The organism is Paeniglutamicibacter sulfureus (assembly GCF_039535115.1).
Taxonomy (GTDB): domain Bacteria; phylum Actinomycetota; class Actinomycetes; order Actinomycetales; family Micrococcaceae; genus Paeniglutamicibacter; species Paeniglutamicibacter sulfureus.
Genome location: NZ_BAAAWO010000001.1, coordinates 1087894 through 1202775, shown reverse-complemented (window position 1 = coordinate 1202775; position 114882 = coordinate 1087894). Strand labels below are relative to the sequence as shown.

Sequence of the window (114882 nt, the reverse complement as noted above, 5' to 3'; positions counted from 1 at the left end):
ATGGATGCAAACGCGCAGAAGCTGCGCGAGGCGCTGCGGGCCGACGGCCACGGGGGCCTGATCCCCGACGCCTAGGCCCTGGCAGCGGGACCGCCGCCGGACCGCCGCCGGACCGCCGCCGGAGCGAGGCCGAAGCGCCGAGACTGGGCGGGTGAACGACGACGGGGCCACCACGAGATGACCGATCATCCCCCGTGGTGGCCCCGCGTTGTGGCCGGGCTACTTCGCCGCGGCGAGCCCCTCGCGCATCGCGGTGCGAATCCGCTTGGGGGAGACCGAGTAGGCCGTGCCCAGCTCCTGGGCGAAGAGCGAGACCCGGTATTCCTCCAGCATCCACTTCACCGCCGCCAGCGGGGCGGGCGTGCGCACGCCCGCCACCAGTTGCCCGAGCGCCGCGTCGTACTCGTCCTCGAGTCCCTGGATGTCCAGGGTCGCGGCGTTGTCGCGTGCCAGGTGCCCGGTGCCGAGCTTTTCCAGCCGCTTTTCGATGGCCGCGATGTACCGCGGCAGCTGGGCCAGTTGCGCATAGCCGGTGTTGGCCACGAATCCCGGGTACACCAGCTGCTCGAGCTGGGACTTCACATCGTTCAGCGCATTGACCAGGGCCAGCGAGGAGGCGGACTTCAGCTCCTTGTTGATCCGCCGGGTGCCGGAGAGGACCTTCTCCACGATGGCGGTGACCGCGAAGACCGTGTCGATCAGTTCGGCGCGGACGCGTTCGTAGAGCGCGTCGAACTCCGCCTTGTCGAAGGGCAGCTTCTCGGGAACGAGCCGGTCCACCGCGGCCATGGTGCAGTCCTGGATCAGCGAAGCCACCGAACCGTGCGGGTTCTGCGTGAAGACCAGTTTTTCCTGGTTGTTCAGGTGGTCAAGGACGTACCTGGCGGGGGAGGGGACCTTGAGCAGCAGCAGCCGGATGACGCCGGTGCGGTGGGCGGCCATCTGCTCGACGGGGTTGCGGAAGACCGTCAGGCGCACGGAAGTCTTCTCATCCAGCAGCGCCGGGTAGGCGGTGACCTGCTGGCCGGCGACCTCCGTGACGACCTTTTCGGTGATGACGCCGTTGACGCCCACCCCGGTGTCCCAGTCGGTCAACCCGCTGCGTTCCCAGATGGTGGTGGCCACCGCGCCGCCCTTGCCGCGCTGGGCCGCCGCCGCGGCCCGGGACTTCCCGTCGCCCTTGGCGTTGTTGCCAACTGCGGCCTTCGGACCGCCGGTGCCCGCCCCGGGGGGCAGGGCGGCCCCGGGCTTGACGCCCAGGGAACGGGCCAGGGCCGAACGGTTGGCCGCGGCCAGCGTCTGCTGCAGCACGGCCAGCTCCTGGGACTCGTCCAGGATCTTGGCCTCGGAGTCCACGACGGTGAAGGTGAAGCGCAGGTGGGGCGGCAGGGACTCCCAGTTCCAGGACCCCGGGGGGATCACCACGCCCTTGAGCCGGCGCAGCACCAGCTCCAGGGAGGCGGCCAGGTCATCGGTCTCCGGGTTGAAGTCGGCCTCCAGTGCGGCCACTGCCGAGCGGGCGACATCGGGGGCCGGCACGAAGTTCTTGCGGATGGCCTTGGGCAGAGACTTGATCAGCGCGGTGACCAGCTCCACGCGCAGCCCGGGGATGAGCCAGCGGAAGCGCACGGGGTCCAGCTGGTTCAGGAAGAGCACCGGCACGCGCACCGAGACGCCGTCGGATTCCCCGGCGCGGGCCGCCGGGTTGTACTCGTAGACCAGGTCCAGGTCCAGGGTGCCGTGGCGCCAGGTGCGCGGGAAGGCGTCTTCGTCCAGTTCCGTGGCATCGGCCTGGAGCATGTCCTCCGGGTTGAAGTCCAGCAGCGTCGGGTTTTCGTGCCGCGCGGCCTTCCACCAGCGGTCGAAGTGCCGCTCGGACACCACCTCGGGGCCCAGCTTCGAATCGTAGAACTCGAAGAGGTCCTCGTCGGACACGCGCAAATCGCGCCGGCGCATGCGGGTCTCGAGTTCCTCGATGTCCTCGAGCACCCGGCGGTTGCGGGCAAAGAACTTGTGGTGGGTCTTCCAGTCGCCCTCCACCAATGCGTGGCGGATGAACAGCTCGCGGCAGAGCTCCGGGTCCACGCGCGAGTACTGGATGCGGCGGCGCGGCACGATCGGCAGTCCGAAGAGCGTGACCTTCTCGTACCCCATGACCGCGCCGGAGTTCCGCGACCAGTGCGGTTCGGAGTAGCTGCGCTTGAGCAGGTCTCCGGCGACCTCCTCGACCCACTTGGGATCGAGCCGGGCCACGGTGCGTGCCCAGAGCCGGGAAGTCTCCACCAGCTCGGCGGCCATGACCCACTCGGTGGACTTCCGCGACAGGGCCGAACCGGGGAAGACGGAGAAGCGGGTGCCGCGCGCGCCGACGTATTCGCGCTTGCGCTCGTCCCAGGAGCCCACGTGCCCCAGCAGCCCGGTGAGCAGCGAAATGTGGATCGCGTCCTCGTTCGCGGCCGGGTCCACCGGCTCGGGGGAGATCGCGATGCCCAGGGGCTTGGCCAGCTGGCGCAGCTGGGTGAACAGATCCTGCCACTCGCGCACGCGCAGATAGTTGATGTATTCGTTCTTGCACAGCCGGCGGAACGCGGAGGAGGAGAGCTCCTTCTGCTTTTCCTGCAGGTAGCGCCAGAGGTTTAGCAGCGAGGAGAAGTCCGACTTCGCGTCCATGAAGCGCTTGTGCATTTCGGCGGCGCGCTCGCGTTTGCCGGTTTCCTCGCTGGGGCGCTCGCGCGGGTCCTGGATGGACAGGGCGGCGGCCAGCACCATGACCTCCTTGGCGCAGCCGCGGTTACCGGACTCCACGATCATCCGGCCCAGGCGCACGTCCACCGGCAGCTGGGCCAGCGACTTGCCGACCGGGGTGATGGTGGCCTCGGTGCCGGTGTTCAGCGCCCCGAGCTCGCGCAGCAGCGCCACGCCGTCGTTGACCGACTTGGCATCCGGCGGCTGGACGAAGGGGAAGTCCGCGACGTCGCGGGCTGTGCGCACCACGCCCATGGAGCTCATCTGCAGGATCACCGCGGCCAGGTTGGTGCGCAGGATCTCCGGGTCGGTGAACGCGGGGCGCGTCTCGAAGTCCTCCTGCGAGTACAGGCGGATGGCGATGCCGTCACTCACGCGCCCGCAACGGCCCGAGCGCTGGTTGGCGCTGGCCTGGGAGACGCGTTCGATGGGCAGGCGCTGGACCTTGGTGCGGTGGGAGTAGCGCGAGATGCGGGCGGTGCCGGTGTCGATGACGTACTTGATGCCCGGCACGGTCAGCGAGGTCTCGGCGACGTTGGTGGCCAGTACGATGCGCCGGTTCTTCCCGGGGTTGAACACCTGGTGTTGCTCGGCCAGCGAGAGCCGGGCGAACAGCGGCAAGATCTCGGTCCCGGCCAGGCGCCGGTTGGTCTTCACCCGGGCACGCAGCACCTCGGCGGCGTCGCGGATCTCGCGCTCGCCGGGGAAGAAGATCAGGATGTCCCCGGGTGCCTCCATGGCGAGCTCATCCACGGCCTCGGCGATGGCATCGAGCGGGTCGCGGTCCTCGGCCCGGGCATCGGGGTCCAGTTCGTCCTCGTCCATGCCGTCGGCCGGGTTCAACGGCCGATAGCGCAGTTCCACGGGGAAGGTGCGGCCGGAGACCTCGATGATGGGCGCAGGCACCGGCTCCTCGACCTCGGGCCCGGCTGCTGCGAAGTGCTCGGCAAAGCGCTGCGGGTCGATGGTCGCGGAGGTGATGACGATCTTCAAATCCGGCCGCTGGGGCAGGATCCTGCGCAGGTAGCCGAGCAGGAAGTCGATGTTGAGGCTGCGTTCGTGGGCCTCGTCGATGATGATGGCGTTGTACTTCTTCAGCAGCTTGTCGCGCTGGATCTCCGCCAGCAGGATGCCGTCGGTCATCACCTTGACCTTGGTGGCCCGGGAGACCTCGCCGGTGAAGCGCACGTGGAATCCGACGTCCTCGCCGATCTTGGTTCCCAGTTCCTCGGCGATCCGTTCGGCGACGGTGCGCGCAGCCAGGCGGCGGGGCTGGGTGTGACCGATCATTCCGCGTTCGCCCATGCCCAGCTCCAGGAGCATCTTGGGCAGCTGGGTGGTTTTGCCGGAACCGGTTTCACCGGCGACGATGACCACCTGGTTGTCCTTGATGGCGGACATGATGTCATCGCGTCGCGCGGAAACGGGAAGGGCTTCGGGATAGGAAATCGTCAGGGCCATGATGAGCCAAGTCTATGTCAGCGGCGTCGGCGGCCTGTGCCTGCCCGGCCGTCGGGCCGGACACGTGGCACGGCGCCTTGGATCAGCGGCCGGTCATCCGTTTCGGGGCGTTTGAGGTGTCAAAACACGGCTTTGTCCACGGTACTGTCTGATTCTCTAGACACTGGGATACCAATTGTCCGTTTATCGATGGCGATTGATGAAAGATGCATGGCAAGATGATGAATGCATCACCGTTTGTCTTGCAATTCAGGGTAGATGGAAGAAATGTGAGTAGCTTCACATGTAGTATCGAAGCAATTCATGGGGAGAACTTCCTGCCGTTTGGGCGAGGATGTACAAACTCCTGAAAACTGCCCGGAATTGGCCGAAACCGAACACCAGGCATGACACTCGCACGTCATGAAAGGAACACAATGAAAATCTTCAAGTCCCTACAGATCGCAGCCTCGGTCGCGGCCACCGCATTGGTGCTCACCGCTTGTGGCGGATCCAGCACGCCGGAGGCCACCGGTTCCTCGGCCGCGGCCGGCCCGGTGAAGATCGGCATTGCCCAGTATGTGTCCCACCCGTCCCTTGATGCCGTGGTGACCGGTTTCAAGAAGGGCATGACCGACGCCGGCTACGCAGAGGGCGACCAGGTCACGTACGACTTCACCAACGCCCAGGCCGACCAGGCCACCAACACTGCAATGGTGGGCAAGTTCGCCAGCGACGGCGACATGGACCTGGTCCTGGCCATCGCCACGCCGACCGCGCAGGCCGCGGCCCAGTCGATCACGAACATCCCGGTCGTTTTCTCCGCCGTCACCGATCCCCTGGAAGCCAAGCTGGTCTCCAGCCTGGAAGCACCGGGAGCCAACGTCACCGGCACCTCGGACAAGAACCCGGTCAAGGAACAGCTTGAGCTGCTCAAGAAGATCAAGCCGGAAGCCAAGTCCGTTGGCATCGTTTACTCCTCGGGCGAAGTCAACTCCGGAGTCCAGGTCCAGTGGGCCAAGGACGCAGCGGCCGAACTCGGCCTGACCATCGAAGAGAAGGCCATCTCGGCTTCCTCCGAGGTCCAGCAGGCAGCCTCGGGCCTGAACGTCGATGCGTTCTACGTGCCGACCGACAACGCCGTGGTTTCCGCTCTGGAAGGCCTGTTGCAGACCGCCCAGGATAAGAAGATCCCGGTGATTTCCGCCGACGGCGAGTCCGTCAAGCGCGGTGCCACCGCCACCTACGGCCTGAACTACGAGAAGCTCGGCGAGCAGACCGCTGCAATGGCCGTGAAGCTCCTCAAGGGCGAGGCCGAAGCCGCAACGATGCCGGTCGAGACGATCACCCAGGTCGAGCTGTACGTCAACACCACTGCTGCGGAGAAGATCGGGATGACCTTCCCGGAGGACATGCTCTCCGAGGCTGCAGAGACCTACAAGTAAACTCGATCGCCAACGCGTTCCACCCGGTGGCCGGTCGGCTTGCTCCGACCGGCCACCAACATTTACCCAATACCCAAGACGCTAGGATCCACCATGATCACCGCGGTTGAACTAGGCCTGATCTACGCGATCATGGCACTCGGGGTCTACCTGACCTTCCGCATACTCGACTTCCCCGACCTGACCGTTGACGGAAGCTTCACCACCGGCGCAGCAGTCGCATCCATCTCGATTGTCAATGGCGTCAACCCGTTCATTGCCACCGCCATCGCCTTCTTCATCGGCGCCATCGCCGGTGTCATCACCGGCCTGCTCCACACCAAGGGCAAGATCGACGGGCTGTTGGCCGGTATCCTGACCATGATCGCGCTGTATTCGATCAACCTGCGCATCATGACCAAGGCCAACGTCCCGCTTCTGGGCGAGACCACGGTGCTGACCTTCCTGCGCGAGAACCAGTGGCTGGGGACCTGGACCTCCGTCGGGTTGATGTTCCTGGGCTGCCTGGTTGCCGTGGCGGCCATCGTGTGGTTCCTGCGCACCGACGTCGGCCTGGCCATGCGAGCCACCGGCGACAACGAGGAAATGATCCGGTCCCTCGGCGTGAACACCGACAACCAGAAGATCCTGGGCCTGGCGCTCTCCAATGGCCTGGTCGGACTCTCCGGCGCGATCATCGCCCAGTTTCAGGGCTTCGCCGACATCGGCATGGGCATCGGCGTCATCCTGATCGGACTCGCGTCGGTCATCGTGGGCCAGGCCATCTTCGGCCAGAAGTTCATCTGGATTGCCGCGCTGGCCGTCGTCTTCGGCTCCGTTGCCTACCGCCTGGTCATCCAGCTGGCACTGAATGCCGGACTCGAGGTCAACGACATGAAGCTGATCTCTGCGGTCCTGGTGGTCATCGCCCTGCTGCTGCCGCAGTGGAAGGGCTTCGGGAAGTTCGCCAACCGCATCAGCATCCGCAGCAAGTCCGTCACCACCGACGACAAAAAGGAGGTGGGCGTCGATGCTTGAGATCACCAACCTGAACAAGACGTTCTTCCCGGGAACCGTCAACGAGCGCAAGGCGCTGCGCGACATCAACCTGACGCTCACCGACGGTGAGTTTGTCACGGTGATCGGCTCCAACGGAGCGGGCAAGTCCACGGTGCTGAACATGGTGGGCGGCAAGCTTCGCCCCGACACCGGGGCGGTGCGCATCGCCGGGAAGGACGTGACCAAGCTTCCCGACCACTCACGCGCCCGATTCATCGGACGGGTCTTCCAGGACCCGATGGCCGGCACCGCGCCCAACATGACCATCGAGGAGAACATGTCGCTGGCCCTGGGCCGCGGCACCTTGCGTGCGTTGGCCTCCGGTGTCACCAAACGCAAGCGCGAGAAGTTCGTGGAGGAATTGCGCTCGCTGGAACTCGGCCTGGAAAACCGGCTCAAGGCCAAGGTCGGGCTGCTCTCCGGTGGCCAGCGCCAAGCGCTGAGCCTGCTCATGGCCACGTTCTCCGGACCCAAGATCCTGCTGCTCGACGAGCACACCGCGGCACTGGACCCGCAGCGTGCGGCGCTGGTGGCACGTCTGACCGAGGAAATCGTCGTGCGCCACCAGCTGACGACGTTGATGGTCACGCACAACATGGAACAGGCCCTGCGCCTGGGGACGCGACTGATCATGATGCACGACGGACAGATCATCCTGGACCTGGACTCGGCCCAGAAGGCCAAGATGACGGTTCCCGGCCTGCTGCACGAGTTCGAGAAGATCAAGGGTGCCCAGCTCGATGACCGGACCATGCTTCAGTAACCCGGACGACGCCCCGGCGCCTGCCTCCTGAGGGAGGCGAGGAGCCTTCAAGGGAGCGGTAACGCCAAGACAGAGCGATCCCCGAAACGGGGTTGCCCGGTTCAGGCGGTGCCTCTCCTTTGTGCGTGTCCCGCCGGTCATTTTCGGCAACCCGGTGCGCGGGGCGGGGTGGTTGCCCTGTCGGTGGTGAACGGGGAGGTGCTGCTACTGCAGCGCCGAAGTCAGACGGGCCAGGTTGTCCAGCACCGTGGAGCGCAGCGGCTGCTTGAGCCATTCCTCGAGCGTGAGCTGCCGGCTGACCTCGCGGTAGTCGTCCTCGACCTCGCGCATCTGGTCCACGAAGCCCGCGTCGCGGACCAGCATCGAGACCTCCATGTTCAGGCCGAAGGAACGCATGTCCATGTTGCTGGATCCGATCAGCGCCGTCTCGTCGTCGATGGTGAAGTGCTTGGCGTGCAGGATGTACGGGGCCGGGTAGAGGTAGATCCGCACCCCGGCGCGCAGCAGCTCCTCGTAGTAGGAGCGCTGCGCATGGTAGACCAGCGCCTGGTCCCCGACCTCCGAGACGAACAGGTCCACCGGGACCCCGCGGGCGACAGCGGAGGTGACCGCGTACATCAGCGATTCGTCGGGCACGAAGTAGGGAGAGGTGATCACGATGCGTTTTTGGGCCGCGTGGATCAGCCCCAGGAAGAGCCGCAGGTTGTTTTCGCGCTCGAACCCCGGGCCCGAGGGGACCACCTGGGTGAGCATGGTTCCGCGCTCTTCGCGGTGCTCGATCAGCGCTGTGCCCAGTCGGCCCGGCGAATCGCCGCTGGCCACCAGCTCCGCCCGGCGCACGCCCTCGATGATGACCTCCCCGGTCTCGGAATACCAGTCGGAGATGAACACCGCATCCAGCGTGGCCACGCCCGGTCCGTCCAGCTCCAGGACCAGTTCCTTCCACTTCAGGCCGCGGGCTATGTTCTTCTTCACGTTGTAGTCGCGGGAAATCATGTTCAGCGAGCCCATGTAGCCGACGGTGCCGTCGATGACCAGGATCTTGCGGTGGTTGCGCAAGTCCGGGCGCTGGAACTTGCCCTTCAACGGCTGCAGGGGAAGCATCAGTCGCCAGTCCGCGCCCATCGCATCCAGGCGCGCCTTGGTGGCGGCATAGTGCGGCTTGCCGCGTGAGGCCCAGTGGTCAAGCATCACGTTCACCCGCACCCCGCGCGCACTGGCCCGTTCCAGTGCGTCGAAGAACCCGGCGGTGGTCGCATCCACGCTGAGGATGTAGAACTGCACGTGGACATGGTCGGTGGCCGCATCGACGGCATCGGCCATGGTTTGGATGGTCTGCTCGTAGTCGCCCAGCAGTCGGCCCGAATTCCCCGCCAACAGGGGTAGGCCGCCGTAGGCGTTGTTCATCTCCACCAGCGAGTTGAACCAGGCAGGGTTTTTCCCGCGGGCTTCATCGTGGGGTTCCTCGGCGCTGATCGAGCGCATGAACGTGTTGATCTCCTCCTGCACCTCGCGGCGCTTTCGCGGCAGCTTGGGCGAACCGATCAGCAGGAAGGCGATGACCCCGAAGTAGGGGATCAGGAAGATCGCCAGCAGCCACGCCATCCCGGAGGTGGGGCGGCGGTTGCGCGGGACGAAGACCACGGCAAGGACGCGAATGGCCAAATCCAGGACCACCAGCGCGGTCGCCCACCACCAGGCACCTGTAAACATGTATGCAACTTTCCCCGAATTCCGCTGTTCATTCCCCAAGCTACGCTAGCCGAAGCCCGCAACCGGCAGCGACGCCACGGGGGGTGGGCCACGGGAAGCGCCGTGGCGGGGTACCGGGCGAGGCCGGCGGGGGATCGCGGCGTCAGCAGATCGCCCCTGCCTCGTCGTCGCGCGGGGAGAAGACGACGTCGTTGCCCAGTCCGTTGAACGTCTTCACCGGGCGGCGGATGTCCCAGTGCGGCCATTCGGCGTACCCCAGGGTGGCAAAGCATACCCAGGCCTCGTGCATGGCAGTGGCCAGGGACTGCGGTGCCTCCTCGCCCACCAGCCCCGCAGCGTCCTTGGTGCCCAGATTGTCAAAGACGAAGGGCAGTTCCATCCGGTGTGCCGCGCCCAGGTCCTGGACCGGGCTGTGCCAGGCGAACTCGTAGACCTGGGTCTGCCCTTCGGCGTAGCGTCTGGCATCCGCCAGCGTGTACATCGGCACCCGCAACACCTTGTCGGTGGCCAGGGCGCCCAGGATCTCACCCGGGCCGGCACCGGGGCGATTGCGCCCGTAGAGCCGCTGCGCGTCCTTGGAGATGCCGGCCTTTCGCCGCGCCACAGCGAGGTGCACCCTGGAGACCTTGGCGCCGCGGCCAGTGGGCCCCAGCCAGAGTCGGAGCTCCTGGGTCGTAGTGCCGATCAACAGGGGAATGTCCATTCCGGCACCGGCGAGCATGGCCTCCAGCGGGTCCCGGGGCACCAGCAGCGGCTCGATCGCCAGCCCATGGGCCGGACCGCCATTCAACGGCGTTGAATCGGCTGCCACCCGGAGGTGGGAAGCCAGCAGCTCGGCGGGGGTGCGGGCGGAGAATTCCTCCCGGGTGGCTTCGATGCCCAGGTCCTTGGCGATGCGTTGGGTCATCCGTCGGGCCCGGGACAGGGGCAAGGCGGTCAGCGGGGCGCTTTGGATGATGGCGCGCGCGAACAGCGAGGAGGCGCGCGGGTGTGCCAGCAGTGCCGCCACCATGGTGCCGCCGGCCCCGTGTCCCATGAGGGTGACCTGCTCCGGGTCCCCGCCGAAGGAAGCGATGTTGGCCCTGGTCCATTCCAGGGCGGCAATGACATCGGCAAGCCCCAGGTTCGGCGGGGCGTCCTCCAGCAGCGAGAATCCCTCGGCGCCCAGCCGGTAGTTGGCCGCGACGAAGACCACCGCGTCCCGGGCAAAGGCGGTGCCGTCGTAGCCGGGCAGCGCGTTGGACCCGTGCTGCAGCGACCCGCCATGGATCCACAGCAGCACCGGACGCAAGCCCGAGGTGCGCTTGGCGGGGGCAAAGACATTCACGTTCAGGCACGCATCGCCGGGAATGACGACGGTGGGCAGTAGCGTGCCAAGTGCCCCGGAATAGGGGACCTGTCCGGCGGTGGGTCCGTAGTGGCCAGCGGCCAGGGTTTCGCTCCAGGGTTCCGGGAGCGTGGGGACGGCAAAACGGTTTCTGCCCACGGGCGCGGCGGCATAGGGAATCCCCAGGAAGCGTTCGACGCCGCCGATGAGTACGCCTTCCACCGGGCCGCAGGGCGTCTCGCGGACCAGCGAAATGCCATGCGGATCATTGCCAAGGCCCATCAAGACCACTCCCGTATCCAGCGACACCAACGCCTAAATCCAGATTAGTCGGCTTCCCGCTCCAAGGGCAGGGGGGTGAACAGGAGGATCTCCCGGGGGTCCCCATGGGGCAGAATGTAGCCAGATCGATGTCCCTCCCGCCATCGAGGGGCGCCTTTCCCGAACCCCAAGGAGCACCATGGCCAAGATCACGGGCACCACCCCCGAGGAGTACCTCGGCAATGTCCCCGCCGAACTCCAGCCCCGCGCCCGGGCACTGCACCAGGCGCTGTGCGAGACGCTGCCCCGCGCCAGCGTCCAGATCAAGTGGGGGCAACCTGCCTTCGTGGACGACACCATCCTGGTGGCCTACGCGGTGTTCTCCAAGCACATCAACCTCTACACCACGCCCAGCTCACGCGCGGCGCTCGCCGGGGAGCTGGCCGGCTACACGCTGGGCAAGGGATCCATCCGGCTTCCGCACGACGAGCCGCTCCCACTGGACCTCATCAAGCTGGTGGCCTCGGCCAGGGAAAAGGAATTCCGGGAGCAACACGTGCGCTGGATGTAACGAAGGCCAGGCTCCTCCCGCCCCGGGTTCAGAGTGCGGAAATCGCGGGAATCGGGCTATGGCCGGCGCAGAATCCGGTCGGTGCATGCCACGCGTCCGGCGGCTCGTCCGGCACCGGCTGCAGGGCATGTGAAAGGCCGAAGATCGAGGCGGCAAGGACGGCCAGTGCCGCGAGGGCGACGGCCACGCGCGTGACCTTGGTCGTGCGCGAGCATGGGATCTGCGAGGGGAATCTCATCATGACACCAAGTGTTCTCCCGTTCCCTGCCGTGCGCATCGGGCCCAGGACCGGGCGTGGAACGGCGAAACCGGTACCTGGGTCTGATCCGTTCGGTACCTGCGGGTGACTCGCCGGCCGGCCCGGACGTCTACGGTAGGACCATGCACCATTGTGTTTCCCGCCCCGCGGGCCCTTGTCGGGCCGGAATGCCGCCCTGATCCCCAGCTGCCCGCGTACACGGCGGCCGCCCGGCCAGGCAATGACCGTGCCGGCATCGGCGGGGCAGCGGTGAGCGCGGAAGCAGACTATTACGAGCCGGTTCGTTGGCGCGGGCGTTGGGGGTGGCGCTCCGATGTGACGGCCGCGGCCCTTTTTCTGGCCCTGGTGGTTTTCTGCCACGAGTTCCTGCTATGGGGTTCGTACTCGGGCAACTACCTCGGCGACACGTCGTTATTCGTGCTGGCCGCCGCCGTGGCCATCGGTTGCGCGCGGGTCTTGCCGGGGGTGGCGCTCGCGCTGGTCTGGGTCGGCACGCTGTTGCAGATGCTCCGTGGAGTGGACGTCGACCTCGCCCAGCTGGCCGCACTGTACGTGGTGGGAATGGCCGCCAGGTACGGCACACGGCTGTGGGTTTTGTGCGCGGGCCTGTCGATTGCCGCGGGATCGGTGCTCGGCACCGCCTACATCGGCCGGATCGGCTCCTGGGTCTCCGATCCGCTCTTCCGCGCCATGGAGTCAAACGCCTGGCCCACCAACAACCAAGTCATCGCGGTCTTCGTGGTGGTTGCATCGGTGCTGACGCTGCCGTGGCTGCTGGGCCTGTTGCTGCGGCTCTTGGCCGGGAAACAGACGGCCGAACGCGGATCGGCGCGGGCGCGGGAGGAAGCGGACAGCGCCCTGGAACTGGCCCGGTTGCGCTCGGAGAATGCGGCCCTGGCTCGCGACGTGCACGACGTCGTGGGCCACTCCCTGGCAGTGATCATTGCCCAGGCCGACTCGATCCGCTTCATCCCCGACGCAGATGTGGTTCGCATCCGCGAGACGACCGGGACCATCGCCGAGGCTGCCCGCCGATCCCTGGGCGAGGTGCGCCAGGTGCTGTCGCAAACCGCGGAAACCAAGTCGACCGATGCCAGGGTCGTGGACACCGGGGCGATGGGTGCCAGAAGGTCCGGTGCCAGGCAGGCCGTGTCGACGGCAACGCGCAGCATGGCACTGCAGACCGCGCAGATGGGCCTGCTGCACCCGGCGGTCTCGGAGATCTCCGCCATCCTGCAGAACGTGCGCGGCACCGGATACGAGGTCAGCGAGGAAACGCTGGGGGAGCCGGTGCCGTTGCCGGCCGACATCGTTCCTGCCACCCGCAGGATCATCCAGGAGATGCTCGCCAACGCGCTGCATCACGGCTGCGCCACCACCCCGATCTACGTCAGGCACTACTGGGGCGCCACGAGCTATACGCTGAGCCTGACGAACTATTTCGAGGCATCGGCCCTTTCCAAGCGCGCCGGGACCGGCATTGCCGGCATGCGCCAGCGCCTGGCAAGTCTGTCAGGCACCCTGAGCATCAATACCGAGGACGGGGTCGCCGGCGCCCCCGATCTGTTCACGATTGCCGCAACCTTTCCGCTCAACCACGAATGGACCACCCGTTGAACCAACCGCAGATCCGCGTGGCGCTGGTCGATGACCAGCAACTTTTTCGTTCCGGCCTGGCGGTGATCATCGGCGCCCAGCCCGACATGGCCGTGGTGGCGCAGGCAACCGACGGCACCGAGGCCCTGGGCGCGATCGCCGTCCACGAACCCGACGTGGTGCTGATGGACGTACAGATGTCGCCGATGGGCGGCGTCGAGGCCACCCGCAAGATCTTCGAGGACGCGACGGGCCGCTTCGATAAGCTCCCGAAGGTCATCATGCTCACGACCTTCGACTGGGACGAACATGCCGCCACCGCGATCCGGCACGGGGCCAGCGGCTTCATCCTCAAGGACAGCACTCCCGAGTTCGTTTGCGAATCGATTCGCGCGGTCAATGGCGGCAATGCAGTGATCGCCCCGCAGTCCCTGGCCGCGCTGTTGCGCGACGAGCCGGCACCGGTGCCCGAGGTTCCCCTGCCCTACCTGGAGCTGACCGAGCGGGAGCGGGAGGTGTTCGCCGCCGTGGCGTTGGGGCTGACCAACCAAGAGATCTCCGAGAAGCTGTTCCTGAGCGGATCAACGGTCAAGACCCACATCGGGGCGATCCTGCGCAAGCTCGAGCTACGCGACCGGGTGCAGATCGTGGTCTATTCCTACGAAAACTGCATCGGCCGCTAGGCTCAATCCGCTCATTGCCGCTTGAATGTAGTGCGTATCACGCCCCGGAAATGACGGTCCCGGGGTGCAAGGGCTGTAGTGTTCATGGAAGCCAATGCACCTTTTCTCAAAGGGGCGGCGGTTAGGCCCCCACAGAGATTCGCCGTCACTGTGGGGGCCGTCCTAATTCCCCCGAAGACCTGGATTGAAGGTCCTCCGCCTTCGCCCGGAAGACTGCGCCCATGCGCCTGTTACCGACCAGCGAGGCCGCCAGCAGGAATTCGGCCACGGCTTCGGGGTTGCGTCCCAATCGGGCCAGCAATTCCCCGCGCACGCTCGGCAATAAATGCGAACTGGCCAGTGCCCCCTGCTGTGCCAAGTGGTCGACGATGCGCAGGGCCGCATCCGGTCCTTCGGTCATCGAGACCGCCACTGCCCGATTCAGCTCGACGACGGGTCCCGGCGCAAGGCTGCACAAGGCCCCATAGAGCAGCACAATCCTGCCCCAGTCGGTTTCCCCGACGCTCCGTGCCACGGCGTGGCATTCGGCGATGGCCGCCTGGAGGGCATAGAAGCCCCGACCGTGCCGCAGTGCATCGGCACGTTCCAACGCCCGGCGCCCCCGCATGATCTGCGAGTGGTCCCAGCGCGAACGATCCTGGTCGGCCAGAAGGATCGGGCTGCCGTCCCGGGAGATCCTGGCCGAAAACCGCGAGGCCTGGATCTCCATCAACGCCACCAGCCCGGCGACCTCCGGCTCCCGGGGAAGCAGTCCGAGCAGGACCCGGCCCAGGCGCAGCGCCTCGTTGGCCAGCTCGCGGCGGATCAGGTCGTCGCCGGCCGTGGCGGCGTAGCCCTCGGTGAACACGAGGTAGATCACCGCCAGCACCGCCGACAGGCGTTCGCCCCACGCCTGCGCCTCCGGGGCCTCGAACGGTATTTTTGCCGCGGCGAGCGTCTTTTTGGCACGCACGATCCGTTGCTGCACGGTGGCCACGGGCACCAGCATCATCCGGGCAATTTCCTCGGTCCGCAGCCCGCCCACGACGCGCAGTGTCAGCGCAACCTGAGCCTCACGGGACAGCACCGGATGGCAGGCGGTGAAGACCAGACGCAACAAGTCGTCGTCGATGGGCTCCCAAGCTTGCTCGGTCGATTCCCGGAGGTTCCGGGCCAACTCCCGCTGGCGTTCATCGAGCCTGGTCGTCCGGCGCCACGCATCGATGGCCTTTCGCTTGGCCACCGCGGTGATCCAGGCGCCGGCATTTTTTGGGATCCCCTCGCCGGGCCATTGCGCGAGCGCATCAACCAGTGCTTCCTGGGCGAGGTCCTCCGCCTGTCCAAGGTCGCCTGTCATCTTGGCCAAGGTTGCAACAATGCGCGCACCCTCGATGCGCCAGAGCGCGTCAAGGGTGCGTTGGGTGTCTGCCATGCCTGCCTTCCGGGGGTGGCCCGGGCTTCGGGTTTACGGCTGTCCGAGTTCCTCGCGCCAGACCTCTTCCTTCTTGAGGTATTCGTTGTCGGCAAAGTCCTCGAAATCCGACATGTCGGTGACGCGGCGGACCTCGAGCTTGGCGCCGGCGCCCAGTGGCGCCCGGCTGGCCCACTCCACGGCTTCCTCCTTGCTGGAGACCTGGAGGATCCAGAAGCCGTTGAACAGCTCGTGGACTTCCCCATAGGGGCCGTCGGTGACGATCGGGGTTTCCTCCGAGAAGTCGACGACGAAGGCCTCGCTGAGGTCATCGGAAAGCCCCTCTCCGGCTAGCAGCACACCCGCCTTGATCAGGGATTCGTTGTAGGCGCCCATGGCATTTATGATCTCGTTGAAGTCCGCCTTCTCGTAGGCTTCCTTGGCGGCCTGGGTCGAGCGCATGATCAGCATGAATTTCATGGTGTTCTCCTTGGGGTTCGGGAAGGCGCGCAAATACGTCCTTCACTCATTACATCGAACGGGAGCCACCGATATCGACAGGTGAGCGAAAAAACTTTCAAGAACTTTGGAAGGCGTTCGATTTCGCGTGCATGTGGTGCCGGAAGGAGGATGCCCAGGGCGGCCGGGAGGGGGTGTTGGGTGCCTGGCAGCGCATCGGATACCTTATGCGGGCTCCGCAGCCTGAACGAGTGAGGGGACGTTCCCTGAAGACACTGCCGGCCCGAAGTGCGCATTGGCCCAAACGTGCAGGCCAGGGCACTGTGGGGCCGGGCCTGGGGGTGTCGGGAACAACAAAAAAGTCGCCGTCTCCCGGTGAAACAGGGAAACAGGGAAACAGCGACTCTTGCTTTGGTGCCCTCGAAAGGATTCGAACCTTCGACCTTCCGCTCCGGAGGCGGACGCTCTATCCCCTGAGCTACGAGGGCGTTGCCGGAAATCAACAACCAATTTCATGCTTTCTGAAACATTTTCCGGCTGGGAACGTAGACGAGCTTAGCAGGTGTGAAGCGGTGAATGACAAATTGGGCTTTCGCCGCTGCCTTGAGGCACCCAAATACGCATCTGATGTGTGCGACGCCGCGCCGTCACATCGTCCAATGGGGTCCGTGCCCCCGGTTATCCTTGAGTGGTGACTCCTGAAGAACTCTCCACAGCCATTTCCGCTTGCCTCCGCGACGCAGTCGACGCCGGCCAGATTTCCGTCGACGTGCCCGAGAATGTGCGAGTGGAGCGACCGAAGAGTCGCGAGCACGGGGATTGGGCCACCAACATCGCCCTGCAGCTGGGCAAGAAGGCCGGGATGAACCCGCGCGATTTCGCCCAGGTCCTGGCCACCCGCTTGGCGGAATCGGCCGGAGTAGCCGGAGTCGAGATCGCCGGACCGGGCTTCCTGAACATCACCCTCGAGGCTGGTGCCGCCGGGGGGCTGGCCAAGGCCATCGTCGAGGCCGGCACCGAGTACGGCAAGAACGATGCCCTGGTGGGCCACGAGATCAACATGGAGTTCGTCTCCGCGAACCCCACCGGACCGCTGCACATCGGCCACACCCGCTGGGCAGCCCTGGGCGACTCGATCGCCCGCGTGCTCAAGGCCAGCGGTGCCACCGTCACGTCCGAGTACTACATCAACGACGCCGGCAACCAGATGAACATCTTTGCCCTGTCTGTCTACAACCGACTGCATGGCCTGCCGGTTCCTGAGGGCGGCTACCCCGGTGCATACATCAAGGAACTGGCCGATGCCGTGGCCAAGGCGCACCCGGACATCCGATCGCTCACCCAGGAAGCCGCGCTGCCGATCGTCCGCCATGCCGCCTACGTGGCGCAGATGGCCGACATCAAGGAGACCCTGAACGACTTCGGCGTCGAGTTCGACGTTTTCTTCTCCGAACAGGAACTGCACGCCGGGGGAGCCGTCGAGGATGCCGTGGCGCGCCTGCGCGAGCAGGGTCACATCGACGACACCGACGGTGCCGTGTGGCTGCGCACCACGGACTTCGGAGACGACAAGGACCGCGTGCTGATCCGTGCCAACGGCGAGCCGACGTACTTCGCCGCCGACGCCGCCTACTACCTGTCCAAGAAGGACCGCGGCTTCACCGAGAAGATCTACCTGCTCGGCGCCGACCACCACGGCTACGTCAACCGCCTCAAGGCCATCGCGGCCGCGGCCGGCGACGATCCCAAGGTCAACATCGAGGTGCTGATCGGCCAGCTGATCTCGGTCAACGGCGCCCGCCTGTCCAAGCGTGCCGGCAACATCATCGAGCTGCGCGACCTGATCGACTGGCTCGGCGCCGATGCGCTGCGCTACTCGCTGGGCCGCTACCCGGCCGATTCGCCGATGACCATCGACCCGGAGCAGCTGAAGAAGAACACCAACGACAACCCGGTGTTCTACGTCCAGTACGCCCACGCCCGCTCCCGCGCCGCCAGCCGCAACGCGGTGGAAAAGGGCGTGGAACGCACCGACTTCGATGCGACGCTGCTCACCCACGAGACCGAGAACGACCTGCTCGCGGCCCTTGGCCAGTTCCCCTCGGTCGTCGCCCAGGCGGCAACCCACCGCGAACCGCACCGCGTGGCCCGCCACGTCGAGCTGCTCGCCGGCGCCTACCACTCCTGGTACGCGGCCTGCCGCGTGACCCCCGTGGGCGACGGCGCCGTCGAGCCCATCCACCGCACCCGCCTGTGGCTCAATGACGCCACCACCCAGGTCCTGGCCAACGGCCTGGGACTGCTGGGCGTCTCGGCCCCGGAAAAGATGTAAGGAACCATGACCTCTTCACCACTTGCCCCGACCTGGCTGTCCCTGCCCACCGATGTCAATGCGCTGCGCCCGATCGAATGGGCCGCCGGCGTCGCCCGCTCCGAAAGCGGCGAACTCGCCGTGCAGAACCTGTTGGTCAGCGACCTGGCCAAGGAATTCGGCACCCCACTCTTCGTGCTGGATGAAGACGACTTCCGTGCCCGTGCCCGCGGCTTCAAGCAGGCCTTCGACGCCGCGTTCGCCGATCTGTGCGGCGGCGTGGATGTCTACTACGCCGGCAAGGCGTTCCTGAGCACCGAGGTGGCCCGCTGGGTCACCTCCGAGGGCCTGCGCCTGGACACCTGCTCCGGCGGGGAAATGGCCGTGGCCCGCGTCGCCGGCGTGCCGGCCGCCAACCTCTCGCTGCACGGGAACAACAAGTCGGCCACCGAAATCCGCACCGCGCTGGAGGCCGACCTGGGCCGCATCGTCATCGACTCGCTGGACGAGCTCGAGCGCGTGGCACTGCTGGCGCGCGAGACCGGCAAGCGCGCCAATGTGATGCTGCGCCTGACCCCCGGCGTGCACGCCAGCACCCACGAGTTCATTGCCACCGCGCACGAGGACCAGAAGTTCGGCCTCTCGATGATCCCGGTGGGCGATGACGCTTCCCCCGCTGCGGCCGCGGTCGCCTTCGCGCTGGGTCACCCGGAGCTGAACCTGCTGGGCCTGCACGCGCACATCGGCTCGCAGATCTTCGAGGCCGAGGGCTTCGCGCTGGCCGCGCAGAAGATGCTCGGCTTCCTGGCACAGGTCAGGAAGGACCACGGCGTCGAGCTGCCCGAGCTGGACTTGGGCGGCGGCTATGGCATCGCCTACACCGAGGTCGACACCCCGCGCGAACCGGCGGTGCTGGCTGCCGCCATGGCAGAGGTCGTGGGCAGCACCGCTGCCGAACTGGGCCTGAAGGTCCCGCGGATCTCCATCGAGCCGGGCCGCGCCATCGCCGGCCCCTCCACCTTCACCCTCTACGAGGCCGGGGTGCGCAAGTCGGTCCAGGTCGAGACCGGGGACGGCACCCTGGTGCCCCGCCGCTACGTGTCGGTTGACGGCGGCATGAGCGACAACGCCCGACCGGTGCTTTACGACGCCGACTACACCGCGGTGCTGGCCGGCCGTGTGACGGAAAGTGAACCGATTATTTCACGTGTGGTTGGGAAACATTGCGAGTCCGGTGACATAGTCGTACGGGACGTTTACCTGCCCGAGGATGTTGCCGCCGGCGACCTTTTGGCCGTTCCGGGAACCGGGGCCTATTGCTGGGCCCTGTCGAGCAACTACAACTACCTGGGTCGCCCGGGCGTGGTTGCAGTGCGCAATGGCGCGGTCCGCGCCATCATCCGCAGGGAAACCGAAGCCGATCTGTTGGCCCGCGATTTGGGAGCATAGAAATACACGTGAAAACACTGAAGGTGGCCCTGCTTGGCTGCGGCAACGTCGGGTCCCAGGTGGCACGCATCCTCTTGGACCATTCCGATGTGCTGGCCGACCGCGCCGGCGCCAAGCTTGAACTCGCCGGCATCGCCGTGCGCAGCCTCGAGACCAAGCGCGACGCGGCGATTCCCGCGGAATTGTTGACCACCGACGCACCCGCACTGGTCGACGGCGCCGACATCGTCATCGAGTTGCTGGGCGGCCTGGAACCGGCCGGCGAACTGATCCGCCGGGCGCTGGCCCGCGGTGCCTCGGTCGTCACCGGCAACAAGGCACTGCTCGCTGCCCAAGGCGCCGAACTCAACGCGCTGGCCTTCGAGTCCGGCGCCCAGCTGCGCTACGAGGCAGCCGTCGGCGGGGCCATCCCGATCCTGCGCCCGATCTCCGATTCCCTCTCCGGGGACCGGATCAACAAGATCATGGGCATTGTCAACGGCACCACCAACTTCATCCTCGACGCGATGGACACCACCGGTGCCCAGTTCGACGACGTGCTCGCCGAGGCCCAGGCCCTGGGCTATGCCGAGGCCGACCCGACCGCCGACGTGGCAGGGCACGACGCCGCCGCGAAGGCGGCGATCCTCGCCTCCCTGGCCTTCCACACCGACTTTGCCTACGCCGACGTGCACTGCGAGGGGATCACCAAGATCACCGCCACCGACGTCGCCGCCGCCAAGGAGGCCGGCATGGTCATCAAGCTGCTGGCCATCGCCGAACGCACCCAGGACGGCATCGGCGTGCGCGTGCACCCGACGCTGCTGCGCCGCACCCATCCGCTGGCCGCCGTCCACGGCGCCTTCAACGCGGTCTTCGTCGAGGCGGAAAACGCCGGCGAGCTGATGTTCTACGGCGCCGGCGCAGGCGGGGCACCCACTGCCTCCGCCGTCATGGGCGACACCGTTTCGGTGGCCAGGCGCGTGGTCTCCGGCGGTCCACTGCCGGCCATCGCCGCGCAGCAATCGGTCAAGGCGCTCGCGTTCGACGAGATCTCGACCAGCTACTGGATCGGCCTGCGCGTCTCGGACGAGCCCGGCGTGCTTGCAGCCATCGCCGCGATCTTCGCGGAGAACACCGTCTCCATCGAGGCGCTGCGCCAGTCGATCATCGAAGAAAACCACGGCGGGTCCGCCGAGCTGCGCATCGTGACCCACCGCTCCACCGAGTCCTCGCTGGCCGCCGTCGTGGCCGCCGTCGCCGACTTGGATGCCGTCCAAGAAGTAACCTCTGTCCTGCGAGTTGAAGGAAACTAAGTGGCCCACCAGTGGCGCGGAGTCATCCGCGAATATGCCGAACGCCTGCCCGTCGACGAAAACACCAAGGTCATCACCTTGGGCGAGGGCGGTACACCCCTGGTGTTCGCCCCGGCACTGAGCGAGCTCACGGGCTCCGAGGTGTACCTCAAGGTCGAGGGCATGAACCCGACCGGTTCCTTCAAGGACCGCGGGATGACCATGGCGATGACCGCAGCGGTCGCCGCCGGCGCCAAGGCAGTTGTCTGCGCATCCACCGGCAACACCTCCGCCTCCGCCGCCGCCTACGCCACCCAGGCCGGGCTCAAGTGCGCGGTGCTGGTCCCGGACGGCAAGATCTCCATGGGCAAGCTCTCCCAGGCCATCGCCCACGGCGCCGAGCTGCTGCAGGTCGACGGCAACTTCGACAACTGCCTCGAGGTCGCCCGCAAGCTCAGCGAGAACTACCCGGTGTTCCTGGTGAACTCGGTGAACCCCGCGCGCATCGAGGGCCAGAAGACCGGCGCCTTCGAGGTCGTCGACTACCTGGGCGACGCCCCCGACTACCACGTGCTTCCGGTGGGCAACGCCGGGAACATCACCGCCTACTGGAAGGGCTACAAGGAGTACTCCTCCGAGTACACCACCCAGGCAGGTGACACCCTGGCACCGGTGTCGACCAAGACCCCGATCATGTGGGGCTTCCAGGCCGCCGGCGCCGCACCCATCGTGCTGGGCCACCCGGTCACCGAACCGGACACCATCGCCACGGCCATCCGCATCGGCAACCCCGCGTCCTGGCAGCAGGCCGAAGAGGCCCGCGACGAATCCGGCGGCATCATCGACTCGGTGACGGACGCCGAGATCCTGGCCGCGCACCGCTGGCTGTCCTCCCGCGAGGGCGTCTTCGTGGAGCCGGGCTCCGCGGCCGGCGTTGCGGGCATCATCAAGCACCACGCCGCGGGCAACGTGCCGGCCGGCAAGAAGATCGTCATCACTGTCACCGGCCACGGCCTGAAGGACCCCGACTGGGCCCTGAAGACCGAGGACGGATCGCCGGTCACCCCGACCAAGGTCGAGTTCGATGTCGTCTCGGTGGCTTCGGCCCTCGGCCTGGCCTAGCCCCGGCACCGGATACAAAGGGGACCAACGCCTGATGCCGCAGATCCAAGCCGGACAATCCATCGCCGTGCACGTGCCGGCCACGAGCGCGAACCTGGGGCCCGGCTTCGACGTGCTGGGCCTGGCCCTGTCGGTGTGCGACACCCTGGTGGTGCACACGCAGGCAGAGTCGGGCGTCAGCGTGTCCATCACCGGGGAGGGGGCGGAAACGCTGCCCACCGACGAGACGCACCTGATTGCCAAGACGATCCTGGAGCGCTGGGCGGAACTGGGCTTTGAGCCCTGCGGCCTGCGCATCGAGGCGACGAACAACATCCCGCACGGCCGCGGCATGGGATCCAGCGCCGCGGCCATGGTCAGTGCGCTGGCAGCGGCCAATGCGCTGCTTCCCGCCGACGCGCAGTCGGGCGCCGAGGAAATCTTCCAGGCCGCCTCGCGCTGGGAGGGGCACCCTGACAACGTCGCCCCGGCCGTGTACGGCGGGTTGACGCTGTCCTGGACCACCGATGCCGGATTCGGCACGCTGCAGGGGGTGCTGCATTCGGACATTGTCCCGGTCATTGCCATCCCCGACATCGAGCTGTCCACCGCCGCTGCCCGCGGCCTGCTTCCGGAATCCGTGCCGCACGCCCTTGCAGCGGCCAACGGGGGACGGGTGGGCCTGCTCATCCACGCATTGGCCCACGAGCCGGCAGCGCTGATGGTCGGCACGGAGGACTTCCTGCACCAAGGGTTCCGCGCCCCTGCCATGGAGCAGAGCGCCGGCCTCATCGCGCACCTTCGCTCCGCGGGGCATGCAGCCGTGGTCTCCGGGGCCGGTCCCACGGTGTTGGTCCTGAGCAATGGCCAGGACGGTGCGCAGGCGGCCGCCGCTGCGATTTCCGGTTACGCGGCACGCCACGCCGAAACAACGTGGCGTGTCCGAATTGAGTCAGTACCCCCAACGGGTGTTAGAGTAGAAGTGCTCTAGCACCCGCCTGAAAAGAGTTGTCCGTATTTCGATGGATGACTCGTCGCGTTTCGTGCAGCCATCAATTCCTTCACCCGCCGCGGCGGGTGGATCTTGGGGAATTCGATCATCACAAACCATTTTCGCTGGGCGAGCAGGCACACCCACACCATCCGATTGAAACCGTCAACCATGTTGGTGACTAGATCCCTTGGTGTGTCTCACGATCGACCGAAGCATCCGCCTCGTTCCACTTGGCGGTGCACGGCCGAACCTTTTCCCGCATCTGACGCGGGAACGGGGCTAGTCAAACGTTGCGGGTCTCTCTGACGGGATCCGCCCGACGAGGGGGAAGGAACCTTCGTGACCGAAACCACCAGCCTTACTGCAGGCGTGGAAGAAAACAACGCATCCAAGGGCGGCGGACTCGCCGGCCTGAAACTCGCACAATTGCAGGTGCTTGCGTCCCAGCTGGGCATCACCGGCGGTTCGCGGATGCGCAAGAACGATCTTGTCACCGCGATCTCAAACCACCAGCGTGGCGGCTCCGTGGCCGACCGCGACGCCAAGGCCAAGGCAGAGCCCAAGGCCGACGCCAAGACCGAGGCCCCCGCCAAGGCGGAGAAGGCACCGGCCAAGTCGGCCGCCAAGGCCCCGGCCCGCGGCGCCGCCAAGGACGCTGCGAAGCAGGCGGAGGCCCCGGCCGCCGCCGAGCCGAAGGCCGATGTCGCACCGGCGGCCGCCGAGGCAAAGGCCGAACAGCCCGCCACCCGCCGCACCCGCAACCGCCGCGCCGATTCCAGCGGAACCGTTGCCCCGGCCGCCGAGGCACCCGCCGCCGAGCCGAAGGCCGACGCCGCCCCGGCCGCAGCCGAGTCGCCGGCGACCGAGGAGCGCGCACCGCGCCGCAACACCCGCAACCGCCGCGCCGAGTCCACCGGCACCACCGAGGCCCCGGCCGAAACGGCACCCGCTGCCGCGGCCGAGCCGGCATCGGCCGATTCCACCGAGTCGACCCAGGACGCCAACGAGTCCCGCAGCGAACGCGGCGACCGCAACGAGCGCAGCGAACGGAACCGCAACCGCCGGGACCGCAACCGCAACCGCCGCGAAAACAACGCCAACACCAACGACTCCGCCGAGTCCACCGAGCCCGCCGAGGCCCAGGAGGACAAGCAGGTCGAGGCCAAGTCCGGCGACTCGCGTTCCAACGACGGCAAGTCGAACGAGCGCAGCGAAGACCGCCGCGAAAGCTCCGAGGAGCGCTCGGCCAACCGACGCGAGCGCAACCGCGAACGCAATGAGCGCAACCGCGAGCGCAATGCCAACCGCAGTGAGCGCGGGGACCGCCAGGACCGCGGCAACGACCGCAACGACCGCAACGACCGGAACAACCGCCGCGGCCGCAACCGCAACCAGCCGGACGTCGATGACACCGAGTTCAGCGATTCGGACGTGCTGCTGCCGGTAGCCGGCATCCTGGACGTGCTGGACAACTACGCTTTCATCCGCACTTCCGGCTACCTCGCCGGCCCGTCGGACGTCTACGTCACCCTGAACCAGGTCAAGAAGTACAACCTGCGCAAGGGCGATGCCGTGGTCGGCGCCATTCGCGCCCCCCGCGAGAACGAGAACCCCTCCTCGCGAGCCAAGTTCAACGCCCTGGTGAAGCTGACGGCGATCAACGGCAAGACCCCGGAGGAGAATTCCAGCCGCGTTGACTTCTCCAAGCTGGTCCCGCTGTACCCGACTGAGCGCCTGCGCCTGGAGACCGACCAGAAGCTCATCGGCCCCCGCGTCATCGACCTGGTTGCCCCGATCGGCAAGGGCCAGCGCGGCCTGATCGTTTCGCCGCCCAAGGCCGGCAAGACCCTGATCCTGCAGTCCATCGCGAACGCCATCACCATCAACAACCCAGAGGTCCACCTCATGATGGTGTTGGTTGACGAGCGTCCCGAAGAAGTCACCGACATGCAGCGCACCGTCAAGGGTGAGGTCATTGCCTCGACCTTCGACCGCCCGGCCGACGACCACACCACCGTGGCCGAGCTCGCCATCGAGCGCGCCAAGCGCCTGGTGGAAATGGGCATGGACGTCGTGGTCCTGCTGGACTCGATGACCCGCCTGGGCCGCGCCTACAACCTGGCGGCCCCGGCCTCGGGCCGCATTCTCTCCGGCGGTGTCGATTCCTCGGCGCTGTACCCGCCCAAGCGCTTCTTCGGTGCTGCCCGCAACATCGAAAACGGCGGCTCGCTGACCATCCTCGCCACCGCACTTGTGGAGACCGGTTCCAAGATGGACGAGGTCATTTTCGAGGAGTTCAAGGGCACCGGCAACATGGAGCTGCGCCTTTCCCGCCAGCTGGCGGACAAGCGCATCTTCCCGGCCGTCGACGTCAACGCGTCGGGTACCCGCCGCGAGGAGAAGCTGCTGTCCCCGGATGAGGTTCGGATCATGTGGCGCCTGCGCCGCGTGCTCTCGGGCCTGGACACCCAGCAGGCTCTGGAGACCCTCACGGGCAAGATCCGCGAGACCTCCTCCAACGCCGAGTTCCTGATGCTCATCAACAAGACCACGCTGGGTTCCAAGAACGACGCCTAGCTGCCCATGCGCCCAGTTTCACCGTGCCCGGACACCCCGGGCTCGGTGAGGCTGGGCGTTGGTCGTTAACACCAGATTCCTTTTCGTTCCCTACACTGGGAACCAGCCGTAGTGAAAGAAGCTGAAAACATGTTTGAGTCCGTACAGGGCCTACTCGATGAGCACGCAGCCCTCCAGGCCCGGCTCTCGGACCCCGCCGTTTACCAAGACCAGGCCCTGGCCCGCAAGCTCGGCCGCCGTTCCGCCGAGCTCAACGGCATTGTCGAGGCGCACCGGCGCTGGAAGCAGGCCACCGAGGACCTCGAGACGGCCCGGGAAATGGCCGACGAGGACCCCGACTTCGCCGCAGAGGTCGAGGAGCTGAACACCAAACTGCCCGTGCTGGAGGAAAAGTTGCGCCGGCTGCTGATCCCGCGCGACCCCAACGACGCGCGCGACGTGATCCTCGAGGTCAAGGGCGGGGAAGGCGGCGACGAGGCTGCCCTCTTCGCAGCCGACCTGCTGCGCATGTACACCCGCTACGCGGAGACCAAGGGCTGGAAGACGGAGCTCATCTCCTTCAACGAGTCGGACCTCGGCGGCTACAAGGACGCGCAGATGGCCATCAAGGGCAAGTCCAACGACCCCGCCGAGGGCGTCTACGCGCACCTGAAGTTCGAGGGCGGGGTGCACCGCGTGCAGCGCGTGCCGCAGACCGAGTCCCAGGGACGGATCCACACCTCGGCCGCCGGCGTGCTGATCCTGCCCGAGGTCGACGAGCCCGAAGAGGTCGATATCCACCCGAACGACCTGAAGGTCGATGTCTACCGCTCCTCGGGCCCCGGCGGCCAGTCGGTGAACACCACCGACTCCGCGGTGCGCTTGACCCACCTGCCCACCGGCATCGTGGTGGCCATGCAGAACGAGAAGTCGCAGATCCAGAACCGCGAGGCAGCCATGCGCGTGCTGCGTTCGCGCCTGCTGGCCCACCAGCAGGCCATCATCGACGCGGAGAACTCCGACATCCGCAAGTCGCAGGTGCGCACCATGGACCGCTCCGAGCGCATCCGCACCTACAACTACCCGGAAAACCGGATCGCCGACCACCGCACCGGCTACAAGGCCTACAACCTTGACCACGTGATGAACGGCGAGCTGGACCCGCTGATCAACTCCTGCATCGAGATGGACGAGCAGCAGCGCCTGGACGCCATCGGCGGGGACAAGGGCTAGGACGCAGGTGAGCGAATCGGGAAGCGGCAGGCCGCTGGCGCAGGTGCTCGGCGATGCAGCGGCAGTCCTCGAATCCGCCGGGGTGCCCTCCCCGCGGGTGGATGCCGAGCTGCTGGCTGCCCACGTGCTGGACGTGGGCCGCGGGCGGCTGGCCTCGATGTCGATGATGGGGGAGAGCTTCACCCCCGCCGCTGCTGCAAGCTTCGAGCAACTGGTGGCCAGGCGCGCCACCCGCGTGCCGCTGCAACACCTCACCGGCGTCGCCCATTTCCGGTACCTGGACCTTTTTGTGGGTCCCGGCGTGTTCGTGCCGCGGCCCGAGACCGAGTCGGTGGTGCAATTGGCCATCGACGCCGCCCGCGGGATGGAGCACCCGCTGATGGTCGACCTGGGCACCGGGTCCGGCGCGATCGCCGGCTCGCTGGCGCATGAAGTGCCCGGGGCACGGGTCCACGCGGTGGAGCTTTCCGACGACGCGTTCCCCTACGCGCAGCGCAACCTGGCGCCGCTGGGTGTCAACCTGGTGCAGGGGGACCTGACCTACGCGTTTGCCGAGCTCGACGGGAGCTGCGACGTGGTCGTTTCCAACCCGCCCTACATCCCCGCCAACGCCCTGCCGCGCGAACCAGAGGCCCGGGACCACGACCCGCATATGGCGCTGTACGGGGGAGGGGAGGACGGCATGGTCCTGCCCCGCGCCGCCGAGGCCTCCGCAGCACGGTTGTTGCGCCCCGGGGGCTTCTTCGTCATGGAACACGCCGAGGTCCAGGCCGCTGGCATGGCGGCGATGTTTGCCGCCTCCGGGCACTGGGAGCAGGTGGCGACCCACCGTGACCTGACCGGACGAGACCGTGCCACGAGCGGCATCCGCCGCTGAAAACCCACGAAACATGGAAGAATGAATCACGTGACTTCACGTTTTGATGCCCGCGACAGCCAGCAACTGGAGGCTGGTCTCGAGGCCGCACGCGACGCATTGGCCCAAAACCGATGCATCGTGATGCCCACAGACACCGTCTACGGCATTGCCGCCGACGCCTTTTCCGCCCAGGCCGTGGCGACCCTGCTGGCCGCCAAAGGCCGGGGACGGAACATGCCGCCCCCGGTGCTGATCCCCCAGGCAGCCACGATGGACGGCCTGGCCATCGACATCCCCGCCTTCGCCCGGGACCTGGCGGCGGAATTCTGGCCCGGCGCGCTGACCCTGATACTTCACGCCCAGCCGTCACTGACCTGGGACCTGGGGGAGACCCGCGGCACCGTGGCCCTGCGGATGCCCGACGACGAGGTGGCCCGCCAGCTGCTGCGCAGCACCGGCCCGCTGGCCGTCTCCTCGGCGAACCGCACCGGTCACCCCGCCGCCGCCACCGCCGAGGCCGCCTTCGGTCAGCTCGGCGAGACCGTCGAGGTGTACCTTGAGGCCGGGGCCCGCCCGATCGCCGGTGAAGCCTTGAGCTCCACCATCGTCGACTGCACCCTCACCCCGCCCCGCGTGGTGCGCGCCGGTGCGATCTCCGTTGAGGCGCTGCGCGTGGTGGTTCCCGACCTTCTGGACACCGACGGTCAACCGGACCCGGCCCTGACAGTGGACGCCGCGCCGTCATCCGATGAATCCGGTGCGGGGTTCGCGCAAGCCGAAGCCGATGTGAACGACACTGCAGCGGAAGCCCTGCCCGCAAGTGATGATTTCTTGTTGCCCGACGCCAACAGCGACAACACGGACGCCAACGCCGACACGGACGCCAACAGCGACAACACGGACGCGGACGCCGACACGGACGCCAACAGCGACAACACGGACGCGGACGCCGACGCCGACACGGACGCCGACGCCGACGCCGACACGGACGCCGACGCCGATGCCGACATCGCGTCAGGCCCTGCCACTACGCATTCGGACGCCAAGTCCGGCACCGCGCCGGGGGTCACTCCCGTTGAAACACAGAATCGCGGCGGCACCGAAAGCGGGGACGCCGCAGGGGAGTCCGCCCGGACACCATGAGAAGCTATTTGCTCCTGATCGGGATCACGTTCATGACCTCGTATCTGCTCACTCCGGTGCTCCGGGTCCTGGGTGTGCGATTCATGCCCCAGCTCCCGGTGCGCGACCGCGACTTCCACCACAAGCCCACCCCCAAACTGGGTGGAGTTGCCATTGTGGGGGCGCTGTACCTGGGAATCTCGGTGGCCCAGCAGATGTCGTTCTTCTCCGGCATCTTCAGGTCCCCCGAGCCCATCCAGGGAGTGCTGATCGCCTTGGCCATCATCCTGGTCATGGGGGTGCTCGATGACCTGATCGACCTGCGCTGGTGGGCCAAGCTCATCGGACAGGTCGCCGTGGGCCTGGTGATTGTCCAGCACGGGATCCTGCTCAAGGCCCTGCCCGTCGGGTCGCTGCATATCGATTCCCCTGCCCTTCAGGTCTTCGTCACGGTGCTGGTCATCGTGGGCACGATGAACGCGATCAACTTCGTCGACGGGTTGGACGGCCTCGCCGCGGGGATCTCGGCCATCGGGGCGGCAACCTTCTTTGTCTACAGCTACTTGCTGGCCACGCGCGTCAGCGCGGAGGACTACGCCAACTTCTCGGCGCTGCTGTGTGCGGTGCTGCTGGGGGCGACGCTGGGCTTCCTTCCGCACAACTTCCAACCGGCTTCCATCTTCATGGGAGAGACCGGAGTGCTGGCCATCGGGCTGCTTTTTGCGGTGGCCACGCTTGCCGTTACCGGCGACGTGCTGGGGCAGGATGCCTTCCGCTTCCGCAACGTCCCGGCCTTCATGCCGGTGATCCTGCCGGTCGCCGTGATCGTGCTGCCGTACCTGGACCTGTTGCTATCCGTCATCAGGCGGACGGCCAAGCGCAAATCACCCTTCAGTGCCGACCGCGGGCACATCCACCACCGCTTGGTGGACCTGGGGCACAGCCCCCGCGCCGTGGTCCTGATCCTCTACCTATGGGCGGCGCTGGTTGCCTCCGGTGTCGTGGTGATTTCGCTGAGCGACAGACGAATCGCAATTCCCCTTTATGTTGCGGCCTTCATTTTCGTGACGTTTGTCACCTGGCTGCCCATGCTCAAGCGGGCGCACGGCAAGCTCGGCTTGCCCGGCGCCAAGTAGGCCCTCCTTTCCCTGTAGCGCCGGGCCCATCGGCGGTTCGGAGCCCCGTTCTATCTCGTGTAGAATTCAAGGTGCCTCTTCACGGAGGAACATACCCCATTAAGCCTCCATGTCATGCAGGGCCCATCAGCGGTGCTGCTGCAACAAGGGAACTGGACATACATGATCAAGTCGGGACGCGGTTCCAAACCGAGCGGTGCGCTGGTTGCATCGTCGGCTCCGCGCTCCCCGTGGTTGGGCATCCTCAAGACTTGCGTTTCCTACACCGTTGGTGTCGGCGCCGTTGCGTCCATCGTTGCTTGGCCGATCCTGGACGCACAAGCGGCCGGTTCGCTGGCGTTCGGATGCGCCCTGATCGTTGTTTTCTTCGGCATCAGCCTGCTCGTTGCCGATTGGGCAGGACGGCATCGCGCCAGTTGGGCGCTGCCGGCCTTCCTGTTCATGTATTTCATCAAGATCCTCGGCATGGGTTTCCTGGTGCTTTTTTCCGGACTGCCCGAATGGGTGCTTGCGCCCTACTTCATGTGGGGGGCCATTGGTTCCCTGGTGCTGTGGCAGGTCGGAGAGATTCGCGCCTTTTCCCGGGCGAGGCTTCCCATTTTCAACCAGGACGATCCATCGCCGTCTCCATCCGATGGAGGCGAACATGGAAAACCCTGAGATGGACCCCAGCCAAGCGCCAAGTCAGGCCCCCGTCCGCGAGTACGTCAACTACATTGTTGGCGGCCTGCTCGCGTGGGGTTTGATAGGCTGGGGCCTGGATCTTTTGCTGGACACTCGCTGGATAGTTTTCCTCGGGGCGCTCTTAGGCGCCACCGCCGGATTGTTTCTGGCTCGCCACCATTTGCGGCATCGACGCCGCGGGTTTCCACGCAGCGATGAGATCGACCACTAGAACTTCACACGGTGTGCGGTGCCTTGCGCCGAATCACCGATTTTGCCCCACGACCGAAACTGCAGAGAGGACAGCGCGTTGACCGCGTTTGCGCTTCCGACGGCCACTGAACCCTATGTCCCGCCGTCGATTTCCGACACCCACCTTCCCGAGGTGCTGCCATGGTTAGCCGAGTACGGGACCGGTTTCGGCAAGCAGATGGTCATGATCATCCTCTCGATCATCTTGATCGTGTGGTTCTTCAAGTCGGCCATCAAGAATCCGAAGCTGGTACCAGGCAAGGCACAGTTCCTGGCCGAAAGCGCCTACGGCTTCGTCCGTAACAGCGTGGGCCGCGACATCATTGGCGAGAAGAACTTCGCCCAGTGGGTGCCGATGCTCTTTGCGACCTTCTTCTTCATCCTGCTGAACAACCTCTTCGGAGCAATCCCGTTCCTGCAGCTTCCCTCGTTCTCCCACGCCGGCGCGGCTTACGCCATGGCCATCATCATCTACGGCACCTGGATTGCCGTCGGCGTGAAGAACCACGGCATCCGCTACTTCAAGCTGGCCGTCGTTCCCTCGGGGGTCCCGGGGTGGATCCTGCCGCTGTTGGTGCCGTTGGAAATCATTTCCAACTTCATCGTCCGCCCGCTGACCCACTCCTTGCGTTTGATGGCAACCATGCTCGCCGGCCACATCATCGTGATGCTTGCCGCCACCGGTGCCCAGCACTTGATCATGGTCCAGGAGTCGCTGGCCCTGAACGCCGTTGGCGTGCTGGTCATCGTCGGTTCCGTGGCGATGTACTTCCTCGAACTCCTGATCATGGTCCTGCAGGCATTTGTCTTCACCCTGCTGACCGCCCTCTACATCCAGGGTGCCCTGGATGCAGACGCCCACTAATTCGGGCTCGCACCACACAAACAAAGTTTTCCCCTTCATCAGGGAATGACCTCACAACCTGCCGACAAAGTGTCGGTATCTTGAAAGGAACGAAATGGAACTCCACGGCTCCCTCAACATGATCGGCTACGGCCTGGCTGCAATCGGCTCGGCCATCGGCGTGGGCATGATCTTCGCTGCCTACATCAACGGTGTTGCACGCCAGCCGGAAGCTCAGCGCATCCTGCAGCCCATCGCCATGCTGGGCTTCGCCCTTGCAGAAGCTCTCGCCATCCTGGGCTTGGTCTTCGCCTTCGTCGTCGGCGTCTAGTTCCCCTCGTAGTGGCCCTGCCACTTGCGCAGGTGCCATTCCAATTGGAACTTAAGAGATAAGGAAGAGTGAGAATGATCAGCAACGAATTGATCCTCGCTGCAGGTGAGGGTGCAAACCCTCTGCTTCCGAACCCGTGGGAAATTCTTGTCACTGCCGCAGGCTTCGCTGTCCTGCTGTTCTTGGTGGTCAAGTACATTGCCCCGGCATTCGAGAAGTCCTACCAGGACCGTGTCACGGCCATCGAGGGTGGACTTGAAAAGGCAGAGGCCGCACAGGCCGAAGCCAACGCCACCCTGGAGCAGTACAAGGCACAGCTGCTGGAAGCACGCACCGAAGCCAACCGCATCCGTGAGGAAGCGCGCGAAGAAGGTGCCCTGATTCTTGCGGAACTGAAGACCAAGGCAGCAGAAGAGTCGACTCGCATTACCGAGCAGGCCCACCGCCAGATCGAAGCCGAGCGCACCGCAGCAGTTACCTCGCTGCGTGCCGAGGTCGGAACCCTGGCTACTTCATTGGCCAGCAAGATCGTCGACGACGCTCTTGAGAACGACGAGCGCGCTTCCCGCGTGGTCGATAAGTTCCTGGCAGACCTGGAAAACCAGCAGAACGCAGGTGCATCGAACTAATGGCAGGTGTATCGAGCGAGTCACTGTCCGCGGCGCTGGCGTCGTTGGAAACCAAGCTTGCACACGCGTCCTTGGAATTGTCCGCCGAGCTATTTGGGACGGTTGACGTTCTGGATGGCAATGCAGGCCTGCGTCGCGCACTGACTGATCCGGCTCGCGGGGCCTCGGACAAGGCAGGGCTTGTTGCCCAGCTGTTGCACGGTAAGGTCTCGGCGGAAGCCGAATCCACCGTCGCGTCTCTGGCAACCTCGCGTTGGAGCTCGGCACGAGACATTGGCGATGCACTGGAGACCGTGGCGGCAACTGTCGCCATCGCGGTAGCCGAGCGTCAGGGCGGTTCCGCAGGACTGGAGAGGCTCGAAGAAGACCTCTTCGCGTTCATCCGTGTGGTTGGGTCCAGTCATGATCTGCAGCGTGCCCTCGATGATTCCAAGGCAACGGCCGAAGCCAAGGGCGCCCTGGCGCTCAAGCTGGTGCCGAACGCCTCGGACGCATCTGCACTGCTGATCCGCCAGGCCGTCGCTTCGCCGCGCGGGCTCAAGCCCGTTGCACTTCTGGAGCGCTTCGTGGAATTGGTGGCTAAACGCCAGGACCGCTGGATTGCGCAGGTGAGTGTCACCCGTGATCTCACTGCCGAGCAAACAGCGCGCCTGCAGGCAGGCCTGAACAACCTTTACGGCCGGGACTTGAAGATCAATGTCGAGATCGACCCGGCACTAGTAGGCGGCATCCGCATCAAGGTGGGCGACGAGGTTGTTGACGCAACCGTCGCCACCCGCGTCGCGGAGCTTCGCCGCCAGTTGGCAAGCTAGGCAGCCCCCCACTTCAACACGGGGGGCCTGCCTTGCAGGCCAGTCACCATAGACTGAATCAAATTTCGGTTACCGCAACGATTGACCGCGGTAATCACAACTTAGGAGAGCAGGGACTGCAGATGGCCGAATTGACCATCAACGCCGACGACGTCCGCAATGCCTTGAATGAGTTCGCAGCGTCCTACGAACCGGGCAAAGCAGAGCGCACCGAGGTCGGCCGCGTAACCACGGCAAGTGACGGTATCGCCAAGGTGGAGGGTCTTCCCTCCGTCATGGCAAATGAGCTGATTCGCTTCGAAGACGGCACCCTGGGCCTGGCCCAGAACCTTGACACCCGCGAGATCGGTGTTGTCGTCCTGGGCGACTTCACCGGCATCGCCGAAGGCCAGCGCGTAGAGCGCACCGGCGAGATCCTTTCGGTTCCGGTTGGCGACGCCTTCCTCGGCCGAGTGGTTGACCCGCTGGGCGAGCCGATCGATGACCTGGGACCGATCGCGTCCTCCGGTCGCCGCGCACTGGAGCTTCAGGCTCCGGGCGTGACGCAGCGCAAGTCGGTTCACGAACCGCTGCAGACCGGCATGAAGGCCATCGACGCGATGATCCCGATCGGCCGTGGCCAGCGTCAGCTGATCATTGGCGACCGCCAGACCGGCAAGACCGCCCTGGCCGTTGACGCGATCATCAACCAGAAGGCCAACTGGGCTTCCGGGGACACCAACAAGCAGGTCCGCTGCATCTACGTGGCAATTGGTCAGAAGGCTTCGACCATTGCCGCAGTGCGTCAGACCCTTGAAACCAATGGTGCGCTGGAATACACCACCATTGTTGCCTCCCCGGCCTCCGACCCGGCCGGCTTCAAGTACCTGGCACCGTACGCCGGCTCGGCCATTGGCCAGCAGTGGATGTACGACGGCAAGCACGTTCTGATCGTCTTTGATGATCTGTCCAAGCAGGCCGAAGCCTACCGCGCCGTATCGCTGTTGCTGCGTCGCCCGCCGGGACGCGAAGCCTACCCGGGCGACGTGTTCTACCTGCACTCCCGCTTGCTTGAGCGTTGTGCAAAGCTCTCCGACGAGCTCGGAGCAGGCTCGATGACCGGTCTGCCGATCATCGAAACCAAGGCAAACGACGTCTCGGCCTTCATTCCGACCAACGTCATTTCCATCACCGACGGCCAGATCTTCCTGCAGTCGGACCTCTTCAACGCCAACCAGCGTCCGGCAGTCGACGTGGGCATCTCGGTGTCCCGCGTTGGTGGCTCGGCGCAGATCAAGGCCATGAAGAAGGTCGCCGGTACGTTGAAGCTCGAGCTGGCACAGTTCCGCGACATGCAGGCATTCGCCATGTTCGCCTCGGACCTCGATGCCGCTTCGAAGCAGCAGCTGACCCGTGGCGCGCGCCTGATGGAACTGCTCAAGCAGGGACAGTACGCACCGTTCCCGGTTGAGGACCAGGTTGTCTCCGTGTGGGCCGGCACCAAGGGCTACCTTGATGACGTCCCGGTTGAAGACGTTCGTCGTTTCGAGACCGAGTTCCTTGCCCACCTGCGCCACCGCACCAACGTGCTCACCGTGATTGCCGAAACCGGCAAGCTCGAGGACGAGACTGTGGAATCGCTCAAGTCGAACATCGCCGACTTCAAGGCCGGCTTCTTCGGTGAAGGCGACGACAAGCTTGTCGCCGCCGGCAACGAAGAATTCGACGCCTTGGCCGAGGGATCCGTCGACCAGGAAAAGATCGTCAAGCAAAAGCGCTGACATCACCTTTGATTAGGGGTTGCCGCACCAGAAGGTGCGGTGCGGCAACCCCTGCAAAGGGATAAGGAAAGGACAAACATGGGAGCCCAGATTCGGGTCTACCGCCAGAAGATTGCATCGACGACGTCGATGGGCAAGATCTTCAAGGCGATGGAACTGATCGCCTCTTCCCGTATTGGCAAGGCACGCGCGCGTGTCTCGGCATCGCTGCCATATGCCAATGCGATTACCCGTGCTGTTACTGCCGTCGCGTCACAGTCCGAGGTTGATCACCCACTGACTACCGAGCCGGAGTCAATCCGTCGCGCGGCAGTCTTGGTCATGACCTCTGACCGCGGACTCGCCGGGTCCTACTCCGCCAGCGTCTTGAAGCAGGCAGAGCACCTCGTTGAACTGCTCCATGAAGAAGGCAAGGACGTCAAGACCTACCTGGTCGGCCGCAAGGCTCAGGCGTACTTCGATTTCCGTGGACGCGAATACGCGAAGGTGTGGACCGGTGGTACCGACGCCCCGGAGTTTACGACCGCACGCGAACTGCGCGAAGCCCTGCTCAAGGACTTCGCCGACGAATTTGAAGTGGGAGGCGTGGACGAGATCCACGTTGTCTTCACCCAGTTCAAGTCGATGGTCGTTCAGGAACCGACGGTCATTCGTTTGCTGCCGCTTGAGGTTGTCGAGGAGGAGTCCGAGACTCCTGCCGATGAGCTGCTGCCGCTCTACGAATACGAGCCGGAGCCGGAGCAGGTGCTTGACGCACTTCTTCCGCGGTACATCGAATCACGCATCTTCAACGCCATGTTGCAGGCGGCGGCTTCCGAGCTCGCAGCCCGCCAGCGCGCGATGAAGTCCGCAGGCGACAACGCCAAGGAACTCATCAAGAAGTACACGCGTCTTCGTAACAACGCCCGCCAGGCCGAGGTTACCCAGGAACTCTCCGAAATCGTTGCCGGCGCTGACGCGCTGAACGGTTAACGGGAACTTCCTACCCACACTTACATCCACGCCATCTACACAAGTGAAGTGAGAGAGAGATGACTGCCCAACTCAACGAGCAGGGTAACGCTGCCTCGACCGGTGCAATCGGTCGTATCGCACGCGTTATCGGCCCGGTTGTCGACGTTGAATTCCCCGCCGACTCCCTGCCTGCTATTTACAATGCTCTTTCCGCTGAGATTACCCTCAACGGCAAGACCACCACCATCACCTTCGAAACCAGCCAGCACCTCGGTGACTCCATGGTTCGTGCTATCGCCCTGCAGGCCACCGACGGACTCGTCCGCGGTACCTCGGTGGTTGACTCCGGCTCCCCGATCTCCGTGCCTGTTGGCGACGTTGTCAAGGGACACATCTTCAACGTGCTGGGCGAGCCCCTCGACGTTGCGGCTTCGGAACTCGAGATCACCGAGCGCTGGCCGATTCACCGCAAGGCCCCGTCCTTCGCGAGCCTCGAAGGCTCGACCGAAATGCTGGAGACCGGCATCAAGTCGATCGACCTTCTCACCCCGTACATCAAGGGTGGAAAGATCGGCCTCTTCGGCGGCGCCGGCGTTGGCAAGACCGTGCTGATCCAGGAAATGATCACCCGTGTTGCACGTAACTTCGGTGGTACCTCGGTATTCGCCGGTGTTGGCGAGCGCACCCGTGAAGGCAACGACCTCTGGGTCGAAATGGAAGAAGCCAACGTCTTGAAGGACACCGCCTTGGTGTTCGGCCAGATGGATGAGCCGCCAGGAACGCGTCTTCGCGTGGCGCTTTCGGCACTGACCATGGCGGAGTACTTCCGCGATGTGCAGAAGCAGGACGTGTTGCTCTTCATTGACAACATCTTCCGCTTCACCCAGGCCGGTTCCGAGGTGTCGACCCTGTTGGGCCGCATGCCTTCGGCCGTGGGTTACCAGCCGAACCTTGCCGATGAAATGGGTCTCCTCCAGGAGCGCATCACCTCGACCAAGGGTCACTCGATCACCTCGATGCAGGCCGTTTACGTGCCTGCCGATGACTACACGGACCCGGCCCCGGCCGCGACCTTCGCCCACTTGGACGCGACCACGGAACTTTCCCGTGAAATCGCTTCCCGTGGTCTGTACCCGGCCATCGATCCGCTGACCTCCACGTCGCGAATCCTTGACCCGCAGTACGTTGGTCACGACCACTACAACACCGCGGTTCGCGTCAAGCAGATCCTCCAGAAGAACAAGGAACTGCAGGACATCATCGCCATCCTCGGCATCGATGAACTCGGTGAAGAAGACAAGATTGTTGTGTCGCGTGCTCGTCGCATCCAGCAGTTCCTCTCCCAGAACACCTACACTGCCAAGCAGTTCACCGGTGTCGAGGGTTCGACGGTTGCCATCAAGGACACCATCGAGGGCTTCAACGCGATCTGCAACGGCGACGTCGACCACATCGCCGAGCAGGCATTCTTCAACATCGGCGGCATGGACGACGTTGAGCGTCAGTGGGCCGACATCCAGAAGTCGACTCGCTAATCATGGCCGAACTCCAAGTCGAAATCGTTGCTGCCGACCACTTCGTGTGGTCCGGTGCGGCGAAACTGGTCAAGGGACGCACCAGCAATGGCGAGATCGGGATCCTTCCCGGCCACGTGCCGATGCTGGCCGTCCTCGCTGCCGGTGATCTGGAAATCGTTCCGGTTTCCGGTTCACGGTTCTCGGTCCAGGTTGATGGCGGGTTCTTCTCCGTTGATACCGACCGTGTGGTGATCGTAGCGGACAACGCCGTCATGGCCGACTCCGTCCCGGCGGGAACTCGATAGTCCTGCCTTGAACGAACTCGGCATTCCTGTGCTCATCGTGTTGGCAGCCCTGCTGCTTGTGGTGATGTTCTTGGGTGCCATGGGAGTGCGCCGCATTCAGTTGCGGCGCACTCTTGGCACATTCGACGCTTCCATCTCCACGTCCTCCGGGAAGTGGATGATGGCGATTGCGCGTTATGGCCCTGGTGAGCTTGAGTTCCTCAAGCTCTTTTCGGTCTCCCCGATCCCTGTGCATCGATTCCTGCGGACGTCCATCCGGCTCAAGGGCTGGCGGCGTCCCGCGGAAGAGGAAAAGCACTTGGTGCAGCCCGGCAGCGTCATCGTGATGATGAGCTATGAAGGCCGAGAAGTCCTGATCGCCATGGATTACCAGACCTACAACGGCCTTTCGGCCTGGTTGGAAGCCGGCCCCGTTGCCGGCGTCGGCACCTGGCGGCAAGACTGATCAAGCAAGACAAAAAGCATGGGGCGGGATGATTGAATCATCCCGCCCCATGCTTTTTGCATCTTCTTAGGTTTACGCCCGTCCGGATCCGTGCCGCGTTGCGGTCGATTGCCTGACTGGTGAAAAGTTCAAAGAATTTGTGAAGTCCTTAGAGACCGACAACGCCGGTGGCCTGCGGACCCTTGGCACCCTGGCCAACTTCGAATTCCACGCGCTGGTTTTCTTCCAGCGTACGGAAGCCGTTGGTCTGGATTTCCGAGTAGTGCACGAACACGTCGGCCTCGGCGCCATCAGGAGTGATGAAGCCGAATCCCTTTTCGGCGTTAAACCACTTCACGGTTCCCTGAGCCATGTATTTCTCCTCATTTAGTGCGAAAATCTGGCCGTTGCACTGTGCGACGACCATTGGTGGTACTCAAGTGAGAAGATCACTGGCGTGGGTATGACCCCGCCGCAGTTACTTCACACCCGCAGCACTGCTTTGGCGGGTATGACTAACCAACACAAAGACTGAGTCAAGCATCACACAAACGTGTGACTTGGGTCAACACCTCTGGGTCCGCTTGCTCAACGGAAACTTCACAATAGGTTTTTGCCGTTCCGCACGACCTGCTGCAGCGCAAGGCCGGCATCCAGAACCAGCATGTCAGCTACGAATCCCTGGTGCAGCCGGCCGGCTTCGTCGATCAGGCCCAGGATGCTCGCCGGAACCCTGGTGGCGGAGATGACGGCGTCTTGCAGGTCCACGCCCGCCGCTACCGCAGAGCGCACCACCTCGAGCATGCTGGCTGTGCCTCCCGCCAGCGAGCCGTCCGAGGCCAGTCGGGCCTGCCCGTTGGCAACGGTGACCGTGGACGGGCCCAGCCTATAGCTGCCGTCTTCCAGGCCGGTCGCTGCCATCGAGTCGGTGACCAGTGCGATGGATTCGGCACCGACCAGCTTGAACATGGTCCGCACCATCACCGGATCCAGGTGGACGCCATCGGCCACCAGCTCAACGATGATCTTTCCGCGGGCCGCGAGCTCCAGGCAGGTGGCAACGGCGCCGGGTGCGCGGTGGTGCATCGGTGCCATGCCGTTGAACATGTGCGTGACGGTGGGCCGCTCCGTGAAGCCGTCGACACCGGCACTGGAAAGTTCCTCGCGGGCAACCGCAAGGGAGGCAGAGGTCGTGTCGGCGTCGGCGTCGGTGTGCCCCAGGGACGGCACCACCCCCTGGGACACCAGTTGCTCGAGCAGGGCATCGGATCCCGGGCGTTCCGGGGCATAGGTCATGGTGCGCAGCTGGCCGGCCGCTGCGTCGATGAGCTCGTCGACGAACTCGGGATCCGGGTCGATGAGGTGTTCCGGGTCCTGTGCCCCGCAGCGCGCAGCGGAAAGGAACGGGCCCTCGGCATGGATCCCGGCGATGTCGCCGCGTTGGGCAAACTCCGCGAGCACGGCGGCAGCCGCCAACATGTCCGCACGCGGGGCAGTGACCAGCGAGGCCAGGAATGTGGTGGTGCCGGAGCGGTGGAGGTACTCGATGGCGGTGGCGATCGACTCGGGGTCGCCCGAGGGAAAGTCCCCGCCGCCGGCGCCGTGGCAGTGAAGGTCGATCAGGCCCGGGATGATGATCGTGCCTTCCGGGCTCTGGCGCAGCTCGAAAGTGTCCGATTCGTCGAAAAACGTAAACTCGTGCTCATCGCCGGTGAAGGCGATGCGGTCGCCCTCCACCGCAACAACGCCCCGGGGGATGTCCCTTCCGGGGGTGATGAGTCGTCCGGTCAGCGCATAGCGTTCAGGTGAGTCGGTGGCAGTCATGGACCCAGTCTAGGGCCGGGCGCGGCGGCGAATCACGTATCCGCGCCGCAAAAGTTCCATCGTCCCCGGCGCGGTGTCGCAGCGCGGGGAAAGCGGGGGGCCTAGAAGAGGCGCGCGGCCACGTCGTCGACGCCGCGCATCGCGTCGTAGTCAAGGATCAGGCAGTCAATGCCGCGATCGGTCGCCAGGGTGCGGGCCTGCGGCTTGATCTGCTGGGCGGCATAGACCCCGCGCACCGGCTTGAGCAGCGGGTCGCGGTTCAGCAGGTCCAGGTAGCGGGTGAGCTGCTCGACGCCGTCGATGTCGCCGCGGCGCTTGAGCTCGATGGCCACGGTGGCGCCGTCGGCGTCCCGGGCCAGGATGTCGACCGGGCCGATGGCGGTCATGTACTCGCGGCGGATCAGCGTGAAGCCGACACCAAGGGTCTCGATCTGGTCGGCGAGCAGGCGCTGCAGGTCCGACTCGACGCCGTCCTTGATCAGCCCGGGATCGATGCCGAGGTTGTGCTCGGTGTCGTGGATGATCTCCTTGATGTGCACCACCAAGCGGTCGTCGGACTTCTGGTGGGCAACGTGCCAGAGCTCGACGTCGCCCTCGGCGGCCTGCTCCTCGTCGGGGGCCACAATCCGCATCACGGCGGGCGGGCTCATCCAGTTCAGCGGCTTGTAGCTGCCGCCGTCGGAATGGACCAGCACCGAGCCGTCGGCCTTGACCATCAGCAGGCGGGTCGCCAGGGGGAGATGGGCACGCAAACGGCCCTCGTAATCAACTGAACACTTGGCAATCACTAAACGCACAACAGGCACTCTACCGGGTTTCGGGCAGGTGCCGTGGCCGGAGCGACACCACCCGGGGGTGCGTCCCGGGCCGGAGGGGCGGAGCATCTGGGGCAGAATTGGATCATGGCCCGCTCCAACCGACCCTCTCGCTCCTCCGCTCCCAAGCCCCGCTCCGGCCGGGTCAACAAGTGGACGCGACCCGACGACGGATCGGACGAGCAGTGGCTGGAGAAGGCCCGCTACGGGGTACAGCGCCTGCAGGACGCGCCCGATGGCCAGTGGCACGTGCGCCGGATTTCCTCGGTCGGCGCGGCGAAGACCTACAAGTGCCCCGGATGCGGGCAGTTCATCAAGCCCGGGACCGAGCACCTGGTTGCGTGGCGTGCTGACCATTGGTCGGGCGATGACGCCTCGGCCGCAGCACGGAGGCACTGGCACCCGAAGTGCTGGGAATCACGCTCCTACCGGTACTGATCGGATGGGCAGCGACGGAATCAATGCCGCCTGCACCCAGGGACGTCGGGCCGGTTAGCGGTTGTCCTGCCGCACGATGAAGACCTCGCGCAGGATCAACATGACTGCCGCTGCGACAGGAATGGCCATCAGCGCGCCGATGACGCCGAGCAGGGAGCCGCCGGCGATCACCGAGATGACTGCAACCGCGCCAGGGACCGAAACCGCTTTCTGCATCACCCTTGGCGAGACGAAGTAGGCCTCGATCTGCAGGTACCCGAAGTAGCAGACAGCGTAGATGGCGGCGGTCTGCCATCCCAGGGTCAGCGCCACCAGCGAGACCAGGATGCCGGCGATCACGGCCCCCACCAGCGGGATGAAGGCCAGCATCGCCACCAGCAGTGTCAGCAGCGCGGCGAACGGGACGCCCAGGATGCTCATCAGCACCAGCGCGATTGTCGCATTGAGCACTGCCACGAACGCCTGGCCCATGACGTAGTTGCCGACCGAATGGGTAATGGTGTTGCCCAGTTCCTCCACGCGCACCCTGCGCGAATGCGGGGCCAGCCGGTAGGCAAAGGACTTCATTGCCGGCAGCGAGGCCAGGAAGTAGATGGCCAGCACCAGTACGATCAGCACTCCGAACATGCCCTGGGCAATCACGGTGCCCACCCCCAGCACGCCGCCGAAGATCCCGCCCACGGCCCCGGTGTCGGAGAAGAACTTTCCGATTTCCTGGCTGATCCGGTCCGAGAGCTGGTACTGCGCATCGAGGGTGACAAAGAATTCGGATTTGAGGAAGTCGTCGACGATCCGCGGTGCACGTTCGATGAACTGGGCCGTCTGCTCGGTGAGCGTCGGGATGATGGCGCCGATGAATCCCGCCACACCGCCAAGCAGTGCCAGCATCGTGATCAAGACGCCGATGGCGCGCGAGAGCCCGTGGGCGACCAGGAAGCGCACCATCGGGTCCAGGCCCAGCGCGATGAACAGGGCGATGGCGATCCAGATGACCAGCGATCCCACGTTGGTCAGCAGGAAGAAGCCCAGCAACGCCAGGCCCACGCCCACGGTGAAGAGGAAGCCGAAGGCAATCGGGTTGGACTGTGGTGAGATGTCGGCATCCGGGTACCCGTCGCCGGGCTCCCGGTGCGGCTCCGGGGGGAACCCGAAGTTCGCCGGCGGCTTGATCCGCGCATCGAGCGTCTGCTGGGCGGTGCCCAACGCCCGGCGCCACCACTTTCGCGGCTGCGTCGGCCGTTTCCCGGGGTAATTCGGCGTCGCGGCTTCCTGTCCCTCGGCATCGGCCCGGGGCGCGACTTCATGGCTCCCGGTGCCTTCCGGCGTAGCTGCTTCGTCTCCGTCTTGAGTAGTCACAACCCCGAGCTTAATGCCCCCGGGACCCGCTTGGCGGCATTGGGGGACAGGAGTCGCACGCGGTAAATAGTGGGCAAGACCTCAACCGCCAACGGCGTGGTGCTACCCACATTCCGGAACCCTGATGCGCTAGAACTCGTTAGACTTGTGAGCGTGTCATCCTGATAAATGATGTGGTGGCACCCGAGGCCGAATCTCGACCCCCTCATCCGTTAGGTGTAATTGTGCGAAAGATCTTTTCAGCGATCGCTATCATTCTTGGGCTGGCAGCCCTGGTGGTGGGGATTGGCCAGCGAACCATATGGGCTCCGCCCGAGACGCTGACCGCTTCCCTTGCCCAGGCCCCCGCAGCCGCCCCGGTCACACTCATCGAAGCCGGGGCCGGAACCGTGGGCGGTCATCCCACGGAGATCACCATCAACGCCGAGGGCAAGTTCACCGCTTCGCTGGTGCGTTCCGCCGATGCGCAGGCGTGGGTCGGCAAGGCGGCCCACACCACCATCACCGGCATCAACGCCGAAGAGACGGTCCTCGAGTCGACCTCGGAAACCGGCGAGGCGGAAGTGCCCAACCCGGCTGACGCCGACCTCTTCCAGGCAACCGAAAATGCCGACAAGACCATGACGTACCGCTGGACCAACCCCGACGAGGGATCCTGGACGCTGCTTTTGGCCGCCGACGGCAAGGCCGCGGCACCCACCGACATCACCGCGACCTGGCCCGGCGACACCGCCACCCCGTTCTCGATGCCGTTGATCATTGCCGGCTCGCTGCTCGTGATTGCCGGCATCGCCCTGGCCGCGGTCCGCACCACCCCGCGCGGAGGATCCGATGGCGGACGCCGTGCGGCCGGTCACCCCGACGCCCCGAAGACCGACACCCTGACCGCGACTCCCGCTCCCAAGGGCGACCAAAACACCGTGGCCAAGATCGTGGCGACCGCCTCCGTGCTGGCATTGGTGCTGATTCCCTCCGCACCGGCCCTGGCGGCAGGCACCTCGCCGAGCCCCGCCGAAAGCTCGACCGAAGATGCCGAGAAGGTCTACCCGGTCGTGCTGCAGAAACAGCTCGAGCGCATCCTCGGGGAGGCATCCTCCTCCGTGGCCAAGGCCGACAAGTCCAAGAACGCCAAGGACCTGGATGAGCGCACCACCGGTGCACTGAAGACCCTGCGCGGCCAGAACTACGAGCTGCGCAACGACGACGTCAAGCTGGACGCCCCGCAGGCCATCGACACCAGCGTGATCCGCTCGGCCGCCGTACCCACCGACGACGGTGCGCACTTCCCGCGCTCCATCATGGTTGTCACCGCGAAGGACTCCGAGGCCTCCACGATTCCCACCGCCCTCACGCTGACCCAGTCGGGGCCGCGCGAGAACTACAAGGTCGCCTTCGCCACCCCGATGCTGCCCGGTTCAACGTTCCCCGGAATCGCGGTGGGCGACCAGTCGGTGAAGATGCTCAAGGACGATGCCAAGGACCTGGCCATGACCCCGAAGGTAGCTCTTGAACGCCTGGCCGGACTCATGGACAACGAGAAGTCCAAGGACGCAGACAAGTTCGCCAAGAACGCGTTCCTGACCCTGAACGCCAAGGACCAGAACGCCTTGGTCAAGGCCAACAAGGACGCGACGATCTCCTTCAAGCGCAACGTGAACACCAAGGACACCGTTGTGCTGGCCACCCCGGACGGCGGAGCATTGGTCTCGGGCAACTTCACCGCCACGACCACTGCCAAGCCCAAGGAAGACGGCGGAACGATCGGCCTGGATGCCACGACGTCCAAGATCGTCGGCGCCAAGGACACCAAGAAGGGCATCGAGATCACCTACGGCGAACCGACGCTCATCTACATTCCTGCTGCAGGCTCCAAGGACAAGGTCTCCGTGGTTGCCGCAGAGGTCATCACCAAGGGAGCAAAGCTGCTGAAGTAGCATCCCTGCCCCCGAAGGGGGAACCGGGAACCGAGCGGTTCCCGCACTGGAAGGCGTCGTGCCTCAGGCCACGGGAATCGGTTCCCGGGCACCGAGGCACCGCGCCTTCCGTCGTTGGCGCCAGCCGGTGCGCAGGCCCGGATCGCCGTAACGGGTTTTCCACCCGGGCACGATGCGGCCTAAAGTAGAGGAATGACCACCAGCATGCCTGAACCCACTGCACCCTCCTCACGCGGCGCCATTGATCTGGCAGCCTTCAAGCAGCAGTCCCAACCGGAGCCGGTCAGTGCTTCGGGCGAGGCCGCGCCCACCTGGGTCCGCTCCGTCAACCAGGAGAGCTTCCCGGAAGTCGTTGCCCTTTCCCAGCAGGTGCCGGTGATCGTTTCACTGGGCAGCCCGCGCTCCCCGGCCTCCGTGCAGCTCGACGGTGTGATCGCCTCCCTGGTGGATGCCAAGCGCGGGACCCTAGCGCTGGCCACCGTGGACGCCGAGCAACAGCCGGCCATCGCCCAGGCCTTCCAGGTCACGCAGGTGCCCTCCGTCATCGCCCTGATCAACGGCCAGCCGGTGCCGCTCTTCCAGGGTGGTGCCGAGACCTCGCAGATCCAGTCGCTGATGGACGAGCTGCTGGCCCTGGGCGTGCAGCACGGCGTGGCCGGGACCATCCCGCCGCTGGGCACCACTGCTCCGGCAGCAGGTCCCGCCCCGCTGCCGCCACTGCACCAGGCGGCCCTGGACGCCATCGAATCCGGAGACCTGCCCGCGGCCGAAAGCGCCTACAAGCAGGCGCTGAACGAAAAGCCCAACGACAACGAGGCTGCCATCGGGCTGAACCAAGTGCGCCTGTTGATGCGCACCGAGGGGAAGGACCTGGCCGCCGTGCGTGCCGCCGGTGCCGCTGCCCCCGATGACCTGCAGGCGCAGCTGGACGTTGCGGACATGGACCTGGTCGGGGGCCACGTCGAGGACGCCTTCGCTCGCCTGGTGGCATTCATCGGCCGCAACGCAGGCGAAGAGAAGGAAACCGCCCGGGCCCGTCTCGTCGAACTGTATTCGGTGGTCGGTGTGGGCGATGCGCGCGTCGTGGCCTCGCGACAGAAACTGGCACGCGTGCTCTTCTAGGAATTTCCGGCGGGGCAAGGCGCCGCGCCACAAAGACGGGGAGGCAAGTCGCTTGGTGCGACTTGCCTCCCCGTCTTTGGCTGTACGGCACTGCGTCTACCGAACGCACCGTTCGCCCTGTCTCAGGGCCCGCGCCTGATCGCGGAGTTGAGCAGGCCGATGACCACGGCCGACCACCAGCAGGCCTGGGAGATCGACAGTGCCATCAGCATCCGCGCCCGCAGGCCCAGGCTGAGCTGCGAGAACTTGGTGCTTGCCGGCATCTCGTGCAGGCGCTTCATCACCGGTGCGATGGCCACACCGTTGAGCATCAGCACGAGTACGCACGCCAATTTCACGCGGGTGGGGGTATCGCTCAGATCGGGGCTGATGAACGCGCCGGAGAGCAGTAGCATGCCCAGCCCGCCCCAGATCAACAGTACGGCCGCCGATTCCACGCGCCCGGGTTCGTGTATTTGCCGCCGGCCCAGCAGCCACAGCAGGCCGACCCAGTCGATAAGCAGGATGGCGCCCAGTGAAACGACCATGGCCATGATGTGCACGGCCAACGCGATCTGCTGCACTCCGAGCGCGGCGTCGAGGGAGCCCCCGACGGTCACCGACGCGACCCAACCTGCTGTGCACAACAGTGCGAGGCCCGCGAGCCTTGCTTGTGAGTGTCTCTGGGCCCTTATATGCCGCGGGGAACGTGCAGCCACCGCCGGCCCGGGATAAGCGGTCATGACTTCACCCGCAGACGGTCGACAACGTCCGGTCGCACCCGGGTCCGTCGGGTCGTCTTCCGCAGCAGAAGGGCAAGAAGGCGTTCGGTGGGTTCCGTTGCAGGGTGGGTCACGGCATGTCCCGCACGGTCCATGAGCAGTTGGACCTTCCAGCGCTTGAATCCGTTGTGCGGCGAAGTCGCGGCCGGTGCCTTCGGGCGTACGTACGCCCTACGGTGCACCACACCGTTAACGGCGGAAATCGCTGGTGCCTTACCGAGCAAACGCAGATGATACATACGCACCCCAAGTACGAAATATGCAATTATTCGGTCCATGGCTAGGGGCCGAAGAACATGCTGAACGGAAACACGTTTTTTTCATTTTAGGCTTCGGTCACCGTGAAGGCGAGAGCAAGGCGCGCGAACTTTGCCCCAATGCCCTCCTACGGATCGAAGCTGCCGCTGCAGCGGCTCGCTGGTGGTTCCGGCAAGCTGGAAGCGGGCAAGGAGGCTGGGGACGATACCCGTCAGTACGATGGTCGTGCCGCAGAAGAGAAATAGGTCCCTAGGCGTGGCGGCGAAGGCGGCGTCCACTCGCCCAGGACAATCGTCCCAGTGATGTCAGGGCACCGGAGTAAGCAGTCCGATCCGGTTCTCGGATGTGCGTGGACCATGGGATTAGTCCGCAGGGATGACGGCAAAACCATCCATCGACTGTTATTTTCGATGTCATGAGCAACTCTTACCCCGACCCCGGTACGGCGGCCCTGTCGATTCGATCGCTCGGCAAGCGATTCGGCGAAAAAGTCGCGGTCAACGGCATATCCCTCGATGTCCCAGCCGGGTCGTTTTTCGGCTTGGTGGGGCCCAACGGCGCCGGCAAGACCACCACGCTCTCGATGGCAACCGGACTGCTGCGCCCGGACGCCGGCCAGGCATGGCTGAACGGCATCGATGTCTGGGCCGAGCCACTGAAGGCCAAGGCAGCCATGGGCGTGCTGGCCGACGGGGTCCGGCTCTTCGACCGGCTCTCCGGACGCCAGCTGGTCACCTATTCCGGCCTGCTGCGCGGCATGGATCGCGCAACGGTGCAGACGCGCACCGAAGACCTGCTTCGCGTGCTGGACCTCGAAGACGCCGGATCCAAGCTGGTCGTCGACTACTCGGCCGGCATGACCAAGAAGATCGCCCTGGCCACCGCGCTGATCCATTCCCCGCGCGTGCTGGTGCTCGATGAGCCCTTCGAGGCTGTCGACCCGGTCTCCGCCGCCAACATCCGTGAGATCCTCGCCGACTACGTGGCCCACGGCGGCACCGTCATCGTCTCCTCCCACGTCATGGACCTGGTCCAGCGCATGTGCAGCCACGTCGCGGTCATCGCGAACGGCAACCTGCTGGCGGCCGGAACCGTGGACGAGGTGCGCGGGGCAACTTCACTGGAGGACCGCTTCGTTGAGCTGGTCGGCGGACGCGGAACCAACGAGGGGCTCTCATGGTTGCACACCTCCTAAGGCTCAAGCTGCTGCTGCTGAAGAACTCCTTCCGGCGCAGTCCCTGGCAATTGGTCGGCGTCGCCATCGGGGCGGTCTACGGGCTGGGCATGGTCGTGATGCTCGTATCGGGCACGACGTACCTTGCGGATGTCGACCCGGCGCTGGCCAACACCATCCTGGTCTCCGCGGTCTCGCTCATCACCCTGGGCTGGGCGCTGATCCCGTTGATCGCCTTCGGGGTCGACCTGACCCTTGACCCGGCGCGCTTCACCACCTTCACGCTCTCGCGGCCCCGGCTGGCGACCGGACTGCTGCTCTCGGGCTTCATCGGGATACCGGGGCTGCTGACGTTGCTGCTGTTCGGCGGGCAGTTCCTGGCCTGGCGCCACCACCCCGCCACGTTGGCGGCCGCCGTCGTGGGAGGAGTGCTGGGTGCGTTGATGTGCCTGGCGCTTGCGCGGCTGACCACCACCTCGATGGCGCGGCTGACCGGTTCGCGGCGCTTCCGCGACGTCGCAGGGATCATCGCGATCATCCCGCTGATCCTGCTGGGGCCCATCATCGGCTCGGCGGCCTCGGGCATCGAATCGGTGCTGGACTGGCTGCCGCGGGTCGTGGCGGTGCTGGGCTTCACCCCGCTGGGCGTCTTCGCGGCGCTCCCCGGGGACCTGGCCGCCGGGGCCTGGGGGCTGGGCGTGTTGCGCCTGGCGCTGGGGTTTTCCTATCTTGGCGCGGTGATCTGGGCGTGGGAACGCGGACTGCACCAGTCGATGGAGAACCCGATGGCGCCGCGCACCAGTTCCAAGCCCGTGGGCATGGGCGCGTTCGGCGTTTTCTCCGCGACCCCGGTCGGCGCCGTGGCGGCCCGGGCGCTGACGTATTGGCTCAAGGACCCGCGCTACGCCGCGTCCATCGTGGTTGTCCCGCTGATGCCGGTGCTGATCTGGTTTACGGCCTCCAATTCCGGCTACCCCCAGGCCATGCTGGTCCTGGGGCCGCTGCTGGGGATCCTGATGGCGTTCTCGATTTCCGCCGACGTGTCCTACGATTCCACCGCCTTCTCGCTGCACCTGCTCACCGGGGTGCGCGGGGTCGCCGACCGGGCAGGGCGAGTGGTGGCCTGTGCCGTGTTGGCACTGCCGGTAACGCTACTGGCGGCCATCCTGCCACCGGTGTTCCTGGGCCGGACCGAGCTGCTGCCGGCGATCCTCGGGATATCGCTGTGCGGACTGCTGGCCGGCCTCGGCGTGGCATCGGTGGCCTCGGCGCGCTTCACCTACGCGGTGCCGCTACCGGGGGAGAGCCCGTTCAAGACACCTCCGGGCGCCGGCGCGCGGATGGCCATCGTGCAGCTGGCCACGTTCGCGATCATGTTCCTGCTCCTGCTGCCGGCCCTCGGACTGCTGGTGGCCCAGTTGCTGACGGGGAATGCGCTCTTCGGCTGGTTGGCACTGCTCGTGGGCGTGATGGAGGGCGCGGTGCTGCTGGTGGCGGGAATCCGCATCGGCGGGCGATGGCTCGAGGCCCGGCTGCCGGAGCTGATGCAGGCCGTCATTGTCAACCGCTGAGGCAACGGTGCGATGCACCGCACGCGGCGAATCTGCCGGAAGTCGATCAATCCGTTGTTAGACTGGTGGACATGAGCATGCCCCTAGATCCGTTCCGAGATGACCCGCGCACTACCTCCGGCGGCGGTGCCACCACCATCGAGCGCACCGAGCAGGCCCAGGATGTCGAGGCCGGGGACCATGAGCGCTTTGCGCACTACGTGCGCAAGGAAAAGATCATGGAGTCGGCGCTTTCCGGCGATCCGGTCATTGCCCTGTGCGGCAAGGTGTGGATCCCGGGCCGCGACCCGCAGAAGTTCCCCGTGTGCCCCGAGTGCAAGGAAATCTACGAGGGCCTCACCGGTGGTGGGGACAAGGACAAGAAGTAATCATCTTCCACGCAGCGTAGGTTCACACAGAACCCCCCGGGGCGCGCCGGCCCGCGCCCCGGGGGGAAGCTTTTTTATTGCCGTGGAGGTGTATGCATGACCGATACCTTGTTCTCACTTGCAGACAAGTTGCCCATGGAGGACCGTCTTCCTCCCGCCTACCCCGAACGGGCGGCCTGGGGCACCGGCCCCAAGCTCCGCGCCTGGCAGGCAGAGGCGCTGGACAAGTACTTCACCGCCAATCCCCGCGACTTCATGGCCGTGGCGACCCCCGGCGCCGGCAAGACCACCTTCGCGCTGCGCCTGGCCAAGGTGCTGGTCGACGCCAAGACCGTCAACCGCATCATCGTGGTGGCCCCCACCGACCACCTCAAGAAGCAGTGGGCGGATGCCGCCGGCCGCGTGGGCCTGGCCATTGACCCGAACTTCAAGAACTCCGACGGCAGGCACGGCGATGGCTACATCGGCGTCGTCGTCACCTACGCGCAGGTAGCCTCCAAGCCGATGCTGCACCGCGCCAAGACCGAGGCCGCCCGCACCCTGGTGATCCTGGACGAGATCCACCATGGCGGCGACGCGCTTTCCTGGGGCGACGGCATCCGGGAGGCCTTCGAGCCGGCCACCCGCCGCCTGGCGCTGACCGGCACCCCCTTCCGCTCCGACACCGCGGCCATCCCCTTCGTCGAGTACGCAGAAGGTCCCGACGGCATCCGCCGTTCCAAGGCCGACTACACCTACGGCTACGGCCAAGCCCTGCGCGACCACGTGGTGCGCCCGGTGCTGTTCATGGCCTACTCCGGGTCGATGCGCTGGAAGACCAGCTCCGGCGAGGAAATGGAGGCCCAGCTTGGCGAGGGCTTCACCAAGGACATCACCGCGCACGCCTGGCGCACCGCCCTTGACCCGGCGGGGGACTGGATTCCCTCGGTGCTCGCGGCCGCCGACAAGCGCCTGACCCGGGTCCGCCGCACCGTGCCGGACGCCGGTGCCCTGGTGATCGCCACCGACCACGAGGACGCGCGCGGCTACGCCGAGCAGCTGGAGAAGATCTGCGGCGAGAAGGTCACCGTGATCCTGTCCGACGACGCCGGCGCCTCGAAGAAGATCGACGAGTTCTCCGCCGGTGATTCGCGCTGGATGGTCGCGGTGCGCATGGTGTCCGAGGGCGTCGACGTGCCCCGGCTGTGCGTGGGCGTCTACGCCACCTCCACCTCCACCCCGTTGTTCTTCGCCCAGGCCATCGGCCGCTACGTGCGCAGCCGAAAGCGCGGCGAGGTCGCCTCGATCTTCCTGCCCTCGGTGCCGGTGCTGATGGCGCTGGCCAACGAGATGGAGACCGAGCGCGACCACGCGCTGGACCGCCCCGAAAAGCACTTCCAGGACCCGGACTACAACCCCGAGGACGACCTGGTCGCCGAGGCCAACCGCGAGGAAAAGGCCAGCGACGAGCTGAACAAGCAGAAGTTCGAGGCGCTGAACTCCAACGCCTCCTTCGACCGGGTGCTTTTTGACGGCGGCGAGTTCGGCACCGGCGGCGCCGTGGGCTCCGAGGAGGAGGAAGACTTCCTGGGCATCCCCGGGCTGCTGGACGCAGACCAGGTGGGCGTGCTGCTGCGCCAGCGCCAGGCCGAACAGGTCTCGCGGCGCAAGGTCCGCAAGGGCGCCGAGGAAGCCGCTGCCGCGCCCGTGGTCGATCATCGGGCGCTGATGGAGATGCGCTCGACGCTCTCCAAGAACGTCTCGGCCTGGAGCGCGCGCACCGGCACCCCGCACGGGGTCATCCACACCAAGCTGCGCGAGGTGTGCGGCGGGCCGGCCGTCGCCCAGGCCAATGCCGAGCAGCTGCAGAAGCGGCTGAACAAGCTGCAGGGCTGGTTCATCGGCAAGAAATGATCGCTTAATGTAGTCGGCGGCCCGGTGTGTTGGATGCTCTCCAACGCACCGGGCCGCCGGCATTTCGTGTACCGCCTGATTCGGCGTCCGAATTGGACCCGGGCTCGGCGCGGGCCTAGCCCAGGGACAGGACGGTGACCTCGGCGTCGCGCAGTTCCTGCAGCACCCCGGGGGCGTTCGCCGGATGCACCGCAGCGGTCAGCGGGGCGATGACGGTGGTGGCGAAGCCCTGTGACTTGGCATCCAGGGCCGTGGCGCGCACACAGTAGTCGGTGGCGATGCCCACGATGTCCACCGCGGCGATGTCCTGTCTGCGCAGCCAGTCGCCCAGCAGCTCACCGCCCTCGTCGGCCACGTCGTCCTCGTCCGCGGACAAGCGGCCCTCGAAGCCGGAATACGCTGCCGCGTAACGGCCCTTGCGGAAATGGTGCTGGATGTAGCCGGCAGCCGCGGACAGCTCCGGGTGCAGCGCGGCACCTTCCGTTGCGGCAACGCAGTGCACCGGCCAGGAGTCGATGAAGTCAGGGGAATCGGAGAAATGGGACCCCGGATCGATGTGCCAATCCTGGGTTGCCACCACCGCCGCGTAGCTGTCGGCGCGCTCGCGCAGTACGGTGGCGATGGACGCGGCCACGGCGGCCCCGCCCTCCACGCCGAGGCTTCCGCCCTCGCAGAAATCGTTCTGGACATCCACGATGATCAATGCCCGTGCCGCAGGTTGTTCCGGCACGCTGGTTGGTTCCTGGGTCATGATGGCTTCCTCTCGCTGTTCTCAGTTCTCGTCAATGAATCGGGTGCCGATCACCGGTTCGCCGCGCTGCAGGCGGCGGGAGCTGCCGGGCATTTCCTGGATGGAGTCGTGGTGGCGCTTGGTGGCGCGGTGCACGCCCGCGGCACCGGTGAATGCCTCGTCGATGACCCCGTTTTCAACAAATTGTGTCAGCAAGGCCCGGTCGTTGGCGTCGGAAGCGGGCACCTCGCCCACGCCGATCAATTCCTCGGTGGCTCGGCCGCGCTCGTTGAGCAGGCGCACGGCGAACTTGCGTCCGCCCACCGAGACCTTGTTCTTGGCGGCCTTGGCAACGTCCACGTAGTCGCCCGCGTCGTTCTTGCGGGACACCAGCTTGTAGACCATCGATGCCGTCGGGTGCCCGGAGCCGGTGACCAGCGAGGTGCCCACGCCGTAGGCATCCACCGGTGCGGATTGGAGGGCCGCGATGGCGTATTCGTCGAGATCTGAGGTGACCATGATGCGGGTGTTCTCGTTGCCCAGGTCATCGAGCAGGGTGCGCACCCAGCGGGCCTGTTCCACCAGGTCCCCCGAATCAAGGCGCACGGCGCCCAGCCCGGGGCCGGCCACCTCCACCGCGGTGCGCACGCCCTGCTCCACGTCGTAGGTGTCAACCAGCAGGGCGGTGCCCACGCCCATCGAGGCGACCTGCGCCTCGAATGCTGCGCGTTCGGAATCGTGCAGCAGCGTGAAGGAATGAGCGGCGGTGCCCACGGTCTTGAGGCCGTAGCGGTGCCCGGCCTCGAGGTTCGATGTCGAGTCGAACCCGGCGATGATCGCGGCGCGGGCGGCGGCGACAGCGGATTCCTCGTGGGTGCGGCGCGAACCCATCTCGATGCACGGGCGGGTTCCGGCCGAGGCGATCATGCGCGAGGCCGCGGAGGCGATGGCCGAATCGTGGTTCAGCGCCGAAAGGATGAAGGTCTCCAACACGCAGGCCTCGGCGAAGGTCGACTCGACAATCATCACGGGGGAGTACGGGAAGTAGATTTCCCCCTCGGCGTAACCATGGATGTTGCCGCTGAATTTGAAGTCTTCGAGGTACTTGATGGTGGTGGCGTCCACGACCTTGGTGTCGGAGAGAAAGCGCAGTTGTTCGTCGCCGAAGCGGAACTCCTTGATGCCCTCAAGGACCCTGCCGGTCCCGGCCAGCACGCCGTAGCGCCGCCCATCGGGCAGGCGGCGGGCGAAGGCCTCGAAGACGCTGGGGCGGTGCGCCGCTCCCGAGTGCAGGGAAGCCTGCAGCATCGTCAGTTCGTAGTGGTCGGTAAACAGGGAGGTGGGCTGCTGCCACATGGCCGGGGGGCTCCTCGCGACGGGGGGACTGGGGCAATGGAATGCCGGACTGGTTTGCACCGTTATCGGGCGTCGGGTGCCGGATCCGGGCCGCCGCAGGTGGCGGGGCGAAACCGGGTCTGCGGCATAAACGCTAGTAGATACTCTAGACCCGGCACCGGTTCCATGCCGCGTTGGTTCACGTGAGTCGTCGCCTTGCGCTTTTGGAGCAGTTGTGTCCACGGCCCGGTTGGCGCCCGGTTCGCATCCGAGGCGGCCGGTCGTAGAATGGTGAGTATGCCAACCATGACTGCGATGCCCGATGTGCTTGAGCACGTAGAGCAGGCACAAGCACACGAACTCGACCAGCCCTACATCTTGATCGTCTGGAACGACCCGGTCAACCTGATGAGCTACGTCAGCTTTGTCTTCCGCTCCTATTTCGGATACAACGAGGCCAAGGCCGAGAAGCTGATGATGCAGGTCCACCAGGAGGGCCGCAGCGTGGTCGCCACCGGCAACCGCGAGAAGATCGAGGCCGACGTTGCCGCCATGCACGGGTTCGGGCTGTGGGCCACCTTGTCCAAGGCGGACGCAGCCTAGATATGGCACGGGCATTCAAGAACACCATGCGCGGGTTCTCCGCGTCCCTCGAAGCCGCCGAACGCCAGCTGCTGCGCGGTCTCTTTGAGGACGTCATCACGTTGCTGGAGCCCCAGCGGGCCGACGACGAGGATCCGCTCTATGCGCTGGTCGGCCTGGATCCGAACTCCCACAAGGAAGACTTCGCCGCACCGAGTGACCGGGCCACCAAGCGCCTGTTGCCGGACGCCGACCCCGACGATGCCGCCGCATCGCTGGAATTTCGCAGGCTCTCGGAACGCGGGATCCGTGAACGCAAGATCGGGGCGCTGCGCGAGGCCGCCCTGCTGATGGAGTCCGGAAGCATCCTGCTCAACGAGCAGACGGCGCCGCGCTTCGCCGCAGCGATCAACGACGTGCGCCTGGTGCTGGCCGAACGGCTTGGCCTGGAAAGCGAGGAAGACGCCGAGCGCATCCATGGGCAGGACGATTGGTCGAAGGCCGAAACCGTCGACGAATACCTTGCGTTGGTCTACAACTTCGTCACCTGGTTGCAGGAATCCCTGATGCAGGCCATGCTCAAGTCCTTGTGAGCTGGGCTACAGTGTGTCGCACGTGCTAGCTGTTGGCGTTGAAAACCACGTAGGCTTCGTAGACCATGACAAGTGTGTCCTCTAGCGAGAATCGAACATCAGAGCGACCCCATCCGAATGCCCCGCTGGGCATCTTCGACTCGGGGGTCGGCGGCCTGACCGTTTCCCGCGCCATTATTGACCAGCTTCCCGGTGAATCCACGATGTACGTCGGGGACACCGCGAATTCGCCCTATGGGCCGCTTCCCATCGCCGAGGTGCGGGCGAATGCGCTGGGGGTGATGGACGAACTCGTCGACGCCGGTGTCAAGCTGCTGGTGATTGCCTGCAACTCCGCCTCCGCCGCGGTGCTGCGCGATGCCCGCGAACGCTACACCGCCCGCTACGGGATTCCCGTGGTCGAAGTGATCCAGCCCGCGGTGCGCCGCGCCGTCGCCGCCACCCGCAACGGGAAGATCGGGGTCATCGGCACCCAGGCCACCGTCGGGTCCCGCGCCTACGAGGATGCCTTCGCCGCCGCCCCGCACTACTCCATCACCTCCGTCGCCTGCCCGCGCTTCGTCGAGTTCGTCGAGAACGGCATCACCACCGGGGCCGAGCTCATGGAGACGGCCGAGGCCTACCTGGCGCCGCTCAAGGCAGCCGGCGTGGACACGCTGGTGCTGGGCTGCACCCATTACCCGCTGCTGACCGGCGTGATCTCCTACGTCATGGGCGAGGACGTCACCTTGGTCTCCAGCGCCGAGGAAACCGCGAAGGACGTGTACCGCGCGCTAATGCACCACGACCTGGCGCGCACCGAGGAGCAGGCCCCCACGCACCAGTTCCTGTCCACCGGTGACTCCGATAGTTTTGAGATCCTGGCCAGGCGCTTCCTGGGCCCGGAAGTACTCGCGGTCGAGCAAGTCGACCACGTGGCCGCCCACTACCCGACCGGCTCCATCGCTATGATTACCCCGCAGATGGTGGCTCTTTCGAAAGCGAGTGCCTCATGAAGCTGACCATCATCGGCTGCACCGGCTCGTTCCCCGGCCCGGGGTCGCCTGCCTCCTGCTACCTGGTCACCGCGTTCGACGGCGAACGGGACTGGAAGATCCTGCTTGACCTTGGCTCCGGTGCGCTGGGCGTGTTGCAACGCTATGCGGACATCAAGGACCTGGACGGAATCTTCATCTCCCACCTGCACCCGGACCACTGCATGGATTTGTGCGGCATGCACGTGGCCATCCGCTGGGATCCCAACGGCTGGAACCGTGATCGGATGCTGGTGCACGGACCTGCTGCCACCGCGGACCGGATGGCCACGGCCTACGGACTGCCGCTGGATGAGGGCATGCACCCCGACTACGACTTCCAGCACTGGAAATCCCGCCAGCCGGTGAAGATCGGCCCATTTTCGATCACCCCCTACCCGGTGCTGCACCCCATCGAGGAGTCCTACGCATTCCGTGTCGAGGCGACCGAGCCGGTGGCCGACGGGTCGCTGCAGACCAGCGTGCTGACCTATTCGGGTGACACCGATGCCTGCCCCGAACTCGTCGAGGCGGCCCGGGGTGCCGACATGTTCCTGTGTGAGGCGGCCTTCGAGGAGGGCCGCGACGATGCGATCCACGGTGTGCACCTGACCGGGCGGCGCGCCGGCGAGGCGGCGGCCGAGGCCGGGGTCGAACGCCTGCTGTTGACCCACATCCCGGTGTGGACGGACATCAACACCGTGGTCAACGAGGCCAAGGAAGTCTACGACGGCGGCATCGCCGTGGCGGTCTCCGGGGTGACATACGGGGTGTTCTCCGGCTCGCAGCTGGGCACCCCCAAGTCGCTGCCGACCGCGCCGGTCTCGATCGTGCGTTCGGCGCCGGCCCGCGAGTGGCCCGGCACCAGGAAGAACTAGCGCTTTCGCCTGGCTGCCGCATCGCCACATTGTCTCGACGGAACAGCTCGGCGTGACGACTAGACTTGAAGCCATGACTTCAGCATCAACCACAGCAGCAGTGCGCGCCGACGGGCGCGGCGTCGACCAACTCCGTGAGATCACCATTACCCGTGGCTGGTCCAAGCAGGCCGAGGGCTCGGCCCTGATCGAATTCGGCAACACCAAGGTGCTGTGCACCGCGTCCTTCACCGAGGGCGTGCCGCGCTGGCTCAAGGGGCAGGGCACCGGCTGGGTCACCGCCGAGTACGCCATGCTGCCGCGGGCCACCAACACCCGCAACGGCCGCGAGTCCGTCAAGGGCAAGATCGGCGGGCGCACCCACGAAATCTCCCGCCTGATCGGCCGCTCGCTGCGCGCGGTCATCGACACCAAGGCACTGGGCGAGAACACCATCGTGTTGGACTGCGACGTGCTTCAGGCCGACGGCGGCACCCGCACCGCCGCGATCACCGGCGCCTACGTCGCACTGGCCGAGGCCATCGAGTGGGCCAAGGAAAACAAGCTGGTGAAGAAGAACGCCACCGTGCTCACCGACTCGGTTGCCGCGATTTCCGTGGGCATCATCGACGGGGTCCCGATGCTGGATCTGCCCTACGAGGAGGACGTGCGCGCCGAGACCGACATGAACGTCGTCGTCACCGGGACTGGCGACTTCGTCGAGGTGCAGGGCACCGCCGAGGGCGTCCCGTTCAAGCGCGCAGAACTTGATTCGCTGCTGGACCTGGCGCTGGTTGGCACCACGGAGCTGGCACTGATCCAGCGCGCCACTTTGGGGCTCTGAGCATGGGTGCCACCCCGCGTTTGGTGCTGGCCACGCACAACCAGGGCAAGCTGCGCGAACTGCGCGAGCTGCTGCGCGGGCAGGTCCCGGGGCTGGACGTGGACACACAGGTCGTCGACGCCGGTGCCGTGGGTGCGCCGGACGTCGTCGAGGACCAGGTGAGCTTCGAGGGCAACGCCCTGCTGAAGGCGCGTGCGGTGTGCGAGGCCACCGGCCTGGTTGCCATCGCCGACGATTCGGGTCTCTCGGTCGATGTGCTTGGCGGGGCGCCGGGGATTTTCTCGGCCCGTTGGTCCGGGAAGCACGGTGATGACGAGGCGAACATCGACCTGCTGCTGGCCCAGCTGGGAGATATTTCCGATGAACACCGCGGGGCGTCCTTCGTGTGTGCCGCGGCGCTGGCCACCCCGGGCGGCTTTGTTGCCGTGGAGATGGGCCACCTGGCCGGGGTGCTGCTGCACGAACGGCGGGGGAACGGCGGCTTCGGCTACGACCCGATCCTGCAGCCCGATGGCTACGAGATCTCCGTGGCGGAACTTTCCAGCGAGGAAAAGAATGCCATCAGCCACCGCGGACGTGCGTTCCGCGGCTTGCTGCCGCAGATCGTGAAGGCGTTGCAGGACCAAACCGCAAAGTAGTCGTTATTGCGCGTCTGGTGAGACACCAAGGGCGGTCCGCCCCTCCGGTTTCGGGGCGGACCGCCCTTTTGCATGCCCGTTATTGGGCATGGGCATGGGAAATCACCGGCAGGTCCACGGCCGTGGGCCGTGCCTCTCAGAACAGGGGTGGGTTCAGGGTGCGGTCCCGCCAGTAATTGTTGCGTCGGGGTTTTTGTTCGGGGTCCATGAACTTGGGCAGGATGACGCTGAAGAGCCCGTCGGTGTCACGGACGACGCGCACCAGCCCGGTGTGGAAGGCGTGGTGTGCCGAGGTGCATCCGGGGGCGCCTTCGTTGATCTCGGTCTTGCCGCCGTTGGCGAAGAAGTTGAAGTGGTGGATTTCGCAGTGTTCGGGCGGAACGGTGCAGCCGGGCATGATGCAACCGCCGTAGAGGCCGAGAATGATTTCGCGCATGTAGTCGGGGAAGAGGCGTTCCTCCCGGCCGAGGTCAAGGATCCGGGAGTCCCCGCCCATGACCGCTGGGATGACCCCGCCGTTGCACAGGCCCTGGCGGAGTTCGGCGGGGGTGAGTTGTTGGCCGCGGCTGGTGATGCCGTGGGTGTCGGCCAAGCCGCGGAGTTCGTCAAGGGTGGCGATGACCAGGGTCTTGGGGGAGGGAAGACCGGTGGTCTTCTTCCCGGTGGCGGGGTTCCCGGCGGACCTGATGAGGTTCATCAGCCCCTGGAGATGGCGTTGGGGAGGGGTGAGTCCGTCGGGGCCGGAGGCGGCGGAGTTCATGGTGGCCGGATCGCCGGCCCTGTTGCCGGTCCCGTTGCCGGTGTTGTTGGCGCCGTTCCCGGTGAACAAGTTGTCCAGGTTGAGGCCGTTGGGGTCCAGGGACAGGTTCCTGACGGCCTCCGCGTCGTTCAGCGGGCGGCCGGTGGTGGGGTCGACGAGGAAATCAGGGAACCCGGCTCCGGCACCGTTGCCGGTGTTCGACCGGCCGTTGGCGGCGTTGGCGCCGTTGGAGCCGGAAGCGTTGGAGGCGTTGGCGGGCCCGGTGCCGTCGCTGCCGGCGGCGGCGCCTGCGCCCGAGCCCGCGGCGGCACCGGTGGCCAGGGACTGGGCGAGCAGGCCGTCGCGGTCCCCGGCCTTGGTCCGGGGGTTGTCGGTGCTGGCGCAGAGGGCCAGCAGGGCCTCGGTGTCGGCGGGCAGGGTGCGGAGCAGGAATTCGCCGAGCCCGCCGGTGGTGCCGCGGTTGAAGAGGCCGGTCCTGGCGCGCAGGACGTCCTCCGGGACGTCCTTGGTGCCCTGTTCGAGGGTGCCCCGGATGCCGGCGAGCAGTTTGGCGGTGGTGCGGGGGTCCTCGCGACGCACGGATTCGGCGACCTGGTCCTCCAGCTGCCCGGCCAGCACGATGGGGTTTGGGTGCTGGTTGATGTGTGGTGCGAGTTTTTCCAGCCTGCGGGCCGCGGCACCGATTTCCTTCGGGTCGGCGGTGCCATTGGCCAGGTCGTCGGCCAGCGTCGGGAACTTCGCCGGGACGGGTTGGCCGTGGATGTCGGTGCCGGGCAGCAGCCGGTCGATGGAGCGGACGCGTTCGCGGGCCTCAAAGAAGGAGATGTGCAGGAAGCCGGTGAGGAACTCGGTGGTGTCCTTGAAGACGGGCCGCCCGGTGGGGACGGTCCGGGGATCCTCGGGCAGGTCCGTCGTGCCGGCGACGTAGGGGGCCGGGTCCGCGTGGACCGCGGCGAGGGCGTCGAACGTGGCCTCGGGCAGTTCGTGGGCCAGGGTGCGCCGGGCAGTGTCGGCGGCGAGGAGCTGGGCGTGGCCAGCGGCGCGGTGCGCGTCTTCGGCGGCTTGGGCGAACAGGGCGGCGGCGGTGGGGGAGGTGGTGCGTGCGATGCGCAGGGCGAGGTCGCGGGCCAACCGCTGGGCCTCGAGCAGGGCGCGCAGTTCATCGTCCGGCGACACAGGGTGTCCCGGGGTGCCGCGGGTACCCGCGGTGAGTTCGATGAACCGGTCGGTTTCCATGTCCACCAGCATGCGTCGGCGCGAAGAGGAATGGTTCGGGGTGGCAATATCTGTGGATGGGGACCCGTTTGATCCACAAACCCGGTGCACGGTTGTTGCGCCCGGGCCGGAAGCGGAGGAGGATGCCCCGGCGCGGCTACTTCCCGCGGCCGTCCCGGGGGCCGAACACGGTGAGTGCCTCGGCGTCGCTCGCGGTGGAGCGGATGAAGTACTCGGCCCATTGCCGGCGGTTCGGGTAGCTTGATTCGGCCACCACCCGTTCGATGGTTTGCTCGACGTCGATGGTGCTGCGGTGAATGGATACTGCACCGTCGTGCAGCAGGGCCCAGTTGCCGCCCGGACGGCCGTAGGGCATGCCCACGCTGCCGGGGTTGACGACCAGGCGTCGATCCACCAGCCGCACAAACGGCATGTGGGTGTGCCCGCAGACCACGGTCTGGACTGCGGCGGGCAACCCGGCGAAGACTTCCGTCCAGCGCTCCAGCCGGCTGTCCACCAGCACGACCTCTTCGTCGTCCCGCGGGGTCCCGTGGCAGAAGTGAACGGGGCCGAAGCCCTGGACCTCCAAGGTGACAGGATGCGGCAGCTGCTCCAGTAGCGAGATGTGTTTCGGGGCCAGCTGCGCGGCGGCCCAGGGAACGACCTCGTCGGGAACCTCGATCGACGCTCCCCGGGCCACGGCCGCCAGCTCGCGGTCGGCGTTGCCGCGCACGAGCACGGCCCGCTCGCCCAGGGCCGCCAAAAGGTCCAGGACCTCAGTGGGTTGCGGCCCAGCGGCGTGGTCCCCGGTGACGACGATGCGCTCCGCGGCCGCCACGGCGGGCTCGGCCAGGACCGCCTCGAGCACCGGCAGCACCCCGTGGATGTCGGACAGGACGGCGACGCTTCGCATCATGCCCCGAGTATGCCGGTCCCGCGGGGCGGGAACAAGGGCGCGCCGGGACGGTAAGGCAGCGGTTAGAGGTCGGGGTCGTCCACTTCGCGGGTGGTCCGCGTGACACCGTCGACCTCGCCGTGGCCATTGACGGTCCGGCGGGTCGAGACGCTACGGCGGCGGCGGAAGGTGAAAACCAGCCCCAGCACAAAGATCAGGACGCCGGCTCCCATGAGGAGGTTCCCGACCAGTGGAAGGTCCAGCCAGCTCACTTCGACATTCAGTGCGAAGCGGATCACCGCGCCGACAACGAACAGGAAAATTCCGGCACCGATACTCATAATGTCTCCGCCTTTCCGGGCGATTGTGCATTAACGAACGTTTGATCAGTGGTTCCAGCTTACTGATTGCCGCCGCTGGCGCCACCCATTGGCCGTGCGGTCGGTGACCGGCGGCACGCGGGCGGACCGCCCCCGGCCAAGAGGGCCCGCCCCCGGGTGCGCGTCAGGCGTCGAGCAGCTGGCGCAACACGTATTGCAGGATGCCGCCGTGGCGGTAGTACGCCTCCTCGGCCGGGGTGTCGATGCGTACCCGCATCGTGATTTCGCGGGATTGACCGCCCGATGAATCGGCGGGTTCCACCGCCACGGTGACTTCGCCGGGCAATTCATCGGTCCCGGCCAGCCCGGTGATGGAGAAGACCTCCTCGCCGGTGAGGCCCAGGGACTGTGCTGTTTCACGATCGCGGAACTGCAGCGGCAGCACACCCATGCCTATCAGGTTGGAGCGGTGGATGCGCTCGAACGAGGTGGCCAGCACGGCCTTGACGCCCAGCAGCAGGGTGCCCTTTGCTGCCCAGTCGCGGGAGGAGCCCGAACCGTAATCCGACCCGGCCAGGATCACCAGCGGCGTGTTGTCCTTCGCGTAGGCCAGCGAGGCGTCGAAGATGGTCGTGGTGTCGGTGCCCGGCAGGTGCCGGGTGAAGCCGCCCTCGGTGCCGGTGACCAGCTTGTTGCGCAGCCGGACGTTGGCGAAGGTGCCGCGGATCATCACGTGGTGGTTGCCGCGCCGCGAGCCGTAGGAGTTGAAATCCGCCGGTTCCACGCCCTTGTCCAACAGGTAGGCGCCGGCGGGGGAGTCCTTGCGGATGGCGCCGGCCGGGGAGATGTGGTCGGTGGTGACCGAGTCGCCCAGGTACGCCAGTACGCGGGCGCCGGTGATGTCCCCGATGGGATCGGGCACCGGTCCCACGCCTTCGAAGTAGGGCGGGGACTGCACGTAGGTGGAGGACTTGTCCCAGGCGAACCGGTCGCCCTCGGGGATGTGCATCGAGCGCCAGTTCTCATCCCCGTGGTAGACATCCGCGTACCCCTTGGTGAACATCGAGGCCTCGAGGTTGGCATCGACCACCGCCTTGACTTCCTCGCCGCTGGGCCAGATGTCGCGCAGGTAGACCTGGTTGCCCTCGGTGTCCTCGCCGAGGGAATCGTTGAGCAGGTCCACGTGCATGGAGCCGGCCAGGGCGTAGGCGATGACCAGCGGCGGGGAGGCCAGGAAGTTCATCTTCACCTCCCCGTGGATGCGGCCCTCGAAGTTGCGGTTGCCCGAGAGCACCGAGGCGACCGTGAGGTCGTGCGAGTTCACTGCCTCGCTGATTTCCGGGATCAGCGGGCCGGAGTTGCCGATGCAGGTGGTGCAGCCGTAGCCGACCAGGTTGAAGCCCAGCGTCTCCAGGTAGGGGGTCAGCCCGGAGCGGTTGTAGTAGTCGGTGACCACGCGGGAGCCCGGGGCCAGGGTGGTCTTGACCCACGGCTTGGAACGCAGCCCGCGCTCCACGGCCTTCTTCGCCAGCAGCGCCGCGCCCAGCATCACGGTGGGGTTGGAGGTGTTGGTGCAGGAGGTGATGGCGGCGATGACGACCGATCCGTGGTCGATCACCTCGGTGCCGTCCCCGAGATGTACCGTGGCGGGCTTGGACGGCCAGCTGATCGCGGCCTCGCCGCCGGCGTAGTCGTGCGGCGGGGTGTCGCGTTCGATCCGGGAGCTGATGGCGATCGGATCGGAGGCGGGGAAGGAATCGGCCTCGGCGTCGTCGAGCCCGCCGGCGATCGCCTCCTCCTGGGTGTCCCCGGCCAGCAGCCGGCGCACCGCGCCCTGGGCCGCGGCCAGCGGGATGCGGTCCTGGGGCCGCTTGGGCCCGGCCAGCGAGGGAACCACGGTGCCCAGGTCCAGCTCGAGGACCTCGCTGAAGTCCGGGACGTGCTCCGGATCGTGCCAGAGGCCCTGTTCCTTGGCGTAGGCCTCGACCAGCCTGACCTGGTGTGGGTCGCGGCCGGTGAGCCGCAGGTAGTCGAGGGTCTCGGCGTCGATGGGGAACAGCGCTCCGGTGGAGCCGTACTCGGGGGACATGTTCCCCAGCGTGGCGCGGGTGGCCAGCGGGACGTTGGCGACGCCGGGACCGAAGAAGTCCACGAACTTGCCCACCACGCGGAGCTTGCGCAAAAGCTCGGCGACGGTGAGCACCAGGTCCGTGGCGGTGGTGCCCTCGGACAGCTCGCCGGTGAGCTTGAGCCCCACGACCTGCGGGATCAGCAAGCTCATGGGCTGGCCGAGCATCGCGGCCTCTGCCTCGATGCCGCCCACGCCCCAGCCCAGCACGCCCAGCCCGTTGACCATCGGGGTGTGCGAGTCCGTGCCGACCAGGGTGTCCGGGTAGGCTTCGAGGCCGTCGGGCCCCTCACGGGTGAACACCACGCGGGAGAGGTATTCCAGGTTGACCTGGTGGCAGATGCCGGTGTCGGGCGGGACCACCAGGAAGTCGTCGAAGGAGTGCTGCGCCCAGCGCAACAGCTGGTAGCGCTCCTGGTTGCGCTTGAACTCGTAGTCGGCGTTGACGGAAAAGGCATCGTTCCGGGCGAAGACGTCGGCGATGACCGAGTGGTCGATGACCAGCTCGGCGGGGATCAGCGGGTTGACCTTCCGCGCATCCCCGCCCAGCGCCGTCATGGCGTCGCGCATGGCCACCAGGTCCACCACGCAGGGCACACCCGTGAAGTCCTGCATCAGCACGCGGGCCGGGGTGTACTGGATTTCGCTGGAAGCCTCGGCGGCAGGGTCCCATGCGGCCAGGGCGTTGACCTGTTCGGCAGTGACCAGCCGGCCGTCCTCGTTGCGCAGCAGGTTTTCCAGCAGCACCTTGAGGCTGTAAGGCAGGCGGGAGGAATTTTCGATGGCGTCGATCCGGTGGATGTGGTAGTCGTGCCCGTCGACGGAAAGCCGGGCCCGGGCGTTGAAGGAGTTGCTGGACATGGAAGCGTCGTCCTCTCGGGAATGCTGCCGACCGCCGCGCCGGTGGCCGGTTGTTGCGTGGCTAGGTGAAGTTTTCGGCGGTGTGGGTCCTTCCATCGCCACCTCGAGTTCCAGGTGCGTGCCCTCATCACCAGCCGGTGGGGCGTCCCCGGGCGTCCGCTGCCTGAATGCGGTGCCTCCAGGCCGGATCGGAGCGCCCGGCGTGGCGTCCCGGAATCGTGTGCCGGGGCGGCTGGTTTGGCCGGCGAAGCCACCCGGCTGCTGCCTTCAACCTACCGCCGGGGAAGGGAATTGGCCATGGTTCGCCGTCCCGCGGGCAGAGCGGGAGGGGCCGGCTGCCGCCGAATCGTTCCTTGACCCGCGCGGTGTCCCCGGGACATCCTTGGGCAAGAGGGTTTGCCGCGGGGAACGAGGAGCACATGAAGAAGTTTTCACTGACGGCCATTGCCCGCGCACAGGTGCAGGCCGCCGCGGCGCAGTCCAGCGGGCGCGCGGCCAGCACCGTGTTCGGCGGGCACGAACAGACCCTGCGCCAGACGGTCATCGGCCTGGCCTCCGGCACCGAGCTGAAGGAACACATCAATCCCGGCGAGGCGACGGTCATGGTGCTCACCGGCCGGATCCGCCTGAGCTCGGACGGCGATTCCTGGGAGGCACGGACCGGCGACCTGCTGGTGATGCCGCCGGGCTATTCGCAGATCACCGCACTGGAGGAATCCAGCCTGCTGCTCAGCGTGGCCAAGACCGACAGATAGGCAGCCAGTCAGTGCTGGTTGCCAAAGGCGGCGTCGAAGGAAGTCTCCGGCAGCTTCCACAGCAAGGAGCGGACATACTCCACCGCCTGGCTGGCCCCGTGCAGCCGGTCCATGCCGGCGTCCTCCCATTCGATGGAAATCGGACCTGAGTAGCCGATGGACTTCAACGCCCTGAACGCGTCCTCCCACGGAACGTCCCCGTGCCCGGTGGAGACGAAGTCCCAGCCGCGCCGCGGGTCTCCCCACGGCAGGTGCGAACCCAGCACCCCTGCACGGCCGTTGGGGGTCCGCATCCGGGTGTCCTTGCAGTCGACGTGGTAGATCCGGTCCTTGAAGTCCCAGATGAAACCCACGGGGTCGATGTTTTGCCACATCATGTGCGAGGGGTCCCAGTTGAACCCGAATGCCTCCCGGTGCCCGATGGCCTCCAGGGCGCGCACCGATGACCAGTAGTCGTAGGCGATTTCCGAGGGGTGCACCTCGTGGGCGAAGCGCACGCCCTGTTCGTCGAAGACATCGAGGATCGGGTTCCAGCGATCGGCGAAGTCCTGGTAGCCCGCGTCGATGACCGAGGCGGGCACCGGCGGGAACTGGGCCACATAGGGCCAGATCTTCGATCCGGTGAACCCCACCACGGTATCCGCGCCGAGCTTGCGGGCGACCCGGGCCGAGCGCTTCATGTCCACGGCGGCGCGTTGGCGCACGCCCTCCGCTTCCCCGTCGCCCCAGGTGTATGGGCGCACCAGCGCCTCGTGGCGGAAGTCGATGGGGTCGTCGCACACCGCTTGGCCGGTGAGGTGGTTGGAGATCGCGTAGACCTTCAGTCCGTGGCGTCCAAGGATGTCCAGGCGTGACTGGGCGTAGTCGTCGTCCTCGTCCGCCCTGCGCAGGTCCAGGTGGTCGCCAGAGGCGGCGATTTCCAGGCCGTCGTAGCCCCACTCGGCGGCGTGCGCGGCGACCTGCTCGAAGGGCAGGTCCGCCCATTGGCCGGTGAAGAGGGTGACCGGGTGGGTCGAAGCGGGGGTGCTCATGGTGCCGTTCTCCTGTACCTGGCCGTCCGTGGCCGTGGTGTGCCGGGGGAAATAGTGGTGGGTGGGGGCGCCCGTTACCGGGACGCCGCGGCGGACTGGGGGGAGCTGCGCTCCTGGACCAGCCCGTCGACGGCAGCCGCGGAAAGGACGTGCTGGATCACCAGCATGCTGGCGCCGCGCACCCCGGCCATTTCCCGCGAGGCCGATCCGACGATAACCAGGTGCTGGGTGGCCAGCGGGGTGGAGCGGAAATAGACCAGCTCGCGCACCCCGGCGATCACGTGTTCGCCGGCGTTGGCCAGGCGCCCGCCCAGGACGATCACCGAGGGGTTGAGCAGGTTCACGCACATCGCCAGGACCGAGCCGATGTCGCGCCCGGCCTGGCGCAGCACCGCGATGGCCGCGGTGTTGTTTGCCTCGGCCAGCTTCCCGACCTCGGAGGCGGTGGCGACCTCGATGCCGTGGGCTGCCAGGTTCCTGGCGACGGCGGGCCCGCCGGCCAGCGCCTCGAGGCAGCCGGTGTTCCCGCAGGAGCACGGCGTGCTCGCGCCTCCCGGGACCTGGACATGGCCGAGGTCCCCGGCCGATCCCTGGGCGCCGCGCTGCAGCTCGCCGCCGCTGATGATGCCCACCCCGATGCCCGTGGCCACCTTCACGAACATCAGGTTCTCGGTGTCGGGCCAACTGAAGGACTGCTCGCCCAGGGCCATGATGTTCACGTCGTTGTCCACCAGCACCGGCACGTCGAAGGTCCGCTGGATGGTGCCGGGGATGTCGAAGTCGTTCCATCCGGGCATGATCGGGGGCTTGGTGGGCCGTCCGGTGGAATGCTCGACGGGTCCCGGGACGCCGATGGCGATACCCGAGAGCGTCGCGGCGTCGCGGCCGTTGCGCCCCAGCAGTTCGATAAAGCTGTGCACCACCCAGTCGAGCACCGGCACCGGGCCGGCGGCGATGTCGACATCGGCACGCAGGTGGTCGATGACGTTTCCGGCCAGGTCGGTCAGCGCCAGGATCCCGTGGGCAGCTCCGAGGTCGGCAGCAAGCACCGTGCGGGACTCGGGGACGAAGGCGAAGGTCGAGGGAGGGCGGCCCCCGGAGGAGAGCGCGGGCCCGACGGCACCGATGAGCCCGATGTCCTGTAGCGCATCGATGCGTGCGGCGATCGTGGAACGGGAGAGGCCGGTGCGCGTTGCCAGCTCGGAACGGGTACGGGGCCGTCCGTCGCGCAGAAGCTGGAAAAGCTCTCCGGCACCTGTCCCAGGGGTGGGTGGCTTGGGGGTAATCATCGAGATGGCCATGGAACAAGTGAAGCATATTGGGCAGAAGATGTAGTGCTCATCACAAGTAATGACAGATATCGGTCGACTTTTGCTCGACAATAATCATAAGTCCGTGTAACGTCCATCACTATGAGTGACGACGAAGCCACAGGCGCCACCCCTGGCGGGGCGCATCTGCTTGAAATGCGGGGGATCGAAAAGCGGTTCCCCGGCATCATCGCCCTGCAGGATGTCTCGTTCGAGGTCTCCGCCGGCGAGGTGCACTGCCTGCTGGGCCAAAACGGCGCCGGCAAGTCCACCCTGATCAAGGTGCTGGCAGGTGCCCACCGGCCCAACGAAGGACAGATCCTGCTCGATGGCAAGGAGGTCGGCTTCTCCAGCCCGGATGACGCGATCAAGGCGGTCATCGGCACCGTGTACCAGGAGCTCGACCTCGTCGAGACGCTCACCGTCGCCGAGAACATCTTCCTGGGCCACGAGAAATCCCGGGGCGGATTCAGTTCCCGCCGGGCCGAGCAGCTCGAAGCCGCTCGGCTGTTGGCCAGCCTCGGCCATTCCGAGATCTCCCCGCTCATGGAAGTCGGCGAACTCTCCGCCGCGGGCCAGCAGATCGTCTCCATGGCACGGGCGCTGTCCCGTGACGTGCGGCTGATCATCATGGACGAGCCCTCAGCCGTCCTGGACTCCGAGGAGGTGCGCAACCTCTTCGACACCGTCCGCACGCTCACGGCAGCCGGCGTCGCGGTCATCTACATCTCGCACCGGCTCGAGGAAATCCGGGTCATCGGCGACCGCATCACCGTCCTGAAGGATGGGCGGGCGGTTGCCTCGAACCTGCGGGTCTGCGAAACCCCCAACGTCGAACTCATCCGGCTCATGACCGGCCGCTCCATCACCAACGTCTTCCCGCCGGTTGCCGCCCTCGCCGCGGAGGCAACCGAGATCCTCTCGGTCAACGGCCTGGTCGTGGCCCCCGGACACGATCCGATCTCCTTCTCCGTGCGGGCAGGAGAGGTGCTGGGGCTGGCGGGGCTGGTCGGCTCCGGCCGCTCGGAAATCCTTGGTGCCATCTACGGCAGCACCAAGCCGGTCTCCGGAACCGTCGACATCGACGGCACGAGGCTGCGCCCCGGCTCGACGGTCTCGGCCGTGAACGCGGGCATGGGGCTGTGCCCGGAGGAGCGCAAGAGCCAGGCGCTGTTGCTCGATGACACCCTCGCCGCAAACTTCACCCTGGCAAGCATCGGGCGCTACGCCACCGCCGGGTTCACCAGCCAGAAGGCCGAGTACCGGGTGAGCATGGAGCAGATCCGGAACCTGGAGCTGCGCCCGGCCGACCCCGCCCGCGAGGCCCGCACGCTCTCTGGCGGAAACCAGCAAAAGGTCGTGCTGGGCCGCTGGCTCTCACACGGCTGCCGCGTGCTGCTGCTCGACGAGCCCTCCCGCGGCGTCGACGTCGGGGCGCGCAGCGAGATATACAACCTCATCGCCGGGTTGTCCCGGGCGGGCATCGCCATCGTCGTGGTCTCCAGCGAACTCGAGGAGGTCCTCGGGCTCTGCCACGAGGTGCTTGTCGTGTCCGAAAACCGGATCGTGCACCGGGCACCCGCAGTCGAACTAAGCGAACACCAGATTCTTGACCTCGTGATGGAAGGGACCACACTATGAGTACCTCGGCCGCAACCGAGCTCAAGCAGGCACCGAGCCTGCCTCCCCGGCGCAGCGCCATGAAATGGCTGTTGGATGCCGGGCTGCGCCGGAACATGGGGCTGATCCTGGCCCTGGCTCTGCTCTTCGTGCTGGGCGCCGTCACCGCAGGGGAGCGCTTCGCCGACTCGAACAACGTGATGACCATCGTTCGCCTGGCCGCCGTGACCGGGGTGGTCAGCATCGGGGCCACGTTCGTGATCACCATCGCCGGCATCGACCTGTCGGTCGGCGCCGTGCTTGCGCTCTCGGCCGTCTGGGCGACAACCCTCTCCGGGCAGGCATTTGCCGATTCGACCTCCTGGATCTTCATGGCGCTCACCGCCATGGGGGTCGGTGCTGCCGCGGGGCTGGTCAACGGGATCCTGATTGCCTACGGCAAGGTCGTCTCCTTCATCACCACCCTGGCCATGCTGGCCGCCGCGCGCGGGCTGGCGGAGATCATCTCCGACAAGAAGACCCAGATCATCACCGTGGACCCGTTCCTCGAGGCAGTGGGCGGGAACCTCTTCGGGATCCCGGTCATCGTGCTGATCTTCATCCTGGCCGCCATCGGCGGCTGGGTGCTGCTGAACCGCACCACCTTCGGCCGGCGCACCTTCGCCATCGGCGGGAACCCGGAGGCCGCCCGCCTGGCGGGCATCAAGGTCGAACGCCACACCATGGCCATCTACGCGCTCGCCGGGCTCTGCGCCGGCATCGGCGCGTTCATGCTCATGGCCCGCACCACCACCCACGGCACCGGGCTGGAACTGGACGTGATCGCCGCGGTGGTCATTGGCGGAACCCTGCTCACCGGCGGCCGAGGCTCGATCTTCGGCACCGTGCTCGGCGTGCTGATCTTCTCCACGCTGACCAACATCTTCACCCTGAACAACCTCTCGCTCTCGGTGCAGCTCGTCGCCAAGGGCGCCATCATCGTGATCGCCGTGCTGATCCAGCGCCAGCTGGCCGCCCGGCAATCCCGCACCTGACCCGCACCACCCACACCGCACCAAATACTGTTTCAAAGGAGAAGTAATGTCCATGCCCACCACTCGCTCCAAGAAGATGCTCGGCGCCGCTGCCCTGCTGGCCACCTCGGCGTTCATGCTCACCGCCTGCGTCTCCAACGCCCCGGCCGAATCCGCACCCACGACCGGTGCGGCCGCCGCACCCGCCGCCGCCGGCTCCAACGCCGAGGCCGGCGAGAAGGTCACCATCGGCTTCTCGGTGCCTGCCGCCGACCACGGCTTCATGGCCGCCATGACCGACCTGGCCGTGGAAACCGCCAAGGAGTACCCGGACGTGGAACTAAAGGTCGCCGAGGGCACAAACGACGTCAGCGTCCAGATCAGCCAGGTCGAGACCATGATCAACGACAAGGTCGACGCCATCGTGCTGCTGCCCTTCGACGGTGCGGCGCTGACCCAGGTGGCGCAGAAGGCCATGGACGCCGGCATCCCGGTCATCAACGTCGACCGCGAATTCAGCACCGCCCAGTCCTCGCGCGTCACCGTGCTGGGCGACAACTACGGCGTGGGCGTATCCGCCGGCGACTTCATCTGCAACGAGCTCGACGGCAAGAAGGATGCGAAGATCGGGGAGATCCCCGGCATCGACTCCCTGCCGCTGACCCAGGACCGCAGCCGCGGCTTCAAGGACGCGCTGGAAAAGTGCGGGCTCGAGGTCTCCAACCGGGTGCCTGCGGAGTTTACCGTGGAGTCCGGCGAAAAGGCCGCCTCCAACCTGCTCCAGGCTGCCCCGCAGCTCGACGCCATCTGGAACCACGACGACGACCAGGGCGTGGGCGTGCTGGCGGCCATCAAGGCCGCAGACCGCGACGAGTTCTTCATGGTCGGCAACGGCGGCTCGGCCAACATGATGCGCGAGATCCAGTCAGGTGACTCGGTCGTGAAGGCCACCACCGTCTACCCGGCCTACCAGGCAGCCGACGGCGTGCGCGTGGCCCGACTTGTGGCGCAGGACAAGGCCCTGGGCGACTTGCTGGACATCGAGATCCCGCGCCAGATCGTGCTGTACGCCGCCGTGGTGACCAAGGAGAACGTCGAGCGCTACCTGCCGACGGCCTTCGAGTCCTAACCCCGCGCCACCACCCCGATCCGCCCACCGGCAGCACCACCGCAAGGAGCAATAGATGTCCCGAACCAGCTCGGCCCTTGGCGTAGCAGTGATCGGCCACTCGTTCATGGGCAAGGCCCATTCGCAGGCCTGGCGCAATGTCAACGCCACCTTTGACACCCCGAAGGTTGCCATGCGCGTGCTCGTAGGGCGGGATGCCGGTACCGTCGAGGCGTCCGCGCGGCGCTACGGGTGGGAGGCATCGAGCATCGACTGGCGCGCGAGCATCCTGCGCGAGGACGTGGACATCGTGGACATCTGCACCCCCGGCGCGCTGCACGCGGAAATCGCCATCTTCGCCCTGGAACACGGAAAACACGTGCTGGTGGAAAAGCCGCTGGCCAACACCGTGGCGCAGGCGCAGGCGATGGCCGAGGCGGCATCCGCCGCGGCGGATGCCGGGGTGGTGTCGATGCTCGGATTCAACTACCGCCGCGTGCCGGCCCTCGTGCTGGCCAGGGACCTGGTGGCAGCCGGCCGACTGGGGGAGTTGCGCCAGCTGAACATCCGCTATTACCAGGACTGGCTGGTCGACGCAGGCTCGCCGATGAGCTGGCGGCTGCGGCGGGAAGAGGCGGGGTCCGGCGCGCTGGGGGATCTAGGCTCCCACGCGGTGGACCAGGTCCACTACCTGACCGGGGCGAAGGTGAGTTCCGTGTCGGCCACCAGCAAAACCTTCGTCTCCCGGCGTCCCGGCGCCGCGGGGGACGAGGAAGTCACTGTGGACGACGCGATATGGTCCACCCTGGAGCTGGACAACGGCGCGGTGGCCACGGTGGAGGCCACACGCATGGCCACGGGCCGCAAGAACTCCTTCAGGATCGAGGCCTACGGATCGCGCGGTTCCCTGGCCTTCGACCTGGAATCGCTCAACCACCTGCAGTTGTGCGATTCCGGGGCGCCGGCCGGGGAACAGGGCTCCAAGACCATTCTGGTCACCGAGCCGGAGCACCCGTACCTGGATGGCTGGTGGCCCACCGGCCACGTGCTGGGCTGGGCGGACACCTTCACCCACGAGATCCGCGACCTGCTGCTGGCCATCGAGGGCAATACGCAGGCCTCGCCCTCCTTTGCCGAGGGGCTCGAGGTCCAACGGGTGCTGTCGGCGATCGAGCACAGCGCCGCGAACAACTGTGCCAGGGTGGCGCCCGATCCGGTGCCCGTCACGTGAGGCATTGAACACATAGTGGACCCAGCCCCTGCGAATTCCCAGTGGCTTAAGAGACACTAAAAGACAATGACTACCTTGACTGCGCTACAGGCCGCGACCGCCGATCCTTCCGGCGGAAGCCTGATCACGAGATTTGCCGACTGGGCGGTGCACCTGATGGAGGTCATCGGGGCACCGGGTGCCGCGCTGGCCATCGCGCTGGAGAACCTCTTCCCGCCGCTGCCCTCCGAGGTCATCCTGCCGCTGGCCGGCTTCACCGCCAGCCGCGGATCCTTTTCCCTCGTGGAGGCGCTGCTGTGGACCACGATCGGCTCGATTGTCGGTGCCTACGCCCTGTACTGGGTTGGCCGGGCGCTGGGGCGGACGCGCACCCGCGCGATTGTCGGCTGGCTGCCGCTGGTGGACCTCGAGGATGTTGACAAGGTCGAGGCCTGGTTTGACCGCAACGGGGCAAAGGCCGTGTTCTTCGGCCGCATGATCCCGATCTTCCGCTCGTTGATCTCCATCCCCGCAGGCATCACCAAGATGAACCAGGGCAAGTTCCTGGGGCTCACCGCGGCGGGGTCGCTGATCTGGAACTCCATCTTCGTGCTCGCCGGGTACTACCTCGGGGAGAACTGGCACATCGTGGAGGCCTATGCCGACGTCTTCCAGAAGATCGTCATCGTTGGCGTGGTCTTGCTGCTGGTGCTCTGGATCGTGTTGAAGATCCGCAAGACCAGGGCGAAGAAGAACGCGGCCATGCAGGATGCGGACGCTGCCAAGTAGCAACACCGCAGTACCGAGTCCTCGGGCCCGGTTGCACGTCACGACGGAAATTCGCGCACACGCGAAAACGGTGGCGGGCAGCCGGGCTTTTTGCTGCCATTAATGGGGCCCGCATACCGCCGGCGATGTTCCCGCGGGAATCTACCGTTGCCTGTTGACACCCGGTTCATGCGGTCTTAGGTTAGTTACATGAGTAATGAACCACTGAACCAATTAAGCGTCCGGGTTCGTTGCGTGTCAAGAAAGGTTGGCCGTCGTGAGCGCCATTGATGATTCACGGCCGATCTTCATGCAGATTGCGGAGCTGATCGAGTCCGAGATCGTCGCCGGCACCATGGCCGAAGAGACCCAGGTGCCCTCGACCAACGAGTTCGCCGCCTATTACCGCATCAACCCGGCCACCGCGGCCAAGGGCGTGAACCTCTTGGTTGAAAGTGGAGTCCTGTACAAGAAGAGAGGCATCGGCATGTTCGTCAGCAGTGGCGCCCGCGAGAAATTGCTTCAAGTCCGGCGCAACGCCTTCCAAGCCCAATTCATCCAGCCGCTGGCGCGCGAGGCGAGGAAACTCGGCATCGACGCCGACCAGCTCAGCGCCATGATCCGCCAATCTCTCACCACGGATACTGCCGAAGGGAGCGTCAACCGATGAACGAGCCATCATCGTCGGCCATCGAGGTCAGGAACCTGTCCAAGACATTTCGCGATCTCAGGGCGCTGGACGGCGTGACCTTGTGCCTGGAAGCGAACCGCATCTACGGACTGCTCGGACGAAACGGAGCCGGAAAGACGACCCTGATGTCGATTCTCACCGGCCAGGGGTTCCCGAGTAGCGGGGAGGTGTTGATCCACGGGCACACTCCTTACGAGAACGACCAGACCTTGGCGCGAATCTGCTTCATCCGCGAATCCCAGAAGTACCCCGACGACTTCACGCCCGTCCAGGCATTCAAGGCGGCCGCCCTGTTCTTCGCGAACTGGGACCAGGACCTGGCCGCAGGCCTCGTGGCCGACTTTGCCCTGCCGCTGAAACGGAGGATCAAGAAGCTCTCACGCGGCCAGCTCTCGGCCGTGGGCGTGATCATCGGCATGGCCTCGAGGGCGGAAATCACCGTCTTCGACGAACCGTACCTTGGCCTTGACGCCGTGGCCCGGCAGATCTTCTATGACCGGCTCGTAGAAGACTACGCGCACCATCCGCGCACCATTGTGCTCTCCTCGCACCTGATCGACGAGATCGCCAACCTGCTGGAGCACGTCGTGGTGATCGACAAGGGCAGGATCCTGCTCGACGAGGATGCCGAGTCCCTGCGTGGCGCGGCGGTCGCCGTGACGGGGAACCAGGAAGCGGTCGCCGACTTCATCGACGGCTACGAGGTGCTGCACCGCGATTCCCTCGGTTCCCTGGCGTCGGTCACGATCAAGGGGCGGCTCGGGCAGACCCAGCGCGCCATGGCTGCGGACCTCGGGCTCGAGCTGTCCCCGGTGCCCCTTCAGCAATTGGTCGTGCGTACCACCATGGCTGCACAGAAACACGTGAACGGCGAGGAATACCAGGAGGCCCTCAAATGAACCGCGTCATCAAGGTTGCCCGCATGCAGCTGATCAACAAGTGGACCTTCCTCGGGATCCCGCTGGTGATCCTGGTCGTTTCGACCCTTCTGACGTTCGCCATCTGGGCGCTGCTGCCCGCCAGCGCCAGGGAAGGGACTCTGTATTCCGGGTCGGGCCAGGCCGTCATGTGGTATTTCCTGGCCCTGGGCATCCAGTCGCTCACGCTCACGTTCCCGTTTTCGCAGGCCATGAGCGTCTCGCGCAAGACGTTCTACCTGGGTACGCTCGGGCTCTTCGCCCTGATCGCCCTGGGATTCTCGATCCTCTACTACCTCCTGGGCCTGGTGGAAACCGCCACCGGGGGGTGGGGATTCAACGGCCAGCTCTTCGCCATGGACTGGATTGCAGGCAACAACGCGCTGGTCCAGATCCTGTTCTACTTCGTGGCCATGGTGCTGCTGTTCATGATCGGCTTCTGGTGCGCCACGGTGTACCTGCGCTGGAAGGCCACCGGCCTGCTGGCCGCTGGCATCGCCTTCGCAGTGTTGCTGCTGGGGATGCTCGCGCTCGTCGCCGTCAACGACGCCTGGCCCCAAGTGGGAAACTGGTTCGCCTCGATGCAGGTGCTGGGCCTGTCGATCGTGCTGGGACTGGTGTGCGTGGCGCTGGCCGGGGGATCGTACCTGACCCTGCGCCGGGCCACGGCCTAGCCGCAACCACGGAATTGCAACAAACCGACCCCCGGCGGGTCGGCCCGGCCACCTGCGTGGCAGGGCGGGTCCGCCGGGGGTTTTGTGCGCGTTTTCGATGTCATTCACGCCACATGCGGGAGTCTCGGTGCGCAAGCCGTGGGCGATCAACGGTATTCTTTGGTTCGTGGCCCTGGACTTTACATCGATCGACTTTGAAACCGCCAACGGATTCCGTGGCTCCGCCTGCAGCGTCGGACTCAGCCGGGTCCGCAACGGCAAGATCGTTGAGGAAGCCTCTTGGCTGATGCGCCCGCCGAAGGGGTTTGACCACTTCGATGCGCGCAACGTGATGATCCACCGCATCACCGCCGACATGGTCAAGGATGCACCGCGCTTCGGCGAACTGTTCACCCCGATGGCCAACTTCATCGGCACCGACACCCTCGTTGCGCACAACGCCGCCTTCGACCTCGGCGTGATCCGCTCCGCCCTGGAGGTCTCCGAACTTTCCGGCCCCGCATTCGACTACGCCTGCACCGTGAAGATGTCCCGGCGCACCTACGAGCTCTCCTCCTACTCGCTGCCATTCGTGGCGGAGGAAGCGGGTTCGCCCATGGAAAACCACCACGATGCGCTGGCCGACGCCCGGGCCTGCGCGAACATCATGGTCGACATTGCCCGCCGCCAGAAGGCGGACGACGTGGCAGCCGCAGCGCAGGTGCTGAAGGTGAAGATGGGCTTCGCGCCGGCCTACCTGCCGGGCGATGCACTGTCCAAGGCCACCCGGGACGCCCAAGGCTGGGCAGCCAGCGGCAACCCGGTGCCCGTGCAACCCGAGTGGGCCGCGTGGCCGCAGGAGGGCGAGGACCGCACCGGGGATCCGCAGGCGGACCCGGCGCACCCGCTCTACGGCGAAATGGTGGTCTTCACCGGCAACCTGCGCATCTCCCGCCAGGTCGCCAAGGACCGGGCCGCCGAGCGCGGCGCCAACACCGCCAGCCGCGTCACCCGCGCCACCACGGTGCTGGTGGTCGGTGACGGCTTTGTGCCCGAGGACCTGTCCACCGGACGACTCACCGGCAAGGCCAAGCGGGTGCTGCGCCTCCAGGAGGCCGGGCAGCCGGTCGCGATCCTGGCGGAGGGCGAGTTCCTGCAGCTGATCGACGGCTTCGACGCCGCGTAAGGTCCCCGCGCACGCCGGCGGCCGCGCATTGAGCGCGGCTGAGTGGCGGCGCCCCGTTGCCAGGGCGCCGCGCAACTACTCGCCGACGGTGAGCTTGACCCAGCGATCGTGCATGGCGTCCAGGATGGGGTCGATCTCCGAGGCCGGACGGTGGGCCACCGCGTCGGTGCCCTGCACCGCGGCCAGCAGGGCCGTGGCGTAGGCGGCGGTCTCGGCATCGGGCTCCTCGCCCAGCGCCTCGAAGAGCGCGTCGTAGGCGGCCTTCGGCTCGGTGTGCGCCAGCGCGTTCGTCACGAGGGTCACCGCGCGGAACAGTCCCGCTCCGGCCGTCATGTCCCGTTCGGCGGCCTCGGACTCCGGCGCTTCGTGCCCCTGGTCCGGTTCCCTGGCCTCGGTCATCTCGGGCTCGAATTCCTTGACCAAGGCGGCCCAGCGGCCCACGGAGCCGGTCCCGGATTCCAGGGCGGCGCGCACCACCAGTGCGGCCGCGGCGGCGGCGCGGTGGGCGGCGGGGGACCCGTGGGTCAGCGCCGCGGCATCCGTGGCGAGCTTGGCCGTGGTGGCCTCGTCGACGCGGGGCAGCAGCGCCATGAACGCGGCACGGGTGAGCACCCCGGTGGTGTCGGCCTGGGGAAACAGGGGGCGGCCGACCGATGCCATGTCGGCGTTGTCCAGTGCCAGGAGGTTCTGGCTGTCGCCCGGGGCGAAGTCCGGGGCCCCGTCGAAGGCCTCGTCGATCCAGCGCGGCTGCGGCTCGGGGGCGCCGGCCGGGAAGGACTTGTTCACCAGCTTGTACCAGCGCAGCGCCGCCAGCCACATGCAGGCGGCCTCGTCGGAGGACACGCCCTCGTTCGCCCATTCCAGGGCCTCGAGCAAACCATCGAGCAGGTACAGGGCAAGGGTCTCGGTCTCGCCGGGATCGGCGCCGTCGCGCGCGTGGGCCGCACCGTCGGCGGCGGCCAGCAGCACGCCGAAGACACGGTCGGAATAATCGGCGGGAAGCGCGTACTGATCAGTTGATTCACTCACCGTGCCAGTCTAGTGGTTTTCCACCTGCGCCAGAGTCGAATACCAACCCGTGGTACCCAATCGCTAGTGTGGTTTCCATGCGTATCCTTCACACCTCCGATTGGCACCTTGGCCGCTCCTTCCACGGGGCCTCGCTGCTTGGGGCCCAACGTGAATTCGTGGACCGGCTCATCGCCACCATCGAGACCGGGAAGGTGGACGTGCTGCTGGTCTCCGGGGACGTGTATGACCGGGCGCTGCCTGGGGTGGACGCGGTGAAATTGTTCGACGAATCCCTGGTCCGGCTGCGCGCCACCGGGGTGCAGATGGTCATCACCAGCGGCAACCACGACTCGGCCCTGCGCCTGGGCTTCGGCTCCGCGCTGCTCGAACACGCCGGGCTGCACCTGCGCACCTCCCTGGCCGACATCGACCGGCCGGCGATCTTCAACGGGGAGGGCTTCGAGGTTGCCGTCTACGGCCTGCCCTACCTGGAACCGCGCATGGTCGCCGAGCCCCTGGGCGTCACCGAACCCGGACACCCTCCGGTCATCCGCGCGGCACTGGACAAGGTGCGCACGGACCTGGCCGCACGGCAGGAAGCGGCAAGCCATCCGGTGCACCCCGTTGTGCTGGCGCACGTCTTTGCCGCCGGTGGCGCCTCCTCGGACTCGGAGCGTGAGCTGAGCATCGGCGGGCTGGACATCGTGCCCACCTCCCACTTCGCAGACTTCACCTACGCGGCCCTGGGCCACTTGCACGGTCGGCAGCAACTGGCCGAACACATCCGCTATTCCGGATCCCCGATCCCGTATTCCTTCTCCGAGGCCGGGCACCGCAAGGGCGCCTGGCTGCTGGACATCGGCCCCGAGGGGCTGGGGGAGGTGCGCGGCATCGACTGGCCCGCGGCCAAGGAGCTGCGCATCCTCAAGGGCAAGATCGACGACCTGCTCACCGCCGACCAATACGCCTCGGCGCAGGATGCCTGGTGCCAAGTCACCCTGACCGACACGCACCGTCCCGCCGACGCCATGGAACGCCTGCGCGGGCGCTTCCCCGACACCCTGGTGCTGAACTTCGAACCCGTGGACCGGCCGGTGGACGAACACGATTCCTACGCCGACCGGCTGGCGGCAGCCGCTTCCCCCGTGGAGGTCTGCGCCGGATTCGTCGACCACGTGAGGTTGCGGCCGCTCAACAATGCCGAGAAAGACCTGGTGGCTTCCGTGCTGGTCCAGATGCGCAGCGAGAAGGTACAGGCATGAGGGTCCATGCACTGCAGATCGAGGCCTTCGGCCCGTTCGCCAAGCGCGCGTCCATCGACTTCGACGCGCTCTCCGAGGCGGGGATCTTCCTGCTCAACGGGGAGACCGGCGCGGGGAAGACCAGCGTGCTCGACGGGATCTGCTACGCGCTCTACGGCTCCCTGCCCGGGGTGCGCCAGGGCAGCAAGTCGCTGCGCAGCGACCACGCGGGCCCCACAGCTGTCCCGGAAGTCATCTGCGAGTTCTCCACCGGAGGCCGGCGCTTCGAGGTCACCCGCTCCCCGGCATGGGAGCGGCCCTCGACGCGAAGCAAGAACGGCTTCACCACCGCGCAGGCCCAATCCCGGCTGCGCGAGCGCATCGACGGGGCGTGGATCGAGAAATCCACCCGCAACGACGAGGTCGGACACGTCCTGGCCGAGATCCTGGGCCTGGACAAGGAGCAATTCACCAAGGTCGCGATGCTGCCCCAGGGTGCCTTTGCCGCGTTCCTGCGCGCCAAGGACAAGGACCGCGAGGACCTGCTGCGTTCGCTCTTCGACACCAGCGAATACGCCATGACAGAGCGGATCCTGGGCGAGCGCCTCAACGCCGCCCGCGCGGAGGCAGAGGACGCCGAACGCGCCCGTGCCACGACCCTCGAAACCCTTCTCAACGACGCAACTTCCACGCTCTACGGGGACGAAGACCCTGAGGCAGACGGTGAATCCGGCGAGGGCAGCACCGGACTCCCGCAGGAGGCCCGCGACCACCTGGACGCGGGGGAAAGCCATGAACTCGGTGAATTGCTGCGCCGGCGCGTGGCGCAGCTGCGTTCCGGGCTCGAGCGGGCACGAACGGATGCCGATGCCGAACTCGCCACCGCGCAGAAAACCCGGACGGCCCTGGAAGACCGGGCCACCAGGCACCGGCAGCTGGCGGAACTGGGGACCCTGCGCACCGCCCACGAAGCCCGCGCCGAGCACATCGCCGACCTCGGGGCGCTGCTGGAGGCCGATGCCCGCGCCGTCGGACTGCTGCCCTACCACCAGCAGCTTTCCGACGCCCGGGCCAAGGCGGACGCGGCGCACCACCGGCTCGCCGCCGCGGCTTCCGCGGTGGACACCGGCGAGGCCCACGAGTCCCTGATGGCCCAGGCCGCGGGAATCGACGCCCTGCTGGAGCTCTCGCGCGCCACCGATCCCGATCCGCAGGTGCTGGTGGTGCTCGGCGGCCATGCGGCCGAGGCCTCAAAGGCCTCCCGTGCCGCCGCCGCCCTCATCGAGGCGGCGCTGCCGGAGGAAGCCGAACTCGAAGAGGTCCGGCGCGGCATCCTGGCGCTGAAGGCCGAGATTGACACCGGTGCCGCCAAACAGTCAGGACGCGCCGGGCGCATCGGGGAAATCGGGGAAGGACTTCCGGAACTGCGCACCCGGCACGGGGAACTCGCGGCCCTGGCCGAATCCGCTGGCACGCTTGAGGCCGCGGTCCGGAGCGCCACCGAACGCCGCGAAGCGGTGCTCGCCCGAACCCGGGCGGAAAAGGCGCAGGCAACCGCACACACCACCTGGAACGCTTCCCGCACGCAAACACTGGAAGCCCGCGAGCGTGTCGCTCAGCTGGTCGCACTGCGCCTGGAACAGTCCGCCGCGGCGCTGGCACAGGAGCTTATCGACGGGGAAGCGTGCCTGGTCTGCGGGTCCACCGCCCATCCGGAACCGGCCTCCCTGCCAGAGGGAGAGTTCGTTTCCGCCCAAGACATCGAGGCGGCCCAGGGCTTGTTGGCCCAGGCCGAGAAGGCCGAGGACAAGCACAAGACCGCCCTCGAGAAGGCCAACCAGGTGCTGGACGTCTCGCGCGGCAGGATTGGAGAGCTGGGCGCGGAAGATGCAGCGGCCGAACTCGCAGCGGCGGCCGAGGCGCATGCCAAGGCGGCGGCCTCCGGTGCCGAGGCCGCCGCCGCGCAGCGGACGCTGCAGCAAGCCGAGACCGAACTGGAAAACCTGAAGGAAGCCCAAGCGAAGACCGCCACGGAGTTGGAGGTCGCCGCAGCGCGGCAGCAAGCCGAGGAAGCCAGGGCACTGAAACTGGAGGCGCGTCTGGCCAGGCTGGGCAGGGACGGCCAGAGCCTGGCAGAACGCCACGTGATCCTGGGCTCGGCGGCTACCGCGCTGGAAACCTTGTCCGCCGCGCTCCAGGCGAGTATGAACGCGGCGGCCAACCTGGAGGCCTCCACCGGGCAGTGGGCGGAAAAACTTGCAGGCATCGGCGCAGCGGACACTGCCGCCTGGAAGGAACTGCTGCTGGACGATGCCCGGCGCGCGGCCGAACAGCAAACCGTGCGTTCGCACAACGACGAGGCAGTGCGCATCAAGACGCTCGCCGAGGCTCCGGGCATCGAGCTCGCCCGCACCGAGGCTGCCAACGGCATCGAGGCGCCCGGCGAGCACGAACACGCCGCCGCGCACCAGGCCGTGGTCGACACCGCCGCGGCCCGCGACCGGTTGCTGGCCCGCGACGCCGTGCTCACCAGCTACGCCGCGCGGCTGGAGGCGGCGCTCGGGAAGCTCGCCACGCTTGCGATGGAGGCCGGTCCGGTGCTCGAGCGCTACGCCACGCTGAAGTCCATCGCCGAGCTGGCCCGCGGTGCGGGGGAGAACCGGCTGAAGATGACGCTGAGCACCTACGTGCTCGCCGCCCGGCTGGAATCCGTCGCCCTTGCGGCCACGGCGCGCCTGCTGGTGATGACGGGCCAGCGTTACTCGCTGGTCCACGACGACACCCCGAGGGGGAACAACAAGTCGGGCCTGGGCCTGCAGATCCTGGATTCGTGGACCGGGGTCAAGCGCGACACCCAGACCCTCTCGGGCGGGGAGTCCTTCATGGCTTCGCTCTCGCTCGCGCTCGGCCTGGCGGATGTGATCCAGCAGCAAAGCGGAGGCATCGACATCGAGACCCTCTTCGTCGACGAGGGCTTCGGCTCCCTGGACGGCGAAACCCTGGAACAGGTCATGGACGCACTGGAAATGTTGCGCAGCGGCGGGCGGGTCATTGGGGTGGTTTCACACGTGGCCGAGATGAAGCAGCGCATTGCCACCCGGTTGAACGTCCACAAGGGACGCAACGGCTCGACCGTCTCGCTGCAGATCGGTGTGTGAGCACGGCCCTTGCGGTGCTCGGATAGACTGGTTGATGTTTGCACAGGGTTCTGTGTAGCGGGAGGCAGGGACGCTACACGCATGTAAGTGGAGTACCCGGCATCGCCATGACCAACACTGTTCCCAACAAGTCCACTGCCCCTTCGCCCTACGCGGCGCTCCCGCCGCTCGTCGGCTGGGCCTTTTTCCCGCTGGGCTTCTTTGCCCGCCTGCCCCTGGCCATGCTGACCATCGGCTCGATGACCCTGCTGATCGATTCGACTGGCTCCTATGCCGCCGGCGGCATGGCCGCCGCCATGGTGGGTCTCGGCTCGGCAGTGGGTGGCCCTACCATCGGCTATCTCTCCGACCGCCTGGGCCAGCGCCGCGTGCTGCTGCCCGTCGCCGTGCTCCAGGCAATCTTCATCACCGCACTGCTGTGGTTCGGCGGTGCCGGAGAGCTGGCACCGTTGGGGGTCATCGTGCTTCTGGCGGTCCTCGCCGGGGCTTCCGGCCCGCAGGTCGGCCCGTTGGCCCGCGTGCGCTGGATGGCGCTGACCCGGAAGCGTGACACCGGTGGACGGGAACTTTCGGCGGCGCTGAGCTACGAGTCGATGGTCGACGAGCTGGGCTTCGTGCTCGGCCCGGCAGCCGTGGGACTCTTTGCCGCACTTGTCGCCCCCTGGCTTCCGCTGGCCATCGCCGCGGTGCTGACCCTGGTGCTGGTGCCGCTCTTCGCAGTGCATCGCACCGAAAAAGCCGTCGTGCCGGCGGTGAAGAACGCCGTGAAAGTCAGGCTCACCGCGCACCAGCTGACCGGAATCTCCTTCGCGGTCATCGGGATGATCGGCATGGGTACCTTCTTCGGTTCCAGCGCCGCCGGCACCCTGGCATTCGCCGGGGCATTGGGCAACGCGAACATCGGCGGACTGCTGTACGCTGCGGTCGGGTTCACCTCCGCCATTGCCGCGCTCTCGGTGGCGTTCTGGCCCAGCGGGTGGCCGCAGGCCAGCCGCTGGCTTGCTGCGTCGATCTTCATGGTCCCGGCGGCCCTGGCGCTGCAACTGCCCGGGGAACTGGGCCCGATGATCGCCGCACTGCTGGTGGTGGGCATCCCGGTTGGCCCGGTCCTGGTCACCATCTTCACCCTCGGTGGGGAAATCGCGCCGCGGGCACGCCTCTCCACGGTGATGACCCTGCTGTCCTCCGGCATCGTGGTGGGCACCGCGATCGGCAACTCCCTGGCCGGACTGCTGGCCGATGCGTACGGCTATGCGGGTTCGTATGCAGTGGCCGCAGGCGCGGCCGGACTGCTCCTGCTCGCCGGCATTGCCATGGCGATCCTGCGCGCTGCCCAACGCAGGTCGATGATGCGCGGCACCGGCCCGCGTTCCTAGGACCGGAGCGGTAAACGACAAAGAGGGTGGTGGTTCGGAAGCAAATCCTTCCGGACCATCACCCTCCGTCGTGGGCCCCTTGGTGTCAGCCGAGCTCGGCTTCGATGGCGCGGGCAGCGGCCTTCAACCGTTCACCGATGGCGGCAACCTCGTTTTGCCGGGACCCGGTGCTGTAGACGACGGCAACCGCCGCCGGCAGCTGCCCCGGCACCGTGACGGGCGCCGCCACCGAGGACAGACCGGGAATGACCTCGTCGATGCTGGTGGCGTAGCCCAGGGCGCGGGCCTCGGAGGCGATCTTCCGGTACGGTGTCTCGTGGTTCAGCGCCGCCCACTGCTCCTCGGTGAGTGTTGACTGCATGGCAATGCCCGGGGCCCCGTGCCCGAAGGGATGGCGCGAGCCCGGGCGCTGCACCACCGCGGCGTGCACGTGGCGCGGCTCCACCGTGACCAGCGTGGTGCAGTCGGGCTGGTCCCACACGGCAATGAAGGCGCACATCTTCAACTCATTGGCCAGGAGCGTCAGCTCCGGAAGCGCCGCGCTCTGCAGGTCCCGTTGCACGCTGCTTGCCAGCACGGCAAGGCCCGGGGCGCCGTGCACCCGGCCGGACTCGTCGCGGGTGACCAGTCGGTGGGATTCCAGGGTGCGCAGGATCCGGTAGGCGATCGAGCGGTGCACGCCAAGATCCTCGGCGAGCTCGGCAATGGTCATGGGCCCGTTGGCCTCGGCAAGGATCTCCAGCATGCGGATGCCGCGGGAGAGTGTTTGTGATGCCGGTGCGGTGGTGCTGGTGGCGGTCATGGGGGCCGGTGCCGTCCTTCGGTGGGTTGGCGCCGCGTGGCGCTGCCCGTGGGGGTTGTGGGTCAACCCGCGCTGGGTTATGGTGCAAATACTATTCTTTATTGGAACTGCTCGTTCGATATTAGAACATTTGCCGCGTGAATGCGAGGGGCCGGCGGGAATGGGAAGCAGGAGCACGCCATGATCGTCCCGGGCAAGGACGAAATTGCCGAGGGTGGCGTTCCGCGCCGGATCGATGCCTCCACGTTGCCACATTTCCGCGGCAGCCTGGGTCGTTTTGCCACCGGCGTGGCCATTGTGACCTTTGACGGACAAAGCAAGCGCCACGGGATCACGGTGAATTCGTTCACCTCTGTCTCCATGGACCCGCCCCTGGTGCTGGTTTCCATTGCCCGGTCCACGAAGGCCCACGATGAGCTGGCCAACCGGTCGTTCACGGTGAACATCCTCGGCGCCGAGCAGATGGACCTTGCCCTGCATTTCGCCGGCCGCCCGAGCCACGATCCGGTCTGGATCGAGGGGGCCACGGCCCCGCGGCTCGCCGGCGTGCTCGCCTACTTCTCCTGCGCACCGTGGGCCGCCTACGACGGTGGTGACCACACGCTCTATCTGGGCGAGGTCCGCAACTTCAACTACCGCCGCGGCGACGCGCTGGCCTTCGCCAATGGGTCCTTCACCACCATCCCCGAACGCCACCTGGGCGTCGAGGAACTGCTCTAGTCCACCGCCGATCCGGAAGCACCGCCACTACTCAAGAGGGGTCTTGAACATGGGAATCAGAACCGGGGCGCAGTTCCTGGCCAAGCTGGACGCGATGCGTCCGCACCTGGTCATCGACGGGGAGGTGGTCTCCGAAAACCTCACCCGGCACCCGGCCTTCAGGCAGCTGGCGCTCACTTACGCGAAACTCTTTGACATGCAACACGACCCGGCCCACCGGGACGCGCTGACCTACGAATCGCCCACCACCGGGGACCTGGTCAATGCCTCTTTCCTGGTGCCGCGCACGCCGCAGGACCTGGCCCGGCGGCGGGCGGCGACAGCCACCTGGTCCGAGTATTCCAACGGCTTCCTGGGCCGGACCGCCGACTACATGAACGCCGCCCTCACCGCCCTGTCCACCGCCAAGACGTTCTTTGCACAGGGCGACCCGGTCTTCGGGGAGCGCATCGAGGCCTACTACGAATTCGCCCGCGAGAACGACCTCTTGGCCACGCACACCCTGATCCCACCCCAAGTCAACCGTTCGGTCTCCGGCTCCGAGCAGCTCGGCGGCCAGCTCACCGCGCGCATTGTCGAGGAACGGGCAGACGGCATTGTCATCAGCGGTGCCCGGATGCTCGCCACCGTCGCCCCGATCGCCGACGAGCTGCTGGTTTTTCCCTCCACCGTGCTGCGCGGCACCCCCGAGGACGCTCCCTATTCCTTTGCCGTGGCCGTGGCCAACGACGCGCCCGGGTTGCGCTACCTCTGCCGCACCGGGCTGCACAACGGCGGCAACACGCATGACGAGCCGCTGGCAGCCCGCTTCGACGAGATCGACGCGGTGGTGGTGTTCGACGAGGTGTTCATCCCCAATGAGCGCATCTTCATGCTCGGGCGCCCGGAACTCTGCAACGCCTGGTATACCGACACCGGAGCCGGCGCGTTGATGACGCACCAGGTCGTCACCCGCACCGTCGCCAAGTCCGAGTTCTACCTGGGGCTGGCCTCGGAGATCGCCGGAGCCATTGGCATCGACGGCTTTGCGCATATCCAGGAGGACCTGGCGGAGTTGATCCGCAACGTGGAGATCGGCAAGGCGCTGGTGGTCGCGGCCGAGGCGCAGGCGGCCCCCAGCGTTGACGGGGTGCTGTTGCCGCATTGGGAAACGCTGAATGCCGCCCGCAACTGGTATCCGAAGATCTCCCAGCGCTTCCCGGAGATCATCCGGAAGTTCTGCGCTTCGGGCCTCATGGCGCTGCCCGGCGAAGCGGACCTGGAGGTTGCGACCGAGGATATCGCCAAATACCTGCAGGGCAAGTCCCTGACGGGGTCCGAGCGGATCCGGCTGTTCAAGCTCGCCTACGACGCCTCGATCACCGGATTCTCCGGTCGCCAGGCACTCTATGAATACTTTTTTTTTCGGCGATCCCGTGCGCATGGCCGGAGCCATGGTGAACAGCTACGACCGCGAGCCGATGTGCCTGCGAGTGCGCGAATTCCTGGGCCGGGAGGATTGAGGAACCACCGCGGAAACGCCTTCGCCCAAGACGCCGGATTGCCGGCGCATCCGGCGCCGGACATTCCCCGCGCAAGGGGAGGAACAGCCGAGACCCAAATTGACGTGAGCGGAGTCACGATGATGGGTTACCATGGACAAAGCACTTTACCGTCCGAACGGTCGGTATGATGCCTACACTCGTCCACCGCACCTAGCACCGAACGCAGGAGTTCTCCCATGGCTTCCTCATCCCTCGCGGCAAGCAGCAAACGTTCCGAGGAACGTCGTGTCCTTGCCGGCACATTGGTTGGCACCACCATTGAGTGGTACGACTTCTTCATCTTTGCCCAGCTCACCGCGACCTTGCTGACGCCGCTCTTCCTGCAGCCGTTGAGCGTGTCCAACCCGGGCCTGGGGCAGATCCTCGCCTTCGCAATGATCGGCATTTCCTTCCTCTTCCGTCCGCTGGGCGCTATTGTGGCAGGCCACCTGGGTGACAAGTACGGACGCAAGCGCGTGCTGGTCGCCACCCTGATCCTGATGGGCGCGGCCACCGCGCTGATCGGCCTCCTGCCCACCTACGCCACCATCGGCCTGTGGGCTCCGATCCTGCTGGTGCTCCTGCGCATCATCCAGGGTTTCTCCGCCGGCGGCGAATGGGGCGGCGCGGCATTGATGGCTGTGGAGCACGCCCCGAACAACAAGCGCGGCTTCTTCGGCGCCTTCCCGCAGATCGGTGTCCCGATCGGCATGATCATTGCCACGGGCATGCTGTACCTGCTGCGCACGTCCATGAGCCCGGAACAGTTTGCCGCCTGGGGCTGGCGCGTGCCGTTCCTGCTCTCTGTGGTGTTGATCGTCGTTGGCTACCTGATCCGAAAGGCCGTCGAGGAATCCCCGATCTTCAAGCAGCTCGCACTGCGCAAGGCCTCGGAGCACACCCCGCTGAAGCAGCTCTTCCAGACCAACACCAAGGAAGTCATCCAGGCAGCCTTGATCTTCATCGCCAACAACGCCGCCGGCTACCTGGTCATCGCCTTCTTCATCGCCTACACCACCCGGGTGCTGGAGATGCCGACGGCACCGGTGCTCCTGGCCACCACCATCGGCTCCGTCGGCTGGCTGATCTTCACCCTGGTCGGTGGCTGGCTCTCCGACCACTTGGGACGCCGCAACACCTTCCTGATCGGCTACGGCATCGTCTTCGTCTGGATGATCCCGATGTTCCTTTTGATCGAGACCCGAAGCGTCTTCCTCTACGGTGTTTCGATCTTCATCCTGACGGTCGGCCTGGGGCTGTCCTATGGCCCGCAGTCGGCCATGTACGCCGAAATGTTCCCGGCACACATCCGCTACTCGGGCATCTCGATCGGCTACGCTCTCGGCGCGATCCTCGGCGGTGCCTTTGCATCGACCGTCGCCGAGATCCTTCTTCAGAGGACCGGCTGGTCCGGCTCGATTGCCATCTACATTATGGTGCTCACCCTTATTTCGATGGCGGCAGTCATCTGGGTGGGCGAGACCAAGGGCCGCAACCTGCACGTCGAGGACATCGACCCGGAGCTGCAGGCGGCACACGATGCCAAGCACCGAAGCCAGGAAGCCTAGCAAATAGTCCTCTCGCGCACCTGCGCAGCATGTAGCAAGGGCCGGCCGGTTCCAGTTCCCCGTTGGGGAGCGGGACCGGCCGGCCCCTTTTTGGTCCCGGCGGCAGAAGGCCGCCCGTCCCCGGCTACCTGCGGGGGACCAGTGCCGTGATCTCGTAGTCGGCGATCGAATCGAACCGCGAGTAGAAGGCGCTGACGGAGTGGAACACCCTGGGCGTGATGGCGCAGATGAACTCGTCAACCAGCGGCTCGACTTCCTTGCGGGCCACCGCCGGGGCCACCGGAACCGCGACCACGATACGCCCGGCACCGGCCTCGCGCATCAATTCCACGGCGGCCAACATGGTCGCCCCGCTGGCCATCCCCTCGTCGACGAGGATGACGGTGCGTCCGGAGACCGGCAGGACGACCGGGCTCACGAGCCGGGCACGCAACTCCTCCAGCTCCAGCCGGGCCGCCTTCTCCACCCCGTCCAGGATTTCCTTCTCGAAGCGCAGCTGCGCCGAGTCCCAAACGCCCTCGATGTACTTCAGCGACGTGTGCTCTCCATGGGCGGCCAACGCGGCGAAGGCGATGTCGGTGCGTTCGGGCATCACCAGGCGGCGAACCGCCAGCACATCGAGTTCAAGCTCCAGCCTTGCGGCGACCTCTGCCGCCACCGGGACCCCGCCGCGCAACAGTCCAAGCACCAACGCGTTGGGGTCCTTGGCGTACCGTTGCAGGTCGACCGCCAGGAATTCGCCGGCGGCCGTGCGGTCCGAGAAGCGGGTGGGGGCAATGTGTTCGGGTGTCATGTCACTAAGTCTGCACCCCGGCACGGCGGCTTGGGGAGCAAGCCACGATTTCCCACCTCTTTGCAGGCCAAAAGCCGGTTTTCGGGGCTACCATGTGACCATGAAGCGACCTGGAGCCCTGGTCATGATTGCTGTGATGGCCTTTGCGCTGTCGGCATGTTCGACGGGTCCCGGCGCCGAAGACCCCGAGGCAACCGTGTCCCGGGACGTGGGACCGTACGGTCTTCCCCCGGCAAGCAACACCCCTCCGGCGCAGGGCCCGTCGGCTTCCGCCACCGAGGAAACATCGAGTGCGGAGTCGGAGCGGAGCGACGCCGACGCTGCGGTCATTGGCCAATGGGGCGGGGCCCCAGAGGGGGCTCCGGTGCTGTCGTTCGCGCCCGAGGGCCGGTTCAACGGGCATGACGGGTGCAACACGCTGACCGGCTCGTGGACGGGATCAGGACAGGCATTCGAACTGCACGAGATGACCATGACATTGATTGGCTGCCCGGGGATTGACACGTGGCTCTCGAGGGCCGCCGCCGTGGAGGTGGATGGCGAGACCCTGAGGGTCACCGACAAGGACGGCAAGGACATCGGAACGTTGCCGCGCCTGAACGTGGCCGGCTGATGACGGGAAACGGGATGCGGGTCATGGGCCCAGACCCAGACCCTGCGGTCGATTCCCCGCGCTATTCCACGAGCAACCCCTCCTCCAGATGGATCCGCCGCCCGGCAAACCTGGCGCGCAGCGCCCTGTCGTGGCTGACCACCACGACGGTGCCCCCGAAGGAGTCCAGCGCCCGTTCCAGGTCATCGCCGAGGGCCGGGGACAGGTGGTTGGTGGGTTCGTCCAGCAGGAGCAGTTCCGCCGGCCTGGCGAACAGCCGCGCCACATCGAGCCTGCGCCGCTGCCCCAGGGACATCTCAGAGATGCGCATGGTCAGTTCCTCCGGCTGGAAGAGCCCCAGGGACAGCAGCTGCCCCAAGTCCTCGGCGAGGTCCCGACCCGAGCCGAAGCAAAAACCCTGGGCCGCCATCCAGTGCCCGGGCCAGGCGTCGGGTTCCTGGCGCAGGTATCCCACGGGCCGGCCGACGCGGCAAGTGCCGGAGGGGGGAGCCAGGACCCCGGCGATGACGTCCAGCAATGTCGACTTGCCAGCGCCGTTGGGCCCGGTGAGCAGGACCCGTTCACCGGGTGCCAGCAGCAGGTGGTCGATGGCGAGGCGCCCCGGAACGTGCACGCCGACGAGTTCGACCGCAGGCGGCGCGACCTCGGCCCCGGAGTCGGCCACGGCCGCGGGATCCGGGGTGAAGCGCAGCGGCTCGAGGGGAAGCTGCGCCTCATGTGCCCGCAACTGCGCCAGGCGCGTCTTCGCCTGGCGCAGCGCGGCGGAGGATCCGTGGGAGCGGTCGCGCGCCCGGAACGCACCGTGGCCGAATCCGGGTTTCTCCGTTTTTCGGGGGATCTTGGCCACCGCGCCTTCGGAGCGATCGGCCATGCGGGCTGCCTGTTCCAGTTTTTCCTGCCATTGTTCCCGGGCCAGGATGATGGCCCGGCGCTGTGCCGCCTTGGCCCGCAGGTAGCCGTCGTAGCCATCGGCATGGCGGGTGGGTACGCCGCGGTCCAGCTCGAGGATCGCATCCGAGACCCGCTTGAGGAACAAGCGGTCGTGCGTGCAGAACACCACGGTTCCGGGGTGGGTTGCCAGCCGGTGCTCCAGCCACTCCAGACCGGCGGTGTCAAGGTTGTTGGTGGGTTCGTCGAGCAGCAGCACCTCCGGATTCGCCGCCAGCGTGGCCGCCAGCGCCAGCCTGGACCGTTCCCCGCCGGATAGCGTGTCGAAGCGCCGCCCGCCCGCGATGCCGCCGATGCCCAGCCGGTGCGCCGAGGCGGCCAGGCGCTGCCGTGCCCCGGCGCCGTCCCGGGACTCGTGGAGATCCGCCAGAAGCCCGTATTCCGCCAGTGCCCGGGGAAGCTGGGCATCGGAGGCAAGAGCCAGCTGCGCGGCGGCAGCCTCGATCCGTGATTCAAGGTCCCTGAGCCAGGCCAGGGCATGGTCCAGGAAGTCCGCGACGGTCCATCCCGGTTCGAAGGACGGCTGCTGCGCCAGGTAGCCGAATCCTCCCGCCGCTTGCAGGGTGACGGTCCCGGCGTCCGGGGCCAGGTCGGCCGCGAGCAGCCGCAGCAGGGTGCTCTTGCCGGCGCCGTTTTCTCCAATAATCCCCAGCCGCTCGCCGGGACGCACCGAGAAGTCCAGGTCGCGGAACACCGGGTGCCCGGGATGGGAGAAGCTGAGGCCGTGAAGGGAAAGTTGGGTTCGCATGGTCGATGTCTCGTGTTTCCGCGCAAGGCCCGGCTGCCGGTGGGCAGGCGTGGCCGCGCTCGCTGTAATCAATAACGGTGGGTCGCGCGGTCCACGGACCCCCTGGGGGGCGGACAGACGCGGAACTGCGGCGGACCGAACGCACTTGCGGGTGAGCGCACGGTCGGGCATCACCGGATTACAGGAAGAAAGACAACATGGGCCAAAGATAACAACGGGGACGGGGTGTTGTCGAGGACCATGCCGGGATTGCCGGGGCTAGGCCCGGCGCTGGCGGATGACACCGTAGGTCCCGGCCACCACCGCGGCGCCCAGGATGGAAGGCACCCAGGTGCGCAGGTTCAGGAATTCGCCGATTCCGGTGCCGGAGGCCATGGCGGCCAGCCAGCCGCCGGCGACGGCACCGAGGACCCCCAGGAGCAGGGCGGCCGTCCAGCCATGGTGGGCGCGGCCCGGCATGATGTTCTTGAACAGGGCGCCGACAATGAGCCCCAGGACGATCCAACCAAGCAACCCCATCGAGTTCCCCTTCGATGCAGCGGATACCCGGGTCCGCAGCCGGTGGCTCCGGCCGGCGAGTGTGCACCGGTGGGCAACAACCTACGGCGTGTTCGCACCGGAGGCAATGGACGTGCAGCGCGGGCAACGGGGTGCCGGCGGGATGCCGGGACCGGCTAGTTGGCCTCCCGGGCGTCGTGGTGCCCGCGCGCCTCGCGGGCCTCGAGCAGCAGCCGTTCCACGGCGTCCTCGTCGACCTGCGAAAAATCCTCGTAGTGGGATCCCACCGCGGAAAACTCCCGCGGTGCCAGCAGGCAAATGACTGAAGAGGCACCGGCCATGGAACGGGCAAGGATGCGCGGCGCGACGGGCACCGCGACGATGACCTCCTGGGCCCCGCACTGAGTCACCACGTCCACGGCGGCATGCATGGTGGCACCGGTGGCCAACCCGTCGTCGCACAACACGACCCTCGCCCCGGTGATGTCGGGCGCGTAATCGGCAAAGCGCCGGGCGAGCCGATCCAGTTCCGCTGAGGCGCGGGATTCCACCTCCTCCAGCACAGCCTTCGCGCGGGAACCCAGTACATGCTGGTGGACGGTGCGCACCATGTAGCGGCCCCGGCACGAGCGGTAGGAGGCAACTGCCCCGAAGGCGACCTCCTCCTGTTGCGGCACTCCCAGCTTGCGCACGGCCAACGCGCCGAGCGGTGCGCCCAGCCTTGCGGCCAGCGCCGCCGCGACGGGGATCCCGCCGCGCAGCAGGCCCAGCACGATGCTCCCGGAACCCATCCCGCGCTTGACCAGGTGCTCACCCAACAGCGCGCCGGCCTGGTCCCTGTCCTGGAACTGCGGTCCTGCTTGCCTGTCCATGTATCCAGTGTGCTCGGGTTTGGGGCGGGAGTGAAGACCCGGGCAACCCGGGTCCGCGGAAGCCTGCCCGGTGACTTCGCCCCGGCCCGGGAGTACCGTGGGATCCACGCTTCACGCCGTCCCGCCCCCCACCCGGGGCACCAACTGCGAGCACAAGGGGAACAACATGTCCAGGCTGATCTACACGTTTCTCGCATCCTTGGACGGCTACATCGCCGATGAGTACGGGCGATTCGACTGGGCCTATCCGGGGGAGGAGGTGCTCGACTTCATCAACGCCACCGAGCGCGGGGTGGGCACCTACCTGTATGGGCGGACCATGTACGAGATGATGACCGGCTGGGAGAATGACCCGGAACTGGCCGCGGATTCGCCCGGGAACGCCGAGTTCGCCCGGATCTGGCAGGCGGCCGACAAGGTCGTCTTCTCGAGCACGCTGGAGGCCGTGTCCACCTGGCGCACCCGGATCGAGCGCAGCTTCGACCCCGGGCTGGTCCGCTCCCTCAAGTCGTCGGCGGTCCTGGACCTGAACATCTCCGGTGCCCGGGTGGCGGCGGAGGCCTGGCGGGCGAACCTGATCGACGAGTGCCAGGTGTATGTTGCACCAATGCTCGTCGGCGGCGGCAAGCGGATGTTCCCCGAGGGCATCCGCCATTCCCTGGAGCTGCTCGACGAGCGGCGCTTCGACAACGGCATGGTCTTCCTGCGCTACTCCGTGGGGCACTGACCCCGGGCGTCGGCGGTCGCGACGGAAAGGCAGAAGGGGCAGCAAAAACGGAAGTGCCGGTGTCGGTGCGCACCATCGGATGATGATGCGCACCGACACCGGCCCGTTTCATGCGCCAGGGCGCATGCGGGTGGAGAAGGCCTAGAGCTGGTGGCCCATCTTGAAGCCCACTTCCTCGCCCGGATCGCCGGTCAGTGCGTCGCCCGGTGCACGCGTGTAGGAGAAGCCGTCGGCGCCGACGGTCACCTCCATCTCCGAGGAGTGGGTGCGCTGGATGACGTCCTGCGGCTTGCCGTCCAGGTCCAGGACCAGGGAGGCCTCGGTGTACCAGGACGGGACAACGGGGTTGCCCCACCAGTCGCGGCGCTGGTTGTCGTGCACGTCCCAGGTGATGACCGGGTTGTCCGGGTCGCCGGTGTAGTAGTCCTGGGTGTAGATCTCGATGCGGTGGTCATCGGGATCCAGGATGTAGAGGTAGAACGCGTTGGAGACGCCGTGGCGTCCCGGGCCCCGCTCGATGCGGTCGGACATGCGCAGCGCGCCCATCTTGTCGCAGATCTGGATGATGTTGTGCTTCTCGTGGGTGGAGAAGGCAACGTGGTGCATGCGCGGGCCGTCGCCGCCGGTCAGGGCGGTGTCGTGCACGGTGCCCTTGCGGTGCATCCAGGCGGCGTAGGTGACGCCCTGGTCGTCCTGGATGTCCTCGGTGACGCGGAAGCCCAGGTCCTCGAGGTATTTGCGTCCCCGCGGGACATCCGGGGTGACCTGGTTGAAGTGGTCAAGGCGGACCAATTCGCCGGCCGAGTAGAGGTCGTAGCGCATGTGCAGGCGTTCGACATGCTCGGTCTCGAAGAAGAACTCGTAGGGGAAGCCCAACGGATCCTCGACGCGCACGGAGTCGCCGATGCCGCGCACGAAGCCTTCGGTGCGGCGCTCGGTGCGGCAGCCCAGTTCCTTGTAGTACGCCTCGGCGGCGTCAACGTCGGCGTTGGAGCGCACGCGGTAGGAGAATGCGGCAACCGCGGCAATCGGGCCGAGGGTCAGCACCAGGTTGTGGTGGATGAACTCCTCGAAGGAACGCAGGTAGATCTGCTTGTCGTCCTCGTAGGACACGTGCAGGCCGAGCAGGTCCACGTAGAAGGCACGGGACTTGGCCAAATCGGTGACCACGATCTCCATGTACGCGCAGCGCAGGATATCGGGAGCCGGGACGGAGGGCTTGGGGATGACGTTGGACATGATTCGCTCCTTTGCGGAAAAAACTGGAAAAGCGGGGTGGGGAGAAGAAGTTAGGCGCCGAACTTGGGGGTGTGGACCTCACCGAGGGTGATGTGCACCGCCTGCTGGTCGGTGTAGAAATCGATCGAGCGGTAGCCGCCCTCGTGGCCCAGGCCCGAGGCCTTCACGCCGCCGAAGGGGGAGCGCAGGTCACGCACGTTGTGGCTGTTGAGCCAGACCATGCCGGCCTCGACGTTCTGCGCGAAGTTGTGCGAGCGCTTGAGGTCGTTGGTCCAGATGTAGGCGGCCAGGCCGTACCGGGTGTTGTTGGCCAGTTCCAGGGCCTCTTCGTCGGTGTCGAAGGGGGTGATTGCCACGACGGGTCCGAAGATCTCTTCCTGGAAGATGCGGGCATCTGGTGCCACGTCGGCGAACACGGTCGGGGCGACGTAGGAGCCGTTTTCCTGGCCCTCGGGCAGGTTTTCCGGGCGTCCGCCGCCGGCCACGACGCGGCCCTCGGACTTGCCGATTTCCACGTAGCTCATGACCTTGTCGTAGTGTTCCGGGTGGACCAGCGCGCCGACCTGAGTTTCGGGATCGTGCGGGTCGCCGACCTTGATGTTCTTGGCGCGGGCGGCATAGGCCTCGACGAACTTCTCGTAGATCGGACGTTCGACCAGGATGCGGGAACCGGCGGTGCAGCGCTCGCCGTTCAGCGAGAACACGCCGAAGAGGGTCGAGTCGATGGCGGCGTCGAAGTCCGCGTCGGCGAAGACGATGGCGGGGGACTTGCCGCCCAGCTCCATGGACATGCCCTTGAGGTTTTCGGCGCAGTTGCGGAAGATCAGTTGGCCGGTGGAGGACTCGCCGGTGAAGGAGATCAGCGGAACGCGCGGGTGCTTGACCAGTGCGTCGCCTGCTTCCTCGCCGATGCCGTTGACCAGGTTGAACACGCCGTCCGGGAGGCCGGCTTCCTTGAAGATGGTGGCCCACAGCGAGGCGGAGAGCGGGGTGAACTCGGCCGGCTTGAGTACCACGGTGCAACCGGAGGCGATCGAGGGGGCGAGCTTCCAGGACTCAAGCATGAACGGGGTGTTCCACGGGGTGATCAGGCCGGCGACGCCGATCGGCTTGCGGTTCACATAGTTCAGCTGCGATCCGGGGACCTTCAGCGCGGTATCGTGCTGGGCGACGATCAGGTCGGCGAAGAAGCGGAAGTTCTCCGCGGCGCGCTGCGCCTGGCCCCGGGCCTGGGTGATCGGCAGGCCGGTGTCGAAGGTTTCCATCTCGGCCAGGCGGTCTTCCTGGGCGACGACGGCGTCGGCGATCTTGTAGAGGACCTTGGCGCGGGCCCGGGCGCTCATCGTCGGCCACGGGCCGTTCTTGAACGCCTCGGTGGCGGCGGCGACGGCTGCATCGATGTCGGCCTTCTGGCCGGCGGCCGCGGTGGCGTAGGTCTGGTTGGTCACGGGGTCCAGGACCTCGAAGGTTTCCCCGCCGATGGAATCGACGAACTGGCCGCCGATGTAGTGCTGCAGGTGGGTCGGAAGGTTCTCGGGAACGAAGTGCTTGCTCATGAACTGGCTCCTTGCTGGATGGGGTGGGGGCGTCGTATGGAAGATGTGTGTGGCTGCCTAGAGCGGTGAGGCCGGGAGGTTGGCCGCCGCCAGGTAGGCGTTCAGAGTGGTGGTGCGGTGGGCCCGGGCGGCCTGCTCGATCTCGGCCGCGGGGGCCTTGGCCTCGATCAGGTCCAGGAGTCGGGCGTGTTCCCTCACCGATTCCCGGGCGCGGCCGGGGATGTGGGTGAAGGAGGAGGAGCGCATCACCGCCAGGCGGTTCCAGCCGCGGTGCACCAGATCCAGGATGTGCGGATTGGGGCAATTGCGGTAGAGCACCTGGTGGAACTCGTTGTTCAGTTCGGTGAAGCGCGGGGCGTTGAAGTCGACCAGCAACTCGGCCATGGCCTGGTTGATGGCCCGGGCCGCTGCCAGCTGGTCCTCGTCGATGAACGGGGCGCTCAGCGCGGTGGCCGCTCCTTCGATGATGGCCAGGGTCTGCATGGTGTGCAGGTAGAGGGTGGTGTCGGCTGCCGCGACCATGGCCCCGACGTTGCGCTCGAAAGTGACCAGGCCCTCGGCCTCGAGCCGGCGGATGGCCTCGCGCACCGGAACCACCGAACAGCCAAGCTCCGCGGCAATGGTGCCGAGCACCAGCCGGTAGCCGGGGGAGAAGGTTCCCTCGGTGATTTTCTCGTGCAGCAGCCGGTAGGCCGACTCTGATTTGCTGGGGGCCATGTCGGGTCCTAGAATTCCGGTTCGCCGTCGGCGACCCACTGGTTGTACTTGGCCTTCCAGTCGGCGTTCATCGGGAACAGGCCCTTGATCTCGGCGCCGTTGGACACGTGCTTGAACACGAAGGTGTCCTGGCGTTCGGACTCGACGACCTCCTCGGCGATCTCGGCGGCCAGGTGCGGCGGGATGACCAGGATGCCGTCGGCGTCGGCGATGACGATGTCCCCGGGGACGATGGTGGTGCCTCCGCAGCCCACGGCCACGTCGGTGTCCCACGGCACGTGCTTGCGCCCGAGGACCGCAGGGTGCGCGCCGTTGTGGAACGTCGGGATGTCCAGGGCGGCAACGGCGTCGAGGTCGCGGACCCCGCCGTCGGTGATGATGGCCTCGGCGCCGCGCACCTGGGTGCGCATCGCCAAGATGTCGCCCAGGGTGCCGGAGCCCTTTTCTCCGCGGGCCTCCATGACCAGGATCTCGCCCGGGCCGATGTCGTCGATGACGCGCTTCTGGGCATTGTAGCCGCCGCCGTGGGTCTTGAAGAGATCCTCGCGGTTGGGCACGTAGCGCAGCGTGCGGGCGGTGCCGATGACCTTCGTCATGCCCTTGGTGGCCTGCAGTCCGTCGACCGAGACGTTGTTCAGTCCGCGCTTGCGCAGGGCGCCGGAGATCGTCGCGGTGGCCACGGACATGAGCTTGGCCTTGACCTCGTCGGTCAATGCGGCCTTGCCGGTGATCGGGGTCTCGATGCCTGCGTCGGCGGCGGTGCCGAAGGCGTCGATGCGGTCCGCGTCGGTGATCTTGGGCTGGTTGCCGAAGGCCGCAAAGGTTTCGGTGCCTTCCACCACGGTGGTGGCCAGGCGTCCGGTGGACAGGCCCGCTGCCTCGTCGTCGACCTGCACCTCGACCACGTCGCCCGGCACGATCACGGAAGATCCGGCCGGGGTCCCGGTGAGGATCACGTCTCCGGCCTTCAGCGTCATCTGCTGGGAGAGGTCCGCGACGATCTGCGCGAAGGAGAAGATCAGTTCCTGCGTGGTGGCGTCCTGGGCGATCTCGCCGTTGACCCAGGTGCGGATGCGCAGGGCGTCGGGGTTGAGGGAGGCCGCCGGGAGCAGCACCGGGCCCATCGGGGTGTAGCCGTCGCCGGACTTGGAGCGGATGTTCGAACCCTTGTCGGCGTACTTCATGTCGTAGACGCCCAGGTCGTTTGAGGCCGTCACGTATCCGACGTGGCCCCAAGCCTGCTCGACGGTAACGCGGCGGGCGTCGGTGCCGATGACCAAGGCGATTTCGCCCTCGAAGGCAAGCAGTTCGGTGCCTGCCGGGCGCTCAACGGTGGAGCCCGTGCTGGCCAGCGAGGAAGGCGCCTTCATGAAATACGACGGGAAAGCAGGGGTGCGGCCGCGCTGGGCTGCCCTCGAGGAGTAGGAGAGGTGGACCGCAAGGACCTTGCCGGCCCTGTCAAAGATGGACTGGTCGACCTCGACCAATTCGGTGGCTGTAGCGTCGCTGCTCACGGTTTCCTCCTGTTGTGTATGAAATCGTATACGATCTAGTGTGACCGGGGTCTCCGTGAATGTCAAGGCCTGGGCGCGGGGCGATGGTTCGGATCGACTGGCGTGGGGTTCGCCGGGGCGCGGGCGGGCGGATTAAGCGGCTTCCGTCGCCAGCAGGTAGGCGGGACCGGACGGCGCCGGCCCCCGGCATTTACCGTGCAGCCGGGGTCCGGTCCAAGAGCAGGTCGTACAACTCCCGGTGGGCCCGGGCGATCTCTAGCCGCTGCCGACGGCGCCCTTCCGCATCAAGGCCGGGCAGGTCTTCGGCCCGCAATACTTCCCGGATCGCGTTCAGGAGTGATTCTTCATCCGCGCCGGTCGGTGTGGTCCTGAATCGTCCAACCGAAGGGTCCTGGTCCGCGTAATGCCCACAATCGGGCGCGACCACCGGTGTGCCGACATCAATGGCCGCTTCGAGCCAACCGGAGTGGGTGCCAAAACGGTAGGGCAAGACACAGGCATCCAGCGAGGCCAGGTAGTCGAAGAGTTCCGGTTCGCTGAAGTACTCGTGGGACCGCAGTTCCCAGAGCCCCAGGTTCGCGCCGTCGTGCAGCTTCCCGGCCAGTGCGGGCCGGTATTCGTCGCTGGCCGGATCCAGGGGCTGGGAATGGATGTTGACCTGGAGCACCGCGGAGGGGAGCCGGGCCACGGCGCGGGCCAGCGGATCCAGGATGGCGGTGTCCATGTTGGGTCGCAACCCCTTGAGATGCACGCCGATCCGCTTCATCCCATCCTTGTTCCCGATCGCTGCTTTCCTCCGGCGGGCGGCGCGGATCCGGTCCATGGTTCCGAAGTCCACGACGTGGGGGTGGGGCAGCACCTGGGCCTCGGCACCCCAACGGCGACGGATTTCCCGCGCGGCCCCCGCGGTGAGCGTAATCAGCTTGTCCGCATGGGGTATCAATACATCGAGCAATTCAACATGCGCCGCAGGGTCGGGCTGATGCGGGTTGACCAGATCGTGAACCGTGTAAACCAAGGGCTTGCCGAAGTGCCGCAATTCGGCGACCAGCTCTCGCAGGTGGGCCGGGTCTGCGGCGTCGAAACCGAAATGAATATGCATCAGGTCAAAGGAGTCATGGTTGGCGCGTACCCAGTCGGCCGAGAGCATCGCCGGCGGCCACCAGCCGGATTGCGCTGATCGCATGCCGTCGACAGGCGGGGGATCGGGCAGGCGGAACACTTCGGCTCCCGACGAATCGACGGCCTCAAGGTGGCGGATATAGATCTGGTCGTGCGGAATTGATGCGACCCTGACCACGGGGTTGGATGGTGTGCCGCTCATGCGTTCCTCCTTGGCGCTGCTGGATGTGTACCGGTTCGGTGCCGGCCGGTGGTGTGTCGACGTAAGCTGGGAGCAACCCGACGGAAGATGTCCGGTGCCTTCGCGGCGCGATGGCCGGCAATCAAGGAGGCAGCGTGGAGGCACGGAATTTTTCGGTACTGGTGATCGCCCACGGGCGGGCCGGACACCTGCGCAACCTGCTGGCAGGCGTGGAGCGCTCGGCCGAGCTTCCCTGCGAAGTGGTGCTCGTCTACATGGATGAGCCGGTCCCGGAGCCCGTTTCCTGCATCGTGCCGCTGCGGATCCACCATGTCACCTCGCGTCCCGGCGAATCCGGCCTGCCGCTGGCCCGGGCCCGCAACACTGCCGCAAGCGCGGCGGACAGCCCGAATCTGGTGTTCCTGGACGTGGACTGCATTCCTTCGGACACGCTGTTCACCGCACTCCTGGACGCCATTGAGGGGGAACCGGTGCTGGCCATGGCTGAGCCCCGGTACCTTCCGGCCCCGCTTCAGGCGGGCTTCGGAATTGATGATGCCGCGTTGCTTGGCGCCTCCGTCCCCCACCATGCCCGGGCGAACCTGGCAGGGGGCGGGGAGCGCTCCCGCCACGAAATGTTCTGGTCGCTCGGGTTCGCGATCAAGGCCGGGATCTTCTTTCGCATGGGCGGATTCGACGAGGGCTTTACCGGCTATGGTGCCGAGGACACCGATTTCGCCTTCAGGGCGCGCAAGCAGGAAATCCCCATGTGCTTTGTGGCCGAGCCGCTGTTCCACCAGCACCACGGCGTCCACAAGCCGCCGCTGAACCACTTCGAGGCCATCATTGCCAACGCCCGGAACTTCCACGGGCGCTGGGGAACCTGGCCCATGGAAGGCTGGTTGGGCGCATTCGCAGAAATGGGGCTGATTCGGTGGGATCCGGAAGGGAGCCGGATCGATGTGATGAGAAAGCCCGGAGCGGCTGAAGTTGAGGCGACCCGCAGCAACGACCCCTACTAAGGCGCGGTTCATGCCACTGCCGCTTTCAGGCAGGCGGCAAGCATCGCCTCCAATGCGTCGGCGAAGCTTGCTGGGCTGACAAACAGGGCATCGGCCAGGGCACCTTGGGTCGTGCCGACGGCGCGTTCCAGCAGGGACGGCCAGTCTGCGGGTTCCTCCCACGATCCAAGCATCGGGATTCCCGCGACGCCTTCGAGGGCTCGGGCAAAGTGGAGTTGCTCGTCATGAGGCCTTTCCTCCGGGACCAGCATGACCGGTCGCCCAGAGGCAGCAGCTGCTGCAACGGCGTTGTGGCCCGCTGAGCTGATGACGAGGTCGGCCGCGGCCATCGCCCGTCCGGGGTCGGGCACCACGCCGTGCAGCAGCAGGTTTTCCGGCAGCCTCGTCCCGTCCTCTTCCACCGCCCCGGCGACCTCCCATAGCCATTCGGGTGAGGCCGCGGCCGCCACGGCCAAACCCCGTGCCGGAATCGCGGAGGCAAGTGAGGTCTGCACCAGCACTCGACGGCGGCCCGATGGCGCTGCAGGGGGGTCGCTCGGCGCAGGCAGGGACCCGGGCACACCCAGATAGTGGCTCTTGTTGCCGAACGCCGCCAGATGGGTGGGATCCTCGAGTGTTGCGGGAAAATAGCCGAAGATGGCATCGGCGACCTCGTAGGCCAGTTCGTGTGCCCGGTCCCGGCGCTCCCCGGGCATGCGGCGGAAGGCGACGGTATAGCCGCTGAGGCGGGCAAACAATGCCACCTCCACGGATACATCGACCATGACAACATCCGGGACAAACCGTGCCCACGCCCGGTTCAGCATGGCAAAGCGCTCTTGGATGCCAGGGCCGACCGGGGCATAGTGCAGCGGGTCTCCGGCCCGCATCTTGCCGGGGTGTTGCAGGGGCCCGGCGTCGGCCGGCAAGGCGACGTAGTCCAGTTCACCGAAGAGCAGGTCGCGGCGGCGTTCCCCGGTGCTGGCCACCTGCAAATCCACTCCCTCCAGCTCCGCCAGCCGCTGTGCATGGCGCAAATGTCCGGTGCCGTGGTGGTGGGCGTAGTAGGAGACCCTGTAGTTCACGAATACCGTCCCAAAGCGCGGTGCGGCACGGGTGCAACCGAACGCAAATGCCCTTCATAGGCATCGATCATGGAATCCAGCGAGAAGGTGCGGGCGCTGTCCCGCACCTTCGTCCGCTCCAGGTCCTTGGCCAGGATGACAGCCCTTGCAAGCGCCTCGGCGTCATGGCCCGTGGCCAAGACCCCGGAGTCTGCGGTGATGATTTCGGTCATCGCCCCGGAGGGCAGCGCTGCCACCGGGGTGCCGCATGCGATCGCCTCCAGGGTGGTGAGCCCAAAGGGTTCTTCCCACAAAGGCGAGGAGATGAACACCTGGGCCGTGGCAACCATGGTGCTCAGGTCCCGTTGGTCAAGGTGCCCGAGGTAGGTGATGTCCGCATCCAGTTCCGGTTCAATCAAGGCGGTGAAGTAGTCCCGGTCCTGCACCGGCCCTGCGATCCTCAGCTTCATGTTGGCTGCCCGGGCGGCCGCTATGGCCAGATGGGTTCCCTTTTCCGGGGTGATGCGCCCGGTCCAGGCCGCGGTGCCCGGAATCGACTCCGCGTCGGAGTGCCAGGTCTCCAAGGCGATGCCGTTGTGGACCACGTCGATCTCCGGCAGCCACCGGCGCCACGCCCGGGCGTTCGCGTGTGAGACAGTGACGTGGCGGTGCATCGGGTCCGGTGTCCACCCCGGGGTGCCAAAGATTCCTGCCAGTCTCGGCAAGACCGGGGTATGCAGGACATGCAAGGTCGGTATTGCGGCCAGTTCCCTGTGGGGTATGGGACTGAGCGAATTGTTCAGGACGACGTCGAAGCGTCCCGCACGGATCCGTCCGGTGGCCTGCGCCATGGCGCCGTCCAGCATCAGGTGTTGCCGGTTTCGCCCGTCGCTTTCGGGATAGCCCTCCACGATGTAGGAGCGAGCCAGCACGGATTCGACACGGCAGGTTGCCTCGCTGCCCGTCTTGGCAAAGAGCGTGACCTGGTGGCCTCGGTCGGTGAGGCCCCCAACCAGGTGTGCGGTGTGCGATTCCATGCCGCCGGCAAAGGGCGGGACGATCGCATGGTGCAGGTGCGCCAGGACTGCGATCCGCAAAGGGTCGCCTGCTGGGCGGGTATCGAGAATCATTTACGCATCCGCATTGAAAGCTGTCTCCTTCGTTGAGGCACCGGCCGGTGGATCACGTCCACACAGGGCATCGTGGAATCGTGGTGTTCCGTCAGGATATGGTCACGAGTCGGGACTCGGATAGCTTTTCGCAACCCGTCGGAGGAAACCACGGACGCGTCGTGGGTGGCCGGCGGTTCGTATCGGCCGGTGACTCGGCAGCAGGACTGCGCGCTTGGCCACGTGGCAACCATTCGAACCGCTTGGAGGCAACCCAACCCCAGGGCGACAGTCGAAGCGGGAAGGACCCTTGTCACCATGGCAGTACGTGCAGATTCCTTGGCACGGCCCCACAAGGACAGTAGCGTGGGGAACGCGACGTTGGGTTGGAAGCTGCGGGCACATGGCCGGGGGAAATCGGTTGGAACGGACCTCCGGTCCGGAACGTAAGTAGCCCACATCGCCACCAGGCACGTGAAATCCCGAAGCTACGAAGGAGGCACCACATGTCAACGACACCACGGAATCCAGGCTCCGGGCCCGAGGACGAATACCCCGAGGACGCCTCGGGTCCAGGCACGGATGGGTTGTCCGAGTTGGACTCCCTCGACGGGCCCGAAGACCCCGGCACCGTCGACCCGTTTCAGGACCCCGACTACCTGGCCGAGCAATTGCTGGGAGCTGACGATGTCCAGCCGGGGACCGGAGACACCGCAGCCCGTGACGTGTCCTCCGAAGGACAGGACAGAACCCGCGCGGCCAAGCCGGACGCCGGCGACCTAGAAGCGGACGGCTCGGGATCCGACGCGTCGTCGGGGGACGAAGACCGCTTCGACGCAGGGTAGCCCGATGTCCACGCAGCCGGCCCGCCAGACCGTCGTCGGCCTGATAGCTGACACCGGAATGCCGCTGTCCCTGGCCGTGTCGCTGAAGGACTCGCTGCCCGCGCAGTTGGTATCGGACCTGGACAACGGTGCGGGCTGGGAGGTGGAAGTCGCCGAATTCTCGCTTCCCTTGGCCGGTAACGGCGAGGTTGAACTCAATGCCCACTCGCGCCAATTGCGCGAAGCGGGCGGTTGGGACTACTTGGTGTACCTGACGGACTTGCCACAGTATGAAAGAGGCGAACCCCTGACATCCAGCGTCAACGCCGGCTCCGGATCCGCCATCGTGGTCTTGCCCGCATTGGGCATAGTCCGAAAGAAACGACTGCAGCGTGCCGTGGTCCAGGCACTCGCGGCCCTGCATGGGGTCGGGGATCCCTACTTGCGGGACGACGGGCGGGTATTGCCGGCCGTGGACCCCTTTTCCCTTGAGCGAAGGATCGAGGCCGCCAAGACGGACGACGATGCCTTCGAAACCGTCAAGGGCATGATGGGCAGGTTGCTGCTGCTCATCGGCATGGTGCGCAGCAACCGACCGTGGAGGTTGGTGCCCAGCCTTTCCTCGGCGATGGCCGCGGCCTTGGCTACTGGTGCATTTGGCGTTTTCTACACCAACATCTGGACCATGGCGGACTACCTCCCACCCCAGCGCCTTGCCATCATCAGCCTGCTTTCCGTTGTGGTGATGGGTTCGTGGCTGGTGTTGCACAACAGGCTCTGGGAACGACCCGTCGGGAATCGCCACCGTGAGAAGCGTGTCATTTACAACCTGGCGACATTGATGACCATTGCCTCGGCGATTCTCCTGATGTACCTGGTCCTGTTTGCCATCATCCTCACCGGCGCGCTGATCATCATCGATGCCCGCTTCCTGGCCATGGAATTGGGCCATGAGGTGGGGTTCGGGGAGTACCTGAATTTGTCGTGGCTTTCGGCATCCCTGGGCACCATTGCCGGAGCCGTCGGATCGAGCCTGGACAACGAGGAATCCGTGCGGAAGGCGACCTTCAGCCAGCGCGAGTACGAGCGCCGGCAAATCACCTTGGACAAGCCCACGGACAGCGAGAACTGACGAGGCCGAACGAGGCCCCCAACAGAAGCAGACAACGAAGGAGAAAAAATGAAACTGGTCACCAAGGCCCTGGCAATCGGCATCTCGATCATTGCCGGACTGGTCGCGGCAAAGATCTCCGGCGCCATCTGGAAAGGGGCCACCGGCGAGCAGCCGCCGAACGTCACCAACCCCGAGGCCCAGCAACGGGCAAAGATCGGCAAGGTACTCGCCTTCGCTGTCTTCTCCGGCGCCAGCGCATCGGTCATCCAGGCCGTCACCAAACGCTGGACCCAGAAACTCGTGGAAAAAAAGCGCACCCTCTAGACCACGCAAAAAGAGACAAGGAGATCGACCATGGAACGACACGAAAATGATCGGCACGACGTGACCGGGCAGCCGCAGGAATCGGACGAGGACGAAATGCCCGACGCCGGTGAAGTTGATCGGCCTTCGACGGAAGAAGAGATCCAACCGGGGATCAACCAGGATCTGGGCGCGTCGGAGGCTTCCTCCGAGACGCAGGAGGAAGCCTCCGGTTCCGACAAAGAGTAGGGAATCGACCAAAACGAACGCCCCTGCGTACATGGTGGCCGGAAGCCGGGCCTGCCTCCACGAGGACCATCGCCCTGCCATGGCCCTGCCATGGCCAAGCGTGTGCGCATTCATTGAACCCCCAAGGGGTTTGCCCTAGCGTGAACCGTACGAGCATCAAAGTCCACGACGACAGGAGGATTTCCCATGGATGAGCGTGAACCCAATATTCCCGATTCCGAGGCCCAGCTTTCTCTGGACAACCCGGTGGAACGGCACCCCCGGATCTCACCGCCCAAACAGGACCAACCCGAACCCGGCCTTGATGCAAAGCTGGAACCGTTGGCGGACCACGGTGAGGAGTCCTACGTCGGAACCGGGAGGCTCAAGGGTCGCAAGGCACTGGTCACGGGCGGAGACTCCGGTATCGGCGCGGCAGTGGCCATCGCCTTCGCCAGGGAAGGTGCGGATGTCGCCATTGCCTACCTGCCGGCCGAAGCCGAAGACGCACGCAAGATCATCGCGGTGATCGAGGCGGAAGGAAGGATTGGCATTGGTCTTGCCGGGGACCTGCTCGATGCCCAATACCGCAACTCGCTGGCCGACGAGGCTGCGGAGAAACTGGGCGGATTGGACATTCTGGTGAACAATGCAGGCAAGCAAATTGCCATCGAGAACCTTGAAGACCTGGACGACGAGCAGGTCATGCAGACTTTCCAGGTCAATATCCTGGCCATGTTCACCGTCACCCGCGCAGCCCTCAAGCACCTCCCGGCCGGTGCCAGCATTATCAACACGACCTCGGTCCAGGCCTACGACCCGTCACCCACGCTGTTGGACTACGCCTCGACGAAGGCGGCGATCAACGCGTTCACCAAGGGGCTGGCAGTGCAACTGGCACCTCGCGGCATCCGCGTGAACGCCGTGGCCCCCGGTCCCATTTGGACGCCGTTGCAGGTCTCCGACGGCCAGCCGAAGGATGCCTTGCCGAAGTTCGGTCACAACGTACCGCTCGGCCGGGCGGGGCAACCCGTCGAGCTGGCCCCGGCCTACGTCTTCCTGGCGTCTGCCGAATCTAGCTACGTGGTCGGGGAAACGCTGAACGTCAACGGCGGCAAGTCGACTCCCTGAGCCCGTTCTCCGGGCGGGCAAACCAAGAGGAGAGTGCACGATGGATAGACACGGCCTTCCCGCGGGAGGGGAGCCAGAAGCCGAAACGCACGGGAGCGAAGTCGAAGCTGATCCGTTGAACCTTCAGCCGGACGATCCCGAATGGTCCGATATCCCCGATGAGCCCGACGCTCACGCCGGAATGGCAACGGCCCGACCCACAGAGGCCGAAATCGACATCGACAGACAGGAAAATACCGCGATGGGCAACAAACCAGCCTTCGACCCAAAGAACGAACCGGCGCCGGAGTCGGACGAATCGGCCGGGTCTGAAACCGATGAACCCGGGGCCACATCCAACCCCGATCCGGTCAAGCAAAAAATCACAGGCCTGGAACCAGGAGGCGGAGTCCCTCCTGGCGAGACGCCCCCGGGTGAGGGAGCGATGAGCCAGGACCAGGGGCACGAAGAGTAGCCTCGCGATGCGCGCAACAGCGCGTGCCCTTTGGACGTTGATTTGTCCTCGACCGGAGCCTCGGCTCCGGTCGAGGACAAAATCGTGCAGGGGAGCGAATTGGATCTTGCCATCACGGTGAAATGTCCCAAGGTCCGTGCCCGCGAAATATGATCCGGCCAATGCTTGTGTGCCGGGCACACAAGCTGAAGAGGCCGGTGGCCTGGCACTGGCCGACTGCTGCCGGGTGCGCGGCTTTCGGAGGCTCAACAGGGGCCTAAGACATCGAACGGGTGGACTGGAGCAACCCCGGTGGCGGAGTCGCCGGGGGAGGCGTTGCCCCTGCCCGTTTCCTGTTTCCGCAGGTCACTCCCACAGATTGGCGCCGTCAACTCCGCGGGAGCATACGGCGCATCACAAGCTATGTTTCGAATCGGTAGCCCATACCTGGTGCTGTCAGGAGATGCCGGGGGTTTGCAGGGTCTTCCTCGAGTTTCCGTCTGAGCTGTCCCACGTAGATGCGCAGATAGTGGGTTTCCTTTTCGTAGAGCGGCCCCCAGACCTCGCTGAGGATCTGTTGCTGGGACACCAGCCTTCCCCGGTTTTCGACGAGTAATTGCAGCACGCCCCATTCACGCGGAGTGAGACGAATTCGGTGGCCTGCACGGGAGACTGTCGCAGCCATCAAGTCGATCTCCAGTTCGCCCGCTTCCACCGTCCCGGCCTCACGGACGGGCCAGGAACGCCGCTCTACGGCGCGGAGCCTGGCCAAGAGCTCATCCAGGCCGAAAGGCTTGGTGACGTAGTCATCGGCCCCGGCATCGAGGGCTTCGACTTTGTCCGAGGAGCCATGGCGGGCCGAGAGTACGATAATGGGCAGTTCCGTCCAGGCGCGCAGCCTGCGGATGACCTCGGTGCCGTCCATGTCCGGCAGCCCGAGGTCGAGCACGAGTACGTCCGGGGGCTGGGAAGCAGCTGCCCGCAGTGCTTTGGCGCCGTCGGGTGCGGTCGTGACGGCATAGCCTTCGGCCTCAAGATTGATCTGCAGGGCGCGGACGAGCTGGGGTTCATCGTCTACCAGCAGGACGTTTTTCATTCGTCGTCCTTGAACGTTGCCATCCCGGTGTAAAGCGGCAACCTGATGGACATGGTGAGGCCGCCCCCGGGCGTTGGCTCGGCCACGAGTTGACCCTCCATGGCCTCGATAAAGCCCTTGGCCACCGCCAGTCCAAGGCCGATGCCTGCATCGGGGGACGCGTCGTCGAGTCGCTGAAAAGGCTGGAACATTGCCACGACCCGGTCCGCGGGCACGCCGTCGCCATGGTCCACGACGCGCAGTTCACCAAAGGGACGGCCGTCAGGCCAGACATGCAGACTGCCGCCGGCCGTGGCGCGCACCACAATATCGGTCCCGGACGCATACTTCACGGCGTTTTCCACGAGGTTGGCCAATGCCCGCTCAAGCAACCCGCGATCCGCGTCCACCGGTGGCAAGTTGGGGGCCAGTTCCGCACGCACGGCCCCGTCCGGCACCCCGGCAAGCGCTTCGGGAACAACTTCGAGCCACGTGACGGGTTCGTGCAGCACCTGGACGCTGTCGCTGGAAAGCCGCGACATGTCCAATAGGTTCCCCACGAGCCCCTTGAGGCGGTCGGTGAAGCTCTGAACCGCGTCCAGCATCTCTTCCTGCTGCTCCACGCTGGTCTTGGACCGCTGACGGCGCAGCGCGGTCAGGGCGAGTTCGATACCGGCCAGAGGGGTTCGCAGGTCATGGGAAACGGCCCGCAGGATCGAGGTCTTGACCCGGTTTCCTTCGATGAGCTTGATCGAATCGCGTAGCCGAAGGATGAGCCGCTCACGCTCCAACAACGCCGCAAGATGTGCCTCATAGGCGTTTAGCAGGCGCCGATCACCGCCGGTCGGCGCCGATTGGTTCAGCCCGACTGCCAACCCGGGACGAGGTCGGTCAAGGGTGGTGGCGGCGTCCGGACACTGCGGCGCGTCCGGACCTGACGAGGCACGCAGCCGCCACAAGCCGTCATCAACGCCTTCGAAGACGCTGACCCCGTTGAGCTGGAACTGCCCGCGCAACTGGTCGAGGAACTCCTCCGAACTTTGGTCGCCCGCCAGGGAGGTGCGGGCCAACTCGCTCAGCGTGGCTGCCTCGGCGCTGGAGAGGGCTGCTGCCCGGGACCGGCGGGCGGAGAGCCCCACGACCAGGGCCACGGTAATCCCGACCCCCAGATAGACCAACAAGACGAAAAAGTCCTGGGGGTCGTTGACAGTCAAGGTTCCCACCGGATGGGTCACGAAATAGTTCAGGAACAAGGCGTCCAGCACCGCCGCCAGCACTGCCGGCCCCAGGCCTCCGAGAAAAGCCACGACTATCACCGAGCACAGCCGTGCCAGGGCATGGGTGGCCAGGTTCAACTCGTCGAACGGAGAGAGCAGGAAGGTCATTGCCGCCGGCAGGACAAGCGCTAGAAGATAACCCGACAAGGTGCGCATCGGGTCCTGCCCGGAGGCGGCGGGACCCGCCTTCCCGATGCTTCTGCCGCGGATCATCCACCCATTATGCCCGACGGCCACGAATCTTTACGGGACCCTTACGCCAAACCTGGCCGGGCGTCCATCGGCCGGAGGTAACGTCGAATGGTGTTGTTGCGTGCCTCGAAAAAACCGGTCCCGAAGCGGGGCAACCCTTGGGCGCCGGCCCGCTGGGTCGGATTCCTGAAACGGGTGGTGCTGCACCCGGTACGCATTGTTCCCCTCGCCTACCTCTGCATGATTTCGATCGGCACACTCCTGCTGATGCTTCCCGCGGCACGCACCGAGGACGCCGGTGGAGGGTTCATGCCGGCGTTGTTCACCGCCGTCTCGGCGGTGTGCGTGACGGGACTGGTCACCGTGGACACGCCAACATTCTGGACGCCCTTCGGGCACACCGTCATCCTCGGACTCATCCAGGCCGGCGGATTCGGCATCATGTCGCTCGGAACACTCCTGGCACTGATGCTTCGGAAGAAGATCGGCCTCCACGGACAACTCGTTGCACAGTCTGAAACCCATACCCTCAATCTGGGCGACGTGCGGGGTGTGCTTTTCCGGGTGGCCCGGATCATGCTCCTCTTCGAGGGCGCAACGGCCATCTTCCTCGCAGGCAGGTACTGGATCGCCTACCAGGAGAATCCCCTCGAGGCCCTGTGGCACGGCGTCTTCCATGCGGTCTCGGCCTTCAACAACGCAGGCTTCGCCTTGTACAGTGACAACCTCATCGGCTTCGCGCAGGACCCTTGGATCATCATCCCGATCTGTCTGGCCCTGATTTCCGGCGGGCTGGGGTTCCCCGTGCTCATCGAGCTCAGGCGGCAGGGATTCAGGTTTGGGTCGTGGACCGTCCACGCCCGTTTGACCATCTACGGCACTATCGCTCTCCTGTTCCTCGGAACACTCATGTTTGCCGCCGTCGAATGGAACCGGCAGGAAACCCTGGGCGGATTCTCCCCGGGAGGCAAGCTGCTCGCTGCGCTGGCCGGTGGGGTGTTCCCTCGAACCGCCGGCTTCAATAGCATCGACTACGCCGCCGCCGCCTCCGAAACGCTTTTCATCACCGACATCCTGATGTTCATCGGCGGCGGCAGCGCGGGCACGGCCGGCGGCATCAAGATCGCGACGTTCCTCGTGCTGGGCTACTCCATCTGGAACGAGGTTCGCGGCAACGGGCAGGTGAACATCGCCCACCGCAGCATCTCTTCCTCGGTGCAGCGCCAGGCCCTCACCGTCGCACTGCTCGGTGTCGCCGCGGTCATCATTGGAACGCTCCTGCTGCTCACTTTTACGGACCACACACTGGAAAAGACGCTGTTCGAAGCGACCTCTGCCTTCGGAACCGTCGGCCTGAGCGCCGGTATCACCGCGGGCCTGCCGACGAATGCCCAAGTGGTACTCATCGTCCTGATGTTCCTCGGCCGGATCGGCACGGTCACCGTGAGCACCGCGCTGGCTCTCTCCCTCCGGCCCAGGCTCTTCCGGCTACCGGAAGAGCGGCCCATCATCGGCTGACCCAGCGGGCTGCGGCTGACTTCCGCGGAGCCCACCGGCTCATCTCCGGTGCAGCCGCGCCAGCGGCAGCGCGACCCGGTGAAGGACCCGTGGTGCAGCACCCGCGGGGATCAGGCCTCCAGAAAAGCGACAGCAGCGTTCTTGAACTCGCGGCTGGTCACCGCGTTGGCGTGGTCGCGGCCGGTGAGCCAGAGGATCGACTTCTCGGTGTCGCGGGTGGCGAGCAACTCGGTGAGCCGCGGCATGGTGGTGGCCAGCGAGTCGCCGTCTCCGGCAACCAGCAGCGTGGGCATGGTGGGAATCATTTGTTCGGGGGAGAAGGGCTCGGTCTTGATGGCCTGGATCATACTCATCAGCGAGAACATGTCGTTGGATTCCACGGTTTGGGCCATGCGCAGCAAGTCCGCCGTCGATTCGTCGGCGATCGAGGTGCCGTCGGCCAAATAGAGTTGGGCGGCGTTCAGGTCGAAGGCGGCCAGCGGGTCGATGCTGGCCGGACCGCCAAGCACCAGCCGGTTCACCAGTTGCGGCTGGGTGCCGCCGAATTCCCATGCCAGGCGGGCGCCGAGGGAATAGCCGACCAGATCGACGCCGCTGAGTGCGTCGCTTGGCGAGAGCGTGGTAACCCCGTGGTCCATCAGCAGCTGCAGCAGGTCCGCGCGCATCCGGCTGGGGGTGTAGGCGTCCAGGTCCTCGGGAGCCGGGGAGGTGCCGTGGCCGGGCAGGTCCACTGCCAGCACCTTGCGTCCGGCCTCGGTGAGGCTGCGGATCCATCCGGACTTCACCCAGTTCAGAACGCTGGAGGAGGCAAAGCCGTGCAGCAGGACCACCGGTCGCAGCGTCGTGGAGGAGCCGGGCTCGTAGACGGTCAGGCCCAGGGCGTTGGCGGTGCCTTCGACAAGGTGCTCGTGTGTGGATTCCATGAGGCAGATCCTTCCAGAATAGTGGTGGCTTGGCGAGTTGCTTCGACGCTCCGGAGGTGAGCGGGGCCGGCACCCGCCGCTCCACGGTGAGCACCTACTACAGCGCCAGGAGTCCTTTGGCGTTCCGTGTCGCGATAGAGGTGCCGGAAAAACCCTTCAGCCAGGCGCGCAGTGCGGCGGACTCCGGCGGGACATGCGCACGGATGCATTCCTCCAGATACACGCCCAGGAGCCTGCCGACACCATGCTGGGCACGTTCCAAGCGGGGCAGCAAATGGGCCAGCACCTCCCGGGTCGCGGTGGCCGCGGAGCCGGAGATGCCGGCGGCATCGGCCAGCGACGCGGCCCAGCGAGAAAGGACGCATGCCCGGGCACAGTGCGCCAGGGCTGCGGCAAACGGTTCGGCTCCCATTCGCTCCGGAATCGCCAGCGCGAACAGCTCGGAGGCACGGATACGGACCTCGGCTCGCTTGGCGGCCAGGCCCAAGGCCAGGAGTTCGGCGGTCGGCCCCTCCCACCGTCCGGCATGCACTTCCAGTGCGGCCAGGACAGCATCCTCCACCGCGGGGTCCGGCGTCTGCATCGCGCGGTTCAACCAGGAGATGGACGCGGCGGCCAGCGAGAGGGTGCTGGGCGGGAATGCCATCGCGCTTTGGCGGATTTCCAGTGCGGAAGCAACCTGGAAGGCATCGGCGGCGGACGGAATGATGCTGGGGAACTCCGCCGACGCCCGGCCTTGGGGACCTGCGTCGGCCTTGACCTTCCACCAGGTGTAGCTCCGCAGCTTCCCGTCATCCTTGAACGTTGAGGTCTCAGATTTCCAGCGGAGGCAGAGTGTGGCGGGATGCCCCTGTCCCGCAACTGCCAGTCCCGCCTCCAGCAGGTGGCCGTCAATGGCAAAGGGCGCGTGGGCCCGTGCGGCGGCCACCCACCAGGCTGCGTCGTTGATTGCCGCCGGCGGGCCGCCCAATGCGTACGCCATGGCGTTGCCGGCCTCCGTGCCCGCGGGGCGGACATCGGCCTTTTGCAGTTGTTCGAGTGCGGCGGGACGATTCTCTGGTGCCAGGCGCAGCAATGCGGCCAGGGTATCGAAACGAAGGGGATCCCTGCCTGCCGCGTCGTTGGCCAGGAAACGGGCCACCAGTGCGGCGGGCTCGATCCAGCCGCATGTTGCGGTGGGCGTCGCCAGCAGTACCCGGTGCTCCGCGCGTTCCTGCAGGATCTCTATGACTTCCCGCACCCGTTTGTACAGCACCGGAACGATCGAGCGGTCTTCGGGCCACGAAACCTTCGACTCCTGGTCTTGCCCCGAGCGCCGCGCGCGCGTCGGCGGCCTGAACCTGAAGTCCGGATCGGCACCGGCAAGGATCAGTTCCGCCACCACGTTTTCGTTGTTCCCGCCGAGTTTGGCCGCGCGCCGGGCCAGCGGGCGCAACAGCTCGCATGCATCCCGGGAGGCCAGCCGGGACAGCGCCAATTCGAAGGCAACCGGGTCGCCCGGATTTTCCAGGAGCATCGCCAGGTGCTCCTGCATCTCGGACTCGGCCCAGTCGGGCACCGGAACGGGGTGCGGCCACGGCGGTTGCCGCGGCACCACGGCACCGGTCACTCCCGCCGGGGAGGCGGGGGCCTCCGGGGACCCGGAGAACTCTGCCCGGGGCAGGCGTGCTGCGAACTCGATGGACACGGCGGGCGACAAACCCGGCGACCCGGCACGCAGCAGGTCATCCCGGCCGAAATCCGCCAGCAAGGCGGTGGCCGCCCGCTGCACGTCGTGGTGTGGGTGGTCCATCCCCGCTTGGGCGGCGGCAAAAAGCCCGGTCCCGGCAATCCCTGCAGCGTTGCCGGCCATGGACCGAAGAATGGCCAGGACCTTCAGCGCCGAGGTCTTGGGGGCGGCCAGGGCGGGCGCGGCATGGCGGATGAACCCCTCGGAATCAAGCGTTCCCGCCCGGTGCAACAGTTGTGCCTGCCGCACCGCCAGTGCCGTGGTGGCGGAATTGTTCGAGGCCAGCAGGCGGAGCAGCTCGCCCTGGTTGTTCCGGGCCTCGGCGGCGTCGGGCGCCAGGGCGTCATGCAGCCTGGAAAACCAGCCGGCGCGGTAGGCGGAGAAATCCCGGTTCAACGCCTCGAGGCAGCTGCGCAGCACGCGAGATCGCTCGAGGGTTCCCTCGGCAACCAGCGCCAGGATGGTATCCGTCCAGGTATGGTTCTCGTCGCTGTACTTGTCGACGTTTGCCAGGGAGATCTCACCGCCGCCCTCCACTTCGAAGAACCGCCAGAAAACGTGTTCGCGCAGGTAGTCGTCGTGCCTCAGCATGAATTTCCGGACCCCGCCGGTGTCGGAGCGTCCGCCGAGGTGGCCCACGGCCGCCAGGACGTAGTCGTCGTCGTGCACCAATTGCACGCAGTGGAAGAGTTCGGCCAGCCGCACGGACACGAAGTCCCGGCGCTGCGTCCATCTCCTGGACAGCTCCCGGATGTCTTTCTCGGCGTACGCCGCGGGCTCGGCGGGGTCGGTGACCTTGAGCAGCTGCTCATTCAGGGACGCCAGATCGGTGCCCGGCCGCGCAACCAGGGCATCGAGGTCCTGGTCGAATTCCCACCACTGGTAGGGCCGCCGGCTCAAGGTCCCAGCCCGTCTGGCACCTGGGGTGTGCGGGATGCACCCGTTGGCGGAAACCCGGTCCCCGGCTGCGCGATGCGGGCGGCCAGGATGTGCTTGCAGGGGCCGCGCCCGTCGCGGTGGGTCGCAAACCAGGGGCAGCTGCAACTGTCGGTTCCGCCGTCCCGCTGGCGCACCACGTACTCGTTGCCACCCGAATGCACCGTGAACCCACGGACGTCCGCCCCGCCGCGCGGTTCGGCCGACGATGCCGGCAGGGGCCGTACCGCGCCGAGGGAAGCCAGCCGTTGCGCGTCGGCCAGGCGGGGGTTCAGTCCCGTCGCGAAGGCGGTGTCCAGGGGCAGGGGGCGATGGAAGTAGCTTCCTTCGGCGAC

General features: G+C 66.3%; 104 protein-coding genes and 1 tRNA gene (2 of these 105 cut by a window edge). 67 read left to right on the top strand and 38 right to left on the bottom strand.

The genetic code is table 11. The annotated features are described in order from the left end of the window. Positions 1-75 carry the final stretch of an HIT family protein gene (locus tag ABD687_RS05440; protein WP_310292928.1) on the top strand. The gene continues 354 nt to the left of window position 1, outside the view, so the window shows 75 of its 429 coding nt (coding positions 355-429); its start codon lies beyond the left edge, outside the window; it ends in the stop codon at positions 73-75. 144 nt (positions 76-219) lie between these two features. Here ABD687_RS05440 and hrpA read toward each other — a convergent pair whose 3' ends face one another. Next, positions 220-4206 carry an ATP-dependent RNA helicase HrpA gene (gene hrpA, locus ABD687_RS05435; RefSeq protein WP_310292931.1) on the bottom strand — a complete coding sequence of 1329 codons (3987 nt, stop codon included), beginning with the start codon at positions 4204-4206 and terminating at the stop codon, positions 220-222. Positions 4207-4622: 416 nt separating this feature from the next. Between hrpA and ABD687_RS05430 the strand changes: the two genes are divergently transcribed. The 3 genes from ABD687_RS05430 (at position 4623) to ABD687_RS05420 (ending at position 7431) form a co-directional block, all read left to right on the top strand. Next, positions 4623-5630, top strand: a complete 1008-nt coding sequence (locus ABD687_RS05430; RefSeq protein WP_264269245.1) for an ABC transporter substrate-binding protein — start codon at positions 4623-4625, stop codon at positions 5628-5630. A gap of 93 nt (positions 5631-5723) precedes the next feature. Then, the gene (locus tag ABD687_RS05425; protein ID WP_264269246.1) at positions 5724-6647 is read left to right on the top strand and encodes an ABC transporter permease; all 924 of its coding nucleotides are present in this window, start codon (positions 5724-5726) and stop codon (positions 6645-6647) included. Next, positions 6640-7431, top strand: coding sequence for an ABC transporter ATP-binding protein (locus tag ABD687_RS05420; protein ID WP_264269247.1), 792 nt, complete (start codon positions 6640-6642; stop codon positions 7429-7431). Before ABD687_RS05425 ends, ABD687_RS05420 begins: the two co-directional genes overlap by 8 nt. A 204-nt stretch (positions 7432-7635) precedes the next feature. Here ABD687_RS05420 and cls read toward each other — a convergent pair whose 3' ends face one another. Together cls and ABD687_RS05410 are read right to left on the bottom strand one after the other, a co-directional pair. Continuing rightward, positions 7636-9144, bottom strand: a complete 1509-nt coding sequence (gene cls / locus ABD687_RS05415; RefSeq protein WP_310292935.1) for a cardiolipin synthase — start codon at positions 9142-9144, stop codon at positions 7636-7638. A 142-nt stretch (positions 9145-9286) separates the two neighbouring features. After that, positions 9287-10780 (bottom strand): carboxylesterase/lipase family protein, encoded by a 1494-nt coding sequence (locus ABD687_RS05410; RefSeq protein WP_310292937.1) that lies wholly within the window; start codon positions 10778-10780, stop codon positions 9287-9289. A gap of 151 nt (positions 10781-10931) precedes the next feature. Here ABD687_RS05410 and ABD687_RS05405 point away from each other — a divergent pair, with 151 nt between their 5' ends. After that, positions 10932-11303 (top strand): iron chaperone, encoded by a 372-nt coding sequence (locus ABD687_RS05405; protein WP_310292940.1) that lies wholly within the window; start codon positions 10932-10934, stop codon positions 11301-11303. A gap of 28 nt (positions 11304-11331) precedes the next feature. Here ABD687_RS05405 and ABD687_RS05400 read toward each other — a convergent pair whose 3' ends face one another. Next, positions 11332-11544, bottom strand: a complete 213-nt coding sequence (locus tag ABD687_RS05400; protein WP_310292942.1) for a hypothetical protein — start codon at positions 11542-11544, stop codon at positions 11332-11334. A 267-nt stretch (positions 11545-11811) separates the two neighbouring features. Here ABD687_RS05400 and ABD687_RS05395 point away from each other — a divergent pair, with 267 nt between their 5' ends. Together ABD687_RS05395 and ABD687_RS05390 are read left to right on the top strand one after the other, a co-directional pair. Continuing rightward, the gene (locus tag ABD687_RS05395) at positions 11812-13179 is read left to right on the top strand and encodes a sensor histidine kinase (RefSeq protein WP_344760967.1); all 1368 of its coding nucleotides are present in this window, start codon (positions 11812-11814) and stop codon (positions 13177-13179) included. Further along, on the top strand, positions 13176-13841 hold the full coding sequence (locus ABD687_RS05390) for a response regulator (protein WP_310292946.1): 666 nt from the start codon (positions 13176-13178) through the stop codon (positions 13839-13841). Before ABD687_RS05395 ends, ABD687_RS05390 begins: the two co-directional genes overlap by 4 nt. Positions 13842-13986: 145 nt before the next feature. On the opposite strand, the gene ABD687_RS05385 is transcribed toward ABD687_RS05390, so the two are convergent. The 3 genes from ABD687_RS05385 to ABD687_RS05375 form a co-directional block, all read right to left on the bottom strand. Next, positions 13987-15252 carry an RNA polymerase sigma factor gene (locus ABD687_RS05385; RefSeq protein WP_310292948.1) on the bottom strand — a complete coding sequence of 422 codons (1266 nt, stop codon included), beginning with the start codon at positions 15250-15252 and terminating at the stop codon, positions 13987-13989. A 33-nt stretch (positions 15253-15285) separates the two neighbouring features. Next, a complete protein-coding gene (locus tag ABD687_RS05380) occupies positions 15286-15711 on the bottom strand; it encodes a YciI family protein (protein WP_264269255.1) in 426 nt (141 codons plus the stop codon). A gap of 391 nt (positions 15712-16102) precedes the next feature. Beyond that, positions 16103-16178, bottom strand: a tRNA-Arg gene (locus ABD687_RS05375). Between the two features lie 203 nt (positions 16179-16381). On the opposite strand from ABD687_RS05375, the gene argS reads away from it, so the two are divergent. The 21 genes from argS (at position 16382) to ABD687_RS05270 (ending at position 38237) form a co-directional block, all read left to right on the top strand. Next, positions 16382-18022, top strand: coding sequence for an arginine--tRNA ligase (gene argS / locus ABD687_RS05370; protein WP_264269256.1), 1641 nt, complete (start codon positions 16382-16384; stop codon positions 18020-18022). A gap of 6 nt (positions 18023-18028) precedes the next feature. Then, entirely contained in the window at positions 18029-19450 is a 1422-nt protein-coding gene (gene lysA / locus ABD687_RS05365; RefSeq protein WP_302265664.1) for a diaminopimelate decarboxylase, read from the top strand. Between the two features lie 8 nt (positions 19451-19458). After that, on the top strand, positions 19459-20745 hold the full coding sequence (locus ABD687_RS05360; RefSeq protein WP_302265665.1) for a homoserine dehydrogenase: 1287 nt from the start codon (positions 19459-19461) through the stop codon (positions 20743-20745). Then, a complete protein-coding gene (gene thrC, locus ABD687_RS05355) occupies positions 20746-21846 on the top strand; it encodes a threonine synthase (protein ID WP_302265666.1) in 1101 nt (366 codons plus the stop codon). Positions 21847-21880: 34 nt separating this feature from the next. Continuing rightward, positions 21881-22816, top strand: coding sequence for a homoserine kinase (thrB, locus tag ABD687_RS05350; protein WP_302265668.1), 936 nt, complete (start codon positions 21881-21883; stop codon positions 22814-22816). Between the two features lie 342 nt (positions 22817-23158). After that, complete coding sequence (gene rho / locus ABD687_RS05345) at positions 23159-25396, top strand: transcription termination factor Rho (RefSeq protein WP_310292952.1); 2238 nt, start codon at positions 23159-23161, stop codon at positions 25394-25396. A gap of 129 nt (positions 25397-25525) precedes the next feature. After that, positions 25526-26608, top strand: coding sequence for a peptide chain release factor 1 (prfA, locus tag ABD687_RS05340; RefSeq protein WP_264269262.1), 1083 nt, complete (start codon positions 25526-25528; stop codon positions 26606-26608). A 7-nt stretch (positions 26609-26615) separates the two neighbouring features. Beyond that, positions 26616-27485 (top strand): peptide chain release factor N(5)-glutamine methyltransferase, encoded by an 870-nt coding sequence (gene prmC / locus ABD687_RS05335; RefSeq protein ID WP_310292954.1) that lies wholly within the window; start codon positions 26616-26618, stop codon positions 27483-27485. A 30-nt stretch (positions 27486-27515) separates the two neighbouring features. Beyond that, positions 27516-28610, top strand: a complete 1095-nt coding sequence (locus ABD687_RS05330) for an L-threonylcarbamoyladenylate synthase (RefSeq protein WP_377700305.1) — start codon at positions 27516-27518, stop codon at positions 28608-28610. A 32-nt stretch (positions 28611-28642) separates the two neighbouring features. Beyond that, complete coding sequence (locus tag ABD687_RS05325; protein ID WP_302265673.1) at positions 28643-29725, top strand: MraY family glycosyltransferase; 1083 nt, start codon at positions 28643-28645, stop codon at positions 29723-29725. Between the two features lie 114 nt (positions 29726-29839). Continuing rightward, positions 29840-30385, top strand: a complete 546-nt coding sequence (locus ABD687_RS05320; protein ID WP_310292959.1) for a hypothetical protein — start codon at positions 29840-29842, stop codon at positions 30383-30385. Beyond that, positions 30372-30620, top strand: a complete 249-nt coding sequence (locus ABD687_RS05315) for a hypothetical protein (RefSeq protein ID WP_264269267.1) — start codon at positions 30372-30374, stop codon at positions 30618-30620. The genes ABD687_RS05320 and ABD687_RS05315 overlap by 14 nt, the downstream gene beginning before the upstream one ends. Before the next feature lie 78 nt (positions 30621-30698). Then, the gene (gene atpB, locus ABD687_RS05310; protein WP_264269268.1) at positions 30699-31505 is read left to right on the top strand and encodes a F0F1 ATP synthase subunit A; all 807 of its coding nucleotides are present in this window, start codon (positions 30699-30701) and stop codon (positions 31503-31505) included. Between the two features lie 94 nt (positions 31506-31599). After that, a complete protein-coding gene (locus tag ABD687_RS05305) occupies positions 31600-31815 on the top strand; it encodes a F0F1 ATP synthase subunit C (protein WP_209681488.1) in 216 nt (71 codons plus the stop codon). A gap of 74 nt (positions 31816-31889) precedes the next feature. After that, the gene (locus ABD687_RS05300) at positions 31890-32444 is read left to right on the top strand and encodes a F0F1 ATP synthase subunit B (RefSeq protein ID WP_264269269.1); all 555 of its coding nucleotides are present in this window, start codon (positions 31890-31892) and stop codon (positions 32442-32444) included. Continuing rightward, positions 32444-33256 (top strand): F0F1 ATP synthase subunit delta, encoded by an 813-nt coding sequence (locus tag ABD687_RS05295; RefSeq protein WP_264269270.1) that lies wholly within the window; start codon positions 32444-32446, stop codon positions 33254-33256. The genes ABD687_RS05300 and ABD687_RS05295 overlap by 1 nt, the downstream gene beginning before the upstream one ends. A gap of 122 nt (positions 33257-33378) precedes the next feature. Beyond that, the gene (gene atpA / locus ABD687_RS05290; RefSeq protein ID WP_310292964.1) at positions 33379-35016 is read left to right on the top strand and encodes a F0F1 ATP synthase subunit alpha; all 1638 of its coding nucleotides are present in this window, start codon (positions 33379-33381) and stop codon (positions 35014-35016) included. Between the two features lie 78 nt (positions 35017-35094). After that, complete coding sequence (locus ABD687_RS05285) at positions 35095-35988, top strand: F0F1 ATP synthase subunit gamma (protein WP_217389145.1); 894 nt, start codon at positions 35095-35097, stop codon at positions 35986-35988. Positions 35989-36047: 59 nt separating this feature from the next. Further along, positions 36048-37505 (top strand): F0F1 ATP synthase subunit beta, encoded by a 1458-nt coding sequence (gene atpD, locus ABD687_RS05280; protein ID WP_264269272.1) that lies wholly within the window; start codon positions 36048-36050, stop codon positions 37503-37505. A 2-nt stretch (positions 37506-37507) separates the two neighbouring features. Next, positions 37508-37792, top strand: a complete 285-nt coding sequence (locus ABD687_RS05275; RefSeq protein WP_264269273.1) for a F0F1 ATP synthase subunit epsilon — start codon at positions 37508-37510, stop codon at positions 37790-37792. A 7-nt stretch (positions 37793-37799) separates the two neighbouring features. Next, positions 37800-38237 (top strand): DUF2550 domain-containing protein, encoded by a 438-nt coding sequence (locus ABD687_RS05270; protein ID WP_264269274.1) that lies wholly within the window; start codon positions 37800-37802, stop codon positions 38235-38237. 148 nt (positions 38238-38385) lie between these two features. Here the strand turns inward: ABD687_RS05270 and ABD687_RS05265 are convergent, their stop codons facing one another. From ABD687_RS05265 to nucS, 3 genes are all read right to left on the bottom strand, one after another. Then, positions 38386-38589, bottom strand: a complete 204-nt coding sequence (locus tag ABD687_RS05265) for a cold-shock protein (protein ID WP_068735141.1) — start codon at positions 38587-38589, stop codon at positions 38386-38388. 227 nt (positions 38590-38816) lie between these two features. Continuing rightward, a complete protein-coding gene (gene nagA / locus ABD687_RS05260) occupies positions 38817-40040 on the bottom strand; it encodes an N-acetylglucosamine-6-phosphate deacetylase (protein WP_310292968.1) in 1224 nt (407 codons plus the stop codon). A gap of 101 nt (positions 40041-40141) precedes the next feature. Further along, positions 40142-40837, bottom strand: coding sequence for an endonuclease NucS (gene nucS / locus ABD687_RS05255; RefSeq protein ID WP_310292970.1), 696 nt, complete (start codon positions 40835-40837; stop codon positions 40142-40144). 105 nt (positions 40838-40942) lie between these two features. Here nucS and ABD687_RS05250 point away from each other — a divergent pair, with 105 nt between their 5' ends. Beyond that, positions 40943-41293: a hypothetical protein gene (locus ABD687_RS05250; protein WP_302265689.1), complete on the top strand. Its 351-nt coding sequence runs from the start codon at positions 40943-40945 to the stop codon at positions 41291-41293. Positions 41294-41347: 54 nt separating this feature from the next. Here the strand turns inward: ABD687_RS05250 and ABD687_RS05245 are convergent, their stop codons facing one another. After that, positions 41348-42649, bottom strand: coding sequence for an AI-2E family transporter (locus ABD687_RS05245; RefSeq protein WP_310292975.1), 1302 nt, complete (start codon positions 42647-42649; stop codon positions 41348-41350). 224 nt (positions 42650-42873) lie between these two features. On the opposite strand from ABD687_RS05245, the gene ABD687_RS05240 reads away from it, so the two are divergent. Both ABD687_RS05240 and ABD687_RS05235 read left to right on the top strand, forming a co-directional pair. Continuing rightward, the gene (locus tag ABD687_RS05240) at positions 42874-44583 is read left to right on the top strand and encodes a hypothetical protein (protein WP_310292977.1); all 1710 of its coding nucleotides are present in this window, start codon (positions 42874-42876) and stop codon (positions 44581-44583) included. Positions 44584-44787: 204 nt separating this feature from the next. Next, positions 44788-45705, top strand: a complete 918-nt coding sequence (locus ABD687_RS05235; protein ID WP_310292978.1) for a tetratricopeptide repeat protein — start codon at positions 44788-44790, stop codon at positions 45703-45705. Between the two features lie 122 nt (positions 45706-45827). Here the strand turns inward: ABD687_RS05235 and ABD687_RS05230 are convergent, their stop codons facing one another. After that, positions 45828-46304 (bottom strand): hypothetical protein, encoded by a 477-nt coding sequence (locus tag ABD687_RS05230; RefSeq protein ID WP_264269281.1) that lies wholly within the window; start codon positions 46302-46304, stop codon positions 45828-45830. Between the two features lie 835 nt (positions 46305-47139). On the opposite strand from ABD687_RS05230, the gene ABD687_RS05225 reads away from it, so the two are divergent. The 4 genes from ABD687_RS05225 to ABD687_RS05210 all read left to right on the top strand — a co-directional run bounded on the left by ABD687_RS05225 (position 47140) and on the right by ABD687_RS05210 (position 51730). Then, entirely contained in the window at positions 47140-47919 is a 780-nt protein-coding gene (locus tag ABD687_RS05225) for an ABC transporter ATP-binding protein (protein ID WP_264269282.1), read from the top strand. Further along, complete coding sequence (locus tag ABD687_RS05220) at positions 47901-49469, top strand: transporter (RefSeq protein WP_310292981.1); 1569 nt, start codon at positions 47901-47903, stop codon at positions 49467-49469. The genes ABD687_RS05225 and ABD687_RS05220 overlap by 19 nt, the downstream gene beginning before the upstream one ends. Positions 49470-49540: 71 nt before the next feature. Then, positions 49541-49837, top strand: a complete 297-nt coding sequence (locus tag ABD687_RS05215) for a DUF3039 domain-containing protein (protein WP_264269284.1) — start codon at positions 49541-49543, stop codon at positions 49835-49837. A gap of 96 nt (positions 49838-49933) precedes the next feature. Further along, positions 49934-51730 (top strand): DEAD/DEAH box helicase, encoded by a 1797-nt coding sequence (locus ABD687_RS05210; RefSeq protein ID WP_264269285.1) that lies wholly within the window; start codon positions 49934-49936, stop codon positions 51728-51730. A 115-nt stretch (positions 51731-51845) separates the two neighbouring features. On the opposite strand, the gene ABD687_RS05205 is transcribed toward ABD687_RS05210, so the two are convergent. Both ABD687_RS05205 and ABD687_RS05200 read right to left on the bottom strand, forming a co-directional pair. Continuing rightward, positions 51846-52481, bottom strand: coding sequence for an isochorismatase family protein (locus ABD687_RS05205; RefSeq protein WP_264269287.1), 636 nt, complete (start codon positions 52479-52481; stop codon positions 51846-51848). Between the two features lie 21 nt (positions 52482-52502). Continuing rightward, positions 52503-53816, bottom strand: a complete 1314-nt coding sequence (locus ABD687_RS05200) for a nicotinate phosphoribosyltransferase (RefSeq protein WP_264269288.1) — start codon at positions 53814-53816, stop codon at positions 52503-52505. 285 nt (positions 53817-54101) lie between these two features. Here ABD687_RS05200 and clpS point away from each other — a divergent pair, with 285 nt between their 5' ends. The 6 genes from clpS (at position 54102) to rdgB (ending at position 58322) form a co-directional block, all read left to right on the top strand. Further along, a complete protein-coding gene (clpS, locus tag ABD687_RS05195) occupies positions 54102-54398 on the top strand; it encodes an ATP-dependent Clp protease adapter ClpS (RefSeq protein ID WP_264269433.1) in 297 nt (98 codons plus the stop codon). A 2-nt stretch (positions 54399-54400) separates the two neighbouring features. Further along, entirely contained in the window at positions 54401-54970 is a 570-nt protein-coding gene (locus tag ABD687_RS05190) for a DUF2017 domain-containing protein (protein ID WP_310292987.1), read from the top strand. A gap of 65 nt (positions 54971-55035) precedes the next feature. After that, positions 55036-55965 carry a glutamate racemase gene (gene murI / locus ABD687_RS05185; protein ID WP_310292989.1) on the top strand — a complete coding sequence of 310 codons (930 nt, stop codon included), beginning with the start codon at positions 55036-55038 and terminating at the stop codon, positions 55963-55965. Continuing rightward, complete coding sequence (locus tag ABD687_RS05180) at positions 55962-56861, top strand: MBL fold metallo-hydrolase (RefSeq protein WP_302265696.1); 900 nt, start codon at positions 55962-55964, stop codon at positions 56859-56861. The genes murI and ABD687_RS05180 overlap by 4 nt, the downstream gene beginning before the upstream one ends. Positions 56862-56934: 73 nt before the next feature. Continuing rightward, positions 56935-57684 carry a ribonuclease PH gene (rph, locus tag ABD687_RS05175; RefSeq protein WP_302265697.1) on the top strand — a complete coding sequence of 250 codons (750 nt, stop codon included), beginning with the start codon at positions 56935-56937 and terminating at the stop codon, positions 57682-57684. A 2-nt stretch (positions 57685-57686) separates the two neighbouring features. After that, complete coding sequence (gene rdgB / locus ABD687_RS05170) at positions 57687-58322, top strand: RdgB/HAM1 family non-canonical purine NTP pyrophosphatase (RefSeq protein WP_302265698.1); 636 nt, start codon at positions 57687-57689, stop codon at positions 58320-58322. 136 nt (positions 58323-58458) lie between these two features. Here rdgB and ABD687_RS05165 read toward each other — a convergent pair whose 3' ends face one another. The 4 genes from ABD687_RS05165 to acnA all read right to left on the bottom strand — a co-directional run bounded on the left by ABD687_RS05165 (position 58459) and on the right by acnA (position 64501). Beyond that, positions 58459-60318: an HNH endonuclease signature motif containing protein gene (locus tag ABD687_RS05165; protein ID WP_310292994.1), complete on the bottom strand. Its 1860-nt coding sequence runs from the start codon at positions 60316-60318 to the stop codon at positions 58459-58461. Positions 60319-60454: 136 nt separating this feature from the next. After that, the gene (locus tag ABD687_RS05160; RefSeq protein WP_310292997.1) at positions 60455-61213 is read right to left on the bottom strand and encodes a metallophosphoesterase family protein; all 759 of its coding nucleotides are present in this window, start codon (positions 61211-61213) and stop codon (positions 60455-60457) included. A gap of 62 nt (positions 61214-61275) precedes the next feature. After that, positions 61276-61533 carry a DUF6458 family protein gene (locus ABD687_RS05155; protein ID WP_264269295.1) on the bottom strand — a complete coding sequence of 86 codons (258 nt, stop codon included), beginning with the start codon at positions 61531-61533 and terminating at the stop codon, positions 61276-61278. A gap of 163 nt (positions 61534-61696) precedes the next feature. Then, complete coding sequence (gene acnA, locus ABD687_RS05150) at positions 61697-64501, bottom strand: aconitate hydratase (RefSeq protein WP_310293001.1); 2805 nt, start codon at positions 64499-64501, stop codon at positions 61697-61699. 419 nt (positions 64502-64920) lie between these two features. Here acnA and ABD687_RS05145 point away from each other — a divergent pair, with 419 nt between their 5' ends. Beyond that, entirely contained in the window at positions 64921-65256 is a 336-nt protein-coding gene (locus ABD687_RS05145) for a cupin domain-containing protein (protein WP_264269297.1), read from the top strand. Between the two features lie 8 nt (positions 65257-65264). On the opposite strand, the gene ABD687_RS05140 is transcribed toward ABD687_RS05145, so the two are convergent. Both ABD687_RS05140 and ABD687_RS05135 read right to left on the bottom strand, forming a co-directional pair. Then, positions 65265-66287, bottom strand: coding sequence for a sugar phosphate isomerase/epimerase family protein (locus ABD687_RS05140; RefSeq protein WP_310293003.1), 1023 nt, complete (start codon positions 66285-66287; stop codon positions 65265-65267). 74 nt (positions 66288-66361) lie between these two features. Continuing rightward, positions 66362-67588, bottom strand: a complete 1227-nt coding sequence (locus ABD687_RS05135; protein WP_310293006.1) for an ROK family transcriptional regulator — start codon at positions 67586-67588, stop codon at positions 66362-66364. 111 nt (positions 67589-67699) lie between these two features. On the opposite strand from ABD687_RS05135, the gene ABD687_RS05130 reads away from it, so the two are divergent. From ABD687_RS05130 to ABD687_RS05090, 9 genes are all read left to right on the top strand, one after another. Further along, positions 67700-69238 (top strand): sugar ABC transporter ATP-binding protein, encoded by a 1539-nt coding sequence (locus tag ABD687_RS05130; RefSeq protein ID WP_310293008.1) that lies wholly within the window; start codon positions 67700-67702, stop codon positions 69236-69238. After that, positions 69235-70251, top strand: a complete 1017-nt coding sequence (locus ABD687_RS05125; protein ID WP_377700304.1) for an ABC transporter permease — start codon at positions 69235-69237, stop codon at positions 70249-70251. The genes ABD687_RS05130 and ABD687_RS05125 overlap by 4 nt, the downstream gene beginning before the upstream one ends. A gap of 46 nt (positions 70252-70297) precedes the next feature. Further along, positions 70298-71359 carry a substrate-binding domain-containing protein gene (locus ABD687_RS05120; protein WP_302265711.1) on the top strand — a complete coding sequence of 354 codons (1062 nt, stop codon included), beginning with the start codon at positions 70298-70300 and terminating at the stop codon, positions 71357-71359. A gap of 55 nt (positions 71360-71414) precedes the next feature. Next, a complete protein-coding gene (locus ABD687_RS05115) occupies positions 71415-72569 on the top strand; it encodes a Gfo/Idh/MocA family protein (RefSeq protein ID WP_310293012.1) in 1155 nt (384 codons plus the stop codon). A 66-nt stretch (positions 72570-72635) separates the two neighbouring features. Then, complete coding sequence (locus ABD687_RS05110; protein WP_302265714.1) at positions 72636-73337, top strand: DedA family protein; 702 nt, start codon at positions 72636-72638, stop codon at positions 73335-73337. Positions 73338-73626: 289 nt separating this feature from the next. Beyond that, positions 73627-73986 carry a GntR family transcriptional regulator gene (locus ABD687_RS05105; RefSeq protein ID WP_310293533.1) on the top strand — a complete coding sequence of 120 codons (360 nt, stop codon included), beginning with the start codon at positions 73627-73629 and terminating at the stop codon, positions 73984-73986. Next, complete coding sequence (locus tag ABD687_RS05100; protein ID WP_310293015.1) at positions 73983-74906, top strand: ABC transporter ATP-binding protein; 924 nt, start codon at positions 73983-73985, stop codon at positions 74904-74906. Before ABD687_RS05105 ends, ABD687_RS05100 begins: the two co-directional genes overlap by 4 nt. Beyond that, complete coding sequence (locus ABD687_RS05095) at positions 74903-75598, top strand: hypothetical protein (RefSeq protein ID WP_310293018.1); 696 nt, start codon at positions 74903-74905, stop codon at positions 75596-75598. Before ABD687_RS05100 ends, ABD687_RS05095 begins: the two co-directional genes overlap by 4 nt. A 166-nt stretch (positions 75599-75764) precedes the next feature. Next, positions 75765-76763 carry a 3'-5' exonuclease gene (locus ABD687_RS05090; RefSeq protein WP_310293536.1) on the top strand — a complete coding sequence of 333 codons (999 nt, stop codon included), beginning with the start codon at positions 75765-75767 and terminating at the stop codon, positions 76761-76763. A 75-nt stretch (positions 76764-76838) separates the two neighbouring features. Here the strand turns inward: ABD687_RS05090 and ABD687_RS05085 are convergent, their stop codons facing one another. Beyond that, the gene (locus tag ABD687_RS05085) at positions 76839-77792 is read right to left on the bottom strand and encodes an ADP-ribosylglycohydrolase family protein (RefSeq protein ID WP_310293021.1); all 954 of its coding nucleotides are present in this window, start codon (positions 77790-77792) and stop codon (positions 76839-76841) included. A 77-nt stretch (positions 77793-77869) separates the two neighbouring features. On the opposite strand from ABD687_RS05085, the gene ABD687_RS05080 reads away from it, so the two are divergent. The 3 genes from ABD687_RS05080 to ABD687_RS05070 all read left to right on the top strand — a co-directional run bounded on the left by ABD687_RS05080 (position 77870) and on the right by ABD687_RS05070 (position 83549). Continuing rightward, entirely contained in the window at positions 77870-79036 is a 1167-nt protein-coding gene (locus tag ABD687_RS05080; protein ID WP_310293023.1) for an exonuclease SbcCD subunit D, read from the top strand. Next, the gene (locus ABD687_RS05075; protein ID WP_310293026.1) at positions 79033-82173 is read left to right on the top strand and encodes an AAA family ATPase; all 3141 of its coding nucleotides are present in this window, start codon (positions 79033-79035) and stop codon (positions 82171-82173) included. Before ABD687_RS05080 ends, ABD687_RS05075 begins: the two co-directional genes overlap by 4 nt. Before the next feature lie 107 nt (positions 82174-82280). Then, complete coding sequence (locus ABD687_RS05070) at positions 82281-83549, top strand: MFS transporter (protein ID WP_310293029.1); 1269 nt, start codon at positions 82281-82283, stop codon at positions 83547-83549. Between the two features lie 85 nt (positions 83550-83634). On the opposite strand, the gene ABD687_RS05065 is transcribed toward ABD687_RS05070, so the two are convergent. Beyond that, positions 83635-84351 (bottom strand): IclR family transcriptional regulator, encoded by a 717-nt coding sequence (locus ABD687_RS05065; protein WP_264269310.1) that lies wholly within the window; start codon positions 84349-84351, stop codon positions 83635-83637. A 180-nt stretch (positions 84352-84531) separates the two neighbouring features. Between ABD687_RS05065 and ABD687_RS05060 the strand changes: the two genes are divergently transcribed. From ABD687_RS05060 to ABD687_RS05050, 3 genes are read left to right on the top strand one after another with little or no spacing between them, the layout of a single operon-like run. Then, complete coding sequence (locus tag ABD687_RS05060; protein ID WP_264269311.1) at positions 84532-85071, top strand: flavin reductase family protein; 540 nt, start codon at positions 84532-84534, stop codon at positions 85069-85071. Between the two features lie 49 nt (positions 85072-85120). Beyond that, entirely contained in the window at positions 85121-86743 is a 1623-nt protein-coding gene (gene hpaB / locus ABD687_RS05055) for a 4-hydroxyphenylacetate 3-monooxygenase, oxygenase component (RefSeq protein ID WP_310293035.1), read from the top strand. Positions 86744-86791: 48 nt separating this feature from the next. Further along, positions 86792-88162 carry an MFS transporter gene (locus ABD687_RS05050; protein WP_264269313.1) on the top strand — a complete coding sequence of 457 codons (1371 nt, stop codon included), beginning with the start codon at positions 86792-86794 and terminating at the stop codon, positions 88160-88162. A gap of 124 nt (positions 88163-88286) precedes the next feature. Here ABD687_RS05050 and ABD687_RS05045 read toward each other — a convergent pair whose 3' ends face one another. After that, positions 88287-88955, bottom strand: coding sequence for a phosphoribosyltransferase (locus ABD687_RS05045; protein WP_264269314.1), 669 nt, complete (start codon positions 88953-88955; stop codon positions 88287-88289). 124 nt (positions 88956-89079) lie between these two features. Here ABD687_RS05045 and ABD687_RS05040 point away from each other — a divergent pair, with 124 nt between their 5' ends. Beyond that, a complete protein-coding gene (locus tag ABD687_RS05040; RefSeq protein ID WP_302265734.1) occupies positions 89080-89568 on the top strand; it encodes an META domain-containing protein in 489 nt (162 codons plus the stop codon). A 61-nt stretch (positions 89569-89629) separates the two neighbouring features. Here ABD687_RS05040 and ABD687_RS05035 read toward each other — a convergent pair whose 3' ends face one another. The 3 genes from ABD687_RS05035 to ABD687_RS05025 all read right to left on the bottom strand — a co-directional run bounded on the left by ABD687_RS05035 (position 89630) and on the right by ABD687_RS05025 (position 92634). Continuing rightward, a complete protein-coding gene (locus tag ABD687_RS05035) occupies positions 89630-91264 on the bottom strand; it encodes an ABC-F family ATP-binding cassette domain-containing protein (RefSeq protein ID WP_310293040.1) in 1635 nt (544 codons plus the stop codon). Positions 91265-91522: 258 nt separating this feature from the next. Beyond that, positions 91523-91783: a GlsB/YeaQ/YmgE family stress response membrane protein gene (locus ABD687_RS05030; RefSeq protein WP_310293042.1), complete on the bottom strand. Its 261-nt coding sequence runs from the start codon at positions 91781-91783 to the stop codon at positions 91523-91525. A gap of 155 nt (positions 91784-91938) precedes the next feature. After that, on the bottom strand, positions 91939-92634 hold the full coding sequence (locus tag ABD687_RS05025) for a phosphoribosyltransferase (RefSeq protein WP_310293045.1): 696 nt from the start codon (positions 92632-92634) through the stop codon (positions 91939-91941). A gap of 166 nt (positions 92635-92800) precedes the next feature. Here ABD687_RS05025 and ABD687_RS05020 point away from each other — a divergent pair, with 166 nt between their 5' ends. Further along, positions 92801-93361, top strand: a complete 561-nt coding sequence (locus ABD687_RS05020; RefSeq protein ID WP_310293048.1) for a dihydrofolate reductase family protein — start codon at positions 92801-92803, stop codon at positions 93359-93361. A gap of 141 nt (positions 93362-93502) precedes the next feature. Here ABD687_RS05020 and hpaD read toward each other — a convergent pair whose 3' ends face one another. From hpaD to ABD687_RS04995, 5 genes are all read right to left on the bottom strand, one after another. Then, positions 93503-94600 carry a 3,4-dihydroxyphenylacetate 2,3-dioxygenase gene (hpaD, locus tag ABD687_RS05015; RefSeq protein WP_310293051.1) on the bottom strand — a complete coding sequence of 366 codons (1098 nt, stop codon included), beginning with the start codon at positions 94598-94600 and terminating at the stop codon, positions 93503-93505. Between the two features lie 50 nt (positions 94601-94650). Continuing rightward, positions 94651-96156, bottom strand: a complete 1506-nt coding sequence (gene hpaE / locus ABD687_RS05010; protein ID WP_310293054.1) for a 5-carboxymethyl-2-hydroxymuconate semialdehyde dehydrogenase — start codon at positions 96154-96156, stop codon at positions 94651-94653. A 57-nt stretch (positions 96157-96213) separates the two neighbouring features. Continuing rightward, positions 96214-96873 carry a GntR family transcriptional regulator gene (locus tag ABD687_RS05005; RefSeq protein WP_264269322.1) on the bottom strand — a complete coding sequence of 220 codons (660 nt, stop codon included), beginning with the start codon at positions 96871-96873 and terminating at the stop codon, positions 96214-96216. 8 nt (positions 96874-96881) lie between these two features. Beyond that, positions 96882-98387, bottom strand: a complete 1506-nt coding sequence (locus ABD687_RS05000; protein WP_310293057.1) for a fumarylacetoacetate hydrolase family protein — start codon at positions 98385-98387, stop codon at positions 96882-96884. Between the two features lie 190 nt (positions 98388-98577). After that, a complete protein-coding gene (locus ABD687_RS04995; RefSeq protein WP_310293061.1) occupies positions 98578-99711 on the bottom strand; it encodes a glycosyltransferase in 1134 nt (377 codons plus the stop codon). A 134-nt stretch (positions 99712-99845) separates the two neighbouring features. On the opposite strand from ABD687_RS04995, the gene ABD687_RS04990 reads away from it, so the two are divergent. Then, positions 99846-100712 carry a glycosyltransferase family 2 protein gene (locus tag ABD687_RS04990; RefSeq protein ID WP_310293064.1) on the top strand — a complete coding sequence of 289 codons (867 nt, stop codon included), beginning with the start codon at positions 99846-99848 and terminating at the stop codon, positions 100710-100712. An 8-nt stretch (positions 100713-100720) separates the two neighbouring features. Here the strand turns inward: ABD687_RS04990 and ABD687_RS04985 are convergent, their stop codons facing one another. Further along, entirely contained in the window at positions 100721-101776 is a 1056-nt protein-coding gene (locus ABD687_RS04985; protein WP_310293067.1) for a glycosyltransferase, read from the bottom strand. Further along, positions 101773-102885 (bottom strand): glycosyltransferase, encoded by a 1113-nt coding sequence (locus ABD687_RS04980; protein ID WP_310293072.1) that lies wholly within the window; start codon positions 102883-102885, stop codon positions 101773-101775. The genes ABD687_RS04985 and ABD687_RS04980 overlap by 4 nt, the downstream gene beginning before the upstream one ends. A 485-nt stretch (positions 102886-103370) precedes the next feature. On the opposite strand from ABD687_RS04980, the gene ABD687_RS04975 reads away from it, so the two are divergent. The 6 genes from ABD687_RS04975 to ABD687_RS20690 all read left to right on the top strand — a co-directional run bounded on the left by ABD687_RS04975 (position 103371) and on the right by ABD687_RS20690 (position 106918). Beyond that, entirely contained in the window at positions 103371-103709 is a 339-nt protein-coding gene (locus ABD687_RS04975; RefSeq protein ID WP_310293075.1) for a hypothetical protein, read from the top strand. 4 nt (positions 103710-103713) lie between these two features. Next, positions 103714-104820: a hypothetical protein gene (locus ABD687_RS04970; protein WP_310293078.1), complete on the top strand. Its 1107-nt coding sequence runs from the start codon at positions 103714-103716 to the stop codon at positions 104818-104820. 48 nt (positions 104821-104868) lie between these two features. Further along, complete coding sequence (locus ABD687_RS04965; RefSeq protein ID WP_302265756.1) at positions 104869-105126, top strand: DUF4235 domain-containing protein; 258 nt, start codon at positions 104869-104871, stop codon at positions 105124-105126. A 30-nt stretch (positions 105127-105156) separates the two neighbouring features. Further along, positions 105157-105354, top strand: a complete 198-nt coding sequence (locus ABD687_RS04960; protein ID WP_264269331.1) for a hypothetical protein — start codon at positions 105157-105159, stop codon at positions 105352-105354. A 186-nt stretch (positions 105355-105540) separates the two neighbouring features. Continuing rightward, the gene (locus ABD687_RS04955; protein WP_264269332.1) at positions 105541-106464 is read left to right on the top strand and encodes an SDR family oxidoreductase; all 924 of its coding nucleotides are present in this window, start codon (positions 105541-105543) and stop codon (positions 106462-106464) included. Positions 106465-106579: 115 nt separating this feature from the next. Further along, positions 106580-106918: a DUF6480 family protein gene (locus tag ABD687_RS20690; RefSeq protein ID WP_377700301.1), complete on the top strand. Its 339-nt coding sequence runs from the start codon at positions 106580-106582 to the stop codon at positions 106916-106918. Between the two features lie 400 nt (positions 106919-107318). On the opposite strand, the gene ABD687_RS04945 is transcribed toward ABD687_RS20690, so the two are convergent. Together ABD687_RS04945 and ABD687_RS04940 are read right to left on the bottom strand one after the other, a co-directional pair. Next, entirely contained in the window at positions 107319-107993 is a 675-nt protein-coding gene (locus ABD687_RS04945; protein WP_310293081.1) for a response regulator, read from the bottom strand. Next, complete coding sequence (locus tag ABD687_RS04940) at positions 107990-109462, bottom strand: sensor histidine kinase (protein WP_310293084.1); 1473 nt, start codon at positions 109460-109462, stop codon at positions 107990-107992. The genes ABD687_RS04945 and ABD687_RS04940 overlap by 4 nt, the downstream gene beginning before the upstream one ends. An 87-nt stretch (positions 109463-109549) precedes the next feature. On the opposite strand from ABD687_RS04940, the gene ABD687_RS04935 reads away from it, so the two are divergent. After that, a complete protein-coding gene (locus ABD687_RS04935) occupies positions 109550-110959 on the top strand; it encodes a TrkH family potassium uptake protein (RefSeq protein WP_310293087.1) in 1410 nt (469 codons plus the stop codon). Positions 110960-111069: 110 nt separating this feature from the next. Here the strand turns inward: ABD687_RS04935 and ABD687_RS04930 are convergent, their stop codons facing one another. The 3 genes from ABD687_RS04930 to ABD687_RS04920 form a co-directional block, all read right to left on the bottom strand. After that, entirely contained in the window at positions 111070-111882 is an 813-nt protein-coding gene (locus ABD687_RS04930; protein ID WP_310293090.1) for an alpha/beta fold hydrolase, read from the bottom strand. 97 nt (positions 111883-111979) lie between these two features. Then, a complete protein-coding gene (locus ABD687_RS04925; RefSeq protein ID WP_310293093.1) occupies positions 111980-114511 on the bottom strand; it encodes a DUF6493 family protein in 2532 nt (843 codons plus the stop codon). Further along, on the bottom strand, positions 114508-114882 hold the end of the coding sequence (locus ABD687_RS04920; RefSeq protein ID WP_310293095.1) for an SWIM zinc finger family protein. It continues 1128 nt past the right edge of the window; only the last 375 of its 1503 coding nucleotides appear in the window; its start codon lies beyond the right edge, outside the window; the stop codon is at positions 114508-114510. The genes ABD687_RS04925 and ABD687_RS04920 overlap by 4 nt, the downstream gene beginning before the upstream one ends.

Bases quoted from the DNA above. Each gene is read 5' to 3' on its own strand.
- hrpA (WP_310292931.1), bottom strand. From the start codon at position 4,206: ATGGCCCTGACGATTTCCTATCCCGAAGCCCTTCCCGTTTCCGCGCGA.
- ABD687_RS05430 (WP_264269245.1), top strand. From the start codon at position 4,623: ATGAAAATCTTCAAGTCCCTACAGATCGCAGCCTCGGTCGCGGCCACC.
- ABD687_RS05425 (WP_264269246.1), top strand. From the start codon at position 5,724: ATGATCACCGCGGTTGAACTAGGCCTGATCTACGCGATCATGGCACTC.
- ABD687_RS05420 (WP_264269247.1), top strand. From the start codon at position 6,640: ATGCTTGAGATCACCAACCTGAACAAGACGTTCTTCCCGGGAACCGTC.
- cls (WP_310292935.1), bottom strand. From the start codon at position 9,144: ATGTTTACAGGTGCCTGGTGGTGGGCGACCGCGCTGGTGGTCCTGGAT.
- ABD687_RS05405 (WP_310292940.1), top strand. From the start codon at position 10,932: ATGGCCAAGATCACGGGCACCACCCCCGAGGAGTACCTCGGCAATGTC.
- ABD687_RS05400 (WP_310292942.1), bottom strand. From the start codon at position 11,544: ATGATGAGATTCCCCTCGCAGATCCCATGCTCGCGCACGACCAAGGTC.
- ABD687_RS05385 (WP_310292948.1), bottom strand. From the start codon at position 15,252: ATGGCAGACACCCAACGCACCCTTGACGCGCTCTGGCGCATCGAGGGT.
- ABD687_RS05380 (WP_264269255.1), bottom strand. From the start codon at position 15,711: ATGAAATTCATGCTGATCATGCGCTCGACCCAGGCCGCCAAGGAAGCC.
- lysA (WP_302265664.1), top strand. From the start codon at position 18,029: ATGACCTCTTCACCACTTGCCCCGACCTGGCTGTCCCTGCCCACCGAT.
- thrB (WP_302265668.1), top strand. From the start codon at position 21,881: ATGCCGCAGATCCAAGCCGGACAATCCATCGCCGTGCACGTGCCGGCC.
- prfA (WP_264269262.1), top strand. From the start codon at position 25,526: ATGTTTGAGTCCGTACAGGGCCTACTCGATGAGCACGCAGCCCTCCAG.
- ABD687_RS05325 (WP_302265673.1), top strand. From the start codon at position 28,643: ATGACCTCGTATCTGCTCACTCCGGTGCTCCGGGTCCTGGGTGTGCGA.
- ABD687_RS05320 (WP_310292959.1), top strand. From the start codon at position 29,840: ATGCAGGGCCCATCAGCGGTGCTGCTGCAACAAGGGAACTGGACATAC.
- ABD687_RS05315 (WP_264269267.1), top strand. From the start codon at position 30,372: ATGGAAAACCCTGAGATGGACCCCAGCCAAGCGCCAAGTCAGGCCCCC.
- ABD687_RS05305 (WP_209681488.1), top strand. From the start codon at position 31,600: ATGGAACTCCACGGCTCCCTCAACATGATCGGCTACGGCCTGGCTGCA.
- ABD687_RS05300 (WP_264269269.1), top strand. From the start codon at position 31,890: ATGATCAGCAACGAATTGATCCTCGCTGCAGGTGAGGGTGCAAACCCT.
- ABD687_RS05295 (WP_264269270.1), top strand. From the start codon at position 32,444: ATGGCAGGTGTATCGAGCGAGTCACTGTCCGCGGCGCTGGCGTCGTTG.
- atpA (WP_310292964.1), top strand. From the start codon at position 33,379: ATGGCCGAATTGACCATCAACGCCGACGACGTCCGCAATGCCTTGAAT.
- ABD687_RS05285 (WP_217389145.1), top strand. From the start codon at position 35,095: ATGGGAGCCCAGATTCGGGTCTACCGCCAGAAGATTGCATCGACGACG.
- atpD (WP_264269272.1), top strand. From the start codon at position 36,048: ATGACTGCCCAACTCAACGAGCAGGGTAACGCTGCCTCGACCGGTGCA.
- ABD687_RS05275 (WP_264269273.1), top strand. From the start codon at position 37,508: ATGGCCGAACTCCAAGTCGAAATCGTTGCTGCCGACCACTTCGTGTGG.
- ABD687_RS05265 (WP_068735141.1), bottom strand. From the start codon at position 38,589: ATGGCTCAGGGAACCGTGAAGTGGTTTAACGCCGAAAAGGGATTCGGC.
- nagA (WP_310292968.1), bottom strand. From the start codon at position 40,040: ATGACTGCCACCGACTCACCTGAACGCTATGCGCTGACCGGACGACTC.
- ABD687_RS05250 (WP_302265689.1), top strand. From the start codon at position 40,943: ATGGCCCGCTCCAACCGACCCTCTCGCTCCTCCGCTCCCAAGCCCCGC.
- ABD687_RS05235 (WP_310292978.1), top strand. From the start codon at position 44,788: ATGCCTGAACCCACTGCACCCTCCTCACGCGGCGCCATTGATCTGGCA.
- ABD687_RS05225 (WP_264269282.1), top strand. From the start codon at position 47,140: ATGAGCAACTCTTACCCCGACCCCGGTACGGCGGCCCTGTCGATTCGA.
- ABD687_RS05220 (WP_310292981.1), top strand. From the start codon at position 47,901: ATGGTTGCACACCTCCTAAGGCTCAAGCTGCTGCTGCTGAAGAACTCC.
- ABD687_RS05215 (WP_264269284.1), top strand. From the start codon at position 49,541: ATGAGCATGCCCCTAGATCCGTTCCGAGATGACCCGCGCACTACCTCC.
- ABD687_RS05210 (WP_264269285.1), top strand. From the start codon at position 49,934: ATGACCGATACCTTGTTCTCACTTGCAGACAAGTTGCCCATGGAGGAC.
- ABD687_RS05205 (WP_264269287.1), bottom strand. From the start codon at position 52,481: ATGACCCAGGAACCAACCAGCGTGCCGGAACAACCTGCGGCACGGGCA.
- ABD687_RS05200 (WP_264269288.1), bottom strand. From the start codon at position 53,816: ATGTGGCAGCAGCCCACCTCCCTGTTTACCGACCACTACGAACTGACG.
- clpS (WP_264269433.1), top strand. From the start codon at position 54,102: ATGACTGCGATGCCCGATGTGCTTGAGCACGTAGAGCAGGCACAAGCA.
- ABD687_RS05190 (WP_310292987.1), top strand. From the start codon at position 54,401: ATGGCACGGGCATTCAAGAACACCATGCGCGGGTTCTCCGCGTCCCTC.
- murI (WP_310292989.1), top strand. From the start codon at position 55,036: ATGACAAGTGTGTCCTCTAGCGAGAATCGAACATCAGAGCGACCCCAT.
- ABD687_RS05180 (WP_302265696.1), top strand. From the start codon at position 55,962: ATGAAGCTGACCATCATCGGCTGCACCGGCTCGTTCCCCGGCCCGGGG.
- rph (WP_302265697.1), top strand. From the start codon at position 56,935: ATGACTTCAGCATCAACCACAGCAGCAGTGCGCGCCGACGGGCGCGGC.
- rdgB (WP_302265698.1), top strand. From the start codon at position 57,687: ATGGGTGCCACCCCGCGTTTGGTGCTGGCCACGCACAACCAGGGCAAG.
- ABD687_RS05165 (WP_310292994.1), bottom strand. From the start codon at position 60,318: ATGGAAACCGACCGGTTCATCGAACTCACCGCGGGTACCCGCGGCACC.
- ABD687_RS05160 (WP_310292997.1), bottom strand. From the start codon at position 61,213: ATGATGCGAAGCGTCGCCGTCCTGTCCGACATCCACGGGGTGCTGCCG.
- ABD687_RS05155 (WP_264269295.1), bottom strand. From the start codon at position 61,533: ATGAGTATCGGTGCCGGAATTTTCCTGTTCGTTGTCGGCGCGGTGATC.
- acnA (WP_310293001.1), bottom strand. From the start codon at position 64,501: ATGTCCAGCAACTCCTTCAACGCCCGGGCCCGGCTTTCCGTCGACGGG.
- ABD687_RS05145 (WP_264269297.1), top strand. From the start codon at position 64,921: ATGAAGAAGTTTTCACTGACGGCCATTGCCCGCGCACAGGTGCAGGCC.
- ABD687_RS05140 (WP_310293003.1), bottom strand. From the start codon at position 66,287: ATGAGCACCCCCGCTTCGACCCACCCGGTCACCCTCTTCACCGGCCAA.
- ABD687_RS05135 (WP_310293006.1), bottom strand. From the start codon at position 67,588: ATGGCCATCTCGATGATTACCCCCAAGCCACCCACCCCTGGGACAGGT.
- ABD687_RS05130 (WP_310293008.1), top strand. From the start codon at position 67,700: ATGAGTGACGACGAAGCCACAGGCGCCACCCCTGGCGGGGCGCATCTG.
- ABD687_RS05125 (WP_377700304.1), top strand. From the start codon at position 69,235: ATGAGTACCTCGGCCGCAACCGAGCTCAAGCAGGCACCGAGCCTGCCT.
- ABD687_RS05120 (WP_302265711.1), top strand. From the start codon at position 70,298: ATGTCCATGCCCACCACTCGCTCCAAGAAGATGCTCGGCGCCGCTGCC.
- ABD687_RS05115 (WP_310293012.1), top strand. From the start codon at position 71,415: ATGTCCCGAACCAGCTCGGCCCTTGGCGTAGCAGTGATCGGCCACTCG.
- ABD687_RS05110 (WP_302265714.1), top strand. From the start codon at position 72,636: ATGACTACCTTGACTGCGCTACAGGCCGCGACCGCCGATCCTTCCGGC.
- ABD687_RS05105 (WP_310293533.1), top strand. From the start codon at position 73,627: ATGCAGATTGCGGAGCTGATCGAGTCCGAGATCGTCGCCGGCACCATG.
- ABD687_RS05100 (WP_310293015.1), top strand. From the start codon at position 73,983: ATGAACGAGCCATCATCGTCGGCCATCGAGGTCAGGAACCTGTCCAAG.
- ABD687_RS05095 (WP_310293018.1), top strand. From the start codon at position 74,903: ATGAACCGCGTCATCAAGGTTGCCCGCATGCAGCTGATCAACAAGTGG.
- ABD687_RS05080 (WP_310293023.1), top strand. From the start codon at position 77,870: ATGCGTATCCTTCACACCTCCGATTGGCACCTTGGCCGCTCCTTCCAC.
- ABD687_RS05075 (WP_310293026.1), top strand. From the start codon at position 79,033: ATGAGGGTCCATGCACTGCAGATCGAGGCCTTCGGCCCGTTCGCCAAG.
- ABD687_RS05070 (WP_310293029.1), top strand. From the start codon at position 82,281: ATGACCAACACTGTTCCCAACAAGTCCACTGCCCCTTCGCCCTACGCG.
- ABD687_RS05065 (WP_264269310.1), bottom strand. From the start codon at position 84,351: ATGACCGCCACCAGCACCACCGCACCGGCATCACAAACACTCTCCCGC.
- ABD687_RS05060 (WP_264269311.1), top strand. From the start codon at position 84,532: ATGATCGTCCCGGGCAAGGACGAAATTGCCGAGGGTGGCGTTCCGCGC.
- hpaB (WP_310293035.1), top strand. From the start codon at position 85,121: ATGGGAATCAGAACCGGGGCGCAGTTCCTGGCCAAGCTGGACGCGATG.
- ABD687_RS05050 (WP_264269313.1), top strand. From the start codon at position 86,792: ATGGCTTCCTCATCCCTCGCGGCAAGCAGCAAACGTTCCGAGGAACGT.
- ABD687_RS05045 (WP_264269314.1), bottom strand. From the start codon at position 88,955: ATGACACCCGAACACATTGCCCCCACCCGCTTCTCGGACCGCACGGCC.
- ABD687_RS05040 (WP_302265734.1), top strand. From the start codon at position 89,080: ATGATTGCTGTGATGGCCTTTGCGCTGTCGGCATGTTCGACGGGTCCC.
- ABD687_RS05035 (WP_310293040.1), bottom strand. From the start codon at position 91,264: ATGCGAACCCAACTTTCCCTTCACGGCCTCAGCTTCTCCCATCCCGGG.
- ABD687_RS05030 (WP_310293042.1), bottom strand. From the start codon at position 91,783: ATGGGGTTGCTTGGTTGGATCGTCCTGGGGCTCATTGTCGGCGCCCTG.
- ABD687_RS05025 (WP_310293045.1), bottom strand. From the start codon at position 92,634: ATGGACAGGCAAGCAGGACCGCAGTTCCAGGACAGGGACCAGGCCGGC.
- ABD687_RS05020 (WP_310293048.1), top strand. From the start codon at position 92,801: ATGTCCAGGCTGATCTACACGTTTCTCGCATCCTTGGACGGCTACATC.
- hpaD (WP_310293051.1), bottom strand. From the start codon at position 94,600: ATGTCCAACGTCATCCCCAAGCCCTCCGTCCCGGCTCCCGATATCCTG.
- hpaE (WP_310293054.1), bottom strand. From the start codon at position 96,156: ATGAGCAAGCACTTCGTTCCCGAGAACCTTCCGACCCACCTGCAGCAC.
- ABD687_RS05005 (WP_264269322.1), bottom strand. From the start codon at position 96,873: ATGGCCCCCAGCAAATCAGAGTCGGCCTACCGGCTGCTGCACGAGAAA.
- ABD687_RS04995 (WP_310293061.1), bottom strand. From the start codon at position 99,711: ATGAGCGGCACACCATCCAACCCCGTGGTCAGGGTCGCATCAATTCCG.
- ABD687_RS04980 (WP_310293072.1), bottom strand. From the start codon at position 102,885: ATGATTCTCGATACCCGCCCAGCAGGCGACCCTTTGCGGATCGCAGTC.
- ABD687_RS04975 (WP_310293075.1), top strand. From the start codon at position 103,371: ATGTCAACGACACCACGGAATCCAGGCTCCGGGCCCGAGGACGAATAC.
- ABD687_RS04970 (WP_310293078.1), top strand. From the start codon at position 103,714: ATGTCCACGCAGCCGGCCCGCCAGACCGTCGTCGGCCTGATAGCTGAC.
- ABD687_RS04965 (WP_302265756.1), top strand. From the start codon at position 104,869: ATGAAACTGGTCACCAAGGCCCTGGCAATCGGCATCTCGATCATTGCC.
- ABD687_RS04960 (WP_264269331.1), top strand. From the start codon at position 105,157: ATGGAACGACACGAAAATGATCGGCACGACGTGACCGGGCAGCCGCAG.
- ABD687_RS04955 (WP_264269332.1), top strand. From the start codon at position 105,541: ATGGATGAGCGTGAACCCAATATTCCCGATTCCGAGGCCCAGCTTTCT.
- ABD687_RS04945 (WP_310293081.1), bottom strand. From the start codon at position 107,993: ATGAAAAACGTCCTGCTGGTAGACGATGAACCCCAGCTCGTCCGCGCC.
- ABD687_RS04940 (WP_310293084.1), bottom strand. From the start codon at position 109,462: ATGATCCGCGGCAGAAGCATCGGGAAGGCGGGTCCCGCCGCCTCCGGG.
- ABD687_RS04935 (WP_310293087.1), top strand. From the start codon at position 109,550: ATGGTGTTGTTGCGTGCCTCGAAAAAACCGGTCCCGAAGCGGGGCAAC.
- ABD687_RS04930 (WP_310293090.1), bottom strand. From the start codon at position 111,882: ATGGAATCCACACACGAGCACCTTGTCGAAGGCACCGCCAACGCCCTG.